Annotated in this window: 76 protein-coding genes, 1 tRNA gene and 1 pseudogene; 36 read left to right on the forward strand and 42 right to left on the reverse strand. The window is 75.4% G+C overall.

Annotation, left to right across the window (positions count from 1 at the left end; all coding sequences use genetic code 11):
* Window positions 1-208: 208 nt before the first annotated feature.
* Both Cph01nite_RS02860 and Cph01nite_RS02865 read left to right on the forward strand, forming a co-directional pair.
* The gene (locus Cph01nite_RS02860; protein ID WP_203670896.1) at window positions 209-778 is read left to right on the forward strand and encodes an arsenate reductase/protein-tyrosine-phosphatase family protein; all 570 of its coding nucleotides are present in this window, start codon (window positions 209-211) and stop codon (window positions 776-778) included.
* A gap of 33 nt (window positions 779-811) precedes the next feature.
* A complete protein-coding gene (locus tag Cph01nite_RS02865; protein WP_203670897.1) occupies window positions 812-1,102 on the forward strand; it encodes a DUF2530 domain-containing protein in 291 nt (96 codons plus the stop codon).
* A 6-nt stretch (window positions 1,103-1,108) separates the two neighbouring features.
* Here the strand turns inward: Cph01nite_RS02865 and Cph01nite_RS02870 are convergent, their stop codons facing one another.
* The 4 genes from Cph01nite_RS02870 to Cph01nite_RS02885 all read right to left on the reverse strand — a co-directional run bounded on the left by Cph01nite_RS02870 (window position 1,109) and on the right by Cph01nite_RS02885 (window position 6,307).
* Complete coding sequence (locus Cph01nite_RS02870) at window positions 1,109-1,840, reverse strand: CAP domain-containing protein (RefSeq protein WP_203670898.1); 732 nt, start codon at window positions 1,838-1,840, stop codon at window positions 1,109-1,111.
* A gap of 131 nt (window positions 1,841-1,971) precedes the next feature.
* The gene (locus Cph01nite_RS02875) at window positions 1,972-5,010 is read right to left on the reverse strand and encodes a sacsin N-terminal ATP-binding-like domain-containing protein (protein ID WP_203670899.1); all 3,039 of its coding nucleotides are present in this window, start codon (window positions 5,008-5,010) and stop codon (window positions 1,972-1,974) included.
* Window positions 5,007-5,921 (reverse strand): DUF3027 domain-containing protein, encoded by a 915-nt coding sequence (locus Cph01nite_RS02880; protein ID WP_203670901.1) that lies wholly within the window; start codon window positions 5,919-5,921, stop codon window positions 5,007-5,009. The genes Cph01nite_RS02875 and Cph01nite_RS02880 overlap by 4 nt, the downstream gene beginning before the upstream one ends.
* A 2-nt stretch (window positions 5,922-5,923) precedes the next feature.
* Complete coding sequence (locus tag Cph01nite_RS02885) at window positions 5,924-6,307, reverse strand: cold-shock protein (protein ID WP_203670909.1); 384 nt, start codon at window positions 6,305-6,307, stop codon at window positions 5,924-5,926.
* A 213-nt stretch (window positions 6,308-6,520) separates the two neighbouring features.
* Between Cph01nite_RS02885 and Cph01nite_RS02890 the strand changes: the two genes are divergently transcribed.
* Both Cph01nite_RS02890 and Cph01nite_RS02895 read left to right on the forward strand, forming a co-directional pair.
* Entirely contained in the window at window positions 6,521-8,209 is a 1,689-nt protein-coding gene (locus tag Cph01nite_RS02890) for a hypothetical protein (protein WP_203670916.1), read from the forward strand.
* A 29-nt stretch (window positions 8,210-8,238) separates the two neighbouring features.
* A complete protein-coding gene (locus tag Cph01nite_RS02895; RefSeq protein ID WP_203670918.1) occupies window positions 8,239-8,577 on the forward strand; it encodes a TraR/DksA family transcriptional regulator in 339 nt (112 codons plus the stop codon).
* Between the two features lie 8 nt (window positions 8,578-8,585).
* Here the strand turns inward: Cph01nite_RS02895 and Cph01nite_RS02900 are convergent, their stop codons facing one another.
* The gene (locus tag Cph01nite_RS02900; protein ID WP_203670920.1) at window positions 8,586-9,845 is read right to left on the reverse strand and encodes a M20 metallopeptidase family protein; all 1,260 of its coding nucleotides are present in this window, start codon (window positions 9,843-9,845) and stop codon (window positions 8,586-8,588) included.
* 154 nt (window positions 9,846-9,999) lie between these two features.
* On the opposite strand from Cph01nite_RS02900, the gene Cph01nite_RS02905 reads away from it, so the two are divergent.
* The 5 genes from Cph01nite_RS02905 (at window position 10,000) to Cph01nite_RS02925 (ending at window position 17,017) form a co-directional block, all read left to right on the forward strand.
* Complete coding sequence (locus Cph01nite_RS02905; protein ID WP_203670922.1) at window positions 10,000-11,130, forward strand: hypothetical protein; 1,131 nt, start codon at window positions 10,000-10,002, stop codon at window positions 11,128-11,130.
* 82 nt (window positions 11,131-11,212) lie between these two features.
* Complete coding sequence (locus tag Cph01nite_RS02910) at window positions 11,213-13,594, forward strand: helicase-associated domain-containing protein (protein WP_203670924.1); 2,382 nt, start codon at window positions 11,213-11,215, stop codon at window positions 13,592-13,594.
* A 73-nt stretch (window positions 13,595-13,667) separates the two neighbouring features.
* Window positions 13,668-15,314: a DNA repair helicase XPB gene (locus tag Cph01nite_RS02915; protein ID WP_203670926.1), complete on the forward strand. Its 1,647-nt coding sequence runs from the start codon at window positions 13,668-13,670 to the stop codon at window positions 15,312-15,314.
* 36 nt (window positions 15,315-15,350) lie between these two features.
* Window positions 15,351-16,391 (forward strand): GNAT family N-acetyltransferase, encoded by a 1,041-nt coding sequence (locus Cph01nite_RS02920; RefSeq protein WP_203670928.1) that lies wholly within the window; start codon window positions 15,351-15,353, stop codon window positions 16,389-16,391.
* A gap of 71 nt (window positions 16,392-16,462) precedes the next feature.
* Window positions 16,463-17,017, forward strand: coding sequence for a DinB family protein (locus tag Cph01nite_RS02925; RefSeq protein ID WP_203670930.1), 555 nt, complete (start codon window positions 16,463-16,465; stop codon window positions 17,015-17,017).
* 54 nt (window positions 17,018-17,071) lie between these two features.
* On the opposite strand, the gene Cph01nite_RS02930 is transcribed toward Cph01nite_RS02925, so the two are convergent.
* Window positions 17,072-17,851, reverse strand: coding sequence for a type 1 glutamine amidotransferase (locus tag Cph01nite_RS02930; protein WP_239068990.1), 780 nt, complete (start codon window positions 17,849-17,851; stop codon window positions 17,072-17,074).
* A gap of 193 nt (window positions 17,852-18,044) precedes the next feature.
* Here Cph01nite_RS02930 and Cph01nite_RS02935 point away from each other — a divergent pair, with 193 nt between their 5' ends.
* From Cph01nite_RS02935 to Cph01nite_RS02945, 3 genes are read left to right on the forward strand one after another with little or no spacing between them, the layout of a single operon-like run.
* Window positions 18,045-18,773 (forward strand): response regulator transcription factor, encoded by a 729-nt coding sequence (locus tag Cph01nite_RS02935; RefSeq protein ID WP_203670934.1) that lies wholly within the window; start codon window positions 18,045-18,047, stop codon window positions 18,771-18,773.
* Complete coding sequence (locus tag Cph01nite_RS02940; protein WP_239068991.1) at window positions 18,770-20,341, forward strand: sensor histidine kinase; 1,572 nt, start codon at window positions 18,770-18,772, stop codon at window positions 20,339-20,341. Before Cph01nite_RS02935 ends, Cph01nite_RS02940 begins: the two co-directional genes overlap by 4 nt.
* 9 nt (window positions 20,342-20,350) lie before the next feature.
* Window positions 20,351-21,130 carry an HD domain-containing protein gene (locus Cph01nite_RS02945; protein WP_203670936.1) on the forward strand — a complete coding sequence of 260 codons (780 nt, stop codon included), beginning with the start codon at window positions 20,351-20,353 and terminating at the stop codon, window positions 21,128-21,130.
* 15 nt (window positions 21,131-21,145) lie between these two features.
* Here Cph01nite_RS02945 and Cph01nite_RS02950 read toward each other — a convergent pair whose 3' ends face one another.
* The gene (locus tag Cph01nite_RS02950; RefSeq protein ID WP_203670938.1) at window positions 21,146-21,436 is read right to left on the reverse strand and encodes a WXG100 family type VII secretion target; all 291 of its coding nucleotides are present in this window, start codon (window positions 21,434-21,436) and stop codon (window positions 21,146-21,148) included.
* A 185-nt stretch (window positions 21,437-21,621) separates the two neighbouring features.
* On the opposite strand from Cph01nite_RS02950, the gene Cph01nite_RS18970 reads away from it, so the two are divergent.
* Window positions 21,622-22,005: a DUF4031 domain-containing protein gene (locus Cph01nite_RS18970; protein ID WP_308439414.1), complete on the forward strand. Its 384-nt coding sequence runs from the start codon at window positions 21,622-21,624 to the stop codon at window positions 22,003-22,005.
* 221 nt (window positions 22,006-22,226) lie between these two features.
* On the opposite strand, the pseudogene Cph01nite_RS19310 reads toward Cph01nite_RS18970, so the two are convergent.
* The 3 genes and pseudogenes from Cph01nite_RS19310 to uca form a co-directional block, all read right to left on the reverse strand.
* Window positions 22,227-22,859, reverse strand: a pseudogene (locus tag Cph01nite_RS19310) (energy-coupling factor ABC transporter permease); the annotation flags it as partial.
* A gap of 154 nt (window positions 22,860-23,013) precedes the next feature.
* Entirely contained in the window at window positions 23,014-24,846 is a 1,833-nt protein-coding gene (gene atzF / locus Cph01nite_RS02960; RefSeq protein WP_203670942.1) for an allophanate hydrolase, read from the reverse strand.
* On the reverse strand, window positions 24,843-28,475 hold the full coding sequence (gene uca / locus Cph01nite_RS02965) for an urea carboxylase (protein WP_203670948.1): 3,633 nt from the start codon (window positions 28,473-28,475) through the stop codon (window positions 24,843-24,845). The genes atzF and uca overlap by 4 nt, the downstream gene beginning before the upstream one ends.
* A gap of 192 nt (window positions 28,476-28,667) precedes the next feature.
* On the opposite strand from uca, the gene Cph01nite_RS02970 reads away from it, so the two are divergent.
* Both Cph01nite_RS02970 and Cph01nite_RS02975 read left to right on the forward strand, forming a co-directional pair.
* Window positions 28,668-30,278 (forward strand): sodium-dependent transporter, encoded by a 1,611-nt coding sequence (locus Cph01nite_RS02970; RefSeq protein WP_203670950.1) that lies wholly within the window; start codon window positions 28,668-28,670, stop codon window positions 30,276-30,278.
* A complete protein-coding gene (locus Cph01nite_RS02975) occupies window positions 30,275-30,409 on the forward strand; it encodes a methionine/alanine import family NSS transporter small subunit (protein WP_203670952.1) in 135 nt (44 codons plus the stop codon). Before Cph01nite_RS02970 ends, Cph01nite_RS02975 begins: the two co-directional genes overlap by 4 nt.
* Before the next feature lie 4 nt (window positions 30,410-30,413).
* On the opposite strand, the gene Cph01nite_RS02980 is transcribed toward Cph01nite_RS02975, so the two are convergent.
* The 6 genes from Cph01nite_RS02980 to urtA all read right to left on the reverse strand — a co-directional run bounded on the left by Cph01nite_RS02980 (window position 30,414) and on the right by urtA (window position 36,237).
* Window positions 30,414-31,136 carry a GntR family transcriptional regulator gene (locus Cph01nite_RS02980; protein WP_239068992.1) on the reverse strand — a complete coding sequence of 241 codons (723 nt, stop codon included), beginning with the start codon at window positions 31,134-31,136 and terminating at the stop codon, window positions 30,414-30,416.
* A gap of 28 nt (window positions 31,137-31,164) precedes the next feature.
* Entirely contained in the window at window positions 31,165-31,860 is a 696-nt protein-coding gene (gene urtE / locus Cph01nite_RS02985; protein WP_203670956.1) for an urea ABC transporter ATP-binding subunit UrtE, read from the reverse strand.
* A complete protein-coding gene (gene urtD, locus Cph01nite_RS02990) occupies window positions 31,860-32,762 on the reverse strand; it encodes an urea ABC transporter ATP-binding protein UrtD (protein ID WP_203670958.1) in 903 nt (300 codons plus the stop codon). The genes urtE and urtD overlap by 1 nt, the downstream gene beginning before the upstream one ends.
* Window positions 32,759-33,949 (reverse strand): urea ABC transporter permease subunit UrtC, encoded by a 1,191-nt coding sequence (urtC, locus tag Cph01nite_RS02995; RefSeq protein WP_239068993.1) that lies wholly within the window; start codon window positions 33,947-33,949, stop codon window positions 32,759-32,761. Before urtC ends, urtD begins: the two co-directional genes overlap by 4 nt.
* Window positions 33,946-34,830 (reverse strand): urea ABC transporter permease subunit UrtB, encoded by an 885-nt coding sequence (gene urtB / locus Cph01nite_RS03000; protein ID WP_203670960.1) that lies wholly within the window; start codon window positions 34,828-34,830, stop codon window positions 33,946-33,948. The genes urtC and urtB overlap by 4 nt, the downstream gene beginning before the upstream one ends.
* A 120-nt stretch (window positions 34,831-34,950) precedes the next feature.
* A complete protein-coding gene (gene urtA / locus Cph01nite_RS03005; RefSeq protein WP_239068994.1) occupies window positions 34,951-36,237 on the reverse strand; it encodes an urea ABC transporter substrate-binding protein in 1,287 nt (428 codons plus the stop codon).
* A 224-nt stretch (window positions 36,238-36,461) separates the two neighbouring features.
* Here urtA and Cph01nite_RS03010 point away from each other — a divergent pair, with 224 nt between their 5' ends.
* The 6 genes from Cph01nite_RS03010 (at window position 36,462) to Cph01nite_RS03035 (ending at window position 41,378) form a co-directional block, all read left to right on the forward strand.
* Window positions 36,462-36,764 carry an urease subunit gamma gene (locus tag Cph01nite_RS03010; protein WP_203670962.1) on the forward strand — a complete coding sequence of 101 codons (303 nt, stop codon included), beginning with the start codon at window positions 36,462-36,464 and terminating at the stop codon, window positions 36,762-36,764.
* 77 nt (window positions 36,765-36,841) lie between these two features.
* Complete coding sequence (gene ureB, locus Cph01nite_RS03015; protein ID WP_203670964.1) at window positions 36,842-37,180, forward strand: urease subunit beta; 339 nt, start codon at window positions 36,842-36,844, stop codon at window positions 37,178-37,180.
* Window positions 37,181-38,884 (forward strand): urease subunit alpha, encoded by a 1,704-nt coding sequence (locus Cph01nite_RS03020; protein WP_203670966.1) that lies wholly within the window; start codon window positions 37,181-37,183, stop codon window positions 38,882-38,884.
* Window positions 38,885-39,272: 388 nt separating this feature from the next.
* Window positions 39,273-39,785: an urease accessory protein UreF gene (locus tag Cph01nite_RS18975; protein WP_239068995.1), complete on the forward strand. Its 513-nt coding sequence runs from the start codon at window positions 39,273-39,275 to the stop codon at window positions 39,783-39,785.
* Window positions 39,778-40,590 carry an urease accessory protein UreG gene (gene ureG, locus Cph01nite_RS03030; protein WP_203670970.1) on the forward strand — a complete coding sequence of 271 codons (813 nt, stop codon included), beginning with the start codon at window positions 39,778-39,780 and terminating at the stop codon, window positions 40,588-40,590. The genes Cph01nite_RS18975 and ureG overlap by 8 nt, the downstream gene beginning before the upstream one ends.
* Entirely contained in the window at window positions 40,587-41,378 is a 792-nt protein-coding gene (locus Cph01nite_RS03035) for an urease accessory protein UreD (protein ID WP_203670979.1), read from the forward strand. Before ureG ends, Cph01nite_RS03035 begins: the two co-directional genes overlap by 4 nt.
* An 88-nt stretch (window positions 41,379-41,466) precedes the next feature.
* On the opposite strand, the gene Cph01nite_RS03040 is transcribed toward Cph01nite_RS03035, so the two are convergent.
* Window positions 41,467-42,015, reverse strand: coding sequence for a hypothetical protein (locus Cph01nite_RS03040; protein WP_203670981.1), 549 nt, complete (start codon window positions 42,013-42,015; stop codon window positions 41,467-41,469).
* Window positions 42,016-42,207: 192 nt separating this feature from the next.
* Between Cph01nite_RS03040 and Cph01nite_RS03045 the strand changes: the two genes are divergently transcribed.
* Entirely contained in the window at window positions 42,208-43,437 is a 1,230-nt protein-coding gene (locus tag Cph01nite_RS03045; RefSeq protein ID WP_203670986.1) for a pyridoxal phosphate-dependent aminotransferase, read from the forward strand.
* Window positions 43,438-43,464: 27 nt separating this feature from the next.
* Window positions 43,465-43,962 (forward strand): hypothetical protein, encoded by a 498-nt coding sequence (locus Cph01nite_RS03050; protein ID WP_203670987.1) that lies wholly within the window; start codon window positions 43,465-43,467, stop codon window positions 43,960-43,962.
* A 154-nt stretch (window positions 43,963-44,116) separates the two neighbouring features.
* Here Cph01nite_RS03050 and groL read toward each other — a convergent pair whose 3' ends face one another.
* Window positions 44,117-45,745 carry a chaperonin GroEL gene (gene groL, locus Cph01nite_RS03055; protein WP_203670992.1) on the reverse strand — a complete coding sequence of 543 codons (1,629 nt, stop codon included), beginning with the start codon at window positions 45,743-45,745 and terminating at the stop codon, window positions 44,117-44,119.
* Window positions 45,746-45,983: 238 nt separating this feature from the next.
* Between groL and Cph01nite_RS03060 the strand changes: the two genes are divergently transcribed.
* A complete protein-coding gene (locus tag Cph01nite_RS03060; RefSeq protein WP_239068996.1) occupies window positions 45,984-47,450 on the forward strand; it encodes a glycoside hydrolase family 15 in 1,467 nt (488 codons plus the stop codon).
* A gap of 84 nt (window positions 47,451-47,534) precedes the next feature.
* Here the strand turns inward: Cph01nite_RS03060 and Cph01nite_RS03065 are convergent, their stop codons facing one another.
* The 3 genes from Cph01nite_RS03065 to napA all read right to left on the reverse strand — a co-directional run bounded on the left by Cph01nite_RS03065 (window position 47,535) and on the right by napA (window position 48,926).
* Window positions 47,535-47,738, reverse strand: coding sequence for a cold-shock protein (locus tag Cph01nite_RS03065; protein WP_203670996.1), 204 nt, complete (start codon window positions 47,736-47,738; stop codon window positions 47,535-47,537).
* A gap of 157 nt (window positions 47,739-47,895) precedes the next feature.
* Entirely contained in the window at window positions 47,896-48,504 is a 609-nt protein-coding gene (locus Cph01nite_RS03070) for a LytR C-terminal domain-containing protein (RefSeq protein WP_203670998.1), read from the reverse strand.
* 101 nt (window positions 48,505-48,605) lie between these two features.
* Window positions 48,606-48,926, reverse strand: a complete 321-nt coding sequence (gene napA / locus Cph01nite_RS03075) for a nucleoid-associated protein NapA (RefSeq protein ID WP_203671000.1) — start codon at window positions 48,924-48,926, stop codon at window positions 48,606-48,608.
* Between the two features lie 155 nt (window positions 48,927-49,081).
* Between napA and Cph01nite_RS03080 the strand changes: the two genes are divergently transcribed.
* A complete protein-coding gene (locus Cph01nite_RS03080; protein ID WP_203671002.1) occupies window positions 49,082-49,756 on the forward strand; it encodes a uracil-DNA glycosylase in 675 nt (224 codons plus the stop codon).
* A 38-nt stretch (window positions 49,757-49,794) separates the two neighbouring features.
* Window positions 49,795-50,640 carry an SGNH/GDSL hydrolase family protein gene (locus Cph01nite_RS03085; protein ID WP_203671004.1) on the forward strand — a complete coding sequence of 282 codons (846 nt, stop codon included), beginning with the start codon at window positions 49,795-49,797 and terminating at the stop codon, window positions 50,638-50,640.
* 12 nt (window positions 50,641-50,652) lie between these two features.
* Here the strand turns inward: Cph01nite_RS03085 and Cph01nite_RS03090 are convergent, their stop codons facing one another.
* Window positions 50,653-51,201 carry a hypothetical protein gene (locus Cph01nite_RS03090; RefSeq protein ID WP_203671006.1) on the reverse strand — a complete coding sequence of 183 codons (549 nt, stop codon included), beginning with the start codon at window positions 51,199-51,201 and terminating at the stop codon, window positions 50,653-50,655.
* 134 nt (window positions 51,202-51,335) lie between these two features.
* On the reverse strand, window positions 51,336-52,505 hold the full coding sequence (locus Cph01nite_RS03095; RefSeq protein WP_203671009.1) for a sensor histidine kinase: 1,170 nt from the start codon (window positions 52,503-52,505) through the stop codon (window positions 51,336-51,338).
* 83 nt (window positions 52,506-52,588) lie between these two features.
* Here Cph01nite_RS03095 and Cph01nite_RS03100 point away from each other — a divergent pair, with 83 nt between their 5' ends.
* Window positions 52,589-53,260: a response regulator transcription factor gene (locus Cph01nite_RS03100; protein WP_203671011.1), complete on the forward strand. Its 672-nt coding sequence runs from the start codon at window positions 52,589-52,591 to the stop codon at window positions 53,258-53,260.
* Window positions 53,261-53,297: 37 nt separating this feature from the next.
* Window positions 53,298-54,059: a deoxyribonuclease IV gene (locus tag Cph01nite_RS03105; RefSeq protein ID WP_203671013.1), complete on the forward strand. Its 762-nt coding sequence runs from the start codon at window positions 53,298-53,300 to the stop codon at window positions 54,057-54,059.
* A gap of 36 nt (window positions 54,060-54,095) precedes the next feature.
* On the opposite strand, the gene Cph01nite_RS03110 is transcribed toward Cph01nite_RS03105, so the two are convergent.
* The 4 genes from Cph01nite_RS03110 to Cph01nite_RS03125 all read right to left on the reverse strand — a co-directional run bounded on the left by Cph01nite_RS03110 (window position 54,096) and on the right by Cph01nite_RS03125 (window position 58,151).
* A tRNA-Thr gene (locus Cph01nite_RS03110) sits at window positions 54,096-54,172 on the reverse strand.
* A 77-nt stretch (window positions 54,173-54,249) separates the two neighbouring features.
* Window positions 54,250-55,170 carry a DsbA family protein gene (locus Cph01nite_RS03115; RefSeq protein WP_203671018.1) on the reverse strand — a complete coding sequence of 307 codons (921 nt, stop codon included), beginning with the start codon at window positions 55,168-55,170 and terminating at the stop codon, window positions 54,250-54,252.
* Between the two features lie 60 nt (window positions 55,171-55,230).
* Entirely contained in the window at window positions 55,231-55,779 is a 549-nt protein-coding gene (locus Cph01nite_RS03120) for a hypothetical protein (RefSeq protein ID WP_203671020.1), read from the reverse strand.
* Window positions 55,780-55,847: 68 nt separating this feature from the next.
* Window positions 55,848-58,151, reverse strand: coding sequence for a serine/threonine-protein kinase (locus tag Cph01nite_RS03125; RefSeq protein ID WP_203671021.1), 2,304 nt, complete (start codon window positions 58,149-58,151; stop codon window positions 55,848-55,850).
* A gap of 111 nt (window positions 58,152-58,262) precedes the next feature.
* Here Cph01nite_RS03125 and Cph01nite_RS03130 point away from each other — a divergent pair, with 111 nt between their 5' ends.
* The 4 genes from Cph01nite_RS03130 to Cph01nite_RS03145 all read left to right on the forward strand — a co-directional run bounded on the left by Cph01nite_RS03130 (window position 58,263) and on the right by Cph01nite_RS03145 (window position 63,270).
* A complete protein-coding gene (locus Cph01nite_RS03130; protein WP_203671022.1) occupies window positions 58,263-59,702 on the forward strand; it encodes an alpha,alpha-trehalose-phosphate synthase (UDP-forming) in 1,440 nt (479 codons plus the stop codon).
* Complete coding sequence (gene otsB / locus Cph01nite_RS03135; RefSeq protein ID WP_203671028.1) at window positions 59,695-60,498, forward strand: trehalose-phosphatase; 804 nt, start codon at window positions 59,695-59,697, stop codon at window positions 60,496-60,498. Before Cph01nite_RS03130 ends, otsB begins: the two co-directional genes overlap by 8 nt.
* 233 nt (window positions 60,499-60,731) lie before the next feature.
* A complete protein-coding gene (locus Cph01nite_RS03140) occupies window positions 60,732-61,856 on the forward strand; it encodes an ABC transporter ATP-binding protein (RefSeq protein WP_203671035.1) in 1,125 nt (374 codons plus the stop codon).
* 112 nt (window positions 61,857-61,968) lie between these two features.
* Complete coding sequence (locus Cph01nite_RS03145; RefSeq protein WP_203671036.1) at window positions 61,969-63,270, forward strand: DUF4032 domain-containing protein; 1,302 nt, start codon at window positions 61,969-61,971, stop codon at window positions 63,268-63,270.
* 21 nt (window positions 63,271-63,291) lie between these two features.
* Here Cph01nite_RS03145 and rlmB read toward each other — a convergent pair whose 3' ends face one another.
* Genes rlmB through Cph01nite_RS03165 form a run of 4 tightly spaced genes read right to left on the reverse strand, consistent with a single transcriptional unit; the run spans window position 63,292 to window position 67,736 of the window.
* On the reverse strand, window positions 63,292-64,287 hold the full coding sequence (gene rlmB, locus Cph01nite_RS03150; RefSeq protein ID WP_203671037.1) for a 23S rRNA (guanosine(2251)-2'-O)-methyltransferase RlmB: 996 nt from the start codon (window positions 64,285-64,287) through the stop codon (window positions 63,292-63,294).
* The gene (gene cysS / locus Cph01nite_RS03155) at window positions 64,287-65,729 is read right to left on the reverse strand and encodes a cysteine--tRNA ligase (protein ID WP_203671038.1); all 1,443 of its coding nucleotides are present in this window, start codon (window positions 65,727-65,729) and stop codon (window positions 64,287-64,289) included. Before cysS ends, rlmB begins: the two co-directional genes overlap by 1 nt.
* Before the next feature lie 58 nt (window positions 65,730-65,787).
* Window positions 65,788-67,032 (reverse strand): alanine racemase, encoded by a 1,245-nt coding sequence (locus tag Cph01nite_RS03160; protein ID WP_203671039.1) that lies wholly within the window; start codon window positions 67,030-67,032, stop codon window positions 65,788-65,790.
* Complete coding sequence (locus tag Cph01nite_RS03165) at window positions 67,029-67,736, reverse strand: TetR/AcrR family transcriptional regulator (RefSeq protein ID WP_203671040.1); 708 nt, start codon at window positions 67,734-67,736, stop codon at window positions 67,029-67,031. Before Cph01nite_RS03165 ends, Cph01nite_RS03160 begins: the two co-directional genes overlap by 4 nt.
* Window positions 67,737-67,879: 143 nt before the next feature.
* Here Cph01nite_RS03165 and Cph01nite_RS03170 point away from each other — a divergent pair, with 143 nt between their 5' ends.
* A complete protein-coding gene (locus Cph01nite_RS03170) occupies window positions 67,880-69,223 on the forward strand; it encodes a D-arabinono-1,4-lactone oxidase (protein WP_203671043.1) in 1,344 nt (447 codons plus the stop codon).
* 78 nt (window positions 69,224-69,301) lie between these two features.
* On the forward strand, window positions 69,302-70,246 hold the full coding sequence (locus Cph01nite_RS03175) for an alcohol dehydrogenase catalytic domain-containing protein (RefSeq protein WP_203671044.1): 945 nt from the start codon (window positions 69,302-69,304) through the stop codon (window positions 70,244-70,246).
* Here the strand turns inward: Cph01nite_RS03175 and Cph01nite_RS03180 are convergent.
* The 4 genes from Cph01nite_RS03180 to Cph01nite_RS03195 form a co-directional block, all read right to left on the reverse strand.
* The gene (locus tag Cph01nite_RS03180; RefSeq protein ID WP_203671051.1) at window positions 70,236-70,514 is read right to left on the reverse strand and encodes a hypothetical protein; all 279 of its coding nucleotides are present in this window, start codon (window positions 70,512-70,514) and stop codon (window positions 70,236-70,238) included. The two genes, Cph01nite_RS03175 and Cph01nite_RS03180, sit on opposite strands and share 11 nt — an antisense overlap.
* Before the next feature lie 228 nt (window positions 70,515-70,742).
* Window positions 70,743-71,213 (reverse strand): 2-C-methyl-D-erythritol 2,4-cyclodiphosphate synthase, encoded by a 471-nt coding sequence (ispF, locus tag Cph01nite_RS03185; protein ID WP_203671099.1) that lies wholly within the window; start codon window positions 71,211-71,213, stop codon window positions 70,743-70,745.
* 14 nt (window positions 71,214-71,227) lie between these two features.
* Window positions 71,228-71,971 (reverse strand): 2-C-methyl-D-erythritol 4-phosphate cytidylyltransferase, encoded by a 744-nt coding sequence (ispD, locus tag Cph01nite_RS03190; protein WP_203671053.1) that lies wholly within the window; start codon window positions 71,969-71,971, stop codon window positions 71,228-71,230.
* 91 nt (window positions 71,972-72,062) lie between these two features.
* Complete coding sequence (locus tag Cph01nite_RS03195) at window positions 72,063-72,545, reverse strand: CarD family transcriptional regulator (RefSeq protein ID WP_191780330.1); 483 nt, start codon at window positions 72,543-72,545, stop codon at window positions 72,063-72,065.
* Window positions 72,546-72,807: 262 nt separating this feature from the next.
* Here Cph01nite_RS03195 and Cph01nite_RS03200 point away from each other — a divergent pair, with 262 nt between their 5' ends.
* On the forward strand, window positions 72,808-73,389 hold the full coding sequence (locus Cph01nite_RS03200; RefSeq protein ID WP_203671055.1) for a hypothetical protein: 582 nt from the start codon (window positions 72,808-72,810) through the stop codon (window positions 73,387-73,389).
* A gap of 70 nt (window positions 73,390-73,459) precedes the next feature.
* Here the strand turns inward: Cph01nite_RS03200 and pstB are convergent, their stop codons facing one another.
* The 6 genes from pstB to Cph01nite_RS03230 all read right to left on the reverse strand — a co-directional run bounded on the left by pstB (window position 73,460) and on the right by Cph01nite_RS03230 (window position 79,663).
* Window positions 73,460-74,239, reverse strand: coding sequence for a phosphate ABC transporter ATP-binding protein PstB (gene pstB / locus Cph01nite_RS03205; protein WP_203671057.1), 780 nt, complete (start codon window positions 74,237-74,239; stop codon window positions 73,460-73,462).
* Between the two features lie 37 nt (window positions 74,240-74,276).
* On the reverse strand, window positions 74,277-75,371 hold the full coding sequence (gene pstA, locus Cph01nite_RS03210; protein WP_203671059.1) for a phosphate ABC transporter permease PstA: 1,095 nt from the start codon (window positions 75,369-75,371) through the stop codon (window positions 74,277-74,279).
* Window positions 75,371-76,375, reverse strand: a complete 1,005-nt coding sequence (pstC, locus tag Cph01nite_RS03215; RefSeq protein ID WP_203671061.1) for a phosphate ABC transporter permease subunit PstC — start codon at window positions 76,373-76,375, stop codon at window positions 75,371-75,373. Before pstC ends, pstA begins: the two co-directional genes overlap by 1 nt.
* 74 nt (window positions 76,376-76,449) lie before the next feature.
* Entirely contained in the window at window positions 76,450-77,550 is a 1,101-nt protein-coding gene (gene pstS / locus Cph01nite_RS03220; RefSeq protein ID WP_203671063.1) for a phosphate ABC transporter substrate-binding protein PstS, read from the reverse strand.
* A 185-nt stretch (window positions 77,551-77,735) separates the two neighbouring features.
* Complete coding sequence (locus tag Cph01nite_RS03225; RefSeq protein WP_203671065.1) at window positions 77,736-78,446, reverse strand: response regulator; 711 nt, start codon at window positions 78,444-78,446, stop codon at window positions 77,736-77,738.
* On the reverse strand, window positions 78,443-79,663 hold the full coding sequence (locus Cph01nite_RS03230) for a sensor histidine kinase (RefSeq protein ID WP_203671101.1): 1,221 nt from the start codon (window positions 79,661-79,663) through the stop codon (window positions 78,443-78,445). Before Cph01nite_RS03230 ends, Cph01nite_RS03225 begins: the two co-directional genes overlap by 4 nt.
* Before the next feature lie 156 nt (window positions 79,664-79,819).
* On the opposite strand from Cph01nite_RS03230, the gene phoU reads away from it, so the two are divergent.
* A complete protein-coding gene (gene phoU / locus Cph01nite_RS03235) occupies window positions 79,820-80,494 on the forward strand; it encodes a phosphate signaling complex protein PhoU (protein ID WP_203671067.1) in 675 nt (224 codons plus the stop codon).
* Window positions 80,495-80,602: 108 nt separating this feature from the next.
* On the opposite strand, the gene Cph01nite_RS03240 is transcribed toward phoU, so the two are convergent.
* A complete protein-coding gene (locus tag Cph01nite_RS03240) occupies window positions 80,603-81,343 on the reverse strand; it encodes a phosphoglyceromutase (protein WP_203671069.1) in 741 nt (246 codons plus the stop codon).
* Window positions 81,344-81,455: the final 112 nt, after the last annotated feature.

Consider the following 81,455-nt stretch of genomic DNA (forward strand, 5'->3'; position numbering starts at 1 on the left):
TTCACGGACGATTCGGGCACGACAGGGATCTGCTGCGTCGTCCACTCCGGTCCCCAACCGGGATGTGCCACGCGCGCCCCTCCACCCCCGCGCCACGGTCACCGGGCGTTCCCTCACCGGTGCATCCGCAGGCGATGCTATCCGCCATCGGAGCGAACCCGGGCGCGCGTGCCGGTCCGCCGCGCGTCATCGGGCATCATCGGACGCCATGACGTCCACCCAGACCCCCGCACGGATCCTCGCGGTCTGCACCGGCAACATCTGCCGGTCGCCCGCCGTCGAGCGGCTGCTCGCAGCCCGCCTCGCCGGCACCGACGTGCAGGTCGCGTCCGCCGGGACGCACGCGGTGGTCGGCCACCCCGTCTCCGCGCCGATGATCCCGCTGGTCACCGCCGCGGGCGCGGACGCCGACGGGTTCGCGGCGCAGCAGCTCACCGCCGACCTCATCCGCGAGGCGGACCTCGTCATCGCGCTCACCCGCACGCACCGCTCCGCGATCGTCGAGCTGGTGCCCGCGGCCGTGCGGCGCACCTTCACGCTGCGCGAGCTCGAGCGGCTCGTCGCGCACGTCGACCCGCAGGCCCTGCACGACGCCGGCGACACGCCCGGCGCACGGGTGCGGGCCCTGCCCGCCCTGGCGGCCGGCGTCCGGCACGTCGCGGGCGCCGGGCCGGACGACGTCGTCGACCCCATCGGCGGCTCCGAGGCCGTCTACCGGGCGTCGTACGACGAGCTCGCCCCGGCCGTCGACTCCCTGGCCGCCGCGTTGCGGCACTGAGCAACCGCCGACCGCAGGGCTACGCTCGGGCTCGTGCCCACCGTCCTGTCCACCCTGCTGCACCCGCAGCGCACCCCGCCGCCGCCGATCGACGTCGACCTCGCGCGCGTCATGGTCGTCGGCACCGCGGTGTGGGCGGTCGCGCTGCTGGTCACCGGCGCGCTGTGGCTGCGGGACGTCGTGCCCGGCACGTGGCCGTGCATGTGCGCGGCCGGGGTGGTGCTCGGCGTCATCGGGTACGGGTGGTCGCGGCGCAACGGGCACCTGGCGGCCGACGGCTCGGGCGCGATGGTCCGGCCCGGTCAGGACGACCTCTCCGCCTGAGGCGCCTCAGCCCAGGAAGACCTGCGCGCACAGCCACCCGCGCTGCCCCTGCACGCACCCCACCCCGATCTGCGAGAACGACGAGCGCAGGATGTTCTCGCGGTGACCCGGGGAGTTCATCCACCCCGTGACCGCGGCCTGCGCCGACGCGTATCCCAGCGACAGGTTCTCCCCCACGGTGCGCGAGCGGCACGCCTCGAGGATCGGGCCCAGCGGGTCGTGCTCGAACCGCCCCTCGGCCACCAGCAGCGCCGCACGGTCCACGGCCTGCTGCGTCGCGCACGCCGACACCCCCAGCGCCGGCAGCCCCGCGGCGGCGCGCTGGTCGTTCGTCAGCGTGACGATCTCCGCGGCCATCGCCGCGCCCTTGTCCGTGACGACGGCGGGGCGCGCCGGCTGCGGCTCGGGTGCCGGAGCCGCCGGGACGGCCGCCCCACCCGGGGCAGCAGGCGCTGCCGGGGCCGGGGCCGCGGGTGCGGCCGGCGCGGGAGCCTCCGCCTCGGGAGCGGGCTCCGGCGGCGGGGCCTCCTCGGGCGTCGCCGAGCTCGTCGCCGGCAGCGGCTCCGTCGGCTCGGGGTCCGGGCTGCGCTCCCCGTTGCGGGACGCCACGTCCTGCACGCGCCCGACCAGCTCGCCCGTCGTCAGCGCAAGGGTCGCGCGCTCGGACGGTGCGTACGCCCCGGGTGCGGCGGTGAGCAGCACGGCCATCGCGACGACGAGGACACCGACCGCCCCCACCAGCCGCACCCGGCGACGTCGATGGGCTCGACGCGCGCGCCAGCGGCGGATCTCACGGCGGCGGGCTTCGGGCACACGGGGACGTTACCCGACTGTGACCTTTATCGGAAGTTCATCCCCTCCTGGGGCATTCATCCCAGCACGAGGCCGAGCGCCGCCTCACCGTCGTCCGGGTCCGTCAGCAGCGCCTCCACCGCCCCGCGGGCACCCCACCGGCCCGCCGCCCACGCGAGCGCCGCCGCCAGGCCCGCCACGTGCACGGCGTGGAGCTGCGCGTCCGGCCCCGACCCCACGACCCACCAGCCGACCGGCGCACCGGCCACCCGCAGGTCGTCGTGCCGCCACCACACCACCGGGGCGTCCGGCAGCAGCGCCCCCAGCGCGTCGGGCACGTCCTCCGGCTCGCCCTCGCCCGCGACGTCCGCGTCCACCTGCGACGACGCGAGCGGCAGGTCCAGCAGGTCCGCGACGCGCACCGCCCGGTCGTCGCCGAGCCCGGCGACGGGCACCGGCACCACCGGCACGTCGTCCGCACCCGCGCACTGCCACCACCGCGGGTCGTCCGCCACCACCGCGTCCTCGACGACGTGCGCGACGCCCGGCGCCGTCAGCGCCACCACCACCGCGGGCGGCTCGTCCGGGCCCGAGCCCGCCGCCCACGCCCGCCACACGTGACCCGCCACGTCCAGCGGCACCGCCGTGCCCACCGGCCCCAGCCGCTCCAGCACCGCCGCCCACCGCGCGCCCGGCACCTCCGCCAGCGACCCGACACCGCCCAGCGCCCGCAGCACATCCGCGTCCAGGCCCGTCAGCACGTCCGGCACCGGCGGTACCAGCGCCGCCGGCAGCCCTGTCACGCCCGGCAGCGCGAAGACCTCCGGCAGCGGCAGGTCCGCGCGCGTGCGCAGCCACCACGCCGTGTACGACGGGCCCGTGGCCGTCGCCCCCTCGCCGCGCACCGGCGTCACCAGCGCCGCCCGCAGCGCCGGCGTCGCCGCCAGGTGCGCCAGCAGGTCCGGCCAGCACGCGTCGTCCACCGCGTCGAGGTCCGCGACCGCCGCCACGTCCCCGCAGTACGCCCCGACGTCCAGCACGTCCGCCAGGTGGTCCACGTACTCCGCCCAGCCGTCCAGGGACGCCGCCGCCAGCGCAGCACCGTCGTCGCCCTCGTCGTCGGGGGCCACGCCCGCCACCACGTCCGGGACCGTCGTCACCACCAGGTCGTCCCGCACCCCGACCGCCGCCAGGACGTCCCGGCCCCAGCGCTCCACCACGTCCGCCGCCACCGGCGCCAGCACCCGGTCGTCCAGCAGCCGCGCCGCCGGCCCGCCGGGCAGCACCAGCCCGTGCGCCGGAGCCGGCTCACCGTCCGCCGCGTCCAGCGTCAGCAGGCCCAGCCAGCCCACCGCGCCCGGCGGCACCGCGCCCGCAGCCGCCACGACGTCCAGCACCGCGGCCGTCACCTCCGCCGCGTGCTCCAGGTCGTCGTCGTCCGCCTGCCCCAGCACCGCCGCCCGGAGCGCCGGGTGCGCCAGCAGCGCCGCCGCGTCCACCCGCTGCGCCCCCAGGCGCGTCAGCAGCGGACGCACCACGCCCGGGTCCGCCACCCGCAGGCCCCACGTGCGCAACGCCTCCAGCGTCGCCGGGGCCAGGCCCGCGGCGTCGTCGTCCAGCAGCACCACCCCGCGCGGGCCGCGCACCACCCGCCCGTCCACCAGCGGCACCGGCAGCGCCGCCAGGCCCTCGCGGGCCGTCGCGTCCAGCGCCACCGCGTCCAGCGCGTCGTACAGCGCCGGCCAGTCCACCTCACCTCCCGTCGGCAGGTCGTCGACCACCTCCGCGAGCGTGCGCTCCTCGACGCCCAGCGCCCGCACCGCCGCCGCACCCGACGGCGGCACCCGCACCAGACCCGTGACCACCGCACCCAGCGCCGCAGCCGCCGGACCGTCCGGCAGGTCCCGCACCGTCGTCGCCCGCAACGGCGGCACCAGCGGGTCCTGCGGTGACGCCGGCACCAGCATCGGCGTCCGCACCAGCGCCTCGAGCACCCGCGCGCGCAACGCACCGTCCACCACGCCCGCCGCCAGGCCCGTGGGGACCAGCGCGGTCGCGTCCTGCCCCGCGGCCGCCACCCGGCCCACCAGCTCCGCGTACGCGTCCGCCGCCCGCGCCAGCACCTCGTCCGTCAACGGCCCCGGCACCACGTGCCGCCGCGACGGGTCCAGCGGCAACGTCGCCACCAGCACCGCCGGCAACGAGCACGGCTCGTCCGTGGGCGTCGGCGCGTGCACCACCCGCGGCACCGGCGCCCCACCGCGCGGCAGCGCCCACGTCACCCGCCACGAGCGCGCCCCGCGCTGCTCGACCGGGCGGTCCGCCACCAGCGCGAGCGGCACCTCACCCTCCGCTGTCAGGACGTCCCACCGGTCGTGGACGTCCGCCAGGCGGCGCGGCGCGTCCCCCTCGACGTCCACCAGCACCTCCACCAGGCCCGGCAGCGCCAGCAGCAGCACGTCGTCGACCGCCTCCAGCAGGGAGCGGACCTCCTCACGCACCACCGCGTCGCGCAGCACCAGGACGACGGCCGTGTCGTACCCCGTCGGCGGCGGGCCCTGCGCGGGCCACGGCAGCCGCAGCGCCGGCACCGAGCCGTCGCGGCGGCGCACCTCGTCCGCCAGCGTGCTGCGGCCCTGCGCCGCCTCCTGCGCGGCCGTCTCCTCGAGCACCTGCAGGGTGTCCGCGAGCGAGAACCGCACCGCGCCCGACGTCGAGCACACCGTCACCTCGTCGGACACGGCCCGCACCGCCGCGAACCCCACCCCGAAGCGCCCGACCGTGCCCGTGCCGGCCTCCCGCTTGGCCGACGCGCGCAGCGACGCCAACGACGCCACCCCCGCCGCGTCCAGCGGTGCCCCGGTGTTGGCGGCGACCAGCACCGCCGTCCCGTCGTCCGCCGTCGCCAGACGCAGCAGCAGCCGCCCCCCGACGCCCGCGCGCGTGGCCGCGTCCGCCGCGTTCTGCGCGAGCTCGACCAGCACCCGGTCGCGGTAGTACCCGCGGGCGTGGTCCTCCTCGGAGTTGGCGTCCTCCCGCAACCGTGCCGGCGAGGCCCGCCACGCCTCCAGCACCGCGCCGCGCAGGGCGGCCGTGCCGAAGACGTCCGTGGTCACGACCCGTCGGACAGGCGCTCGTCGGCGTCCGTGGGCGCGGGCTCGGGAGTGGGCTCGGGCCCCGCCTCGGGAGTGGCCTCGGGCTCCGCGGCAGCCTGCGGTTCTTCGGCGGCCGGCTCCTCGTCGGCGGGCTCCGCGGCAGCGGGCTCCTCGGCCACGGGCTCCGCGCGCTCGACGACGTCGACGGCGTTCTCGTCGAGCAGCGGGTCGGGCGCCGGCCAGTCGCTGGGGACCGGGTCGACGTCCGTCTCGGAGTGCGCACCGCACCCGTGGTCCAGGCTCACGACCTTGCCGTCGTCAGGCGACCACTCGTTGGCGCACACCGCGAACAGCTGCCCCAGCGACCCCTGCAACGGCACCAGGAACCCGCACGACCAGCACGCGGCGGCCGACGCGACCGCACCCGGCGTCGCCGGACCGCGCGACCCGCGGTACCAGCGCTGCGCCGCCTCCTCGCGGCCCTGCGGCGACAGGACGCGGACGCGCGCGAGCGCGAGCTCGTCGATCGCGACCTCGTCGACCTCCGGGTCACCCGTGGGCGTGAACCCCGGCTCCAGGCGCGGGTCGTCCGCACGGAACGGCAGGACGTCGCCGGCGCCGATGTCACCGGGACGCAGCCGCTCCGACCACGGCACCCAGGTGCGCGCCAGGATCGCGTCCTCGCCGGGCAGCAGCTCGGCCTCGCAGACCGTGGCCGTGCGGCCCCGGGGCACGCGCGCGACCGTCACGGTCCACGCCCACCCCCGGTACCCGCGGGCGGTGCAGGCGAACCGGTGCGACACCAGCCGCTCCGCCTCGCGCACGGCACCGAGGTACTCCCCGACGTACTCGGGCTCCTCCGCGATCTCGAGCGCGACCTCGCGCGCGAGGTCGACGGCCCGCTCCAGCACGGCGTCCTTGACGGCGGCCACGCTCAGGCCTCGAGCTTGTCGGCGACGCCGCGCAGCAGCGTGGCGTACTGGGCGGAGCGCTGACCCTCGGGGTAGCGGCCACGGCGCAGGTCGTTGCCGATCTTGTCGAGCACCTTGATGAGGTCCTCGACGACCACGGCCATCTCGTCCGCCGGAGGCCGCTTGGCCTTCACGACCGACGGCATCGGGTCCAGCACGGTGACGGACAGGGCCTGCGGTCCACGTCGACCGTCCGCCACCCCGAACTCGACCTTGGTGCCGGGCTTGGGGTCGCTGACCCCCACAGGCAGCGCCGAGGCGTGCAGGAACACCTCACCGCCGTCGTCGCTGGCGATGAAGCCGAAGCCACGCTCGGTGTCGAACCACTTGACCTTGCCGGTGGGCACTCCCACTCCTTCAGCGCCGGGCACGTCCACGAGCACTCCCGCAGACCGTCACCAGGCTACCGGCCCGCGCACGTCCATTGCCTCCGGTGCCCCCGCACGCCCACCCGCAGGGCCGCCGGAGCGTGTGCCCGCCCGACGGGTGAACCCGCCCGCTCACCCGGCGCGCGCCCGTGACGTGCGGCTACTCTCGCCGCGAACCCGGAGGAGCGTGAGATGTCGGACAACCCGTTCAGCGGCTGGATCCAGGAGTCGGACTACGCCCAGTCGCGCCGGCTGAGCGCACTGACCGACGACGTCAGCCGCCTGCGCTCGTCGTTGTCGTACCAGAACGCCACCGCGGCGGCCATGCGCAGCGACCTCGCGTCCCTGCGCGGGTCCATCGAGACGCGGCTCGTGCGGCTCACCGCCGCGTTCGACGCGTTCGTCGAGCTCAGCTCGCTGCGCGACCAGCTGTCCCTCGTCGCCGGGCCCGCGCTCGTGCGGCAGGCGACCCGCGCGCGGCTCGTCGCCCTGGGCACCGCCCCCGCCGGCGGCGGGCCCGTGCTCGACGTCGTCGGCGCGCCTCCCGCCCCCGGCTACTGGCTCGCCGACGCGCTCGGCGCCCTGGGCCCCGACGACGACGGCGCCGCCGACCGCGCCGCCGCGATCGACCAGCCCCGCACCGCCACGTTCCTCACCGTCGCGGGCGCCGCGAGCGGACGCGCCGACCTGGTGGCCCGGTGGGCGGGCGACGCGCTCGGCACCCTCGACCCCGCGCACCCCGTGACCCGCGCGCAGCGCGCCGTGTGGATCGCCGCCGCGGAGGGCCGCCTGGGCGACGACGCCCGCGCGACCCTGCTCGAGCGCCTGCGGGCCGCGGTCGCCGCGCTGCCCGCCGCGACCGTCGAGGAGCAGGTCGCCGCGTGGACCACCCACGTGGGCGGGGCCGCACGCCCCGGCACGTCGTCGTCCCGCCCGGCCGAGGCCGTCACCGCCCAGGTGCGCCAGGCCGTCACGTCGCTGGCCGCGCTGCGCACCCTCGTCGACCGCCCCGACGAGGGTGCGCCCGCCGCCGCGGCCGGGACTCCCGGTGCTGACGAGGCCGCGGACGACGCCGCGGACGACGCCGCGGACGCGACGATCGACGAGCTGGTCGCGGTCCTGCGCGCGCTCGTCGACGAGGGCGCCGAGGAGGAGCGCGAGCTCATGACGCGCGTCGCCGAGCTCGAGGCCGTCGTCACCGGCAAGGACGCACCCGGCCCGTCCTGGAACACCCCCGTCGGCGACCTGCTGACCCTGCTGCGCGAGGACGCGCTGGGCCGGCACGACGCGACGGGCGCCGCCGCCCGCGACGCGTGCACGCCGTGGCTCCTCGCGCTGGCCGACACCTACCTGGCCGACTCCGACCTCGCCGCCCCCGACCACGTCGAGGCGAGCGCGATGGGCGTGGTGCTGCGCGCCCGCGCGACCGGCACCGTCGAGGGCCTCGACGCGGCGCTGGAACGCGCCCGCACCCCGCAGCGGCCACGCACCGCGCGCGACACCTGGACCACCGTGGCCGCGGCCGGCGGCGCCGTGCTCCTGGGGGTCGCCGCCGCCGTCGACGGCTCGGACCTGCGGTGGGTCTACGGGATCGTCGCCGTGGCGCTGGCGATCACCGCGGTGACCGGGATCGCCCGCCAGCTGCAGCGCAGCCGGGAGGAGACCACACGAGCCGCGCGCAGCGTCGAGTTCGTCGAGCGGGAGGCCGCACGCCTGCAGACCCAGGTCACCGAGGCCGCGCGCATCGTCGAGGCGCTGCGCGAGGACGCGCGCGAGCACCACGCGCACGTCGTCGCCGCCTGCGGCCGGCCCGCCACCGGCACGTGGGTCGACACCCCTGCCGACCCGCCGGCGGTCACCGACGCGCCCGTCGACGCGTAGCCGTCGGCAGGCGGTGGTAGACCGGGCCCATGGACGACGCACGGGCGCGTGAGCTGCTGCTGGCGCTGCGCGCCGACGCCCTGGGGCGCCTGACGGGCCTGGGGGACGCCCACCGGGACGTCGTGGACGCCGCACGCGGGGCCAACGTCGACGACGAGCACGACCCCGAGGGCGCGACCATCGCGTTCGAGCGCGCCCAGCTCGAGGCGCTCGCCGCCGGGGCGCACCAGCGGCTCACCGAGGTCGACGCGGCCCTGGCGCGCCTCGCCGCCGGCACCTACGGCACCTGCGCCGTGGGCGGCGAGCCCCTCGACGACGCCCGGCTCGAGGCCCGGCCCACCGCGACCACCTGCGTCGCGCACTCCTGACCCGGGCGTCAGCCGGCGTCCTGCGCCAGCCGGTCCAGGGCGAGCGCCGCGAGCACGGCCGCGCTCGTCGCCAGCGCCTCGTCCGCGAAGCGTGCGCGCGGCGAGTGGTTGTACGGCGCCGTCGCCGGGTCGTGCCCCTCGGGCGTCGCGCCGACGAACACGAAGACGCCGGGCACCTCCTCCAGGACGTAGGAGAAGTCCTCGGCACCCGGCACGGGCACCTCGGCCTCGACCCACGACCCCTCGCCGTACAGCGCGTGCGTGAGGCGCCGCGCGCGGGCGACCTCCGCGGCGTCGTTGACGGTCACCGGGTAGCCGCGCGTGTACTCCACCGTCGCCGTGAGCCCGTGCGCGGCGGCCACGTGCTCGCACAGCCGCGCGATGCGCTCGGGCACCGCCGCGTGCGTGGCCGGGCTGAACGTGCGCACCGTCGCCTCCAGGTGGGCGACGTCCGGGATGATGTTGTCCTTGGTGCCCGCGGCGACGCGGCCCACGGTGACCACCACGGGGTCGAACACGTCGAACTGCCGCGTCACCATCGCCTGCAGCGCCAGCACCATCTCCGCGGCCACCGGCACCGGGTCCGCCGCGAGATACGGCTTGGACCCGTGCCCGCCGCGCCCCTCGACCGTGACGCGCACCGTGTCCGACGCCGCCATGAGCGTGCCCGCCCGGGACGCCACGGCGCCCGCGGGCAGCGTCGAGGACATCACGTGCACCCCGTACGCCCCCACCACGCGCGAGCCCGCCGCGTCGAGCACGCCCTCCTCGATCATGAGGCGCGCGCCGTGGTACCCCTCCTCGCCCGGCTGGAACATGAGGACGACGGACCCGGCGATGCTGTCGCGCCGCGCCGCGAGCAGCCGCGCCGCGCCCACCAGCCCCGCGACGTGCAGGTCGTGGCCGCACGCGTGCATGACGCCCTCGTGCTCCGACGTGAACGGCTCCCCCGTCTGCTCCGTGACGGGCAGCGCGTCCATGTCGCCGCGCAGCAGCACCGCGGGGCCCGGGTGCGCGCCGCGCAGGACCGCCGTGACGGACGACAGGCCCTGGCCCGTCGACACCTCCAGGTCCAGGTCCGCGAGCGCGTCGAGCACGAGCTGCTGGGTGAGCGGCAGGTCGAGGCCGCGTTCGGGGACGCGGTGCAGCGCGTGGCGCAGCTCCGCCGTGCGCGGCAGATCGGCCGTCGCGTCGTCCCGCAGGGACGTCAGCACACCCTCGTCCAGCACCGTGACCTGCCTCTGCTCCCGGATCCCGTCCTGCCCCATGCCGCCACCCTGCCACAGCCGCCCGCCGCACCCGTCCGTGGCGGGCGCCTCGTGCCGGGTGCGGGCATCCGGGTGACGTCCACGCGCGGGCTGTCCCCCGGACGCCGAGGCCGAGGTCCACGGCCGGCGCGCACCGGCTCCCTACCCTGGGCCGGTGCCCCCGAGCCCCGACGCCGCAGCCCCCGGCGGTCCGCCGCCCGGGCGCGGACCGCAGCCCGGACTGCAGCCCGCGCCCGCACGGGTGCCCACGTGGGCACCGGTCCGGTCCACGGCACCCCCGCCGCGTCCGGCACCCCCGCCGCGTCCGGCACCCGCGCCGCCGGCGACCGCACGCATCGACGTCGCCCCGGGCTGGGGCAGCGCGTGGGCGTCGACGCCGACCGCCGTCGTCCCGGCGGCGGCGCCCACCGACGACCGCACGGACGCCCGCGCCGGCGCCCCCGGGGACGACGACGGCCCCGGCCGCGGCGCCCCGCGCGGGCCCGCGGGCACCGGTCGCCGCCGTCCGTCGCTGCCGCCCGTGCGCGTCGCGGCCGCGGGCGCCGCGCTCGTCGTGTCCGTCGCGGTCGCGGCCGTGTCGTTCGCCATGACCGGGCGGCCCGACGGCGCCGCGGGCGCGACACCGGCACCGACCGGGCCCGTCGTCGCGCAGGCCTCGGCGTCCCTCACGCGGGAGATCAGCCGCCTGCAGGTGGACCTGGCGGTCGCCCGCGCCACCTGGGCGGGCGCCCCGGACGACGCACCTGCCCGCACGGACCTCGAGCTCGCGGTCGCCGCGGCGCAGGCGTGGCTCGACGCGTACACGAGCCCGACGACCCGGCAGGACGAGGACCGGCTGCTGCGCGAGGTCACCGCCCACCGCGAGGTGCTCGCGACGCTCGTCGCGCAGGTCGGCGCGCTCGCGCCCGCGACACCCGCCCCGACTCCCGCCACGACTCCCCCCGCAGTGCCCACCGCTCCCGCAGCCGCGCCCGCCGCCCCACCTGCTGCCACCACCCGACCGGCACCCCGACCCGCGGCGACGCGGGCGGCCCCGCGCTCCCCGGCCGCACCGGCGCGGCCCGCGGCGACCGCCGCCGCGACACCCGCCCCCGACCCCGCGGCGACGCCGGCGCCCGGCACGGCCCCCGTCCCGGCACCCGGGGCGACACCCGGCACGACACCGGGCACGGCCCCGACCGCGGCACCGCCGACCCCCGGCACCGGCGCGACGCCGGTGGACCCCGCGCCCGACCCGGCGCCCTCTGCCCCGACCGTGAACGCGCCGCCGCCCGACGCCCCCTGAACCGCCCACGACACCGGCACCGCGCCCCCCGCAGCACCGGGTCACGGGCGTGCCGGCACCGGCCCCACGTATCGTGGTGCGGATGGCCACGTTCACCGGGTACCTGCGCGCACGCAGCGACGACGAGCTCGTCGCGCTGCTCGTGCGCCGACCCGACCTGGCCACCCCGCACCCGGCGACGCTCGCCTCGCTCGCGGCGCGCGCGACCAGCCGCTCGAGCCTCGACCGGGCCCTGACCTGGGTCGACGCGCTGGTGCTGCAGGTCCTCGAGGCCGTCGTCGTGCTCACCCCGGGCGGCGGCGCACCGACGCCGCAGGACGTGGCCGACGCGATCGGCGCCGGCCCCGCCGACGCGGCGCACGTGGCCCGCGCGGTCGACGACGCCGTCGCGCTGGCGCTGCTGTGGCCGGACGACGACGGTGCGCTGCACGTCTCCCCCGGTCTCGTCGACGCGCTCGGCGCGAACGTCGCCGGCCTGGCCCCCGGCACGGCGGACGTCCGCGACCCGGCGGAGGGCGCCGACGGCACGGACGCCCCGAGCCGCCCCGGACCGGGCCCCGACCCGCTCGCCGACCTCGCCGACGCCCCACCCGGCGCGGCGTCCGTGCTCGAGGCCCTGCAGTGGGGCCCGCCGGTCGGGCGCACGCCCCCACCGGGCACGGCCGCCGCCGACGCCGTCACGTGGCTGCTCGCCCACGGCCTGCTGGACCGCGGCGACGGACGCCACGTCCTGCTGCCCCGGCACGTCGCGCTCGCGCTGCGCGGCGGGCGCACCCACCGCGCACCGGCCCTCGCCCCCACCCCCGAGAACGCACCCGTGCGCGACCCGCAGATCGTCGCGGCGGAGTCCGCACGCGCCGCCGAGCAGACCGTCCGCCTCGTGCGCCAGCTGCTGACCCGCTGGGAGCAGTCCCCGCCCGGGGTGCTGCGCGCCGGCGGCCTGGGGGCGCGGGACCTGCGCCGGACCGCGCAGGCGCTCGACGTCGACGACGCGCACACCGCCTGGCTGGTGGAGACCGCCGCGTCCGCGGGGCTGCTCGCCGACGACGGCGAGGAGAGCCCGTCGTTCGTCCCGACCCTCGAGGCCGACGTGTGGGCCGCGCAGGACGTCCCCCCGCGCTGGGCGGCGCTCGCACGCGCCTGGCTGGCGTCGGCGCGCACGCCGTGGCTCGTCGGCGGGCGCGACGAGCGCGGTGCGCTGCGGGCGGCACTGGACCCCGAGCTGACGCGCCCGTGGGTGCCGCGGCTGCGGCGCGCGGTGCTCGACGTGCTCGCGTCCGCGCCGCCCGGGGCCGCCCTGACGGCCGACGACGTGCACGCCGCGCTGCGGTGGCGCTCACCGCGCTCGGTGCCGCCGCTGGCCGCGGTCGAGGCCGTGCTCGGCGACGCGACCCGCCTGGGCGTGCTGGGGGCCGGCGCGCTCGCGTCCGCGGGCCGGGCGCTGGTGGCCGACGAGGACGCGGGCGCGGCCCTCGCGGCGGACCTGCCCGCACCCGTCGACGAGGTCCTGCTGCAGGGGGACCTCACGGGCGTCGTCCCGGGCCGGCCGGGCGAGGACCTCGAGGACCTGCTGGAGCTGGCGGCGGTCGTCGAGTCCCGCGGCGGCGCCGTGACCGTGCGGTTCACCGCCGAGTCGGTGCTGCGCGCCCTCGACGCCGGCACCACCGCCGACGACCTGCTCGCGCGCCTCGGCACCGCCGCCCGCGGCCGCGTGCCGCAGCCGCTGGAGTACCTCGTGCGGGACGTCGCGCGCCGGCACGGCCGCGTGCGGGCCGGTGCCGCGGCGTCGTACGTGCGCGCGGACGACCCCGCGCTGCTGGCCGGGCTGGCCGACGACCCCCGGCTGGCCGGGCTGCGGCTGCGGCTGCTGGCACCGACGGTGCTCGTGGCCGACGCGTCCCCGCGCGAGCTGCTCGACGCGCTGCGCGCCCGCGGTCTGGCCCCCGTCGCGGAGGACGCCCGCGGCGCGGTCGTGCACGCCGTCGCCCCCGAGCGGCGGGTCCGCGCGCGCGGCGCCCGCACGTCCCCGGTGCGCGAGCGCGACCCGGCGGACCGCGCCGCGTCCGTCGTCGCGACGCTGCGCCGCGGCGCACCGACGGACGCCCCGATCCTCGCGGCCGCCGTCCCCACCGCCGCCGTCGCCCCTGCGACCCCGGACCTCGAGACCCCCGCCCCCGCACCCCGACGCCCGCGCGCGGCGGAGACCGGCACGGCCCCGCGCGGGGGCGGCGGAACATCCGACCCGGCCGACGTGTTGGTCGTGCTGCGGGAGGCGGCACAGGCACGGGTGTCCGTGTGGGTCGAGATCGTGGGGGCCGACGGGTCGTCCACGCGGCGGCTCGTGCGCCCCCTGAAGGTCGAGGGCGGCCGGCTGCGGGCGCTCGACCCGCGGCGCGAGGCCGAGCTGACCGTCGCCGTCCACCGCATCGCCGGCGTCGCCCCCGCCGACCCACCCGCCCCGTGAACCCCGGACGACCGGGCGCCACCACCCCCGGCAGCCCGACCCCGCGAGACCACCGACCCCAGGGAGAACCCGAGTGCCCGACGGCCCGCTGATCGTCCAGTCCGACAAGACCCTCCTGCTGGAGGTCGACCACGACCAGGCCGACGCGTGCCGCCGCGCCATCGCCCCCTTCGCCGAGCTCGAGCGCGCCCCCGAGCACGTCCACACCTACCGGCTGACGCCGCTGGGCCTGTGGAACGCACGCGCCGCCGGGCACGACGCCGAGCAGGTCGTCGACACCCTCCTGGAGTTCAGCCGCTACCCGGTGCCGCACGCGCTGCTCGTCGACGTCGCCGAGACCATGTCCCGGTACGGGCGGCTGCAGCTGGTCCAGGACCCCGTGCACGGGCTCGTCCTGCACGCCCTCGACCCCGCGGTGCTGGCCGAGGTGACGCGCTCCAAGCGCACCGCCGGGCTGCTGGGCGCGCGCATCGACGACACCGACGTGCTGGTGCACCCGTCCGAGCGCGGCCACCTCAAGCAGGTGCTCGTCAAGCTCGGCTGGCCGGCGGAGGACCTCGCGGGGTACGTCAACGGCGAGGCCCACCAGATCGACCTGCAGCAGGACGGCTGGTCGCTGCGGCCCTACCAGCAGCAGGCCGTCGACGGGTTCTTCCACGGCGGGTCCGGGGTCGTGGTGCTGCCCTGCGGCGCGGGCAAGACGCTCGTCGGCGCCGGTGCGATGGCGCGGTCGTCGACGACGACGCTGATCCTGGTGACCAACACCGTGTCCGCGCGGCAGTGGCGCGACGAGCTCGTCAAGCGCACGTCGCTCACGGAGGACGAGATCGGGGAGTACTCCGGCACCCGCAAGGAGGTCCGGCCCGTCACCATCGCGACCTACCAGGTGCTGACGACCAAGCGGAAGGGCGTGTACACGCACCTCGAGCTGCTCGACGCCCGCGACTGGGGCCTCATCGTGTACGACGAGGTCCACCTGCTGCCCGCGCCGATCTTCCGCATGACCGCCGACCTGCAGGCGCGCCGCCGCCTGGGCCTGACGGCGACCCTCGTGCGCGAGGACGGCCGCGAGGACGAGGTGTTCTCCCTCATCGGCCCCAAGCGGTTCGACGCGCCGTGGAAGGACATCGAGTCCCAGGGGTACATCGCGCCCGCCGAGTGCGTCGAGGTGCGCCTGACGCTGCCCGACCACGAGCGCATGACGTACGCCACCGCCGAGCCGGAGGACCGCTACCGCCTGGCCGCGACCGCCGCGGGCAAGAACCGCGTGGTGGACGCGCTGGTCGCCAAGCACGCCGGGGAGCAGACCCTGGTCATCGGCCAGTACCTCGACCAGCTGCACGACCTCGCCGAGCACCTGGGCTCGGACCTCATCACGGGCGAGACCACGGTGCGCGAGCGGCAGCGCCTGTTCGAGGCGTTCCGCACGGGGGAGATCACGACGCTCGTCGTGTCGAAGGTCGCGAACTTCTCGATCGACCTGCCCGAGGCGTCCGTGGCCATCCAGGTCTCCGGGTCCTTCGGGTCCCGGCAGGAGGAGGCGCAGCGGCTGGGACGCATCATGCGCCCCAAGGCCGACGGCAAGACGGCGCACTTCTACACGGTCGTCGCCCGCGACACCGTCGACCAGGAGTTCGCCGCCCACCGGCAGCGGTTCCTGGCGGAGCAGGGGTACGCCTACATGATCGTGGACGCGGAGGACCTGGGCGTCGCCCGGTGAACGCCTCTCCGCGCAGGTACGACACACTAGGGATCGATGACTGTTCAACTGCTCGACCATGACCTCACGATGACCGCCCTGCCCACCGGGTGGCGGGCCGAGACGCCCGGACCCGACGACGTGGCCGCCCTGCACGCCCTGCGCGAGCGCCACGAGGTCGCCGCGCGCGGTGCGCCGAGCGCCGGGGCCGACGCGACCGACGCCGAGGTGGCCGGGGACGGCGCCGCCAGCCGCGAGCACCTCGTGGTGCGGGACGCGACCGGCGCCGCCCGCGGCTGGGCGACCGCGCACGACCGCGCCGCCGGTCGCGTGCTCGTGGCCGTCGTCGTCGACCCCGAGCTGGACGACGCCGTGGGCGACCAGGTCGCCGGCGCGCTGTTCACGTGGGCCCAGGGCGCGGGGGCGGCGCTGGCGCGTGCCCGCGGGCTGGCCCGCACGCAGCTGGACTGCGGCGCGTTCGAGGCCGACCCGCGCCACCAGCGCCGGCTCGCCGCCGCGGGGTACCGGCACGTGCGGACGTGGTGGCAGATGCGCCGCCCCGTGGCTGCGGGCGACGAGGTCCCCGCGCCCACGGGGCCGGGCGTCGCGGTGCGGCGGCTGGAGCGCACGGAGGGCGCGATGCCCGGCGAGCGCGACCTCGTCGCCGTGCACGACGTGCTCGAGGAGGCGTTCGCCGACCACTTCAACCACCACGAGGAGACGTTCGACGAGTTCCTCGCCCGGCTGCGCGCGGACCCGGGCCACCGGTGGGACCACTGGTGGCTCGCCGAGCTGGTCGACGAGGCCGGGACCCGACCCGTCGGCGTGCTCGTCGCGAGCGCGTCGACCGACGCCGACGGGCGCGCGGTGGGCAGCTACGTCGAGTACCTCGGGGTGCTGCGCACGGCCCGCGGCCGCGGTGTGGCGCGCTCGCTGCTCGACGCGGTCGTCACCGACGCCGCCGTGCGCGGGCGCGGGCACGTCGCCCTGGAGGTCGACGCCGACTCCCCCACGGGCGCGGCGGACCTGTACGCGTCCTGCGGGTTCACGACGTCGTACGCGACGCAGTCCTGGCACCGGTACGCCGACGTCCCCTGAGGGCCGGCCGCCCGCGGCGCTGTCGGTGGCCGCTGGTAGACAGGTGGCACCACCGAGTCGAGGGGGTCACCGTGCACTGGGGCGCGCTGCTGGTCGACCAGCTGGAGTTCTACTGGGACACGAGCCTGTGGCCGCGGCTGCAGGGGCTCACGGACGAGGAGTACCTGTGGGAGCCCGTGGCCGGGTGCTGGTCGGTGCGCCCCCGCGAGGACGGCACGTGGGTGCCCGACGGGCTCGCGGGTCCCGCACCCGAGCCGCCGCCGGTCACGACGATCGCCTGGCGCACGGCGCACGTGGCGGTCGACGTGCTGGGGACCCGGGCCCGCGCCTTCTTCGGTGACGACGTGCCCGCCGACGCGGACATGTTCGACCCCCGGCTGCGCCCGGCGTCGGTGCCGGCCACGGCCGACGGCGCCCTCGCGCTGCTGGAGAGCGCGTACCGGGCGTGGCGTGACGGGCTGGCGGCGCTCGACGACGACGCGCTCAGCCGCCCGCTGGGCCGGCGGGGCGCCGACTACGCGGACCAGCCGATGGCGGCGCTCGCGACGCACCTGCACCGGGAGACGATGCACCACGGCGGCGAGATCTGCCTGCTGCGGGACCTGTACGCGGCGGGCGCCCGCTGAGGACCGGGCGGCTCGGGCGGTCGGGCCAGGACGGCCGGGCTCAGGCCGCTCGGCTCAGACGGTGACGCGGCGGGCCGCGCGCTCACGCACGAGGTGCGCGAACGACTGCGCGACCGCACGACCGGACGCCTCGACGGCGTCGGCGCGCTCGGTCATCGCCGCCACGACCGCGGCGGTGTCGACGTCGTCGTGCGCGTCGGCCCACGTGCGGATCGTCTCGACGCCCGCCTCGGGGTGGAACTGCACGCCCCACGCGCTGCCGATGCGGAACGCCTGGAACGGGTACATCGACGACGACGCGAGCCACACGGCCCCGCGCGGGAGGTCGACGACCGCGTCCGCGTGCATGCTCGGCTGCGGGCTCGTGCGCGAGGACCCCGCGAGCTCGACGAGCGGGCCGACCAGCGCGTCGGTCGCGGCCTCGGGACGCCAGCGCACGTCGACCACGCCGGCCTCGCGGCCGGGGGGCGCGGCGACCTCGACCCGGCCGCCGCGGGCCACGGCGAGCAGCTGGGCGCCCAGGCAGATGCCGAGCGCGGGCACGTCGGTCGCGCTGACGACCGCGAGCAGGTCACGCAGGGGGCGCAGCCACCCGGCGGTGTCGTCGTCGTGCGCGGACATCTGCCCGCCGAGCACGACGAGCCCGTCGCCGACCTCGGTGGGGCCGGGCAGGGCGTCGCCCAGGTCGGCGCGCACGAGGCGCACGTCGAGCCCGGTGAGCCACTCGGCGAAGCGGTCGAGGCCCACGTCGGGCGAGCTCTGCACGACGGTGACGCGGAGCGGGGCCCCGCTGCCGGCGCCGTCGAGCACGCGGTCGCTGATGTGAACGGTCACGAATCCACGGTAGCGGCCGATCCGCGCCGTGCCGAAGGTCCAGGTCACATGTCCATCACGATCGGGCCGGCGCCCGATACGTCCCTCGATGCCCCTTCTGCGCCGCGGTTACTCCCAGGTAACTCCCAGATTGCTGTCCGGCCGTCCACCCGACGCCCAGGCGGCTCCCAGCCTCCGGCGGGAGAATGGCGGCATGACCAGCGCGTCCGCCACACCCGAGGCCCGCCTGCTCGTCGTCGACGACGAGCCGAACATCCGCGAGCTGCTCGCCACGTCGCTGCGTTTCGCCGGGTTCGAGGTGCACGCGGCCGCGGACGGCCTCTCGGCGCTGCGCCTCGCGCGCGACACCGAGCCCGACCTCGTCGTGCTCGACGTGATGCTGCCCGACATGGACGGGTTCACGGTGACACGCCGCCTGCGGGAGAAGGGGCAGCACGTGCCCGTGCTGTTCCTCACCGCGCGCGACGACACGGCCGACAAGGTGCAGGGCCTGACCGTGGGCGGCGACGACTACGTCACCAAGCCGTTCAGCCTCGAGGAGGTCGTCGCGCGCATCCGCGCGATCCTGCGCCGCACCACCCCGGACGACGGCGTCGCCTCGTCCGTGCTGACGTACGCGGACCTCGAGCTCGACGACGACACGCACGAGGTCCGCCGCGCCGGGCACCCCGTCGAGCTGTCCCCCACCGAGTTCAAGCTGCTGCGGTACCTCATGCTCAACCCCCAGCGCGTGCTGTCCAAGACCCAGATCCTCGACCACGTCTGGCAGTACGACTGGGGCGGCGACGCCAACATCGTCGAGTCGTACATCTCCTACCTGCGCCGCAAGATCGACCACCTCACCGACGACGACGGGCAGCGGCTGCCCCCGCTCATCCACACCCGCCGGGGCGTGGGCTACCTGCTGCGCGAGCAGACGTGAGCGCCGCCGGGGGGACGGACGAGGACCGCAGCACCCGGCGCCGCCCGCTGGCGACCGCGCGGGAGCGGGCGCGGGGAGTCTGGGTGGCGACACCGCTGCGCACCCGCCTGGCCGCGACCACGGCGGTGCTGCTGGGTCTCGGGCTGCTGCTCGCTGGGGTCACGAGCGTGACCCTCCTGCGCGGCACGCTCATGGACCAGATCGACGCCAAGCTCGCCTCCGAGGGCCGCCGGCTGGCGACCGCGTCGGTCGACGCGCTGTCCGGGTTCCGGGACATGGACTTCCCCACCGACTACTACGTCCTGATCCGGGCCGGCGGGCGGGAGTTCCCCCTGGGGTACCCCAACACGGTCTCGGAGTACGGGACGCCGACGGTGCCGTCGCTGACCGCCGGCGAGGTCGCCGACCTCGCCGGTGCGCCCTACTCGGCACCCTCCGACATGGCGGGCTCGCGGTGGCGGATGGTCACGTACCTCTTCCCCGAGGGGGACGGCTCGGTCACCGTGGCCCTGCCCCAGCGGGACGTCGACCGCACGCTGAAGGACACTGCCCGGCTGCTGGTCGTCAGCGGGCTCGCGATCGTCGTCCTCGGCGTGCTCGCCGGGGCGTGGGCGGTCCGGCGCTCGCTGCGGCCGCTGCGCGAGATCGAGACGACCGCGGCGGCCATCGCCGCCGGCGACCTCTCCCAGCGGGTGCCGACGGCGCCGCCGTCCACGGAGGTGGGTCGCCTCGGGGACGCCCTCAACGGGATGCTCGCGCAGATCGAGCAGGCGTTCGACGCCCGCACCGCCTCCGAGGCGCGGATGCGCCGGTTCGTCGCCGACGCGTCCCACGAGCTGCGCACGCCGCTGGCGACGATCCGGGGGTACGCCGAGCTGTACCGGATGGGCGCGCTGACGACGGACGACGAGGTGACCGACACGATGCGGCGGGTCGAGGGCTCGGCCACGCGCATGGGCTCCCTGGTGGAGGACCTGCTGGCGCTGGCGCGTCTGGACGAGGGCCGCCGCGGCGAGCTGGGCCCGGTCGACCTCACGGTGCTGGCCGCCGACGCCGTCAGCGACCTGCGCGCGCTCGACCCGCAGCGTCCCGTGCGGCTCGAGCCGCTGGGCGGTGCGATGGGGCCGCGCGTCGTGGTCGGTGACGAGCCGCGGCTGCGTCAGGTGCTGGCCAACCTCGTCGGGAACGCCGCCCGGCACACGCCCGCCGGCACCCCCGTGGAGATCGCCGTCGGTGCCGGCCCGGACGAGCGCACCGCCGTCCTGGAGGTCCGCGACCACGGCCCGGGCATCCCCGACGAGCACGCCGGTCGCGTCTTCGAGCGCTTCTACCGCGTCGACCCCTCGCGCACCCGCGACTCGGGCGGCTCGGGGCTCGGCATGGCGATCGTCGCCGCGATCGTGGCGTCCCACGCCGGGGCGGTGGCGGTCCACCCGACGCCCGGCGGCGGAGCGACCGTGCGCGTCGAGCTGCCCGTCGCAGGACCCCCCGTGACCGACCCCCGACCTGCGGGTGCACCCCCCGCGCCGGACGTGGCTACCATGGCGGGTCCGTCGTCACCGTCGTGAGGCTGATCCATGGGCGTCCATGACGCACCCGCCTGGCTCGTCCCGGCTTTCACCCGCAACGTCGCCGAGGCCGGGGGCACCGCACCGGCCGAGCAGGTCAGGCGCACCGCCGAGGACCTCCTCGAGCGGTGGACCCGGCCTGACCGGCACTTCCACAACCTCAAGCACCTCGTGGACGTGCTCGCGCGCGTCGACGAGCTCGACGAGGAGGCGCACCACCCCGCCCTCGTCCGGCTCGCCGCGTGGTACCACGGCGCCGTGTTCGACTCCGCGGAGCGCAAGGCGTACGCCAACAAGGGCGGGGAGGACGAGGCGGCCAGCGCCGTGCTCGCCCGCGAGCAGCTCACCGAGCTGGGCGTCCCCGAGCGGCAGGTGCAGCGCATCTCCGACCTCGTCTCGGCGCTCGTGCGGCACACGCCCGACCCGCACGACGGCGACTGCGCGGTGCTGTGCGACGCCGACCTGGCGATGCTCGCGACCGAGCCGCAGCGGTACAAGGCGTACCTCCAGGACGTGCGCGCCGAGTACGCGCACCTGCCGGTCGAGGACTACGTCCGGGCCCGCGTGCGCATCCTGCACAAGCTCCTGGCGCGGCCGTCGCTGTTCGTCAGCCCGCTCGCCCAGGCGTGGGAGGAGCCCGCACGCCAGAACGTGTCCGCGGAGCTGCAGCGCCTGGAGAAGGAGATCGCGAAGATCGAGGCCGCCCGTGCCCAGGAGACCGTGGACGGGGACACGGACGCGTCGGCCGCCGCCGCCCATGCCGGGCAGGAGCGCGCGAGCGACGGCTGAACGCGGCCCGCGCCGTCAGTGCGCGAAGAGCCGTGAGGCATGCGCCTCCGCCTCGGCGTAGGTGCGCGCGGCCGCCTGCATCGCCTGCGCGATCTGCGCGAGGGACTGCTCCACGCGCGTCTGCGTCACGTTCCACTCCGCGACCACGGCACCGAACGCCCCGGCGGCACCGCCGCGCCACGTCGCCTGCAGCTCCACCAGCTGTCGCTGCATCGCCGCGACCTCGGCCTGGATGCTCGCGGAGCGCGCCAGGACGGCCGCCGCCGACCCGTCGAGCTGTGCGCTGTCGACCTCGTACCTGCTCATGGAGTCCTCCTGGTGCCCGTCGTGCCGCACGGTGCGGCACCCACGTCGACGACGCTAGGGAGCGCCGTGGCGGCGCGGTGGCGCGCCGCCCGCCCCTGGGGATGCCCGCCGCCCGTCCGGGGGCTGGGGACGGGTCGACCGGGCCGTGGGGCCAGGGACCGGTGGGCGTCTCGTAGCCTCGGTGCGTGACCGTGCTCGTCGACCCCCCGCTGTGGCCCAACCACGGCACCGTGTGGGGCCACCTCGTCAGCGACTCGTCGTACGCCGAGCTGCACGCGTTCGCGGCGCGCGCCGGGATCCCGCGGCGGGCGTTCGACCACGACCACTACGACGTGCCGGCCGAGCGGTGGGACGACGTGGTCGCGCTGGGCGCGCAGCCGGTGGGCACCCGCGAGCTGGTGCGTCGGCTGCGCGCCTCAGGGCTGCGCGTCACCGCCGGCGAGCGTCACCGCCCGACGGCCGCGCGAGGCCGGTTCAGCGCCGCCGCGAGCGCGGCCGCGAGCGCGACGCACGCCACGACGCCGACCGCACCGGCCACGCCGAGCAGCACCCCGCCCGCCTCGCCGTAGTCCGCCAGCGGCAGCCCCGCCAGCGCGTGGTCGCGGGCCGCGCCGGCGAACCCGACCGCCTGCGCGGTCGCCTCCAGGCCGTCGGGCGCCGCGGACGCGACCGACGAGAGCGCCAGCGCCGACACGCCCGCGATCCCCGCGAGCACGCCCGCCGGAGCCCACCCGCCCGTGCGCGCGGGCAGCCCGTCGCGGGCCGTCAGCGCGAGCGCCGCCGGCGCCACCGCCGCGACGAGCGCGACGACCGCGCCCGTGATCACGGCCTCCCCCAGCCCGATCAGCGCGTGCACCCCGAGCATCCGGGCGGTCAGCGTGCCGAGCGGTACGCCGACCGTGCCGCCGACGGCGTACAGCCCGACGAACACGCCCGCTGCGACGACGACACCCGCGGCCCCGCCTGCCGCGGCCGCGACCGGCCCGACCACCCGGGGGTCCGGCTCGGCGGCGGACCTGCGACGGGCCAGGGCCACCGCGGCGCGGCCGACGCCCCAGCCGACGAGGACCCCGACGACCGCCATGAGCAGCGTGTTGGTGCCCAGCGCCGTCAGCCCGCCGTCCGCGAAGGCCACCGCCTGCACGACGAGGACCACGGTGACCGACAGCAGCCCCCAGGCCGGCCCGAGCAGCGCCGCGGCGAGCGCACCACCCATCAGGTGACCGCTGGTACCCGCCGCGACGGGGTAGTTGAGCATCTGCAGGCCGAACACGGCGGCCGTCGTCGCCCCGATCGTGGCCGGGTGCGGGGCGCGGACCCCGTCACGGCGGGCGCGCACGGCGGCACCCACGACGACGGCGCCGGCGAGCGCCGCCGTCGTCACGGAGACCGGGTCGTTGAGGTACTGGTCGGGAACGTGCATGGTCGAGCTCCTTCGTGGTCCGCAGGTCGGGCGGCGGTGGACGGGCGGGACGGGCTCACGTGGGTGGACCCGGGATCGCGACCGGAGTGGTCGGGTCGGCGGTGGTCGGGTCGCTGGTGGTCGGGTCGGCGCGCGCCCGTGCGGGACGCCCGGCTCACCGGGGCACCAGGCCTCGGTCCAGCGCGGCGAGCCAGCCGGCCGCGTCGGTGACGTCCACGCCCTCGGCCGCGGCCTGCGCCGTGCACCCGAACCCGACGACCCGGGACCCGTCCGCCAGGTCGACCGGGCCGAGGGTCATGGGTGCCGGCAGGGCCGCCAGGAAGGCCCCGAGCGCACCGGGCGCCAGGCGCCAGACCTCGCCCGCGATCGTCGCCCCGCGGCCCGGCCCCGCCCGGACCAGTCCCGGCTTGCGCGGGCTGGTCGGCAGCGCGAGCAGCCGGTACGCGTCGGAGGTGCGCGCGGTCCGCACGAACCGCGCGCCGAGGGCCGTCAGCTCGTGCTGCAGCGGCTGCCCCCGCAGGTGCGCGCCGACGACCAGCAGCTCGACCGTGCCCGCGACGACGAGCGGCGCGTCGAGGGTCGCAGGCTCCTCCGGCCCCGCGAGCGCGCGCGCGGCCAGGTCCAGCGCGAGCTGGTCGTCGAAGGCCCGGGCCAGCACCGTGACACCGAACGGGCCGCCGCCGGCCTCCCCCGCCGGGACGGCCACGGCCGCCAGGTCGAGCAGGTTGACGAAGTTCGTGTAGGTGCCCAGGCGCTTGTTGACGCCCACCGGGTCGGCCGCCACCTCCGCCAGCGTGGGGTGCTCGGTGGTCGTGGGCAGCAGCAGCAGGTCGCACCCGTCGAGCAGCGCCAGGGCGGCGTCCCGGGCGGCGTCGAGGGCGGCACGGTCCCGCACGTACGCGGCCGCCGGCACGTCCGCACCCGCCAGCACGATGGCCGCGACCGTCGGGTCGGCGTCCGCCGGACGGGTCTCGAGGAAGTCCCCGACGGCCGCGTACCGCTCGGCGACGATCGCGCCGTCGTACAGCAGGCGCGCGGCCGCCAGCATCCCCGAGACGTCGACCTCGACGGTCCGGGCGCCCACGTCGCGCACCCGCGCGACCGCCGCAGCGAACGCGGTGCGCCACGCCGGCGTCAGCGACGCGAGGTCCGCGGCCCGCGGGACGGCGACGACGGGCGCGTCGGGCAGGGCCACCCGCACGTCCGCCGGCCAGCCGCGCCGCGCCGGGCCGGCGTCCCGCGCGGCGTCGACCATGAGACGCGTCGCGCGGGCCCCGGTCACCAGGTCGCGGGTGAGGGTCGTGACGACGTCGTACGACGCGCACGCGGGCACGACCCCGTCCGTGGGCACCAGGCCCACCGTCGTCTTGATGCCGACCAGGCCGTGGAACGCGGCCGGGACCCGGCCGGAGCCCGCGGTGTCCGTGCCGATCCCGATGTCCGCGACTCCCAGCGCCACGGCGACCGCCGACCCGGACGACGACCCGCCGGAGACCCGGTCGGGCAGCGTCGCGTGCCGCACCGCGCCGAACGGGCTGCGCGTGCCGACCAGGCCGGTCGCGAACTGGTCGAGGTTGGTCTTGCCCAGCACCACCGCGCCGGCGTCGACGAGCGCCTGCACGGCGGGCGCGGTGCGTGCCGCCGGGCCGGGCCGCCCCCGCGGGTCGGTCGCGTACGACGGGCAGCCCGCGGTGGTCGGCAGGCCGGCGACGTCGATGTTGTCCTTGACGGCCACGGTCGTCCCCGCGAGCGGCAGGTCCACCCCGGCGGCGACCTGCGCGTCGACCGCGGCGGCGGCGGCCAGCGCCCGCGCCTCGGGCAGCAGCAGGGTCCACACCTCGGGGCGGTCGACCTCCCGGACGCGGGCGTACGCGGCGCGCACGCGGGCGACGGCGGGGCCGTCGGGGGCGAGGGCCGTCGTCGGCTGCGTGGTCGCCGGCTGCGTCGTCGTCGGCTGCGTCGTCGTCGGCTGCGTCGTGGCGCTCATGCCGTCACCGCCAGCACCGCGAGCGGGGCCCCCGGACCGACCTGCTGACCCGGTTGCACGAGCACCTGCACCACCCGCCCGTCGGACGGGGAGGCGACCTCCAGCTCGAGCTTCATCGCCTCCAGGGCCACGAGCAGGTCCCCCTCGCGCACGTCGGCACCCACCTCCGCCTGCACGCGCCACACCGATCCGACCATCGGCGCCTCGACCAGCACGTGGCCGTCGAGCAGCTCGACGACCTGCGGGCCGGTCGCCGCGTCGGGCGGCGGGTCCTGCGCAGCCGCGTCGAGCTCCCCCGCAGCGGCCCACGCGGCCCGCTCCACCGCGAACGCGGCGGCCTGCCGGGCCTGGAACCCGGCGATCCCGTCGGCGTGCTCGGCGAGCAGCGCGAGGTGCTCGCGGTAGCTGAACGTGCCGTGCTCGACGCGCACGTCGAGCCGCCCGGCGGCGAACGCGGCGCGCTGCTCGGCCAGCTCGTCGGCCGTCACCGGGTGCCACACGATCCGGTCGAAGAACCGCAGCAGCCACGGCACGCCGGGCTCGAAGACCCCGTGCTGACGGTGCCCCGACCAGATCGGCAGCGTCCGCCCCACCAGCTGGTAGCCGCCCGGTGAGTCCATGCCGTAGACACACAGGTACTGCCCGCCGAGCCCGACCGTGTCGGCCGCGGTCCACGTGCGGGCCGGGTTGTATTTCGTCGTCATGAGCCGGTGCCGCGGGTCCAGCGGGACGGCCAGCGGGGCGCCCAGGTAGACGTCGCCCAGGCCGAGCACCAGGTACTCCGCCTCGGTCATGGTGCGCAGCACGTCCGCCACCGAGCCCAGCCCGTTGACCCGCCGCACGAACTCGACGTTCGAGGGCAGCCACGGCGCGTCGGGGCGCACGCCCACGGTGTACCGCGCGACCGCGTCGGCCACCGCGGGGTCGTCGAACGCGAACGGCAGGTGCACGCGGCGCGAGGGCACCACGAGGTCCGCGGTCGCCGGCAGGTCGGCCTCGAGGGCCACCAGCAGCCGGACGAGCGTGCGCACCGGCAGCAGCGCCGGGTCGACGTGCACGTGCAGGCTGCGCACGCCGGGGGTGACGTCGACGACGCCGGGCAGCGCGCGGGCCGTCAGCGCCTCGGCGAGCGCGTGCACCCGCAGCCGCAGGCCCAGGTCGAGGACCATGGGCCCGTACTCGACGAGCACGTTGTCGTCCGCGCCGCGCAGGTACACGACCTCGGGGCGCCCCAGCGGGTCGGACGGGTCGGCGGGCACGCGTGCGAGCACCCCGTCGTCCCCGTCGGGGCCGGTGGCCAGGCCGGCGGGCAGCGTCGCCGACGCACGCGCGACGATCGAGGTGCGCAGCACGTCGGCCGTGACCTCGGGCACCGGGACCAGGCGCACCGTGTCCCCCGGCCGGATCTGCCCCAGCTTCCACCGGTGCCCCACGACGACCGTCACCGGGCACGCGAACCCGCCGAGCGACGGACCGTCCGGGCCCAGCAGGATCGGGGTGTCCCCCGAGACGTTCAGCGCCCCCACCGAGTACGGGTTGTCGTGCAGGTTCGACGGGTGCAGACCGGCCTCGCCGCCGTCCGGCCGCGCCCACCGCGGCCGGGGGCCGGACAGCCGGATGCCGGTGCGGTTGGCGTGCGCCTGCACCTGCCACGTCGCGTCGTACAGCATCCCCATGTCCTCGCGCGTGAAGTACGTCGGCGCGGGCTGCGGGCCCTCCTGCACGGCGAGCTCCCAGGCGTGCACCAGCCCCGGGCGGGCCTCGACCGGCACGCCCGTCGCCACCGGGGCGTCGTCCGGCACGGCCGCGGGCACCAGCACGTCCCCGGTCGCCAGCGCACGCCCGGTGTACCCGCCGAACCCCCCGAGCGAGAACGTCGCGCCCGACCCCAGGTACCGCGGGACGTCGAGCCCGCCGCGCCACAGCACGTACGTGCGCAGCCCCGGGCCCGTCGGCGTCCCCACGTCGAGCACACCGCCCGCCGGCACGTCGACCGGCTCCCACTGCGGCACGGGGACGCCGTCCACGCTCACCGGCGCCGCGGCACCCGTCACGCACACCGTCGCCGCGTGGCTGAACCGCAGGCGCGGGCCGGTGAGCGTGCACTCCAGCCCGGCGGCGCCCTCGGGGTTGCCGAGCGCGACGTTGCCGAGCCGGAACGACAGGTCGTCCATCGGCCCCGACGGGCTGATGCCGACGTCCCAGTGCCCCAGGCGCCCCGGCCAGTCCTGCACGGTCGTCATGACGCCCGGGCGCAGCACCTCCACCCACGGCTCGTCGTCCGTCACCTGCGCGAGGGTGCCGGTCGTGTGGGCCGCCCCGAGCACGTCGTCGTGCACCACGGCCGCGCGCAGCAGCGGCAGGTTCGTGTCCACGCCGTGCAGCCGGGTGCCCGCGAGCGCGTCGGCGGCCGCGCGCAGGGCCCCGGCGCGGTCGTCGGCGTGCACGACGACCTTGGCGAGCAGCGGGTCGTAGTGGCTGGTGACCTCCTGACCGGCCTCCGCCCACGCGTCGACGCGCACCCCGGGCGGGTACGTGGCGTGCGTGAGCAGGCCTGCGCTGGGCCGGTAGCCGCGGCGCGGGTCCTCGGCGTACACGCGCGCCTCCACGGCGTGCCCCCGGCGGGCGGGTCCCTCGTCCGGCAGTGCGGCGAGCTCGTCCCGCAGGTCCGCGTCGCCCCGGGCCAGGCGCAGCATCCACCCGACGAGGTCGACGCCGGTGACCTCCTCGGTGACCGGGTGCTCGACCTGCAGACGCGTGTTCACCTCGAGGAACGAGACCTCGCGCCGCTCGACGTCGTAGACGTACTCGACCGTGCCGGCCGAGCGGTAGGCCACCGACGCGGTCAGGGCGCGCGCCGACGTCGCGAGCCGCTCGCGCACGTCGTCCGGCAGGTCGGGCGCGGGTGCCTCCTCGAGGACCTTCTGGTGGCGCCGCTGCAGCGAGCAGTCGCGGTCCCCGAGGCTGACGACGCGCCCGGCGCCGTCGCCGAACACCTGGACCTCGAGGTGGCGCGCGCGGCGCACGAACCGCTCGAGGAACACCGCGCCGTCGCCGAAGCTCGCGGCGGCGAGCCGCTGGACGCGCCCGTAGGCGTCGCGCAGCTGCGCGGGGTCGTCGCACGCCTGCATGCCGATCCCACCGCCGCCGCCGACGGCCTTGAGCATCACCGGGTACCCGACCTGCGCGGCGGCGTCGAGCGCGGCGTCGACGTCCGGCAGCAGGCCGCTGCCCGCGACGAGCGGGACGCCGGCCGCGCGGGCCGCGGCGCGCGCCCGGTGCTTGTCCCCGAAGACGGCGAGGTGCTCGGGCGTCGGGCCGACGAACGCGATCCCCGCGGCCTCGACGGCCGCCGCAAACCCCGCGTTCTCCGAGAGGAACCCGTACCCGGGGTGGATCGCGCCCGCCCCCGTCGCGAGGGCCGCCTCGAGCACGGCGTCGGCCCGCAGGTACGACTCCGACGCGGGCGCCGGGCCGAGCCGCACGGCCGCGTCGGCGAGCCGCACGTGGGGCGCCGCGGCGTCGGCGTCCGAGTGCACGGCGACGGTCCGCAGCCCGAGCGCGTGCGCGGTGCGCAGGACGCGGACGGCGATCTCACCACGGTTGGCCACGAGCAGGGTGTCGAACATGACGTCCTTCGGGTCGGGCGAGGCGTGTATACACGCCGGTATCCCGACCGTAGGAGGGGGCTGTTTCCCCAGAGGCGACCTGGTGTGAACGGTGCGTTACGTGCCGGGACCTGCCCACACCCGGCCCGCCCACGTTGACCCGTCGTCCGCGGGCCTGCCAGGCTCGGCCCACCACGACGGCGAGGGGTCGAGATGAGCACCACGGCGGACGACGCCACCGGACAGGCGCACGGCGAGCGACGGCGCGGAGCCTTCAGCTCACGACGCGTCTTCATCCTGGCCGCGATCGGCTCCGCCGTCGGACTGGGCAACATCTGGCGGTTCCCCTACGTGGCGTACGAGAACGGCGGCGGCGCCTTCCTCGTGCCGTACCTCGTGGCCCTGCTCACGGCCGGCCTGCCGTTCCTGCTGCTCGACTACGCGATCGGGCACCGCCACCGCGGGTCGGCGCCCCTGTCGTTCGCGCGGCTGCGCCGCGGCACCGAGGGCCTGGGCTGGTGGCAGGTCGCCATCTGCTTCGTCATCGCCGTCTACTACGCGGCCGTCGTCGCGTGGGCGCTGCGCTACACCTTCTTCTCGCTCGACAAGGCGTGGGGGTCCGACCCCGAGGCCTTCTTCTTCGGGGACTTCCTGCAGGCCGGCGACGTCCGGATCACCACCGACGTGGTCCCCGGGGTGCTGCTGCCCCTCGCGCTGGTGTGGCTGGGCGTGCTGGCCATCATGGCTCTCGGCGTGCAGCGCGGGATCGGCGCCGTCTCGCTGGTGTTCATCCCGGTGCTGGTGCTCGCGTTCATCGCCCTCGTCGTCCAGGCGCTCATGCTGCCCGGCTCCGGCGCCGGCCTCGACGCGCTCTTCACGCCCGACTGGTCGGCGCTGACCTCGGCGTCGGTGTGGGCGGCCGCCTTCGGTCAGATCTTCTTCTCGCTGTCCATCGGCTTCGGCATCATGATCACGTACGCCTCGTACGTCGGACGCCGCGAGGACATGATCGGCTCCGGGCTCGTCGTCGGCTTCTCCAACTCCGGGTTCGAGCTGCTCGCGGGCATCGGCGTGTTCGCCGCCCTCGGCTTCATGGCCCAGGCCGGCGGGGTCGGGGTCGACGAGGTCGCCGGCGGCGGCATCGGCCTGGCGTTCATCGCGTTCCCGACGATCATCAGCGAGGCCCCGGCCGGCGCCCTGCTCGGCGTCCTGTTCTTCGGGTCCCTGGTCATCGCCGGCATCACCTCGCTCGTCAGCGTCATCGAGGTCGTCATCTCCGCGGTCCGCGACAAGTTCGACACCAGCCGCCTGACCGCGACGCTCGCCGTCGGCATCCCCGCCGCGCTCCTGAGCCTGGTGCTGTTCAGCACGACGAGCGGCATCTACGTCCTCGACGTCGTCGACCACTTCGTCAACCAGTACGGGATCCTCGTCGTCGCGCTGGTCAGCATGCTGGTCGTCGTCTGGGCGATCCGGGCGCTGAGCGGGCTCGGCGACCACCTCAACGTGCACGGCCGCCCGCGGGTCGGCGCCACCTGGCGCGTGCTCACCAGCGTCGTCGCGCCGCTCGGCCTGGCCGTCGTGCTCGTCCTGTCGCTCCGCGACGACCTCGGCGCACCCTACGGCGACTACCCCTCGTGGCTGCTGGTGACCTTCGGCTGGATCATGGTGGTGGCGCTGCCCGTGCTCGGGTTCCTCCTGGGACGTCTGCCGTGGCGCCCCGGGACGCACCTGGACGGCCCGCCCCCCGGCTCCGACCCCACGGCGCCGCTGCACCCGACCGCCACGCCCGCCGACGTGCACGACGAGGGAGACCACCGATGAGCACGATCGCGATCGTCATGATGCTGGTGGCGATGGTCGTCATCTGGGGCGGCCTGGCCCTGTCGGTCATCAGCCTCGTGCGGCACGGCAACGTCGAGGAGCGCACCGAGGCCCCCCGCCGCGACCTCTGAGCGGTCAGCCCGCGACCGCCATGCGGGCCATCGCGTGCGACGCGCGCTCCATGACGACCTCGAGGGACTCCCCCACGTGCCGGTGCAGCGCGCGCAGGGCGTCGCTCAGGCGGTCGTCGAGCACGAGGTCGAGGATCTCGATGTGCTCGGTGATGGTCGCGGTGATGCGCTCGTCCTCGATGAAGTCGTGCATGCGGACCGCGCGGATCTTCTGGTTGACGCCGACCAGGGCGTCGGTCAGCTGCCCGTTGCCCGACGCCTGCGACAGCGCACGGTGGAAGCCCTCATCGAGGACCACGAAGCTCGGGTCCGGGTCGGGGACGACGTCGCGCATCTCCTGCCAGCGGGCCAGCTCGGCGCCCAGCAGGGCGCGGTCGTGGCGCACCTGCGGGTTCTCGATGGCGCGCGCGATGCCCCGCAGCTCGAGCGTGATGCGCAGCTCGTACATGTCCCGCAGGTCCGCCAGCGACGGCACGACCACCGCGTAGCCGAAGTCGGTGCGCTCGACGAGCCCGTCGGACAGCAGCCGCGACAGCGCCTCGCGCACCGGTGTGCGGGACACCTCGAACGCCCGCGACAGCTTCGGCTCGGTGAGCCGCTCGCGCGGCGAGACGCGCCCGTTGAGGATCTCGTCGCGCAGCCGGTGGTAGACGTGCTCACGCAGCGACCCACCGGGCACCGCGACCGTCGGCTCCTCGGCGGCACGCTCCCGCGGCCCGTTCGACATGATCACGACACTAGCCCCCCCGTCCTGCTCAGATCGCCATCGCGGCACGCACGTCACCCTCCTGCTCCGCGCCGCCGACGCCGTCCGCGGTCACCCGCCCCGACTCCAGGACGTAGTACCGCGACGACGCCGCGAGCGCGAAGCCCACGTGCTGCTCGACCAGCAGCACGGACAGGCCGCCCGCACCCGCGAGCTGCACGATCGCGTCCTCGATCTCCGCGACCACCGACGGCTGGATGCCCTCCGTCGGCTCGTCGAGCACGATCAGCCGCGGGCCCGTGATGAGCGCCCGCGCGATCGCGAGCTGCTGGCGCTGCCCACCGGACAGCAGGCCGGCCCGGCGCCCCAGCAGCTCGCGCAGCGCGGGGAACAGGTCCAGCGCCTCGTCGAGCCGCCGGGCCCCCGCCGACCCGGCGACGTCGGCGACCAGCTGCAGGTTCTCCCGCGCCGTCAGCTGACCGAAGGACTGCTGGCCCTGCGGCACGTACGCCAGCCCGGCGCGCACCCGCTGGTGCGGCCGCCACCGCGTGACGTCCTCGCCGCCCAGCAGCACCTTCCCCGAGCGCACCGGCAGCAGCCCGACGGCGGCGCGCAGCAGCGTCGTCTTGCCGGCCCCGTTGTGCCCCATGACGGCGACGACCGCACCGTCCGGCACCTCGACGTCGACCCCGTGGACGACCGCCGTGCGGCCGTACCCGACATGGACCCCGCGCAGCTCCAGCATCACTCCACCTCCGTGCTCGCGGCGGGCTCCGCGGCCGACGCCGCCATGCCCCGTCCGCGGCCGTGCGCCCCGGACCCCAGGTACACCTCGACGACCCGCGGGTCGGCCTGCACCTGCGCGACGGTGCCCTCCGAGAGCACCCGCCCCTGGTGCAGCACCGTCACCGACGAGGCGAACGCCCGCAGGAACTCCATGTCGTGCTCGACGACGACCACCGTGCGCTGCTCGCCGATGCGCTGCAGCAGCAGGCCCGTCTCCTCGCGCTCGGCCTGGCTCATGCCCGCGACCGGCTCGTCGAGCAGCAGCAGGCGCGCGTCCTGGACCAGCAGCATCCCGATCTCGAGCCACTGCTTCTGCCCGTGCGCCAGGACGCCCGCGGGCAGGTCGCGCACCTGCGTCAGCCCCACGGTCTCCAGGGCGGCCTCGACCTCGGGTGGCACGACGTGCCGGCGGCGCAGCATCGTCCACGGCCCGCGCCCCGCACCGGCGGCGATGTCGAGGTTCTGCAGGACCGTCAGCTCGTCGAACACGCTCGCGGTCTGGAAGGTCCGCCCCACGCCGGCGCGCACGATCTTGTGCGACGGCTTGCCGACCAGCTCGACACCACCGAACTGCACCGACCCGGCGGCCGGCGCGAGCCCGGTGATCGCGTCGACGATGGTCGTCTTGCCGGCGCCGTTGGGGCCGATGAGGAAGCGCAGGTCGCCCTGCGTGACGGTGAGGTCGACGCCGTCGACGGCGACGAACCCGTCGAACACGACGCGCAGGTCGCGGATCTCGAGGTAGTCGTGCCGGAACCGCGCGCCTGGGGCGGCGATGACGGCCTCGAGCGCCTCGGGGTCCAGCCCGCCGGTGGCGTCGGGCGGGACGACGGGCTCGCCGGTCCCGGTCTGCTCGCTCATGCGTGCCTCCCTGCGGTGCGGGCCGAGTCGGCGGCGTGCTGCGCGTCGTCGTCGGCGTCGGGGCTGCTCCCCGGGGCGGACGGGTGGGTGGTCGGCGGGTCGTCCGGGGCGTCGGCGGGGGTGCCGCGGCGACGGCGCCACAGGGTGCCCAGCGACGCGAAGCCCTGCGGCAGGAACGCCACGACGAGGATGAACAGCGCCCCCTGGAAGTAGGTCCAGAACGACGGGAACTGCTCCGAGAGGCCGGTCTCCGCCCAGGACACCGCGACGGCACCCAGCACGGGCCCGAGCAGGGTGGCGCGGCCGCCGATCGCGACACCCACGAGGAAGCCGATGGACGGGATGACGCCCACGTCGGCCGGCGAGATGATGCCCACGACGGGCGCGAACAGCGCACCGCCGATCCCGGCGAAGCACGCGGCGATCGCGTAGGCGACGACCTTGACGTTCGCCGGGTCGTACCCCAGGAACCGGACGCGGTTCTCCTGGTCGCGCACCGCGACGAGCAGCTCGCCGTAGCGCGAGTTCATCAGCAGGCGCACCACCACGACCATCGCGATGAGGACCCCCGCCGCGATGAAGTAGAGCATCCGCTTGTTGATCGGGTCGGCCAGGTCGTAGCCGAAGAACGACCGGAACCCGTTGAGCCCGTTGGTGCCGCCGGTGACCTTCTGCTGCCCCACCAGCAGGATCGCGAACGCGGCGGCGAGCGCCTGCGACAGGATCGCGAAGTACGCCCCCCGCACCCGTCGGCGGAAGACGGCGAGCCCCAGCAGCGCGGCGATGCCCGCGGGGAGCACGAGGATCGCCAGCACCGTCACGACGGGGCTGCGCAGCGGCTCCCACCAGCCCGGCACGACGCCGTCGCCGTACAGGCGCAGGAAGTCGGGCACGCCGCCCGGGCCTGCGTCGGCCAGCTTCATGTGCATCGCCATGAGGTAGCCGCCGATGCCGAAGAACACGCCCTGCCCGAGCACGAGCATGCCGCCGCGGCCCCACGCCAGGCCGATGCCGACCGCGACCATCGCCAGGCACAGGAACTTGGCGAGCAGGTTGAGCCGGAAGTCCGAGAGCACCGCCGGCGCGATGCCGAACAGCACGACCGCGGCGACGGCGACGCCACCGGCCACGCGCACCGTCGAGCGCTGCCACCAGGGCGTCGTCGCCGTGCCCGTCGCGGCGCTCACGCCAGGCTCCGGGTGCGGACCGAGACCAGGCCCTGCGGGCGGACCTGCAGGAACGCGACGATGACGACGAACAGCAGCACCTTGGCCAGGCTCGCGGTCGTCGAGTACTCGAACGTCGCCTGCAGCAGGCCCAGCGAGAACGCCGCGATGACGGCGCCCTTGAGCTGCCCGATGCCGCCGACGACGACCACGAGGAACGCGTCGACGATGTAGTTGGTCCCCAGGGTGGGCCCGATCGACCCGAGGAGCGTCAGCGCGACGCCCGCGATCCCCGCGATGCCCGAGCCGACGAAGAACGTGAGGCGGTCCGTCGCGCGCGTGGAGACACCCGACGTCTCCGCGAGGTCGCGGTTCTGCACGGTCGCGCGGATCCGCCGGCCGAGCGACGTGAGCTTCAGGACGAGGGACAGCACGACGACGCACGCGATCGCCAGGCCCAGGATGAACAGGCGGGTCTTCGGCAGGTTCATCCCGAGGAAGGGGACGGCGCCGGACAGCCAGGCCGGGGCGCGGACGTCGACGTTCGGGGCGCCGAAGACGTCGCGCGCCAGCTGCTGCAGCACGAGCGCGACACCGAACGTCACGAGGAGTGTGTCCAAGGGCCTTCGGTACATCCGGGAGATCAGCGTGACCTCCAGCAGCAGGCCGAGCAGGCCGCCGACGACGAACCCGACGGGCAGCGCCACGAGCAGGGAGACGCCCGCGTCGGGGATGAAGGCCTGCAGCACGAACGCCGTGTACGCGCCGGCCATGATGAACTCGCCGTGCGCCATGTTGATGACGCCCATCTGGCCGAACGTCAGGGCCAGGCCGAGCGCCGCGAGCAGCAGCACCGAGCCGAGGCTCAGTCCCGCGAAGAGCTGGGAGAACAGGGCGTCCATGCGGCGCCGCCTTCCGTGGGGTGGGCGACGCACCCGCGAGGCGGTGGCCCGGTCCGGCCGAGGGGTCGGACCGGCCGGGCCACCGCGCTCAGGGGTGCGTCGGTGCGTGCGGGACGCGGGTCAGGACAGGCCCTCGGCCCAGTCGTAGCCCTCGAGGAACGGGTCCGGCTCGATCGGGCCGTCGGACTCCCAGATCGAGTAGATGAGGCCGTCGGGCCCGATCTCGCCGATGTACGCGGTCTTGGCGATGTGGTGGTTGTCGCCGTTGACCGTGACGGTGCCCTCCGGGGCGTCGAAGCTCACGCCGTCCGCGGCCTCCTGGATCGCGGCGACGTCGAACGACCCGGCCTTCTCGACCATGCCCTTCCACAGGTACAGCGAGGTGTACGCGGCCTCCATCGGGTCGGAGGTCGGGCGGTTCTCGCCGTACTTCTCCTTGAACGCCGCGACGAACGTCTCGTTCTCCGGCGACTCGACCGTCTGGTAGTAGTTCCACGCGGTGAGCTGCCCGACGACGTTGTCGACGCCGATGCCGCCGACCTCCTCCTCGGCGATCGACACCGACACGACCGGCACGGTGTCCGCGGTCATGCCGACGTTCTTGTACTCCTTGAAGAACGCGACGTTGGAGTCACCGTTGAGGGTGTTGAACACCGCGTCCGCGCCGGACGACTTGAGCTTGTTGACGATCGTCGCGAAGTCGGTGTGCCCGAGCGGGGCGTACTCCTCGCCGACGATCTCGATGTCGTTCGCCTCGGCGTACGCGTTGATGATCTTGTTCGCCGTGCGCGGGAACACGTAGTCCGAGCCGACGAGGAAGACCTTCTTCTTGCCCTGCTCGGCGAGGTAGTCCATGCCGGGGATGATCTGCTGGTTGGTCGTCGCGCCGGTGTAGAAGATGTTGGGCGACGCCTCGAGGCCCTCGTACTGCACGGGGTAGAACAGCAGCGAGTTCTTCGACTCGAAGACGGGCAGCATGGCCTTGCGCGAGGAGGACGTCCAGCCGCCGAACACCGCGGCGACGCAGTCGGAGGAGATGAGCTTCTCGGCCTTCTCGGCGAAGACGGTCGGCTCGGACGCGCCGTCCTCCGCGACGATCTGCAGCTGCTTGCCCAGCACACCGCCGGCGGCGTTGATCTCCTCCGCAGCCAGGTCGAGGGAGTCGCGGACCGTCTGCTCGGAGATGGCCATGGTGCCGGACAGCGAGTTGAGGAACCCGATCTTGATCGAGTCGCCGGACGTGTCGACGCAGGACGCGCCACCGGAGGCCGACGCCGTACCGGCCGTGCCCTCGGCGGTGCGCGCACCGCCGCACGCCGACAGCGTGAGGGCGGCCGCGAGCGCGGCGGCCGACAGGGCGAGCGCGCGCTTCCGGGTCGTCCGCAGGGGGAGGGTGTGTGTGGTCAACGGTGTGCCTTTCGCTTCAGGACGAGCTGGCGGGCGGTGCCGGGCTCGGGCGCCGACCCACCGCGTGCCACCGCGCTGTGTCCCGCGGCGTATACAGGCCGGTGCCCATGGCCGAGGACGCTAGGGACGCCGTGTTTCGCGGGTTCGACGGTTCCTGTAAACATCCCGTTTCGGCTGTATACCGATGGGGATACAGCCGCGTGCACGGGCCTAGGGTGCGGTGCATGAGGCTCACCCCCGCCGACTCCGAGAAGCTGCTGCTGGCCGTCGCCGGCATGGTCGCCCGCGACCGGCTGGCCCGCGGCGTGCGGCTCAACCACCCCGAGGCCGTCGCGCTGCTGAGCACCTGGGTGATCGAGCGCGCCCGCGACGGGGTGGGTGTCGCCCAGCTCATGACCGACGGCCGGTCGGTGCTGCGGCGCGACCAGGTCATGGCGGGTGTCCCCGAGATGCTGCACGACGTGCAGGTCGAGGCGACGTTCCCCGACGGCCGCAAGCTCGTCACGCTCCACGACCCCATCAGCTGACCCGCGAGCGAGAGGAACCCGGGCACACACGGCCCGGGAACCGCTACCTCACGAGACGACGACACCCGGAGGACCCCATGGCAGGCACGTCCGGCGACGGACCCGGCGCGGTGCGCACGCGGGAGGGCACCGTCGTGCTCAACGGCGACCGCGCCCCGCACGAGCGGCTCACCCTCGTCGTCGAGAACACCGGCGACCGGCCCGTGCAGATCGGCTCCCACCTGCACCTGCCCGACGCGAACGCGGCGCTGGCGTTCGACCGCGCGGCCGCGCACGGCTTCCGCCTCGACGTGCCGTCGGGCACGTCGCAGCGGTTCGAGCCCGGGGCGTCGCGGTCCGTGGACGCCGTCGCGATCCGCGGCGCCCGCCGGGTGCCCGGCATCCAGCGGGGCAAGGCCGACGGGGGTGTGCTCTAGATGGTCGAGATCTCCCGCGCCCGGTACGCGGCGCTGTACGGCCCGACGACGGGCGACCAGGTGCGCCTCGGCGACACCGACCTGTGGATCGAGGTGGAGCGTGACCTGACCGTCGGCGGCGAGGAGGCCGTGTTCGGCGGCGGCAAGTCGATCCGCGAGTCCATGGCGCAGGGGTCGACGACGCGTGCCCAGGGCGCCCCGGACACGGTGATCACCAACGCCCTCGTGCTCGACTGGTGGGGCGTGGTGAAGGCCGACGTCGGCATCCGCGACGGGCGCATCGTCGCCCTGGGCCGGGCCGGCAACCCCGACGTCGCGGACGGCGTGCACCCGGACCTGCGGATCGGCCCGTCGACCGACGTCATCAGCGGCGAGGGCCGCATCCTCACGGCCGGCGGCATCGACGTCCACGTGCACTTCCTGTCCCCGTCCCAGGTGCACGAGGCGCTCGCGACGGGCCTGACGACGCTCGCCGGGGGCGGCACCGGCCCGTCGGAGGGCTCGAAGGCGACCACCGTGACGCCCGGTGCGTGGCACCTGCGCGCGCTGCACCGCGCGCTCGACGCGCTGCCGGTCAACCTGCTGCTCCTCGCCAAGGGCAACACCGTCAGCGCCGAGGGCCTGGCCGAGCAGGCGCTGGCCGGCGCCGGCGGGTACAAGGTCCACGAGGACTGGGGGTCGACCCCCGCCGCGATCGACGCCGCGCTGCGGGCCGCGGACGACTGGGGGCTGCAGGTCGCGCTGCACTCCGACTCGCTCAACGAGGCCGGGTTCGTCGAGTCGACCGTCGGCGCGATCGCCGGCCGGTCCATCCACGCGTTCCACGCCGAGGGCGCCGGCGGCGGGCACGCACCCGACATCCTCACGGTTGCCTCGCTGCCGCACGTCATCCCCGGCTCGACCAACCCGACGCTCCCCCACACGGTCAACACCGTGGCCGAGCACCTCGACATGCTCATGGTCTGCCACCACCTCAACCCGTCGGTGCCGGAGGACCTGGCGTTCGCGGAGTCCCGCATCCGCGCGACGACGATCGCCGCGGAGGACGTGCTGCACGACATGGGCGCACTGTCGATCACGTCGTCGGACGCGCAGGCGATGGGCCGCATCGGTGAGGTCATCACGCGCACGTGGCAGGTCGCGCACGTCATGAAGCACCGGCGCGGGCCGTTGTCGGCGAGCATGCCGGCCGACAACGAGCGCGCTCGCCGGTACGTCGCGAAGTACACGATCAACCCGGCGGTCGCGCACGGCATCGACCACGAGGTCGGGTCCGTCGAGGCCGGCAAGCTCGCCGACCTGGTGCTGTGGGACCCCCGGTTCTTCGGCGTCCGTCCCGACGTGGTGGTCAAGGGCGGCGCGATCGCGTGGGCCGCGCTGGGCGACCCGAACGCGTCCATCCCCACCCCGCAGCCGGTGCTCATGCGGCCGTCGTTCGCTGACGCGACGGGCGCGGACCTGTCCGTGTCGTTCGTCGCCCCGGCCGCGCTCGAGGACGGCCTGGCCGACCGGCTCGGCCTGCGTCGACGCCTCGAGGGCGTCCGGCCGACGCGCGACGTCGGCAAGGCGCAGATGGTCAACAACGACGCCCTGCCGCGCATCGAGGTCGACCCCGAGACGTTCACCATCCGCATCGACGGCGACGTCGTCGAGCCCGCCCCGGCCGACGTCCTGCCCCTCGCCCAGCTCTACTCGATGTTCTGACATGCCCCCACCCACCCCACCCCACCCCGGCCCCCACCCCCAGGCGCGAGAGAGCAATCCGGCCGCCCCACCCCTCCCCCAGGCGCGAGAGAGCGATCCGGCCACGGGCGCGTCCGCGCAGCTGGTCCTCGCGATGCTGGCCGACGCCCGCCTGCCCACGGGCGCCCACGCCCACTCCGCCGGACTCGAGCCCGCGGTCCTGGCCGGTCTCCTGTCCCCCACCCCACCCCCTGCCGCGAGAGAGCGATCCGGCCACCCGGGCCCCGGCTCGATTGCTCTCTCACGCCCTGGTGGCGGGGGTGGGGAGGTGACGCCGGGTGGGGTGGGACGGCGGAGGGGGGAGGACGTCGGGCGGATCCCCGTGCTGGCGGCGACGCGGCTGCGGACGGTGACCGCGACCGAAGCGGGCGCGGCGGTCGTCGCGCGGCACCTCTGGCTCGACCGGCGCGACCTCGCACCCGTCGAGGACGCGTGGGCCGCCCGCACCCCCAGCCCCGCGGTGCGGGACGCCGCACGTCGACTCGGCCGCGGCTACCTGCGCCTCGCGCTCACCCTGTGGCCCGACGAGCTCGCCGGGGCGTTCGCCCCCGGTGCCGCGCCGCCGCGGCCCGTGGTCGCGGGGGCGATCGGCGCCGTCACCGGGCTCGACGCGCTCCAGGTCGCGCTGCTCGTCGGGTACGACGACGTGCAGACCATCGCGTCCGCCGCGCTCAAGCTCACCCCGCTCGACCCCGCCACGACGACCCGGTGGGTGCTGGACCTGCACCCCGCCGTCGTGGCGATGGCGCGCAGCGTCACCCACCTGACCGACCCGGACGACATCCCGTCGGCCGGCGCACCGATGACCGACGCGTGGGCCCAGGCCCACGCCCGCACCACCCGGAGGCTGTTCCATGGCTGAGCCCGTCACCACCGCCACCCCCGCCCGCGCGTTCCGGCTCGGGGTCGCCGGCCCCGTGGGCACGGGCAAGACGTCGCTCATCGCGCTGCTGTGCCGCGAGCTCGCCGACGAGATCGAGATGGGCGTCGTCACCAACGACATCTACACCGACGAGGACGCGCAGATCCTGCGGGCCGCCGGGGTGCTGGAGATCGACCGCATCCGGGCCGTCGAGACGGGCGCGTGCCCGCACACCGCCATCCGCGACGACGTCACGCCCAACCTCATCGCCGTGGAGGACCTCGAGCGCGACCACGGCCCGCTCGACCTGGTGCTCGTCGAGTCCGGCGGGGACAACCTGACCGCGACGTTCTCGCCCGCGCTCGTCGACGCGCAGATCTTCGTGCTCGACGTGGCCGGCGGCGGCGACGTCGCCCGCAAGGGCGGGCCGGGCATCGCCCGCGCCGACCTGCTGGTCGTCAACAAGACCGACCTCGCGCCCTACGTCGAGGTCGACGTGCCCCGCATGCTCTCCGACGCGTCGCAGGCGCGCGACGGCGGGCCGGTCATCGGGCTGTCGCGGCACGACGCGTCGTCCGTGGCCGCGCTCACCGACTGGGTGCGGCGCATGACGGCCGAGGTCCGCGCCGGCCGGCACACCCCGGTCGACCCGGGCCCGATGGCGCCGCACTCGCACGCGGGCGAGGATGGCGCCGTGCTGGTGCACGCCCACGACGGCGCGGCCGAGCACTCGCACACGCACCCGGGGGTGGACGACCTGCAGGTCACGCACACGCACGAGCACGAGCCGGCGGGACGCGGGTGACGCGCACCCGGGTCGCGCTGACCGCCGACGGGCGGGTCGAGCTCGACGGCGACGTCGTGCGCGCCCGCCGCCTGCCCGACGAGCACGGGCGCACCCGCGTCGCCCTGGTCGCGTCGCAGGCGCTCCTGCTCGCGGGCGACCGGGTGCGCATCGAGGTCGAGGTCGCGGCCGGTCGGTCGCTGGAGATCGTCGAGGTCACGGGCACCGTGGCGTACGACATGCGCGGCGGTCAGGCCACGTGGCTGGTCGACGTGCGGCTCGCGGCCGGTGCGGTGCTCGTGTGGCCGAGCCTGCCGTTCGTCGTCGCCGACGGGGCCGACGTGCTGCGCCTCACGCACGTCGAGCTCGCGGCGGGCGCCCGGGCCGTGCTGCGCGAGACCCTCGTGCTGGGCCGGACCGGTGAGACCGGCGGCCGTGTGCGCACCACGGTGCGCGCGCGTCTGGACGACCGGCCGCTGCTCGTCGAGACGTTCGTCGCCGAGCCGGCCGCGGTGGTCGACCCCGCCCTGCTGGGCGGCTCGCGGTGCCTGGACACCGTGCTGGTCCTCGGGGCACGGCTCGAGCACCCGTGCGCGCTGCAGCTGGACGGCGAGGGGACGATGCTGCGCGGCATGTCGGTGCACGCGCACGACGCCGACCTCGGTGACGTGCTCGCGGCGGCAGTCGGCGTGGTCGCCCCCGTCCCGCTGCCGGCGCCGCGCCCCGCGGGTGACGCCCTGCTCCCGGCGGCCGACCCGTTCCCTCCTCCGGCTGCGTCCTGGGACGAGACCGCGACGAGACCGGGCTGAGTGGCCTCATCCGTGCGGATGCGGTGGCTCAGCCCGGTCTCGCGGACCGTGCGTCCCAGCACCCGGGACGCAACCGTCCCCACCGGCGTCAGGCCGGGGTGACCCGGGGCGGCGCGCTCACTGCGGCCTTGCCGCGCAGCACGCTGCCGTCGGCCGTCGCCTTGATGAGCAGCAGGTGGAACGACCCCGCCGCCTGCTCGGTGACGTGGGTGTGCGTCGTCCCGCAGGGCACGGGCCGCGGCATGACCGGGGGGAGCGACGGCCCGCCCTCGGCGACCAGCTGCACGTAGTACTGCGGCAGCCGGCCGCCGATGACGTTCCCGCAGTCGAGGTGCACGGCCACCGACGTCCGCCCCGCACCCTGCTTCCAGCTGGGGGAACGCCACGAGTCCCGCAGCTCGACCTCCCACGCCAGGGGCCGCTCCGGTGGGCGCGGCACGATCGGGCCGGGCAGCACGGGACCGGGCAGCACGGGACCGGGCAGCACGGGGCCGGGCACGACGGGCCCGGGGTCGGCCGTCGGGACGGGCTCGAGCACGGCCGCCGCCGTCGCCGGGGCCGCTGCGAGCACGGCCGCGAGTCCCACCCCCAGCGTCGCTGCGACCACCCGGCCCGTCGTCCCTGTGCGTGCGCGCATCACGTCCCCCTCGACCCCGTCGTCCGACACGATGCGCCGGACGCTAGCCACCACCCCCGTCGCCCGCAGCAGCGCGAAGCCTTTCGGCAGCGGGTGAAGCCGCGAGCCCTGGTCACCGCGGCCCGCCGACCAGGCCACCTCCTGCGAGGTGGCCGCAGCGACTCCCGACGACGCGGCGATACGCTGCGGAGCATGCCGCTGCGCCCCCTCGACCAGTCCGCCAAGCTGAAGAACGTCCTGTACGAGATCCGGGGCAAGGCACTGGACGAGGCCGCACGCATGGAGGCCGAGGGCCGGCGCGTCCTCAAGCTCAACACCGGCAACCCGGCGGCGTTCGGGTTCGACGCGCCGCACCAGATCGTCGCCGACGTCATCGCCGCGGTCCCGCACGCGCACGGGTACACCGAGTCGCGCGGCATCCTGTCCGCCCGCCGGGCGATCGTCACGCGGTACGAGACCGTGCCCGGCTTCCCGGTGTTCGACGTCGACGACGTGTACCTGGGCAACGGCGTCTCCGAGCTCATCACCATGACGCTGCAGGCCCTGCTCGACGAGGGCGACGAGGTGCTCATCCCGTCGCCCGACTACCCGCTGTGGACGGCCATGACGAGCCTGTCCGGCGGCAGGCCCGTGCACTACCGGTGCGACGAGTCGAACGGGTGGGAGCCGGACGTCGAGCACATCCGCGAGCAGATCACGCCGCGCACCAAGGCGATCGTCGTCATCAACCCGAACAACCCCACGGGCGCGGTGTACCGGCGCGAGGTCCTCGAGCAGATCGCCGACATCGCGCGTGAGCACAGCCTGCTCGTCCTCGCCGACGAGATCTACGACCGGATCCTGTACGACGGCGCCGTGCACATCCCCATGGCGAGCGTGGCACCCGACCTGCTGTGCCTGACGTTCAACGGGCTGTCGAAGACGTACCGGGTCGCCGGGTACCGGGCCGGGTGGGTCGTGGTCACCGGGCCGCAGGCGCACGCCAAGGGCTTCCTCGAGGGCATGACGCTGCTCGCCTCGACACGGCTGTGCCCCAACGTGCCCGCGCAGCACGCGATCCAGGCGGCGCTCGGCGGCGTCCAGTCCATCGACGCGCTCATCGCCCCCGGCGGTCGCCTGCACGAGCAGCGGCAGGTCGCCTGGGAGGGCCTCAACGCGATCCCCGGGGTCTCGTGCGTCAAGCCCGACGGCGCGCTCTACCTGTTCCCGCGCCTGGACGTCGAGGTCTTCGGCATCGTCGACGACGCCCAGCTCGTGTACGACCTGCTCGTCAGCGAGCAGATCCTGCTGGTCCAGGGCACGGGCTTCAACTGGCCCACCCCCGACCACCTGCGCATCGTCACCCTGCCCGAGGCGCGCGTCCTCGCCGAGGCCGTCGAGCGCATGGGCAACTTCCTCGCGTCGTACCGTCAGACGCGCTGACCCCATCCCCCCCTCGACGAGGACCTCATGCTCCCCAGCTCGTACCCCTCCCCCGGCTCCGGCCCCGGTGTCGGTGAAGCCATCGGCGTCACCGTCGGTGTGCTGCTCTACATCGCGTTCATCGCGTTCGCCGTCTACATGTACATGCGCGTCGCCAGGAAGGCGGGGTGGACGCTGTGGCACGGCCTGCTGATCCTTGTGCCGCTGGCGAACATCGTCTTCCTCATCCTGTTCGTCTTCACGGAGTGGCCCGTGGAGCGCCGCCTGCGGGAGGCCGAGGCGCGGCTCGCGCAGCTGAGCGGCACCCCGTACGGCGACGGGGCATCGGGCTACGGGACGACGGGGTACGGCGCCTCGGGGTACGGGGCGTACGGCTACCCCACCGAGGGCTACGGCGCGCCCGGGTACCCGGCGCCGTCCGGGGCCCAGCCGCCCGCCCCGCCCGTGCCTCCGGCACCGGCCTCGCCCTACGACCCGCCCGCTCCCCCGGCCCCGCCCTCGACGGACGCACCACCGCCGCGCTGAGCCACCACCGCTGAGCCGCCACCGCTGAGCCGCCACCGGATCACCGGCGACCCGCGGGGTCGCCGCGGTCACCCGCACCGAGCACGAACGCCGACGGCCGGCCACCCCCAGGGGGTGACCGGCCGTCGGACCGTTCAGGTGGTGCTCAGCTGCGTCAGAACCCGCCGCCGAAGTCCTCGCCACCGCCGCCGCCACCGGCCGGGGCCGACTTCTCCGGCTTGTCGGCCACGACGGCCTCCGTGGTGAGGAACAGGGCCGCGATCGACGCCGCGTTCTGCAGCGCGGAGCGCGTGACCTTCACCGGGTCGTTGACGCCCGCGGCGAGCAGGTCCTCGTACACGCCGGTCGCGGCGTTGAGGCCGTGCCCGGACGGGAGGTTGCGGACCTTCTCCGCCACGACACCGCCCTCGAGGCCGGCGTTGATGGCGATCTGCTTGAGCGGGGCCTCCACCGCGTACTTCACGATGTTGGCACCGGTCGCCTCGTCGCCCTCGAGCTCGAGCTTCTCGAACGCGAGCTTGCCGGCCTGGATGAGGGCCACGCCACCACCGGCGACGATGCCCTCCTCGACGGCCGCCTTCGCGTTGCGCACGGCGTCCTCGATGCGGTGCTTGCGCTCCTTGAGCTCGACCTCGGTCGCCGCGCCCGCCTTGATGACGGCGACGCCGCCGGCGAGCTTGGCGAGACGCTCCTGGAGCTTCTCGCGGTCGTAGTCCGAGTCCGAGTTGTCGATCTCGGCACGGATCTGGTTGACGCGACCGGCGATCTGGCCGGCGTCGCCGCCGCCCTCGACGATCGTGGTCTCGTCCTTGGTCACGACGACCTTGCGCGCCGTGCCGAGGACCTCGAGGCCGACCTGGTCCAGCTTCAGACCGACGGTCTCGGAGACGACCTGGCCACCGGTGAGGACGGCCATGTCCTGCAGCATCGCCTTGCGGCGGTCGCCGAAGCCCGGCGCCTTGACGGCGATGGACTTGAAGATGCCGCGGATGCGGTTGACGACGAGCGTCGCCAGCGCCTCGGACTCGACGTCCTCGGCCACGATGAGCAGCGGCTTGCCGGCCTGGATGACCTTCTCCAGCAGCGGCAGCAGGTCCTTGACGTTCGAGACCTTGGACTCGACGAGCAGGACGTACGCGTCCTCGAGGACCGCCTCCTGGCGCTCCGGGTCCGTCACGAAGTACGCCGACAGGAAGCCCTTGTCGAAGCGCATGCCCTCCGTGAGCTCGAGCTCCAGGCCGAGGGCGTTCGACTCCTCGACGGTGATGACGCCCTCCTTGCCCACCTTGTCGAGGGCCTCGGCGATGAGCTCGCCGATCGCGGGGTCACCGGCGGAGATGGCGGCCGTGGCGGCGATCTCCTCCTTGGTCTCGATGTCCTTGGCCTGGGCCAGGAGCTGGGCCGTGACGGCCTCGACGGCCTTCTCGATGCCCTTCTTCAGGGCGATCGGGTTGGCGCCGGCGGCCACGTTGCGCAGACCCTCGCGCACGAGCGCCTGGGCCAGCACGGTCGCGGTCGTCGTGCCGTCACCGGCGACGTCGTCCGTCTTCTTGGCGACCTCCTTGACGAGCTCGGCGCCGATGCGCTCGAACGGCTCCTCGAGGTCGATCTCCTTGGCGATGGAGACGCCGTCGTTGGTGATCGTCGGCGCGCCCCACTTCTTGTCGAGCACGACGTTGCGGCCCTTCGGGCCCAGGGTGACCTTGACGGTGTCGGCGAGCACGTTGAGCCCGCGCTCCATGCTCCGCCGGGCCTCCTCGTCGAAGGCGATGATCTTGGCCATGGGGCTGTGATCCTTCTTCCGGTTCGTGGGTGGCCGGTCGGTGCCCGCGACGGACGGACCGTCGCGCGCGCTCACGTCCCGCTCGCGACGACCCTCACCTGACGGCCGGGTGTTCTGTCACTCTCCACCGGAGAGTGCTAAGTCAATGGTTAGCACTCGACCCCGCCGAGTGCAAGCAGCAGGCTGGTCCCGGGGTGGTCCTGCCGTCCGCCCTGCGCGAAGCCCTAAGGTGCGTGGTGTGCCCGACGCCGTCGTCGTGAGCCGCGCCCGGCGCGCCCGCGCCTGCGCGGTCGTCGTGCTGGCCGCGGCCCTGCTCGTGACGGCGACCAGCGGCCCCGCACTCCCCGGCCGGTCCACGCCGGACGCCACGCCGGACGCCGGCCCGGTGGCGGCCGGGACCGGAGCCACGGGCGGGGTGGGCACCGGCGTCGGCGTCGCCGCGCACGCGCAGATCCCGCTCTACCAGCAGGCGGTGTCGGTGCTGCCCGGCGGTGCCCGCGCCGGCGTTCCCGCGCAGGCCCACGCCGTGTACCTGCCCGGCACCCGGGTGCCGGACCCGGGCGTGGCCGCCCTCGCCGCCGCCGTCGGCGCGACACCCACGACGACCGCGCCCCTGGGCCCGCGCGCAGCCGCGGCCGCGGCCGCGGAGCAGCTGGCGTGGCTCGCGGCGGGCGAGCTGCCCGGCGCGGGCGGCCCGCACGAGGCCCTGGCCCGTGCCGCCCTGCTCGACCTGCACTCGCTGACCGTCGCCGACGGGGTCGTCGTGGCCGGCTGGTCGCGCCGGTGGCGGTACGTGTGGCCCCGCGACTCGGCGTTCGTCGCCGTCGCCCTGGCCCGCACCGGGCACGTGCCCGACGCGCTCGCGGTGCTCGACTTCCTCGCGCGCGTCCAGGCGCCCGACGGGTCGTTCCAGGCGCGCTACCTCCCCGACGGCTCCGGCCCGCCCGACGACCGCGGCGTGCAGACCGACGGCACCGGCTGGGCCATGTGGGCGGCCGGCCTCGTGCTCGCCGAGGTGCCACCCGACGACCGGGCCGCGGCCGCGGAGCGCCTCGCACCGCTCGTGGAGAGGTCCGCCCGGCGGGCCGGGTCCCTCGTCGCGGGAGGTCTGCCACCCGCGTCCCCCGACTACTGGGAGGTCGTCGAGCACGAGGTGACGCTGGGCACCGCCGCGCCGCTCGTCGCGGGCCTGGAGCAGGCCGTCGTCGTGCTCGAGGCCGCCGGCCGGCCGGCTGCCGCGGCGACGGCCGCCGCCGGGGCCGCCAGGGCGCGCCAGGCCGTCGTCGACGCGTTCGGGCCGACGGGCTACGGGCGCTACGCGACCCGCACGGTGCCGGACGCCGCCAGCGCCTTCGTCCTCGCGCCCTTCTGGGGTGAGGCACCACCGGGTGCCCACGCGGCGTGGTCGGCCTCGGTCCCGTCGATGCTGCGCCCGGCCGAGGGCCTGGCACCGGGGGGCGGCTGGCGGCGCGACGGCGTGTCGTGGACCCCGCAGACGACCCTGTACGCGTGGGTGGCGGCGGAGCAGGGGGACGCCGACGGCGCGCGACGCTGGCTGGACGTCGTCGACCGCCACCGCACGCCGTCGGGAGCGATCCCCGAGAAGCTGCTGGCGGACGGCGCCCCCGCCGCGGTCGCGCCGCTGGGGTGGAGCGCGGCGTGCGTGCTGCTCGCGATCGACGCCCTGGACCACCACGCGGCCTGACGGGCGCGCACGCCGGGCACACCGACGGCCCGGGCACCGCGGCGACCGGGCCGTCCCGCGGTGACCCCCGCGGTGCAGGTGCGGTCAGGCGGGCCGGACCTGCTCGGCCTGCGGACCCTTGGTGCCCTGCCCGACCTCGAACTCGACGCCCTGCCCCTCCTCGAGGGTGCGGTAGCCGTCAGCCTGGATCGCGCTGAAGTGCACGAAGAGGTCCTGACCCCCACCCTCCGGGGTGATGAAGCCGAACCCCTTCTCCGCGTTGAACCACTTGACCGTGCCCTGGGGCATCCCGTGCTCCTCGCCGTCCGGGTACCCGGGGCGCTCCGCCGTCGCCCCGGTGCGTGGAGCCTAGTGGCGTGCGTGGTCGCGCGACCAGGGTCCGACGCACGCCGTCCGTCGCGGACGCCGACCGGTGGTCGGGCCCCGGCCGTCGGGGCGTCAGCCGTCAGGCGTCGGGGTCGGTGACGAGGACCAGGGAGATGCCGGCGCCCGCCTGCTGGGGCGAGACCTCGATGGTGTCGACCCCGACGGTCGAGGCCACGAGGTCGGCCGTCGGGCGCAGGTCCTCGGACGCGATGTAGATGGTGGACTGCGCGGGGACGGTACCCGTCGCGTTGTCCGGCGAGACGGCGGTGAAGCCCGCGGCCTCGAGCTCGTCCGCCACGCGCCCCGCGAGACCCGAGACCCGGGCGCCGTTGAGGACGGCGACGGGCGTGCTGAGCACCGGCTGCGGCGCCTCGGTCGTGGGCTCGGCCTCCGGCGCCTCGCCCTCGGTGCCCGGCTCCTCGCCCGTGCCGTCCTCGACCACGGGGTCCTCGGTCGGCCCGACCTCCTCGCCCTGCCCCTGCGACGACCCGCCCGACAGCGGCAGGTCGCCGGTGCGCGACAGGTACGCGACGGCGCCGTACGCGAGCACGGGCACGACGACCAGCACGACGACGAACGGCCACCACCGGCTCCACGCGGACCGGGGCGCACGGTGGACACCGGTCGGCGCGTCGGGCGAGATCGCGTCGAACTCGTCCTCGGGGTAGGGGTAGTCGGCCTTGCTCACGGCCGCAAGGCTAACCGCTCGTCGCCGCGATCAGGGCGCGCACCGCCGCCCGACCCCCGACCAACCCGCACCGACCGGGACACGCCGGGCACGCGGGGCGCTCAGGCCTCGGCGCCCAGGCGGCGCGCGGTGCGGGCGCGCTGGCGCGACGAGCGCATGCGTCGCAGCCGCTTGACGAGCATCGGGTCGTGCGCGAGCGCGGCCGGGTCGTCGATGAGGGCGTTGAGGAGCTGGTAGTACCGCGTGGCCGACATGTCGAACAACTCGCGCACGGCCTGCTCCTTGGCGCCCGCGTACTTCCACCACTGCCGCTCGAACGCCAGGACCTGCCGGTCGCGCTCGCTCAGGCCGTCGGTGCCCCGCTCGTCGTCCCGCAGGTCGTCCGCGATGACGTGGGTGGCCGTGCCGGCAGTGCCGTCCATGGCTCTCCTCCTCGCGCGTGGTGCCGTGGGTGCTCCGCCCGGCATCGTACGCGGCGAACCACACGGGTGTCATTCGCGCGCGCGGGCGACGCGCGAGCCGTCCGGGACCCGTCCGGGACGCCCGCGACGCCCGGCTCGCGAGTAACCTCCCCGGGGTGAACGCACCCCTCGCGGACCTGGTGGCACCCGACTGGGCGGCCGCCCTGGCCCCCGCCGAGCAGTCCCTGCGCGACGCCGGCAGGTTCCTGCGGGACGAGGTCGCGGCCGGCCGGCAGTACCTCCCCGCGTCCGACGCGATCCTGCGCGCGTTCCACCGCCCGCTCGCGGACGTCCGGGTGCTGGTGGTCGGTCAGGACCCCTACCCCACGCCCGGGCACCCGATGGGGCTGTCGTTCTCGGTCCAGCCGGACGTGCGCCCGCTGCCCCGCTCGCTGCACAACATCTTCCGGGAGCTCGTCGAGGACGTCGGGGTCCCCCGCCCCACGTGCGGCGACCTGACGCCGTGGGCGGACCAGGGCGTCATGATGCTCAACCGCGTCCTCACCGTGCGCCCGGGCGCGCCCGCGTCGCACCGCGGCAAGGGCTGGGAGCAGGTCACGGACCGGGCGATCGCGGCCCTCGTCGAGCGCGGCGGCCCGCTCGTGGCCGTGCTGTGGGGGCGCGACGCCCAGTCCCTGCGCCCCGCCCTCGGCGACGTGCCCGTCGTGGCCAGCGCGCACCCCAGCCCGCTGTCGGCGTCCCGCGGGTTCTTCGGCTCGCGCCCCTTCTCGCAGGTCGACGCGCTGCTGCGCGAGCAGGGGGCAGCGCCCGTCGACTGGCGGCTGCCGTGAGCTCCCGAGGACCCGCCGCGACGTCGGATGATGGGGCCATGGCGCTGCACGACGAGTCCCTGCCCACCCTCGCCGGGACGACGGCCCTGCCGGGCGACCCGCCGCGCTGGACGCGGTACGTCGCCTGCGGCGACTCCTTCACCGAGGGGCTGTGGGACGCCCCGGACGGCCAGGACGCGCCGCTGCGCGGGTGGGCCGACCAGCTCGCGTCGCACCTCTCGCGGCGGCGGACGGCCGCCGGGGCGGACCCGCTGACGTACGCCAACCTCGCCGTGCGCGGCCGCCTCATGCGCCCGATCCTCACCGAGCAGGTCCCCGCGGCGCTCGCGCTCGAGCCGGACCTGGTGAGCATCGTCGGCGGGGGCAACGACATCCTGCGCCCCTCGGTCGACGTGGACCGGGTCGCCGCCGAGATCGAGCGCGTCGTGGCCGCCGTGCGCGCCCGCGGCGTCGACGTGCTGCTCAGCACGGGCTTCGACTCCCGGGACAGCCCGCTGGTGCGCACGACGCGCTCGCGCGTGGGGATCTTCAACGCGCACATCTGGTCGATCGCGCGCCGCCAGGGCGCGTACGTCCTGGACCCGTGGGGCATGCGCAGCCTGCGCGACTGGCGCATGTGGTCCGAGGACCGCATCCACCTCACCACCGAGGGCCACACCCGCGTCGCGCAGGGCGCGCTGGTCGCGCTGGGCCAGGTGCCCGACCGCGCCGACTGGGACGACCCGCTGGCCCCGCCGCCGCCGGTGCCGCGCATCGAGCAGGCCCGTGCCGACGCGCGGTGGCTGCGGGAGCACGCCTACCCGTGGGCGACGCGGCGGCTGCGACGCCGGTCGTCGGGCGACCTGCGCGTCCCCAAGCGTCCGGACCCCGCGCCCGTCGAGTGAGGCCCGGAGGCCTCAGCCGGCGGAGGGAACCGCCCCGACGCCCGGGCACGCCCCGGTGTCGTCGTGCGCCCCGATCCGCCGACGACGGACGGTGAGCCACCCCGTCGTCCCGAGGCCCAGGGTCAGCGCGGCCGCGGCCGTCGGGGCGGCAGCCGCGGTGGTGACCGGGATCCGCAGCGGCAGCACGTCGACCACCTCGCCGGGGGCGAGGTGGTCGGTGCCGTCGGGACCGCGCACCTGCCACACCGGCGCCGTGCGCTCCACGACGTGGCCGACGGACCACACCGCGCCCGGCGCCCGCAGCACGACGCGGTCACCGACGTCCGGTGCGCCGCACCGCGTCACGACGAGGTCGCCGGCGGCGAGCCCGGGCCCGGCCACGCCCGGGGGCACGACGGCCAGCGACGTGCACCCGCCCAGCTGCGCGGGCCACAGGAACGCCACGGCGACCACGGCCGCCGCCGACCCGCCGAGGGCTGCGGCCCTGCGCGCCGTCGACCACCCTTCGAGCGTGTCCGCCCAGCTCTGACCACGCGCCGGACGTGCGGGACGCTGGCGCATGAGGGGGCTCGATCCGGGAGGTCTGGACGTGTGTCCGACCATGGTCCCCCCGACGGGACGGGTCCACGGACCCCCTCTGGGTGCTAACCCCTCGCCGCCGCGGCAGTTGTCGGCCTTCTTCACCCCGGAGGCGCTCACTCGTCGTCGGGCAGGACGCCCAGGGGCAGCGTGGCCTCCACCCGCGCCCCCGTCGGGTGCAGCGGCAGGACCCGCAGGGCCCCGCCGCCCAGCCGCAGCCGCTGGTCGAGCCGCGACGTGCCCGACGCGGGATCCCGCTGCGGGGGCGGCAGGTACGGGTCGCCGTCGTTGGCCACGACGATCCGCAGCACGTCCGCGTCCAGGTCGAGGTGCACCTCGATGAGGTCCGGCGGGCCGTTCTTCAGCGCGTTCGAGACCGCCTCCTCGATGACCCGCACCGCGAGCAGCCGCTCCGAGATCGTCAGGCGGACCTGCGACGGGTCGTCGACCGCTCGCAGGTCGTCGCCGACGACGAGGCGCGTCGCGATCGTCGCGGGCAGCCGTCCCAGCAGCGCGCGCACCGCCGGGACCAGGCCCATCTCGAGCCGGTCGGGGTACAGCAGCCGACTCATCTGGCGCACGTCCTGCTCCCGCGACTCCGCGAGCTCGGCCCGTGCCCACGCGATCTCCTGCGCGACGTGCGGGTCCGTCGCGGCCACCTGCTCCTGCGCGACGGCCAGGCGTGCGTCGACCAGCAGCAGCCGCTGCTGGACCGTGCCGTGCAGCCCCTCGGCGACCTTGCGCCGCACGCGGATCTCCTCGTCCTCCAGCGCCTGGACGGCGAGCTCGACGCTCATCGCCTGACGCTCCATCGCCCGCGCCGCGACCCGCATCCGACGCCGTGACAGCAGCGCCCACAGCCCGATGCCGGCCGAGATGAGCGCGATCAACGACCCGAGGACGAACTCGGCCACCAGGGTCGTCACGTCGTCCACCGGGTGGACGCCGAGACCCACCTGGACGGCGACGCGGATCGCGCCCATGAACGTCGCGGCCGCGACGACCCGGGCCCCGACCGACAGCACACCCCGGGCCCGGTGCGCGCGCAGGACCCCGAGCGCCACCACGAGACCCGCCACCGCGACGCCGTTGGCCACGAGCCGGCGCCACAGGTCCACCTGCGCCCACTCGGGCACGAGCGTCGAGTAGATCCAGGCGCTCTGCAGGGACGCGCCGACCGCGTACCCGAGCGCGACCACCCCCGTCCCGCGCAGCAGCGACACGCGGTCCGCCGCGACGTCGTGACGGCGCACGGCCGCGGCCGTGCCGTCGCGCACGACAGCCATCTCCCACCCCCCTCGCGTCCGCGTCACGAGACGTCACCGGACGTCCCGCGCGCTGCGCCCCCGCCGCGACCATACTGGCCAGGATGATCCCGCCACCGTCACGCCGCCTGCGCGTCGCCCTCGTCGAGGACCAGCCGCTGTTCCGCTCCATGCTGGAGCGGACCTTCGCCGACGTCCCCGACCTCGAGGTCGTCGTGGCGGTGGGGACGGTCGGGGAGGCCCGCCGGGCGCTCACGCCGGGCGTCGCCGACGTCGTCGTCCTCGACATCGACCTGCCCGACGGCAACGGCATCGCCCTGGGCGTCACGCTGCGCCGCGCGCAGCCGGACCTGGGCGTGCTGCTGCTGTCCGCGCACGACGCGATGGACCTGCTGCTCGACCTGCCGCGCGACGTCGCGCACGGCTGGTGCTACCTGTCCAAGACCAGCGGGACCAGCGAGCGCACCCTGCTGCACGCGGTCCGCGCGGCGGCCGCGGGCGAGACGGTCCTCGACCCCGCGCTGCTGGGACGGGTCGCCCCGCGTGCCGGCTCGGCGGTCGCCCGGCTCACGCAGCGTCAGTACGAGGTGCTGCAGCTGCTCGCGCAGGGCCTGTCCAACGCCGGCATCGCCGAGCGCCTGGCGATCACCGAGAAGTCCGTGCAGAACCACGTCTACGCGGTCTACGCGACGCTCGGCATCGACGCGGAGCCCACCCGCAACCCCCGGGTGAGCGCCGCGCTGCGGCTGCTGGAGGAGACGGGACCGCCCCTGTGAGCGCCCGACCGAGCCGCCCGACCCGCAGGAGGACGTCGTGGTGCTGATCGGTGCGCACGTGCGCGGTGACGAGCCGCTCGTCGAGGCCGAGCGCGTGGGCGCGCAGGCCGTCCAGGTGTTCCTCGCCGACCCGCAGGGGTGGAAGAAGCCCGTGCGCCGCCCGGACGCCGACGCGTTGGCCGCGTCCGGCCTGGGGATCTACGCGCACGCGCCCTACCTGGTGAACGTCGCCTCGACCAACAACCGCGTCCGCATCCCGAGCCGCACCATGATCGCCCAGCACGCGGCGGCCGCCGCGGACCTGGGTGCCCGCGGGCTCGTGGTGCACGGCGGCCACGTGGGCGAGGGCGACGACATCGCGGTCGGCATCGACAACTGGCGCAAGACGTTCGAGCGCGCGACGTTCCCGGTGCGCGTGCTCGTCGAGAACACCGCGGGCGGGGAGAACGCGTGCGCGCGCACCCTCGACCGCTGGGCGATGCTGTGGGACGCGATCGGCGGGTACGACGTCGGCGTCTGCCTCGACACGTGCCACGCGTGGGCCGCCGGCGAGGACCTCGAGACGGTCGTCGAGCGCCTCACCGCGATCACCGGCCGCATCGACCTCGTGCACGCCAACTCCTCGCGCGACCCGCACGGGTCGGGCCGGGACCGCCACGCGGGCCTCGCCGACGGCACGATCCCCGCCGAGCTCGTCGCGCACGTCGTGCGGCAGGCGGGCTGCGACGTCGTCGTCGAGACCCCGTCCGACAGCCAGGCCGACGACATCGCGTACCTGCGCGCCGCGCTGGACGCGTGAGCGGGCGGCACCGGACGCCTGAGGCACCGGGCCGCGTGGAGCCCCCTGTCGGATTCGAACCGACGACCTGCTGTTTACAAGACAGCTGCTCTGGCCAGCTGAGCTAAGGAGGCGAGGCGGCCAGGGTACCGGCCGCCGCGCCGGGGGCGCCCGCCCCGACGGCAGGACGGGCGCCCCCGGCGGGTCGGGCTCAGCGCTTGGCGGCGACGGCCTCGAGCACGGCCTGCGTGAGCGGGCCGGTGCTGTACAGGTCGCCCTCCCACTTCTCGCCGTCGATGAGGACGGTCGGCGTGCTCAGCCCGCCCAGGTCCTGCGCGGCCTGCTGCGTGGTCGCCGCCACGAACGGCGCGTAGCGGCGCCACGTGCCCTCGCGGGTCTCCTTCTCGTCCTCGGACGTCGCGACCTCGTACGTGCCGTCGACCGTCTCGGTGAACGTGTCGACGACGGACTGCGGCACGCCGACCTCGAGCGCGATCTCGGCGATCCGGGCGTCCTTGATGCCGGCCGTGCCCTCGTCGGGCTGGTTCGCGAACATCGCGGTGACGAAGGCCGTGTAGCTGTCCGGCGCCCCGGCGGCCACGGCCGCCGCGGCGTTGGCCGCGCGCGTCGAGAAGAACGTCCCCTGCGAGTTGCCGTCGAGGAACGCGATGCTCTTGTACACGACCGTCACGCCCTCGTCGGCGGCGAGCGCGTCGAGCTCGCCCGCGTTCGCGACGTCGAACCTGCCGCACCACGGGCACATGAAGTCGTAGTACACCTCGACGACGACGTCGTCCTCCCCGGCGGTCCCGACGCCTGCGGCGCTGACCGGGACGCCCCCGGCCGCGTCGGCGACGTCCGGGGTGTCGATGGCGCTGAAGGCGGGCACGAGGGTGTTCTCGGTGCCGCCGGCGAACAGGACGTCGCCGTAGGCCTCGGCGTTGGCCTGGCCCTGGCGGACGATGCCGAAGATCACGCCGCCGAGGACGAGGACGGCCGCGAGCAGGCCGCCGATCGCGATCAGGCGCGTGCGCTTGGCCTTGCGCTCCTGCTCCTCACGCATCGCGAGGGCCTTGGCGCGGGCGTCGTCGCGCCGCTGGTTCTTGGTGGGACGGGGGTCGTTGCTGGGCATGGTCGCTCCTGGTCTCGGGTGCCGGTCCGACCGGCGGTGACGTGCGGGGGCGGGGGCGCGTCAGCGCGCCGGCGGCCCTCGACGCGGACGGGCCGGGTCGTGCCCGTGGTCCGGGCGGCCGCGCACGGTCGGACCCGACGGGGGCACGGCCGCCCGCGCCGGTGCGGCCGGCAGACCGACCACCAGGACGGGAGGCACGAGGTGCGACGTGAGCAGCGCACCCACGGCCGCGACGCCGCGCCGGGCCGCCACCCCGAGGCCCAGGCCGCACGCGGTGAGCAGCAGGTGACCGGCGACGACCGGGAGCGCGACGCTGAGCAGGACGACGGCGCCGGTGGACGCCGCCCCGAGCCCCAGGGTGCCGTCCGGGCACTCGGCGGCCGAGCGCAGCACCGCCATCCGCACGCCGAGCGCCGCGAAGGGCCCGTCGGCCACGACGCACTGGTGCAGCAGCACCCGGCCCTGGGCGCCCAAGAGGACGGAGAGGACGGCGAGCACGGTGCCGAACGCGCCGAGGAGGTGGGGCCGCAGGTGCGACGGCAGGTGCGGCCGGCGGTGGGGTCGCCGAGCGACGGGGGCCACGGCCCGCTCCGTCGACGTCTCACCCACGGGACCAGGGTAGGGCCCCCGGGGCGGCTCTTCACCCGCCCTCGGGCCCGACCCGGCGCGGGACGACGTCAGGGACGCGGCAGGGTGGGCGTCGGCCCGGGCCACCAAGAGATCGGGGCCAGGTCGAGGAGCCGGTCGGCGAGCAGCACCGAGGCGACGAGCGCGACGACGACCACGACGAGCGCCCCGACCGGCCCGGGGGCCACGGCGGCGAGCGTGCGCCGGGCGCCCGTGCGCGTCATCCGGGACAGCGGCCCCCACCACAGGAAGGCGACGGCGATCGCCACCAGCCCGCCGACCAGCAGCGTGGCCGTCTGCCCCTGCGGCTCCTGCCCGGGCGGCGACCCGGCGATCGCCCACCGCTGCGAGGACAGCAGCCACCAGCCGAGCCCGCCGACGATGAGCACCACGGCGCCGCCGACCAGCACCGACGGCAGCACCCCGAGGACCGACCGCAGCAGGTACCAGGGCGTGGACAGGGCCGCGAGCGCGGCGTCCGACCGCCGCACCCCGCGGCGCTCCCGGCGCCCGTACATCGCCTCGACCGTCGCCCCGACGGTGCGCACGACGACGGCCAGCACGAGGACCACGGCCACCGTGAGGACCGGGTACAGCATCCCGGCGAGCACGACCACCAGGCCCAGCGCGAGCATCGAGCCCCAGCGGCGGCGCGCGGGCGGGCGCTCGTAGGCCCACTCCTCGGGCTCGTAGCCCTCCGGGTCCTCGAGGTCCTCCTCGATCCAGTCGACGCCCTCCGCGGGGTCGTGGGGGCCGGTGCCGTCGTCGAGCACCGCGGTGTCGGCGGCGTCGTCGTCCCGCACGACGCCGCCCGCGGGCGGTGCGGGCTCGGTGCGCCGCACCGGGACGGCCACCGTCCGACCGTCGTGCACCGGCGCCTCGGGCGGTGCCACGGTCGCGGCGGCCGCTGACCCGGCGGCGGCGGATGGGGACGTCCCCACCGCGACTGTCGGCATCTCGTCCTGCGGGGACGACGGCCGCTGCGCGACGAGCTCGGTCGCGAGGTCGTCCTCGACCCAGTCGCCGGCCGGGTCGTCCTCGGCCGGGTCGTCCTCGGCCGCGACGTCGTCGTCCGCGTCCCCGTCGTCGTCCGTGGCGTCCGGGTCGTCGTCCACCTCGTCGTCGTCCGCGTCGTCGTCCGGCTCGTCGCCGGCCCCGTCGTCATGAGCCGCGTCGTCGTCGGCGTCGTCGTCATCGGGGCCGTCGTCAGCGTCGTCGTCAGCCGCCTCGTCAGCCGCCTCGTCGTCGGTGTCGTCGTCGGCCTCGTCGTCGTCAGCGCCGTCGTCCGCGTCGTCGTCGGTCGCGGCGCCCGCCACCGCGGCGGCGCCCGCCGCCTCGTCGCCGGCCGACGCGTCGTCCGCGTCGTCCGCGCCGTCGGGCTCGTCGGCCCCGTCCGCGTCGTCATCTCCGCCGGCGAGCGCTGCCGCACCGGCTGCGCCGGCCGCGATCCCCACCGCGGCCGCGACGGCCGCCCCGCCCGCCGCACCGCTGCCCGCGCCCGTTCCCAGCGCGAGCGTCGGCACCGCGCCGGGCGGCAGCTCGCCCTGCGCCGCGACCGTCCGCAGGGCCGCGACGACGTCCTCGGGGTCGCTGCGGTCGTCCGGCGCCGGGCGCAGCGCGCCCGCGATCGCGGCCCGCGTCAACGGACCCACGCCGTCGAGGTCCACCTCACCGGCACGGGCACGGGCCAGCACCGCCTCGACGGGCCGCGAGCCGAACGGGTCGCGACCCGTCGCGGCGAACGCCAGCAGCGCCGCCCAGCCCCACAGGTCGGTCCCCGGACCGGGCTCGCCGCCGTCGAGCAGCTCGGGGGCGAGGTACCCGGGCGTCCCCAGCACGAACCCCGCGGTCGTGAGGTTCGCCTCGTCGTCCAGGCCCTGCGCGAGCCCGAAGTCGATGAGCACGGGCCCGTCGTCCGTCAGCAGCACGTTCGACGGCTTGAGGTCGCGGTGCACGACGCCCGCCGCGTGCACGGCCGCGAGCGCCGACCGCAGCCCCTCCGCGAGGGACAGCAGCTCGTCCGCGTCGAGCGTGCCCTGCCCGCGGACGTGGTCCGTCAGGGTGTCGCCGGCCACGAGCTCGGTGACGATGAACGCCTCGGTCGAGTCGGCCTCGGCGTCCAGGACCGCGGCGACGGCGCGGTGCCGCAGCCGCTGCAGCGCGGCGACCTCCCGCATGAGGCGCGCCCGCACCACCGCGTCCGACGCCACGTGCGGGTGCAGCAGCTTGAGCGCCACCGGGTCACCCCCGCCGTCGACCGCGCGGTACACCGTCCCCATGCCGCCCGAGCCGAGGGGGGCGACGATGGTGTACCCGCCGATCAGTGACCCCGGCGTCAGCCCGATCCGCTCCATGCCCGGCAACCTAGCCGGTCACGGACCCGCAGAGCAGCGTGGCGCTCCCGAGCGTGTCACCCGTGGGACGACTAGGGTCGGAGGCCGAGCCACCCGCAAGGAGCTGATCTGGTGCCCATCGACGCACCGCGCGACGGCCAGGACCTGGTCGTCGTCGCGAACCGCCTCCCCGTCGACGTGACCCTGGACGAGGCGGGTGAGCCGAGCTGGACGCGGTCCCCCGGTGGCCTCGTCACGGCGCTCGCGCCGGTCATGTCCCGGACCAAGGGCGCGTGGGTCGGCTGGGGCGGGTCCCCCGGCCTGGAGCTCGAGCCGTTCGACGTCGACGGCACCGAGCTGGTGCCGGTCATGCTCACGGACACCGACGTCGAGCGGTACTACGAGGGGTTCTCCAACGACACCCTGTGGCCGCTGTACCACGACGTCATCGCACCCCCGCAGTTCCACCGGCAGTGGTGGGACGCCTACCAGCGCGTCAACGAGCGCTTCGCGCAGGCGGCCGCCGCCAACGCGGCGCACGGCGCGACGGTGTGGGTGCACGACTACCAGCTGCAGCTGGTGCCCGCGTTCCTGCGGGCGCTGCGCCCCGACCTGCGGATCGGGTACTTCCACCACATCCCGTTCCCCCCGCTGGAGATCTTCGCGCAGCTGCCCTGGCGCAAGCAGGTCGTCGAGGGTCTGCTGGGGGCGGACCTCATCGGGTTCCAGCGCGGCGGGGACGCCGCCAACTTCGTCCGCATCGTGCGCCGCCTGACCGACCTGACGACGCGCGGCCAGATGATCACGGTCGACGAGGGCACGCCGTCGCAGCGCCACGTGCGCGCGCAGGCGTTCCCCATCTCGATCGACTCCCACGCGTTCGACCAGCTCGCCCGCACGCAGGCCGTCCAGGAGCGCGCGCTGGAGATCCGCCGCGAGCTGGGCGACCCGGAGTACCTGCTGCTGGGCGTCGACCGGCTCGACTACACCAAGGGCATCCGGCACCGCATCAAGGCGTACGGGGAGCTGCTGGAGGACGGGCGCCTGTCCGCCACGCAGACCACGCTCGTGCAGGTCGCCAGCCCCAGCCGCGAGAACGTCGGCGCCTACCAGCAGCTGCGCGACGACGTCGAGCTGCTGGTCGGGCGGATCAACGGCGACCACGGCCAGGTGGGGCACGCCCCCGTGCAGTACCTGCACCAGTCGTTCCCGATGGAGGAGATGGCCGCGCTGTACCTCGCGGCCGACGTCATGCTCGTCACGGCCCTGCGCGACGGCATGAACCTCGTCGCCAAGGAGTACGTGGCCGCGCGCTCGGACGAGCGCGGCTGCCTCGTGCTCAGCGAGTTCACCGGCGCCGCGGACGAGCTCGTCGGCTCGGTGCTGGTCAACCCGCACGACATCTCCGGCATGAAGGACGCCATCACGTACGCCGTGCACCTCGACCCCCGGGAGGCGCGCAAACGGATGCGCCGGCTGCGGCGGCGCGTGCTGACGCACGACGTCGCGGCGTGGTCCGGGCAGTTCCTGTCCGCGCTGACCGCCGTCCCGGTGAGGGACGGTCATGCCTGAGCCCCGCGACCCCCAGGCCGTGCCCACCGACCTGCGCGACCGACTGGCCGCCGTCGCCGCCGACCCCGCGACGCGGCCCGTGCTGGTCGCCCTCGACTTCGACGGCACCCTGGCCCCCCTGCAGGACGACCCGGCGGCCTCGCGCATCCTGCCCGCGGGCGTCGAGGTGCTCGCCGACCTGGCGGCCCTCGACGGCGTCGCGCTCGCGCTGGTGTCGGGACGGGCCATGGCCGACCTGCACGCCCTCGCGCAGGTGCCGCCCGGCACCTACCTCGTCGGCAGCCACGGGGCGGAGCGCGCCCGCGTCACGCAGTTCGGGCTCGACCGTGACGTCGTCGAGCTGACGCACCAGCAGGCGGACCTGCTCGCGGCGCTGGGCGCCCGCGCCTCGGCCGTGGCGCGCGGCCGCGACGGGGTCTGGGTCGAGACGAAGCCCACGGCCGTCGTGGTCCACACCCGTCTCGCGGAGCCGTCCGACGCGGAGCCCGCGGAGGCCGAGGCGCTCGCGCTGGGCACCGAGCTGGGCGTGGGCACGCTGCACGGCAAGGACGTCGTCGAGCTGACGGTCCTGCCGGCCGACAAGGGCACCGCGCTGCAGGCGCTGCGCCACGAGCTGGGTGCGCCGGTCGTGCTGTACGCGGGTGACGACGTCACCGATGAGCACGCGTTCGCGGCGCTCGACGACCAGGACGTCACCGTCAAGGTGGGCACCGGGCAGACCGTCGCGCGGTTCCGTGTCGCGGACCCCGAGGCGGGCGTCGCGGCGCTCGCGGTGCTGCGGGACGCGCTGGCCTGACGGCCGCTCGACGGGTCACCCGGGGTGCACCCGGTGGCCTCATGAGGTCCACCCGGAGGCCGCGTGACCTGTGCCATACTGACAGGCGACCGGGGGAGGTCGGCGACGACCCCCCTCGATCCGTGTCAGCGGAGACACAGGGCTCAGCAGGCCCGCGGCCCCGCGGACCTGCGTTGACACTCTTCACGACGGATCGTCCGGCACGTACCTGCCGGTGAAGGGAAAGTACAGCCATGGCTACGGTCAGCTTCGACCACGCGACCCGCATCTACCCGGGGACCGAGCGTCCCGCGGTGGACGCCCTCAACCTCCACGTCGAGGACGGCGAGTTCCTCGTCCTCGTCGGCCCCTCGGGCTGCGGCAAGTCGACCTCCCTGCGCATGCTCGCGGGTCTCGAGGACGTCAACGCCGGGCGCATCCTCATCGGTGACCGCGACGTCACCGACGTGCAGCCCAAGGACCGCGACATCGCGATGGTCTTCCAGAACTACGCGCTGTACCCGCACATGACGGTCGCCGACAACATGGGCTTCGCGCTCAAGATCGCCGGCACCCCGAAGGCGGAGATCCGCCAGCGCGTCGAGGAGGCTGCCAAGATCCTCGACCTGCAGCAGTACCTCGACCGCAAGCCGAAGGCCCTCTCCGGTGGCCAGCGTCAGCGCGTCGCCATGGGCCGCGCCATCGTGCGTCAGCCGCAGGTGTTCCTCATGGACGAGCCGCTGTCGAACCTCGACGCCAAGCTCCGCGTCCAGACGCGCACGCAGATCGCGTCGCTGCAGCGCCGCCTCGGCGTCACGACCGTCTACGTCACGCACGACCAGACCGAGGCCCTCACCATGGGTGACCGCATCGCGGTCCTCAAGGACGGCATCCTCCAGCAGGTCGGCACGCCGCGCGACATGTACGACACCCCGGCCAACGTGTTCGTCGCCGGCTTCATCGGCTCGCCGGCCATGAACATCGGCACCTTCCCCGTGCTCGAGGGCTCGGCGTCGGTCGGCTCCTCGCGCCTGGCGCTCCCGCGCGAGGCCGTCACGCGCCTGACGGACGACGACAAGGGCCACATCACGGTCGGCTTCCGCCCCGAGTCGCTCGACGTCGTGCCCCAGGGCACGCCGGACGCGTTCCCGGTCGTCGTCAACATCGTCGAGGAGCTCGGCTCCGACGCGTACGTCTACGGTGCGCTGACCAACGACTTCGGCCAGGCCGCCTCCGTGCACTCCGGTGCCGGCGACGCCCAGGTCATCGTGCGCGTCGACCCCCGGCAGGTCCCGCCGAAGGGCTCGACGATCTACGTCCGCATCCGCCCCACGGAGCAGCACCTGTTCCACGCGGGCTCGGGCGAGCGCATCGGCTGACGCTCCGCACAGCACGTCCCGAGGCGGGTCCGGCGTTGCCGGGCCCGCCTCGGGCGTCTGCGGGGGTGAACGGGCCGACGACGATGTCGGCCGGACCTGAGAGGATCGGGGCATGAGCGTCACGCCACAGCGTCTGCAGATCACGGCGGCCAACCCGGACCCCGCGCTGCTGGACCTGCCGTGGCACGTCCCGCTCGAGGACTGGCCGGCGGAGACGCTCGCCGCCCTCCCCCGCGGCATCTCCCGGCACATCGTGCGCTTCGCGAAGATGTCGGGGCGGGTCGTCGCCATCAAGGAGATCGGCGAGACCGTCGCGTACCGCGAGTACGAGCTGCTGCGCCAGCTGCGCAAGCTCGACGTGCCGAGCGTCGAGCCCGTGGGCGTCATCACCGGCCGGCGCTCCCCCGAGGGCGAGCCGCTCGAGGCCGTGCTCATCACCCAGCACCTGCAGTTCTCGCTGCCGTACCGCGCGCTGTTCAGCCAGTCGCTGCGGCCCGACACCGCCACGCGTCTCATCGACGCCCTCGCGGTGCTGCTGGTGCGCCTGCACCTCGCGGGGTTCTACTGGGGCGACGTGTCGCTGTCGAACACGCTGTTCCGCCGCGACGCCGAGACGTTCGCCGCCTACCTGGTCGACGCGGAGACGGGCGACCTGCACGACGTGCTCACGCCCGGGCAGCGCGGCTACGACCTGGAGGTCGCGCGCGTCAACATCATCGGTGAGCTCATGGACCTGCAGGCCGGGGAGTTCCTCGACGAGGACGAGGACGCCGTCGGCATCGGCGAGGCCCTCGTGGTGCGGTACGAGGAGCTGTGGCGCGCCCTGACCGAGACCGAGTCGTTCGGGTTCGGGGAGCGGTGGCGCGTGCAGGCCCGCATCGACCGGCTCAACGACCTGGGGTTCGACGTCGGCGAGCTCGACATCACCACGGACCTCGACGGCACGTCGGTGCGGATCCAGCCCAAGGTCGTCGACGCGGGCCACCACTCCCGTCGCCTCATGCGGCTGACCGGCCTGGACGTGCAGGAGAACCAGGCGCGCCGCCTGCTCAACGACCTCGACGAGTTCCGTGCCGCGACGGACCGGCAGGCCGACGACGAGGCGTTCGTCGCCCACGACTGGGTGACCGACATCTTCGAGCCCGCCGTCCGCAGCGTCCCGCGCGAGCTGCGCGGCAAGCTCGAGCCGGCGCAGATCTACCACGAGCTGCTCGACCACCGCTGGTACCTGTCGCAGCAGCAGCACCGTGACGTGCCGATGACCGAGGTGGCGACGAGCTACGTCGCCACCATCCTGCCCACCCGGCCCGACGAGCAGGCCGTGCTGGGCACCCGTGCGGAGGACCTGCGGGACGGCGATGCGGCGGGGCCGGCGGCGGACGACGACCTGGACCCCGAGCGCCTCATCGGCTGACGGGGGCCGGGCGGCAGGCGGTCAGGCGCGCTGCCGCGCCACCTCGTAGAGGGCGATGCCCGCCGCGACCCCGGCGTTGAGCGACTCGACGGCCGACGCGATGGGGATCGACACGATCGCGTCGCACTGCTCCCGCACGAGCCGCGACAGGCCCTTGCCCTCCGAGCCCACGACGAGCACCAGCGGGTCCGCGGCGAACGGCAGCTCACCGAGCGGCACGTCTCCCCCGGCGTCGAGCCCGACGACGAACACCCCCGCCTTGCGGTACTCCTGCAGCGCGCGGGTGAGGTTCGTGGCGCGGGCGACGGGGACGCGGGCCGCGGCACCGGCCGAGACCTTCCACGCCGACGCGGTCACGCCCGCGGCGCGGCGCTCCGGCACCAGGACCCCGTGCGCACCGAACGCGCCGGCCGACCGCAGCACGGCCCCCAGGTTGCGGGGGTCGGTGATGCCGTCGAGCGCGACCACCAGCGGCGCCGTCTCCGACGCCTCTGCCGTGTCGAGCAGGTCGTCCGGGTCGAGGTACTCGTAGGGCGGGACCTGGATCGCCACGCCCTGGTGGACGGCGCCGTCGGTCAGCCGGTCGATCTCGGCGCGTCCCACCTCCAGCAGCGGGTACCCGGCGTCGGCCGCCGTCGAGATGATCTCGCGGGTGCGGTCGTCCGCCTCGAGCCGGGCGGCGAGGTACACGGTCGCGACGGGGATGCCCGCGCGCAGCGCCTCGAGGACCGAGTTGCGTCCCGAGACGATCTCGTGCGTCGAGCTGGTCGTCCCGCCGCGCTTGCCCTGCGCCCCGCGCGCGGCGCGTGCCGACGGCCGGCCGGACCCGGGCTTGTCCCCCGCCTTCTCCGCGGCGACCTTGCGCTTGTGGGCCACGTGGTACGGGCGGTCCTCCGCCTTGGGCGTCGGGCCCTTGCCCTCGAGGGCACGGCGGCTGTGGCCACCGGTCCCGACGCGGGCGCCCTTCTTCGATCCAGCCTTGCGGGTCGCGCCACGGCGCTGGGAGTTGCCGGCCATCAGAAGTCCTCCGGGGTGTCGGTCGCGGACGCGGCGAGCGTCCAGCGTGCGCCCGTCGGGGAGTCCTCCACGACGACGCCTGCAGCGGTGAGCCGGTCGCGGATCGCGTCGGCGGTGGCCCAGTCGCGGGCGGCACGCGCGGCGGCGCGGGCATCGAGCTCGGCCCGCACCAGCGCGTCGAGGGCGTGCGCGGTGCGGGAGTCGCCACCGGTGGTGCTCCACTGCGGCGACCCCGGGTCGAGGCCGAGGACGTCGAGCATGCCGCGCAGCGTCACCATGGCGCCGCGCGCGGTGTCGTCGTCGCCCGCCGCGAGCGCGGTGTTCCCCGCGCGCAGCGTCTCGTGGACCACCGCGAGCGCGGCCGGGACGTTGAGGTCGTCGTCGAGCGCCGCGGCGAAGCCCGCCGGCAGCGCGACGGAGGCGACCTCGTCGGGCGTGGCGGCGCCGACGCGCTCGGTCGCGCGCTGCACGAACCCGGCGAGCCGCTCCCACGTCGCCTCGGCCTCGGCGAGGGTGTCGTCGGTCCACTCGAGCATCGAGCGGTACTGCACGGCGGTCAGGGCGTAGCGCACGACGGCCGCGGGGGCCTTGTCGAGGACGGTGGTGACCAGCAGCCCGTTGCCGAGCGACTTGCTCATCTTGGCGCCACCCTGGGTGACCCAGCCGTTGTGCAGCCAGTACCGGGCGAACCCGTAGCCCGCGGCGCGCGACTGCGCCTGCTCGTTCTCGTGGTGGGGGAACCTCAGGTCCAGGCCGCCACCGTGGATGTCGAACGACTCCCCGAGGTACCGGTGCGCCATGGCCGAGCACTCGAGGTGCCACCCGGGGCGTCCGCGGCCGTACGGGGTGTCCCACGCGGCGGTCGTCGGCTCGCCCGGCTTGGGGGCCTTCCACAGCGCGAAGTCGTGGGGGTCGCGCTTGCCGGACCCCGCGTCGTCGGGGACGTCCGTCATGTCGTCGACGCGCTGGTTGGTCAGCGTCCCGTACTGCGCCCACGAGCGGACGTCGAAGTACACGTCCCCCGGCCCGGCGGCGTAGGCGTGCCCCCGGTCCACCAGGCGGTCCAGCAGCGCGAGCATCGCCGGGACGTGCCCGGTGGCGCGCGGCTCGTAGTCGGGCGGCACGACCCCGAGGGCGTCGTACGCGGCGGTGAACGCGCGCTCGTTGTCCAGCGCCCAGGCCCACCACTCGCGCCCGGCGGCGGCGGCCTTGGCCAGGATCTTGTCGTCGATGTCGGTGACGTTGCGGACCATCGTGACGCGCACGCCCGTGCGACGCAGCCAGCGGACGAGGACGTCGAACGCGACGGCCGAGCGCACGTGCCCGACGTGCGGCGGCGCCTGGACCGTGGCTCCGCACAGGTAGATGCCGACCTCGCCCTCGACGAGAGGGACGAAGTCACGCACCGACTGGGTGCCGCTGTCGAACAGCCGCAGGCTCACCGGCCCAGGTTACCGGCGTGCGGGGGCCGCGCCCGACGGGGCCGGGGCGCCGACGCGCTCAGCCGACGCAGACGCCCTCCCCGCGGTACGTCGGCACGGTCGCCTCGACCTGCTCCCCGCGCACGAGGTGCACGTGCGCGAAGCGCTCCATGACCTCACCGGCCTTGGCGTGCCGGAACCACACGCGGTCGCCGACCCGCAGGTCCGCACGCGCGGGGACGCGCAGCGGCGTCTGGACCTCGCCGGCGCCCTCGCGCGGGGCGAGGCGCAGCCCGGTGGGCCACACGGGCCGGGGCAGGCGGCTCGGCGTGGCCGGTCCCGACGCGACGTACCCGCCCCCGAACACCGTCGCCCACCCCTCGCCGGGGACGCGGACGACGTCGAGCCCGACGTACGCGGCCGGGCGGGCCTCGAAGGCGCGGTAGCCGTCGAAGAGCGTGGGGACGAACAGGCCGGAGCCGGCGGTCACCTCCGTGACGGCGGGCGCCGCCGCGCTCACCTCGAGCGAGCCGGTCCCGCCGGAGTTGACGAGCTCGAGCGGGTGCCCGAGCACGGTGGCCACCGCGTCGACCACGTCCGCCCGCCGGCGCGCGAGCTCGCGCACCGACGCGGCCTTGACCAGCCGGACGGCGGCCGAGGTGTCCGGCAGGCCGGCGACCTGGGCCTCGTAGAACATGACGCCCCGCACGTCGAGCGACCCCCGCTGCCGGACCGCGACCGTGAGCGCGGCGGCGTCGTGGGCGGTGCGGACGGGTGACCGGCGCACCCCGAGGTGCACGGTGAGCGGACCACGTCCCACCCGCAGCGACGCGTCGACGTCCAGGCACACCCGCAGCCGACGGCCGTGGCGCCGCGCGGCGGCGGCGAGCAGGTCCGCCTGGACGGCGTCGTCGACCATGAACGTCACGGCACGGGCCGCGACGGAGTCGGCGGCGACGGCGTCGATCGCGGCGGTGTCGACGGTCGGGTACCCCAGCAGGACGTCGCGCACCCCGTGACCGACGAGCCACGACGCCTCGGCGGGGGCGTAGGCCATGACCCCGGCGAAGCCGGGGCGGGCCAGCACCTGCTCGAGCACGTGCCGCACGCGCACCGACTTGCTCGCGACGCGGACCGGGGTCCCCCCGGCACGCCGCACGAGGTCGGCGGCGTTCGCCTCCAGGGCGTCCACGTCCACCACCACGAGCGGGGCCGACAGACCCGCCGTGGCGGCGTCGAGCCGCTGCCCCAGCGTGCGGGGGTGAGCCGCGGGGGCTCCGGCCGGCCCGTCCGCACCGGTGCGGTGAGCCGTGGGCGCCGTCATGCCAGGGCAGTCACCCCGGACGTGACCGACGGGGAGACGAACGGGTGCACGTCGGCCCCGCGCTCCTCGTCCTCGTCGTCCGCGGCCGAGCCCAGGAGCGCGGCCTCGTCGAGCGGCACCGCGAGGGTCGAGAGGTGCTCGGCGAACAGGCGCAGGCCCTGGTAGGCCGCGTCCTCGTCCCCGTCGACCAGCCAGGCCAGCGAGAACCCGTCGATGGTGGCGATGATGGACCGCGCCACGATGTGCCGGGGCACCCGCCACACGACGCCCGCGGCGCGCTCGACCTCCTCGAGGAAGCGCTCGGCCGCCGCCCAGCTGACGACGTACTGGTCGACGCCGACCTGCCGGAGCTCGGCGTGCCGCAGCGACGTGGTGGTCAGCTCGTAGGTCAGCAGCTGGGGGCCGCGTGTGGCGCGGATGTTCGACCACAGCTCCTGCAGCACGCCGAGGACGAGGTCGCGCACGGGCGCGGACTCCGGCATCTCGGCGACGCCACGGCCCAGGTTGCGCTCGGTGATGGTGTGGGCCATCGCGCGGAGCAGCTCGTCCTTGTCGCGGAAGCAGTAGTGCACGACTCCCAGGGAGACACCCGCCTCGGCGGCGACGGCCCGCACGGTGGCGCCGTCGATCCCTTCACGCGTCGCCACGTTCAGCGCCGCCTCGATGAGCTGCTCGCGACGCTCGGCGACCGGCAGACGGTTCATTGCTCCTCCTCGTGGACGCGTCGCCGGCACACCCCCCCGGGTGCGGTCGACGCGTCTCCCGGGATCATCTCATCGTTTGTCGTGACGATAGTCAAGGATTTCGCACACTTGACTTGGACACACGCCCAGCCGATCGTGGGTCGATGGGAGCACGTCGTCCCGGACCGACCGGGACCGCGCGGTGGGAGAACTGGGCACGGACCGAGCACGCCGATCCGTGCCGCGTCGCACGCCCCCGCGACCTCGAGGCGCTCGTCCGCGAGGTGCGGACCGCGACCGCCGACGGCACCCGGGTCCGCGCCGTCGGAGCCGGCCACTCCTTCACCGGTGCCGCGGTGACCGACGGCGTCCAGGTCCACCTCGACGCACTGGCCGGGGTCGAGCAGGTCGTCCCGCAGCCCGACGGGTCCGCGCTCGTGACCGTCGGCGCGGGGATCCGGCTCCGGGCGCTCAACGCGGGCCTCGCCGCGCGCGGCCTGGCGCTGCGCAACCTCGGCGACATCGACGTGCAGACGCTCGCGGGGGCGATCAGCACCGGCACCCACGGCACGGGAGCAGGCCTCGGCGGGCTCGCCACGCAGGTCGTCGGGTGCCGCCTGGTGACCGCGTCGGGCGACGTCGTCGAGGTCTCGGCCACCCAGGACCCGGACCTCTTCGAGCTCGCTCGGCTGGGCCTGGGGACGGCAGGCGTCCTCGCCGCCGTCACGCTGCACGCCGTGCCCGCGTTCCGGCTGCGCGCGCGCGAGGAGCCGATGGCGCTGCACGACGTGCTCGACGACCTCGACCGGCTCGTCGACGACAACGAGCACTTCGAGTTCTTCTGGTTCCCGCACACCGACGGTGCCCTGACCAAGCGCAACAACCGCGTGACCGACGGGGACGAGCGACCCCTGTCGCCGCTGCGCCACCTCGTGGACGACGAGGTGCTGTCCAACGGCGTCTTCGAGCTGACCAACCGGCTCGCGGACGCGCGCCCCACCCTCGTCCCCCGCCTCAACGCGATCGCCTGCCGCGCCCTCACCGCCCGCACCTACACCGGGGCGTCGGCCGACGTCTTCGTCGCGCGGCGCCGCGTCCGGTTCCGCGAGATGGAGTACGCGGTGCCCCGCGCGAGCGTGCCCGACGTGCTGCGCGAGGTCGACGCGTGGCTGCGCCGCACCGGCGAGCCGGTGCCGTTCCCGCTCGAGGTGCGGTTCGCCGCCGCCGACGACCTGTGGCTGTCGACCGCGCAGGGCCGGGCGACCGGGTACGTGGCGGTGCACCAGTACCACCGCATGCCCCACCGCCGGTACTTCGACGCGGTCGAGCGCATCGTCGCGCAGGTGGACGGCCGGCCGCACTGGGGCAAGCTGCACGGGCTCGACCACCACCGCCTGGCCGACCTGTACCCCCACCTGCCCGACGCGCAGCGGGTCCGCGCCCGCGTCGACCCGGCCGGCACCTTCCGCAACACCTACGTCGACCGCGTGCTCGGACCGGTGACCTGAGTCAGGCGCCGTCTTTTCAGGCGAACGAGCGACCCGGTCTTCGTGGTCTGTCACAGGGGCCCGCGTCAGGCTGGCCCGATGGCTGACGTGGGGCGGGAGGTCGTGGCGAGCGCGCTCGGCGGACCGGAGGTGCTGCGGGTCCGCGAGGTCGAGCCGCGCGCGCCCGGTCCCGGTGAGGTGCAGATCCGGGTGCACGCGGCCGGCGTCAACCCCTGGGACTGGAAGTCGTACGCGCCGGGCGCCGGCGCACGACCACCGGTGCGGCTGGGCCTGGAGGTCGCGGGCGTGGTGCAGGCGGTCGGACCGGGCGTGCGGTGGTACTCCCCCGGTGACGAGGTCGTCGCCTGGCCGGTCACCGGCGGGTACGCCGACGTCGTGACGGCGCCCCACCAGGTGCTGGTGCGCCGGCCCGAGCGGCTCGACGTCGTGCAGGCCGCCGGGCTGCTCGCCGCGGGCGTGGCCGCCGCGCACGCCGTCGAGGCCACCGGGGTGGGCGACGACGACGTCGTGCTGGTGCACGGGGCGGCGGGCGGCGTGGGTCGCGCGGCGGTCCAGCTCGCCGTGCTGCGCGGCGCCCGGGTCGTGGCCACGGCCTCGGGCGGGTGGCACGACTGCCTGCGGCGCTTCGGGGCGGAGCCGGTCACCTACGGGCCGGGGCTGCTCGACCGCGTCCGGGAGGTCGAGGGGCGCGTCGGCCGGGTGAGCGTGGCCATCGACGCGGCCGGCTCCCCGGAGGCGCTGGACACCTCCGTGACGCTCGTCGCGGACCGGTCGCGCATCGCGACCCTGGTGGCGCTCGACCGCGCGGCCGACCTCGGGGTGCTGGCCCTGGGGCACGGCGCCGGCGCCGACCCCGGTACCGACGTCCGGGACGCCGCGCGCAGCCAGCTCGCCGCCCTCGCGGCGGACGGCTCGCTCGACGTGCTGGTCAGCGGGACGTACCCGCTCGAGGAGGCCGCGGCCGCGCACGTGCGCAGCCGCGAGGGTCACGCGGGCGGGAAGCTGGTGCTGCTCACCCGCTGACGTCGGGCCGGCTCCCCGTCACGCGCGGGTGGCTCCCGGTCACGGGCGGCCACAGGTCGTCCGGCGGCGCCAGCGGCAGCGCCGGACGAGCGCGGTCGTCGACCTGCTGCAGGCCCGCGAAGGTGGCCTCCAGCGTCTCGAGGGCCACGCGGTTGCGCTGGCGGACGGGTGGGGTCGTCGCGCGCTGCGGCAGCCCGTGCCGACCGGTCGCAGGCGCCGGGGCGCCACGCCCGAGCGGGCGCTCGCTGTCGGTCGATGGTGCAGTCACGTGGACGGACGGTACCGGCGTTTCGTCCGGATCGCGAAGGACGACCCTCCTGCGGCCGCGTGACTTTCGGGACGGATGCCGACAGTTCACCCGCGCGAGTGGTCGCGTGCCCACATCGTGACACGCGCCACCCGGGGCGTGGTCGTGCGGGCCCGCACGGCCGAGCTCGCCCTGGGCAGCCCGGTCGTCGGGGCGTGCTGCTCGGCAGCACCCGCCGTCGGGGCGGGGTCAGGCCTCGTCGAGAGTGATGAGCGCGGTCGCGATGGCCGCGACGCCCTCACCGCGGCCCGTCAGACCCAGCCCGTCGGTCGTCGTCGCGCCGACCGTGACGGTCGCCCCGCACGCCATGGACAGCACCGCCTGCGCCTCGATGCGGCGCGGGCCGAGCTTGGGCCGGTTGCCGACCACCTGCACCGCGACGTTGCCGATGGTGAACCCGGCGGCGCGCACCCGGCGTGCGGCCTCCGCCAGCAGCGCCGCCCCCGAGGCCCCGGCCCACCGGGGGTCGTCCGTGCCGAACTGCAGGCCCAGGTCGCCGAGGCCCGCCGCGGACAGCAGGGCGTCCGCGGCGGCGTGCGCGGCGACGTCCGCGTCGGAGTGCCCGGCCAGCGGGCGCTCCCCGGGCCACTCCAGGCCGGCGAGGTGCAGGACCGCGTCCGGAGCAGGGTCCGGGTCGTAGGCGTGCACGTCGATGCCCATGCCGGTGCGCAGGTTCACGCGGTGGCTCCTGTCGTCAGGGCCTGCGCGACCAGCAGGTCGCGGGCCGTCGTCACCTTCGCCGCACGCTCGTCACCCGGCACCACCCACACCGCGACGCCCGCCGCCTCGACGAGCGCCGCGTCGTCCGACGCCGCCGTCGCCTCGTGCGCGCCGCGTCCCGAGCCGACCGCGTGCGCGCGCTCGAGGACGTGACGGTCGAAGCCCTGCGGGGTCTGCACGGCCACGAGGTCCGCACGGGGCACCGTCTCCACCACGGGCCGCCCGGTGGCGTCCCCCGCGCCCACCCGCTTGACCGTGTCCACCACGGGCAGCCCCGGCACCACGGCCGCGTGGCCGGCGCGCACCGCGTCCACGACCCGCGCGACCAGCCCCGGCGGGGCGAACGGTCGCGCCGCGTCGTGCACGAGCACGACGTCGACGTCGTCGGCCAGCTCCGCGAGGCCGGCGGCGACCGACTCTTGGCGGGTGCGGCCCCCGCCCACGACGTCGAGCCGGACGTCCGCGCCGGACGCCTCGACCACGTCGCCCAGCAGCGCCGCGACCGCGTCGAGGTGGGCGGCGGGCGCGGTGACGACGAGCTGGGCGATCGCGGACCCGTCGGCGGCCCGTGCCGCGAGCAGGGACCGGGCCGCGTGCGCGACGAGCGGCTCCCCCGCGACCGGGACGACCGCCTTCGGCAGGTCGAGGCCGAGACGTGAGCCGCTCCCGGCGGCGGTGAGGACGGCAGCGATGGTCATGTGCGCATCGTGCACCGTGGCGGCTCCTGCCCGCCCGCCCGACACAGCAGACGGCCCGGACGTCGTACGTCCGGACCGTCGTGCGTGCGGGTCAGGAGGCGAGGACCTCGTCGAGGATGGCCTCGGCCTTGTCCTCCTCGGTCTTCTCGGCGAGCGCGAGCTCCGAGACGAGGATCTGACGAGCCTTGGCGAGCATGCGCTTCTCGCCCGCGGACAGGCCGCGGTCGGCGTCGCGGCGCGACAGGTCGCGGACGACCTCCGCCACCTTGATGACGTCGCCGGACTGCAGCTTCTCGAGGTTGGCCTTGTAGCGACGCGACCAGTTGGTCGGCTCCTCGGTGTACGGGGCGCGCAGCACCTCGAACACGCGGTCGAGACCTTCCTGGCCGACGACGTCACGGACACCCACGAGATCGACGTTCTCCGCCGGCACCTCGATCGTCAGGTCACCGTGGGCGACCTTGAGCTTGAGGTAGAGCTTCTCCTCGCCCCGGATGGTCCGGCTCTTGATCTCTTCGATCTTGGCTGCACCGTGGTGCGGGTAGACGACGGTCTCCCCAACAGTGAAAGTCATCTGTCGGTGTCCCCTTTCGCAGACGTGTATGGTATCACGCCCCCCTCCTGCGGAACCCGGCGGTCCGGGAGCGTCCGTGCTGGTCAGCGGCGGGTCGGGCCCGTCGGCGCCCCGCGTCGCCGGCCACGACCGCCGCCGCGAGCCGCCCGACGGTAGGCTGACCTGCGGCTCCCCTGCCTCCGACCGGCCACCGGCCCGGGTGCGGGCAGCCCACCCACCCGCACCCGCCGCCCCGGCGCGCGAGACCGAGCAGGAGCCCTTCGTGACCCGCCTCCGCCCCCGTCCCTCCCGGGCCGCCGTCGCCGGCCTGGTCGCCGCCGCCGCGCTCGCCCTGACCGGCTGCTCGGCGACCAACCCGATCACGACGCTCGGGGAGTACGACGCGTCCGACGGTGCCGGCGTCTCCGTGGGCGGTGTGCGCGCCCTCAACCTGCTGGTCGTCTCCGCCGGCGAGGGCGAGCCGGGAGCGCTCAGCGGCGCGCTGACCAACCGCTCCGCGGACGACGAGGAGGTCACGCTGACCGTGGCCGGGGGCGAGCCCGTCGAGATCGCCGTCGCCGGCGGCTCCAGCGTGCTGCTGGGCGTCACCGACGGCCCCGCGCGCTACGCGACCACCGACGTGCCCGTCGCGGCCGTCGACACCGCGCCGGGCGGTCTGACGTCCGTCACGATCACCACGTCCGGCGGCGGCACCGTCGAGCTGCGCATCCCCGTGCTCGACGGCACGCTGCCCGAGTACGCCCCGCTGCTGGAGGCCGTCACCGAGGGCGCCGCCGCGACCCCGTCCCCCGCCGCCACCCGGGACGCGTCCGCGCCCGAGGGCGAGGAGACGCAGGAGGACTGACACCGTCCGCACGTGCGAGGGGCCGACCACCCGGCGGGTGGTCGGCCCCTGGCGCGTCGGGAGGTCGACGTCAGCCGAACCGGCCCGAGATGTAGTCCTCCGTGGCCTGCTCGCGCGGCGAGGAGAACATCGTCGCGGTGTCGTCCATCTCGATGAGCCGGCCGGGCTTGCCGGTGCCCGCGATGTTGAAGAACGCGGTCCGGTCGGACACCCGCGCCGCCTGCTGCATGTTGTGGGTGACGATGACGATCGTGTAGTCGCTCTTGAGCTCGGCGATGAGGTCCTCGATCGCGAGCGTCGAGATCGGGTCGAGCGCCGAGCAGGGCTCGTCCATGAGCAGGACCTGCGGCTTGACGGCGATGGCACGCGCGATGCACAGCCGCTGCTGCTGCCCGCCCGAGAGGCTCGACCCGGGCAGCGCGAGGCGGTCCTTGACCTCGTTCCACAGGTTCGCACCGCGCAGGGACTGCTCGATGAGATCCTGCTGCGCGTCCTTCGGCATGCGGCGGTTGTTCAGCCGGACGCCGGCCAGCACGTTGTCCGCGATGGACATCGTCGGGAACGGGTTGGGGCGCTGGAACACCATGCCGATCTGACGGCGCACGGTGACCGGGTCGACGTCCGCGCCGTAGAGGTCCTGGCCGTCCATGAGCGCCTTGCCCGTCACGCGGGCGCCGGGGATGACCTCGTGCATGCGGTTGAGGGTCCGCAGGAACGTCGACTTGCCGCAGCCCGACGGACCGATCAGCGCGGTCGCCTGCCGGGGCTCGATGGCCATCGTGACGCCCTCGACGGCGAGGAAGTCGCCGTAGTAGACGTCGAGGTCGGCGACGTCGATGCGCTTGGACATGGGCGCGAGCCCTCCTTCGGTCGGTGCGGGCCCGCGGTCAGCGGGCGCCCCGCGGGGCGAACCAGCGGCTGATGAGCCGGGCCACGAGGTTGAGGATCATGACGATGAGGATGAGGGTGAGGGCGGCCGCCCAGGCCCGGTCGATGCCGGCGCCGCCGGACTCGTACTGGCGGTACGCGAACACCGGCAGCGTGGCCATGCGGCCGTCGAACAGGTCCCAGTTGACGCGCGTCACCATGCCCACGGTCAGCAGCAGCGGCGCGGTCTCGCCGATGACCCGCGCCACCGACAGCATGACACCGGTGACGATGCCGGCCACCGCCGTGCGCAGGACGACCTTGATGATCGTCAGCCACTTCGGCACGCCGAGCGCGTAGGCCGCCTCGCGCAGCTCGTTGGGCACCAGCCGCAGCATCTCCTCGACCGACCGGATGACGACCGGCGTCATGAGCAGCGCCAGCGCCACGGCGCCCATGATGCCGGCACGGAACGCCGGGCCCAGGAGCAGCGTGAACAGCGCGAAGGCGAACAGGCCGGCGACGATCGAGGGGATCCCGGTCATGACGTCCACGAGGAACGTGATGCCGCGCGCCAGCGGACCGCGCCCGTACTCCACGAGGTAGATCGCGGTGAGCAGCCCCACGGGCACCGAGATCGCCGCGGCGGCGGCCGTGATGAGCAGCGTCCCGACGATCGCGTGCTGGATGCCGCCCTCGCTCATGTCGCCGAAGATCCCGAGCATGTCGGTCGTGAGGAACGTCCAGCTGAACGCCCCCGCGCCGCGGGTCACCACCAGCAGCAGGAGCGACACCAGCGGGATCAGCGCGAGCAGGAACGCCCCCGTGACCAGGGTCGTGGCGAGGCGGTCGGCGGCACGGCGCGGCCCCTCGACGACGCGCGACGTCACACCGGAGGAGAGGACGAACAGCGCGGCGCCGAGCGCGACGACGCCGGCGACCCCGGGCAACCCTCCGCCCGCGACGAGCAGGACGAGGAACGCCACCACGAGGGACCCGGAGGCGAACGCCCACGTGCTCCACCGGGGCAGGCGGCGGTACGCGTCGCTCGCGAGCAGCGACGACGTCGGGGACGGGGTGGGGGTCGGCGTGGGGGCCGGGGCGGCGGCGGTCATCAGTTGGCTCCCGAGTACTCAGCGCGTCGGGCGATGATCCAGCGCGCCGCGAGGTTGACCACGAAGGTGATGACGAACAGCGCCAGCCCCGTCGCGATGAGGACGCTGACGCCCAGCCCGCTGGACTCGGGGAACTTGGAGGCGATGTTGGCGGCGATCGTCTGGTGCTGCCCGGGTCGCAGCAGGAAGAACGAGAACAGGAACCCGGGCGAGATCACCATGAGGACGGCCATCGTCTCCCCCAGCGCGCGCCCCAGGCCGAGCATGGACGCGCTGATCACCCCGGAGCGGCCGAACGGCAGGACGGCCTGGCGAACCATCTCCCAGCGGGTGGCCCCCAGGGCCAGCGACGCCTCCTCGTGCAGGCGCGGCGTCTGCAGGAACACCTCGCGCGAGACGGCGGTGATGATCGGCAGGATCATCACCGCCAGGACCACCGACGCCGACATGATGTTCTTGGCCGGTGCCTGGTAGTCCGCGACGAGCGGGACGAACCCCAGCGTCGACGACAGCCAGGTGAACACCGGGTCCAGCTGCCCGATCAGCCACAGCGCGCCCCACAGCCCGTAGACGACCGACGGGATCGCGGCCAGCAGGTCGATGAGGTACCCGAGGCCCTGGGCCAGCCGCCGCGGTGCGTAGTGCGAGATGAACAGGGCGATGCCGATGGACACCGGCACGGCCAGCAGGAGCGCCAGCACCGAGGCGAGCAGGGTGCCGAAGACGAGGGGCGCGACGTACTCCGCGACCGACCCGCCGGTGAACCACGAGACAGTCTCGAGTTCCTCGGGCGACGCGCTCAGGGCGGGCCAGGCCCGGATGAGCAGGAACGCGGCGACCGCGGCGAGGGTGACCAGGATGAGCAGGCCGGCGCCCGTGGACAGCCCGGCGAAGACCCTGCTCGCGACCCGGCCGGTCGACGCGGCACGCACCGCGGCGCCCGCGTCCGCGCGGGACGGCGCGGGGTCGGGGACCCCGCGCGGCGGGGTGGTGGTGACGGGCACGAGAGCTCCGGGGGTGGTGGGGACGGGCTGGGGGCGAGCGGGACGGGGGCGCAGGTGCGCGGGGACGCGGCCGCTCAGCCTGCGGTGATCGAGTCGATCGCCGCCTGGACCTCGGCCCGCAGGGCATCGGAGATCGGCGCGGCACCGGCGACCGCGGGATCGGCGGCGCGCGCCTGGCCCTGCGGGCTGGCGACGTAGGACAGGTACGCCTTGACGTTCGTGGCGTCCCCCACTCTGGCGTACCTCGAGCACGCGAGCGAGTAGGAGATGAGGACGAGCGGGTAGGCGCCGGGCGCCGTGGTGTCGCGGTCGATCTCGACGACGAGACGCGTGTCGGTGGCGTCCTCGGCACGCGGGGAGGCGTCCACGACGGCCGCGGCGGCCTGCGAGGAGTACGGCACGTACTCCTCGCCGACCTTCAGCGCGACTGTCCCGAGGTCGCCCGCGCGTGACGCGTCGACGTAGCCCACGGCACCCTGCGCGCCCTCGACGGTGTCGAGCACGCCCTGGTTGCCGTTGCCGGACTGCCCGCCGGACAGCGGCCAGCTGCCCGAGGCCTCGTGCGGCCAGGCGCCGCCGGACGCGTCCTCGAGGTACTCCGTGAAGTTCTCGGTCGTGCCGGACTCGTCGGAGCGGTTCACGGGGATGATGCGCAGCGACGGCAGGTCGACCCCGGGGTTCTCCGCGGCGATCTCCGGGTCGTCCCACGTCGTGATGTCGCGGTTGAAGATCCGCGCCACCGTCGCGGCGGACAGCTGCAGGTGCTCCGCGTCGAGGTCGGGGAGGTTGTAGACCACGGCCATGGGGCTGATGTAGAGCGGCAGCTCGACGGCCTCGCCGCCCTCGCAGCGCTCGTGCGCCTGCTCGAGCTCGTCCTCCTTGAGGGCGGCGTCGGAGCCGGCGAACTGCACGGCACCCGCGAGGAACTGCTCGCGGCCGCCGCCCGAGCCGACGGCGTCGTAGCTGACCGTGACGCCGGGCTCGAGGTCGTAGAAGCCCGCGATCCAGCCGATGACCGCACGCTCCTGCGAGGTGGCGCCCGCGCCGGCGAGCGACCCGCCCAGCCCGCCGGACGCGTCCCCGGTCGCAGGGCCGGCGCTGCACGCGGCGAGCGTCAGCGCGAGCACGCCCGTGAGCGCCGCGGCCCGTCGCCCGCGGTGGGGGGTGAACGTCACGCTGTCCCGTCCTGTCGGTCCCGGCGCACCGGTCGGTGCGCGGCCGCGGCCGACGCTAGGGAGGCAAGGTGACCGGACCGGCCGACTCAGGTGAACGGAAGGTGAACGCTGGTCGACCAGACGACGATCAGGTGACGATGTGTGGCCATCCGCCTGACCTCACGGTGACGGGCAGGTGGCGTCGGTCACTCCCCGGCGCCGTCCGAGAGCTTGTAGCCGAGCCCGCGGACGGTCGTCAGGAGCGTCGGGGCGGACGGGTCCGGCTCGATCTTCGCGCGGATCCGCTTGACGTGGACGTCGAGCGTCTTGGTGTCCCCCACGTAGTCCGAGCCCCACACGCGGTCGATGAGCTGGCCACGGGTCAGCACGCGGTCGGGGTTGCGCATGAGCATCTCCAGGAGCTCGAACTCCTTGAGCGGGAACGGCACGAGCGCGCCGTCGACGTGCACCGTGTGCCGGTCGACGTCCATGCGCACGTTGCCGACCTCGAGGGTCGCGTCGTCGTCGCTCTCGGCAGGTGCCGACCGGCCGCTGGTCTCGCGGCGGCGCAGCACCGCGCGGATCCGTGCCAGCAGCTCGCGCGAGGAGTACGGCTTGGTCACGTAGTCGTCGGCGCCGAGCTCGAGCCCCACGACCTTGTCGATCTCGTCGTCCTTGGCGGTCAGCATGATCACCGGCACGTCGGACTCCAGGCGGATCCGCCGGCACACCTCGGTGCCCGGCAACCCCGGCAGCATGAGGTCGAGCAGGACCAGGTCCGCCCCGAGCTCGGCGAACCGGTCGAGCGCCTCCGGCCCCGTCGCGGCCGTCACGACGTCGTACCCCTCGCGCGCCAGCTGGTAGGACAGCGGGTCCCGGTAGGACTCCTCGTCGTCGACGAGCAGGATGCGGGTCACGTGGTGCTCCTGGTGGGGGTCGTGGCCGGGGCCGGCCGGTGCGGGGGGACGAGGTCGGTCGCGGCGGGGGCCGCGGGGGCGGGGGCCGGGCGGGCCGGGGCGGCGGCCAGGGGCAGCCGCAGCGTGAACGTCGAGCCGCGACCCGGCTGGGACCACACGGACACGTCGCCGCCGTGGTCCGCGGCGACGTGCTTGACGATGGACAGTCCCAGACCGGTGCCACCCGTGTCGCGCGACCGCGCGGGATCCACGCGGTAGAACCGCTCGAACACGCGCTCCTGGTCGGCGGCGGCGATGCCGATGCCCTCGTCGACGACCGCGATCTCCACGAGGTCCTCGCGGCGCCGGACCCCCACGTTCACGCGGGTGCCCTCGGGCGAGTAGGCCACCGCGTTGTCGAGCAGGTTGCGCACCGCCGTGACGAGCAGGTTGTGGTCACCGACGACCACGAGCCCCCGGTCACCGCCAGCCACCAGCCGGACCGCCTTGGCGTCCGCCGTCGTGCGCGCACGGTCGACGGCCTCCGCCACGACGTCGTCGACCTCGACGACGGCGGCGTCCTCGAGCGCGCCGGCGACCTGCAGGCGGGACAGCTCGATGATCTCGTGGACCAGCGCCGACAGCCGCGCCGCCTCGGCACGCATGCGCCCGCTGAACCGGCGGACGGCCTCCGGGTCGTCGGCCGCGTCCTGGACGGTCTCGGCCAGCAGCGACAGCGCGCCCACCGGCGTCTTGAGCTCGTGCGACACGTTCACGACGAAGTCCCGGCGGATCGCCTCGAGCCGGCGCGCCTGCGTGAGGTCCTCCGCCAGCACCAGAAGGTGCTCGGGCGTGACCTGCGCGACGCGCACCTGCAGCAGCAGGCGCGAGGACCCGACGGGGCCGCGCGCCACGTCGAGCTCCTCGTCACGGATCACGCCGTCCCGTCGGACGTCCGCCACCAGGTCGCGCATCGAGGCGTGCACCAGCCGCCCGTCGCGGACCACGCCGAGCGCGTGCGCGGGCGGGCTCGCGCGCACGACCCGGTCGTCGGCGTCGAGCACGACCGCCGCGGAGCGCAGGACGGCGAGCGTGCGGACCAGGCCGTCCTCCAGCTCGGGGTCCGGCTGCGGCGGCACCGTGTGCTGCACCCGCTCGCTCCAGCGGAACGCCCCGACGGCGACAGCGCCCACGAGCACCCCGATGAGCCCGGCCGCCAGGGGCACGGCATCTAGCATCCACTCCACGTCGTCCACACTAGGCCGGGGGGAGACGGGCACCGTTCCGTCGTCCGCCCGGGACGCCGAAAAGCCGCCACGTGTTCACCTGCCGGGTAGCGGTCGTTCACCGCCACGTGCGACCGTGGCCCCGGCAACGTCCGAGAGAGGGAGCACATGCGGGACATCTTCGAGGCCGAGCTCACCCAGCTCGGCCAGGGCCTGGTCGCGATGAGCGGCCGGGTCGAGCAGGCCATGAGCAGCGCCGGCATCGCGCTGCACACCGCGGACCTCCAGCTCGCCGAGTCCGTGATCGCCGACGATCTCGCGATCGACGCGCTGGAGCGCGACCTGGACGACCGGTGCGTCCGTCTCCTCGCCCAGCAGCAGCCCGTCGCGACCGACCTGCGGATCGTCGTGTCGGCGCTGCGGATGAGCGCGTCGCTCGAGCGGATGGGCGACCTCGCCCGGCACGTCGCCCAGGTGGCGCGCGCCCGGTACCCCGTCGTGGCCGTCCCGTCGGGGATGGAGACGACGTTCACGCAGATGCAGGACGCCGCCGTGCGCGTCGCGCGACGTGTCACCACGCTGCTCAGCACGCGCGACATGGCGCTCGCCGAGTCGATCGAGCAGGACGACGACCTGCTCGACGAGCTCCACGCGAGCACCTTCACGTCGATGCTGTCGGGGTCCTGGGAGCGGTCGACCCAGGAGACGGTCGACGTCACGCTGCTCGGCCGGTACTACGAGCGGTTCGGTGACCACGGCGTGTCCGTGGCCCGCCGCATGGTCTACCTGGTCACGGGCGACGTCGCCGACGCGCTCGACCCGACCGCGGTCCGCGGCGGCTGAGCCGGCGCACCCACCGACCGCGGTGCCCGCTGCGGCACCGCACACGCGAGAGGCGCCCGTCCCGGGGAGGGGACGGGCGCCTCTCGTCGTCGTGCGTGCCGCGCGGGGTCAGCGCCCCTGGTTGGCGACGGCCGCGATCGCGGCTTTGGCCGCCTCGGGGTCGAGGTACGTGCCGCCGGGCGTCGTGGGCTTGAGCGTCTCCTCGTCGAGCTCGTAGAGCAGCGGGATGCCGGTGGGGATGTTGATGCCGGCGATGGTCTGCTCGTCGACGTCGTCGAGGTACTTGACGATCGAGCGGATCGAGTTGCCGTGCGCGGCGACCAGGACGACCTTGCCGGCCTTGAGGTCCGGCACGATCTCGGCGTCCCAGTAGGGCAGCGCGCGGTCGAGGACCTGCGCGAGCGCCTCGGTGCGCGGGATCGGCTCGCCGGCGTAGCGCGGGTCGGTGTCCTGCGAGAACTCGGTGCCGAGCTCGATCTCCGGCGGCGGCACGTCGTACGACCGGCGCCAGAGCATGAACTGCTCCTCGCCGTACTCGTCGAGCGTCTGCTTCTTGTTCTTGCCCTGCAGGGCGCCGTAGTGGCGCTCGTTGAGGCGCCACGAGCGCTTCACGGGGATCCAGTGGCGGTCCGCGGCGTCGAGCGCGAGGTTGGCGGTCGTGATCGCCCGGCGCAGCAGCGACGTGTGCACGACGTCCGGGAGCACGCCCGCGTCGGTCAGCAGGGTGCCGCCGCGCTTGGCCTCCTCGATGCCCTTCTCGGACAGGGGCACGTCGACCCAGCCGGTGAACAGGTTCTTCGCGTTCCACTCGCTCTCGCCGTGGCGGAGCAGCACGAGGGTGTAGGTCATGGGAGCCATCCTGCCGCAGCCCCGGCGGACCCGCAGGGACGTCCGTCCCCCGGTCCCACCACCCCCGGGCGCGAGAGAGCAATCCAGCCGCCGCACCCCCTCCCCCCCCCCC

Source organism: Cellulomonas phragmiteti (genome assembly GCF_016862775.1).
Classification (GTDB): domain Bacteria; phylum Actinomycetota; class Actinomycetes; order Actinomycetales; family Cellulomonadaceae; genus Cellulomonas; species Cellulomonas phragmiteti.

Bases quoted from the DNA above. Each gene is read 5' to 3' on its own strand.
- Cph01nite_RS03165 (WP_203671040.1), bottom strand. From the start codon at position 67,736: ATGAACCGTCTGCCGGTCGCCGAGCGTCGCGAGCAGCTCATCGAGGCG.
- Cph01nite_RS02975 (WP_203670952.1), top strand. From the start codon at position 30,275: ATGAGCACGATCGCGATCGTCATGATGCTGGTGGCGATGGTCGTCATC.
- Cph01nite_RS02945 (WP_203670936.1), top strand. From the start codon at position 20,351: ATGGGCGTCCATGACGCACCCGCCTGGCTCGTCCCGGCTTTCACCCGC.
- Cph01nite_RS02910 (WP_203670924.1), top strand. From the start codon at position 11,213: ATGGCCACGTTCACCGGGTACCTGCGCGCACGCAGCGACGACGAGCTC.
- Cph01nite_RS03230 (WP_203671101.1), bottom strand. From the start codon at position 79,663: ATGCTAGATGCCGTGCCCCTGGCGGCCGGGCTCATCGGGGTGCTCGTG.
- Cph01nite_RS03100 (WP_203671011.1), top strand. From the start codon at position 52,589: ATGATCCCGCCACCGTCACGCCGCCTGCGCGTCGCCCTCGTCGAGGAC.
- phoU (WP_203671067.1), top strand. From the start codon at position 79,820: ATGCGGGACATCTTCGAGGCCGAGCTCACCCAGCTCGGCCAGGGCCTG.
- Cph01nite_RS03010 (WP_203670962.1), top strand. From the start codon at position 36,462: ATGAGGCTCACCCCCGCCGACTCCGAGAAGCTGCTGCTGGCCGTCGCC.
- Cph01nite_RS02950 (WP_203670938.1), bottom strand. From the start codon at position 21,436: ATGAGCAGGTACGAGGTCGACAGCGCACAGCTCGACGGGTCGGCGGCG.
- Cph01nite_RS02970 (WP_203670950.1), top strand. From the start codon at position 28,668: ATGAGCACCACGGCGGACGACGCCACCGGACAGGCGCACGGCGAGCGA.
- Cph01nite_RS02980 (WP_239068992.1), bottom strand. From the start codon at position 31,136: ATGTCGAACGGGCCGCGGGAGCGTGCCGCCGAGGAGCCGACGGTCGCG.
- urtD (WP_203670958.1), bottom strand. From the start codon at position 32,762: ATGAGCGAGCAGACCGGGACCGGCGAGCCCGTCGTCCCGCCCGACGCC.
- Cph01nite_RS03175 (WP_203671044.1), top strand. From the start codon at position 69,302: ATGGCTGACGTGGGGCGGGAGGTCGTGGCGAGCGCGCTCGGCGGACCG.
- otsB (WP_203671028.1), top strand. From the start codon at position 59,695: ATGCCTGAGCCCCGCGACCCCCAGGCCGTGCCCACCGACCTGCGCGAC.
- Cph01nite_RS02895 (WP_203670918.1), top strand. From the start codon at position 8,239: ATGGACGACGCACGGGCGCGTGAGCTGCTGCTGGCGCTGCGCGCCGAC.
- Cph01nite_RS02860 (WP_203670896.1), top strand. From the start codon at position 209: ATGACGTCCACCCAGACCCCCGCACGGATCCTCGCGGTCTGCACCGGC.
- ispF (WP_203671099.1), bottom strand. From the start codon at position 71,213: ATGGGCATCGACGTGCACGCCTACGACCCGGACCCTGCTCCGGACGCG.
- ureB (WP_203670964.1), top strand. From the start codon at position 36,842: ATGGCAGGCACGTCCGGCGACGGACCCGGCGCGGTGCGCACGCGGGAG.
- uca (WP_203670948.1), bottom strand. From the start codon at position 28,475: ATGTTCGACACCCTGCTCGTGGCCAACCGTGGTGAGATCGCCGTCCGC.
- Cph01nite_RS03170 (WP_203671043.1), top strand. From the start codon at position 67,880: ATGGGAGCACGTCGTCCCGGACCGACCGGGACCGCGCGGTGGGAGAAC.
- ureG (WP_203670970.1), top strand. From the start codon at position 39,778: ATGGCTGAGCCCGTCACCACCGCCACCCCCGCCCGCGCGTTCCGGCTC.
- Cph01nite_RS03045 (WP_203670986.1), top strand. From the start codon at position 42,208: ATGCCGCTGCGCCCCCTCGACCAGTCCGCCAAGCTGAAGAACGTCCTG.
- Cph01nite_RS03040 (WP_203670981.1), bottom strand. From the start codon at position 42,015: ATGCGCGCACGCACAGGGACGACGGGCCGGGTGGTCGCAGCGACGCTG.
- ispD (WP_203671053.1), bottom strand. From the start codon at position 71,971: ATGACCATCGCTGCCGTCCTCACCGCCGCCGGGAGCGGCTCACGTCTC.
- Cph01nite_RS02890 (WP_203670916.1), top strand. From the start codon at position 6,521: ATGTCGGACAACCCGTTCAGCGGCTGGATCCAGGAGTCGGACTACGCC.
- Cph01nite_RS03090 (WP_203671006.1), bottom strand. From the start codon at position 51,201: ATGCGCCAGCGTCCCGCACGTCCGGCGCGTGGTCAGAGCTGGGCGGAC.
- Cph01nite_RS02920 (WP_203670928.1), top strand. From the start codon at position 15,351: ATGACTGTTCAACTGCTCGACCATGACCTCACGATGACCGCCCTGCCC.
- Cph01nite_RS03065 (WP_203670996.1), bottom strand. From the start codon at position 47,738: ATGCCCCAGGGCACGGTCAAGTGGTTCAACGCGGAGAAGGGGTTCGGC.
- Cph01nite_RS03145 (WP_203671036.1), top strand. From the start codon at position 61,969: ATGAGCGTCACGCCACAGCGTCTGCAGATCACGGCGGCCAACCCGGAC.
- Cph01nite_RS02900 (WP_203670920.1), bottom strand. From the start codon at position 9,845: ATGGGGCAGGACGGGATCCGGGAGCAGAGGCAGGTCACGGTGCTGGAC.
- urtB (WP_203670960.1), bottom strand. From the start codon at position 34,830: ATGGACGCCCTGTTCTCCCAGCTCTTCGCGGGACTGAGCCTCGGCTCG.
- pstB (WP_203671057.1), bottom strand. From the start codon at position 74,239: ATGTCCAAGCGCATCGACGTCGCCGACCTCGACGTCTACTACGGCGAC.
- groL (WP_203670992.1), bottom strand. From the start codon at position 45,745: ATGGCCAAGATCATCGCCTTCGACGAGGAGGCCCGGCGGAGCATGGAG.
- Cph01nite_RS03050 (WP_203670987.1), top strand. From the start codon at position 43,465: ATGCTCCCCAGCTCGTACCCCTCCCCCGGCTCCGGCCCCGGTGTCGGT.
- Cph01nite_RS03125 (WP_203671021.1), bottom strand. From the start codon at position 58,151: ATGGAGCGGATCGGGCTGACGCCGGGGTCACTGATCGGCGGGTACACC.
- Cph01nite_RS03020 (WP_203670966.1), top strand. From the start codon at position 37,181: ATGGTCGAGATCTCCCGCGCCCGGTACGCGGCGCTGTACGGCCCGACG.
- rlmB (WP_203671037.1), bottom strand. From the start codon at position 64,287: ATGGCCGGCAACTCCCAGCGCCGTGGCGCGACCCGCAAGGCTGGATCG.
- Cph01nite_RS03195 (WP_191780330.1), bottom strand. From the start codon at position 72,545: ATGACTTTCACTGTTGGGGAGACCGTCGTCTACCCGCACCACGGTGCA.
- napA (WP_203671000.1), bottom strand. From the start codon at position 48,926: ATGGACGGCACTGCCGGCACGGCCACCCACGTCATCGCGGACGACCTG.
- Cph01nite_RS02935 (WP_203670934.1), top strand. From the start codon at position 18,045: ATGACCAGCGCGTCCGCCACACCCGAGGCCCGCCTGCTCGTCGTCGAC.
- pstA (WP_203671059.1), bottom strand. From the start codon at position 75,371: ATGACCGCCGCCGCCCCGGCCCCCACGCCGACCCCCACCCCGTCCCCG.
- Cph01nite_RS03240 (WP_203671069.1), bottom strand. From the start codon at position 81,343: ATGACCTACACCCTCGTGCTGCTCCGCCACGGCGAGAGCGAGTGGAAC.
- Cph01nite_RS03115 (WP_203671018.1), bottom strand. From the start codon at position 55,170: ATGCCCAGCAACGACCCCCGTCCCACCAAGAACCAGCGGCGCGACGAC.
- Cph01nite_RS03095 (WP_203671009.1), bottom strand. From the start codon at position 52,505: ATGGCTGTCGTGCGCGACGGCACGGCCGCGGCCGTGCGCCGTCACGAC.
- atzF (WP_203670942.1), bottom strand. From the start codon at position 24,846: ATGAGCGCCACGACGCAGCCGACGACGACGCAGCCGACGACGACGCAG.
- Cph01nite_RS03140 (WP_203671035.1), top strand. From the start codon at position 60,732: ATGGCTACGGTCAGCTTCGACCACGCGACCCGCATCTACCCGGGGACC.
- Cph01nite_RS03160 (WP_203671039.1), bottom strand. From the start codon at position 67,032: ATGACGGCGCCCACGGCTCACCGCACCGGTGCGGACGGGCCGGCCGGA.
- Cph01nite_RS03085 (WP_203671004.1), top strand. From the start codon at position 49,795: ATGGCGCTGCACGACGAGTCCCTGCCCACCCTCGCCGGGACGACGGCC.
- urtE (WP_203670956.1), bottom strand. From the start codon at position 31,860: ATGCTGGAGCTGCGCGGGGTCCATGTCGGGTACGGCCGCACGGCGGTC.